Annotated in this window: 105 protein-coding genes, 4 tRNA genes, 3 rRNA genes and 1 pseudogene (2 of these 113 cut by a window edge); 69 read left to right on the plus strand and 44 right to left on the minus strand. The window is 64.3% G+C overall.

The genetic code is table 11. The features are described 5' to 3' along the window. From P5W98_RS04845 to P5W98_RS04870, 6 genes are all read left to right on the plus strand, one after another. Positions 1 to 766, plus strand: partial view of a DUF4118 domain-containing protein gene (locus P5W98_RS04845; protein ID WP_434718402.1) — the final stretch only. It extends 2,066 nt beyond the left edge of the window; 766 of the gene's 2,832 nt are visible here — the last part of the coding sequence; the start codon falls outside the window, past its left edge; its stop codon occupies positions 764 to 766. Next, a complete protein-coding gene (kdpE, locus tag P5W98_RS04850; RefSeq protein WP_421044113.1) occupies positions 759 to 1,457 on the plus strand; it encodes a two-component system response regulator KdpE in 699 nt (232 codons plus the stop codon). The genes P5W98_RS04845 and kdpE overlap by 8 nt, the downstream gene beginning before the upstream one ends. A gap of 135 nt (positions 1,458 to 1,592) precedes the next feature. Next, positions 1,593 to 1,913 carry a DMT family transporter gene (locus tag P5W98_RS04855; protein ID WP_434718403.1) on the plus strand — a complete coding sequence of 107 codons (321 nt, stop codon included), beginning with the start codon at positions 1,593 to 1,595 and terminating at the stop codon, positions 1,911 to 1,913. A gap of 184 nt (positions 1,914 to 2,097) precedes the next feature. Then, positions 2,098 to 2,712, plus strand: a complete 615-nt coding sequence (locus P5W98_RS04860; protein ID WP_434718404.1) for a DUF4126 domain-containing protein — start codon at positions 2,098 to 2,100, stop codon at positions 2,710 to 2,712. A gap of 197 nt (positions 2,713 to 2,909) precedes the next feature. Then, complete coding sequence (locus P5W98_RS04865) at positions 2,910 to 5,429, plus strand: ABC transporter permease (protein WP_434718507.1); 2,520 nt, start codon at positions 2,910 to 2,912, stop codon at positions 5,427 to 5,429. Positions 5,430 to 5,520: 91 nt separating this feature from the next. Further along, on the plus strand, positions 5,521 to 6,018 hold the full coding sequence (locus tag P5W98_RS04870; protein ID WP_421044110.1) for a MarR family winged helix-turn-helix transcriptional regulator: 498 nt from the start codon (positions 5,521 to 5,523) through the stop codon (positions 6,016 to 6,018). 16 nt (positions 6,019 to 6,034) lie between these two features. On the opposite strand, the gene P5W98_RS04875 is transcribed toward P5W98_RS04870, so the two are convergent. Genes P5W98_RS04875 through P5W98_RS04895 form a run of 5 tightly spaced genes read right to left on the minus strand, consistent with a single transcriptional unit; the run spans position 6,035 to position 11,319 of the window. Further along, positions 6,035 to 6,787, minus strand: a complete 753-nt coding sequence (locus P5W98_RS04875; RefSeq protein WP_434718405.1) for an SDR family NAD(P)-dependent oxidoreductase — start codon at positions 6,785 to 6,787, stop codon at positions 6,035 to 6,037. 1 nt (position 6,788) lies between these two features. Next, the gene (locus tag P5W98_RS04880; protein WP_434718406.1) at positions 6,789 to 8,456 is read right to left on the minus strand and encodes an AMP-binding protein; all 1,668 of its coding nucleotides are present in this window, start codon (positions 8,454 to 8,456) and stop codon (positions 6,789 to 6,791) included. Between the two features lie 8 nt (positions 8,457 to 8,464). Beyond that, positions 8,465 to 8,953 carry an aromatic-ring-hydroxylating dioxygenase subunit beta gene (locus P5W98_RS04885; RefSeq protein ID WP_421079208.1) on the minus strand — a complete coding sequence of 163 codons (489 nt, stop codon included), beginning with the start codon at positions 8,951 to 8,953 and terminating at the stop codon, positions 8,465 to 8,467. A gap of 18 nt (positions 8,954 to 8,971) precedes the next feature. Beyond that, positions 8,972 to 10,291, minus strand: coding sequence for an aromatic ring-hydroxylating dioxygenase subunit alpha (locus P5W98_RS04890; RefSeq protein WP_421079209.1), 1,320 nt, complete (start codon positions 10,289 to 10,291; stop codon positions 8,972 to 8,974). Positions 10,292 to 10,320: 29 nt separating this feature from the next. Beyond that, positions 10,321 to 11,319 (minus strand): PDR/VanB family oxidoreductase, encoded by a 999-nt coding sequence (locus tag P5W98_RS04895; protein ID WP_421079210.1) that lies wholly within the window; start codon positions 11,317 to 11,319, stop codon positions 10,321 to 10,323. A gap of 291 nt (positions 11,320 to 11,610) precedes the next feature. On the opposite strand from P5W98_RS04895, the gene P5W98_RS04900 reads away from it, so the two are divergent. From P5W98_RS04900 to P5W98_RS04920, 5 genes are all read left to right on the plus strand, one after another. Continuing rightward, the gene (locus P5W98_RS04900) at positions 11,611 to 12,780 is read left to right on the plus strand and encodes a thiolase family protein (protein WP_434718407.1); all 1,170 of its coding nucleotides are present in this window, start codon (positions 11,611 to 11,613) and stop codon (positions 12,778 to 12,780) included. Further along, positions 12,777 to 13,088 (plus strand): Zn-ribbon domain-containing OB-fold protein, encoded by a 312-nt coding sequence (locus P5W98_RS04905; protein WP_434718408.1) that lies wholly within the window; start codon positions 12,777 to 12,779, stop codon positions 13,086 to 13,088. Before P5W98_RS04900 ends, P5W98_RS04905 begins: the two co-directional genes overlap by 4 nt. A 152-nt stretch (positions 13,089 to 13,240) precedes the next feature. Then, the gene (locus tag P5W98_RS04910) at positions 13,241 to 13,651 is read left to right on the plus strand and encodes a group II truncated hemoglobin (protein WP_421079213.1); all 411 of its coding nucleotides are present in this window, start codon (positions 13,241 to 13,243) and stop codon (positions 13,649 to 13,651) included. A 147-nt stretch (positions 13,652 to 13,798) separates the two neighbouring features. Beyond that, positions 13,799 to 14,542: an alanyl-tRNA editing protein gene (locus P5W98_RS04915; RefSeq protein ID WP_434718409.1), complete on the plus strand. Its 744-nt coding sequence runs from the start codon at positions 13,799 to 13,801 to the stop codon at positions 14,540 to 14,542. Continuing rightward, positions 14,539 to 15,159 carry a DUF924 family protein gene (locus P5W98_RS04920; protein WP_434718410.1) on the plus strand — a complete coding sequence of 207 codons (621 nt, stop codon included), beginning with the start codon at positions 14,539 to 14,541 and terminating at the stop codon, positions 15,157 to 15,159. Before P5W98_RS04915 ends, P5W98_RS04920 begins: the two co-directional genes overlap by 4 nt. A gap of 31 nt (positions 15,160 to 15,190) precedes the next feature. Here P5W98_RS04920 and P5W98_RS04925 read toward each other — a convergent pair whose 3' ends face one another. From P5W98_RS04925 to P5W98_RS04970, 10 genes are all read right to left on the minus strand, one after another. After that, on the minus strand, positions 15,191 to 15,937 hold the full coding sequence (locus tag P5W98_RS04925; RefSeq protein WP_421023540.1) for an SDR family oxidoreductase: 747 nt from the start codon (positions 15,935 to 15,937) through the stop codon (positions 15,191 to 15,193). Between the two features lie 106 nt (positions 15,938 to 16,043). After that, positions 16,044 to 16,628: a TIGR00730 family Rossman fold protein gene (locus P5W98_RS04930; RefSeq protein ID WP_421023541.1), complete on the minus strand. Its 585-nt coding sequence runs from the start codon at positions 16,626 to 16,628 to the stop codon at positions 16,044 to 16,046. After that, on the minus strand, positions 16,625 to 17,374 hold the full coding sequence (locus tag P5W98_RS04935; RefSeq protein WP_434718411.1) for a TetR/AcrR family transcriptional regulator: 750 nt from the start codon (positions 17,372 to 17,374) through the stop codon (positions 16,625 to 16,627). The genes P5W98_RS04930 and P5W98_RS04935 overlap by 4 nt, the downstream gene beginning before the upstream one ends. Before the next feature lie 198 nt (positions 17,375 to 17,572). Next, entirely contained in the window at positions 17,573 to 18,145 is a 573-nt protein-coding gene (locus P5W98_RS04940) for a diacylglycerol kinase (protein WP_434718508.1), read from the minus strand. Positions 18,146 to 18,311: 166 nt separating this feature from the next. Beyond that, entirely contained in the window at positions 18,312 to 19,343 is a 1,032-nt protein-coding gene (locus P5W98_RS04945; protein WP_421023543.1) for a glycosyltransferase family 4 protein, read from the minus strand. Between the two features lie 77 nt (positions 19,344 to 19,420). Next, on the minus strand, positions 19,421 to 20,374 hold the full coding sequence (locus tag P5W98_RS04950) for a UDP-2,3-diacylglucosamine diphosphatase (protein ID WP_421023544.1): 954 nt from the start codon (positions 20,372 to 20,374) through the stop codon (positions 19,421 to 19,423). Positions 20,375 to 20,599: 225 nt separating this feature from the next. Next, entirely contained in the window at positions 20,600 to 21,175 is a 576-nt protein-coding gene (locus P5W98_RS04955) for an RDD family protein (protein WP_434718412.1), read from the minus strand. Positions 21,176 to 21,301: 126 nt separating this feature from the next. Then, complete coding sequence (locus tag P5W98_RS04960; protein WP_421044093.1) at positions 21,302 to 22,108, minus strand: DUF3106 domain-containing protein; 807 nt, start codon at positions 22,106 to 22,108, stop codon at positions 21,302 to 21,304. Positions 22,109 to 22,125: 17 nt separating this feature from the next. Continuing rightward, a complete protein-coding gene (locus P5W98_RS04965) occupies positions 22,126 to 22,563 on the minus strand; it encodes a DUF3619 family protein (RefSeq protein WP_421023547.1) in 438 nt (145 codons plus the stop codon). Further along, positions 22,560 to 23,123, minus strand: a complete 564-nt coding sequence (locus P5W98_RS04970; RefSeq protein ID WP_421023548.1) for an RNA polymerase sigma factor — start codon at positions 23,121 to 23,123, stop codon at positions 22,560 to 22,562. The genes P5W98_RS04965 and P5W98_RS04970 overlap by 4 nt, the downstream gene beginning before the upstream one ends. Positions 23,124 to 23,551: 428 nt before the next feature. Here P5W98_RS04970 and P5W98_RS04975 point away from each other — a divergent pair, with 428 nt between their 5' ends. The 6 genes from P5W98_RS04975 (at position 23,552) to P5W98_RS05000 (ending at position 30,641) form a co-directional block, all read left to right on the plus strand. Further along, positions 23,552 to 25,327: an acetolactate synthase 3 catalytic subunit gene (locus P5W98_RS04975; protein WP_434718509.1), complete on the plus strand. Its 1,776-nt coding sequence runs from the start codon at positions 23,552 to 23,554 to the stop codon at positions 25,325 to 25,327. Between the two features lie 115 nt (positions 25,328 to 25,442). Continuing rightward, on the plus strand, positions 25,443 to 25,934 hold the full coding sequence (gene ilvN, locus P5W98_RS04980; RefSeq protein ID WP_028226244.1) for an acetolactate synthase small subunit: 492 nt from the start codon (positions 25,443 to 25,445) through the stop codon (positions 25,932 to 25,934). A 137-nt stretch (positions 25,935 to 26,071) separates the two neighbouring features. Beyond that, positions 26,072 to 27,088: a ketol-acid reductoisomerase gene (gene ilvC / locus P5W98_RS04985; RefSeq protein WP_434718413.1), complete on the plus strand. Its 1,017-nt coding sequence runs from the start codon at positions 26,072 to 26,074 to the stop codon at positions 27,086 to 27,088. 138 nt (positions 27,089 to 27,226) lie between these two features. Next, entirely contained in the window at positions 27,227 to 27,880 is a 654-nt protein-coding gene (locus P5W98_RS04990) for a phosphatidylserine decarboxylase (RefSeq protein WP_035534386.1), read from the plus strand. Positions 27,881 to 27,891: 11 nt separating this feature from the next. Next, positions 27,892 to 28,770 carry a CDP-diacylglycerol--serine O-phosphatidyltransferase gene (gene pssA, locus P5W98_RS04995; protein ID WP_421023549.1) on the plus strand — a complete coding sequence of 293 codons (879 nt, stop codon included), beginning with the start codon at positions 27,892 to 27,894 and terminating at the stop codon, positions 28,768 to 28,770. Positions 28,771 to 29,096: 326 nt separating this feature from the next. Continuing rightward, positions 29,097 to 30,641 carry a 2-isopropylmalate synthase gene (locus tag P5W98_RS05000; RefSeq protein WP_421079220.1) on the plus strand — a complete coding sequence of 515 codons (1,545 nt, stop codon included), beginning with the start codon at positions 29,097 to 29,099 and terminating at the stop codon, positions 30,639 to 30,641. Positions 30,642 to 30,776: 135 nt separating this feature from the next. On the opposite strand, the gene P5W98_RS05005 is transcribed toward P5W98_RS05000, so the two are convergent. Then, positions 30,777 to 31,247: a hypothetical protein gene (locus P5W98_RS05005; protein ID WP_421025188.1), complete on the minus strand. Its 471-nt coding sequence runs from the start codon at positions 31,245 to 31,247 to the stop codon at positions 30,777 to 30,779. Positions 31,248 to 31,506: 259 nt separating this feature from the next. On the opposite strand from P5W98_RS05005, the gene P5W98_RS05010 reads away from it, so the two are divergent. The 28 genes from P5W98_RS05010 (at position 31,507) to P5W98_RS05145 (ending at position 58,771) form a co-directional block, all read left to right on the plus strand. Further along, a complete protein-coding gene (locus tag P5W98_RS05010; protein ID WP_434718414.1) occupies positions 31,507 to 32,820 on the plus strand; it encodes a branched-chain amino acid ABC transporter substrate-binding protein in 1,314 nt (437 codons plus the stop codon). A gap of 147 nt (positions 32,821 to 32,967) precedes the next feature. Beyond that, entirely contained in the window at positions 32,968 to 33,237 is a 270-nt protein-coding gene (gene rpsO, locus P5W98_RS05015; protein ID WP_027795476.1) for a 30S ribosomal protein S15, read from the plus strand. Between the two features lie 344 nt (positions 33,238 to 33,581). Further along, the gene (pnp, locus tag P5W98_RS05020; protein ID WP_421023552.1) at positions 33,582 to 35,729 is read left to right on the plus strand and encodes a polyribonucleotide nucleotidyltransferase; all 2,148 of its coding nucleotides are present in this window, start codon (positions 33,582 to 33,584) and stop codon (positions 35,727 to 35,729) included. A gap of 94 nt (positions 35,730 to 35,823) precedes the next feature. Continuing rightward, positions 35,824 to 36,840 (plus strand): NAD(P)H-quinone oxidoreductase, encoded by a 1,017-nt coding sequence (locus P5W98_RS05025; RefSeq protein ID WP_434718415.1) that lies wholly within the window; start codon positions 35,824 to 35,826, stop codon positions 36,838 to 36,840. Between the two features lie 179 nt (positions 36,841 to 37,019). Beyond that, positions 37,020 to 37,802 carry a triose-phosphate isomerase gene (tpiA, locus tag P5W98_RS05030; RefSeq protein ID WP_421023554.1) on the plus strand — a complete coding sequence of 261 codons (783 nt, stop codon included), beginning with the start codon at positions 37,020 to 37,022 and terminating at the stop codon, positions 37,800 to 37,802. Positions 37,803 to 37,902: 100 nt separating this feature from the next. Then, positions 37,903 to 38,289, plus strand: coding sequence for a preprotein translocase subunit SecG (gene secG, locus P5W98_RS05035; RefSeq protein ID WP_035534397.1), 387 nt, complete (start codon positions 37,903 to 37,905; stop codon positions 38,287 to 38,289). Positions 38,290 to 38,400: 111 nt separating this feature from the next. Next, positions 38,401 to 38,485, plus strand: a tRNA-Leu gene (locus P5W98_RS05040). Between the two features lie 152 nt (positions 38,486 to 38,637). Further along, the gene (gene ndhC / locus P5W98_RS05045; protein ID WP_421044087.1) at positions 38,638 to 38,997 is read left to right on the plus strand and encodes an NADH-quinone oxidoreductase subunit A; all 360 of its coding nucleotides are present in this window, start codon (positions 38,638 to 38,640) and stop codon (positions 38,995 to 38,997) included. A gap of 72 nt (positions 38,998 to 39,069) precedes the next feature. Further along, positions 39,070 to 39,549, plus strand: a complete 480-nt coding sequence (locus P5W98_RS05050; protein WP_035534401.1) for a NuoB/complex I 20 kDa subunit family protein — start codon at positions 39,070 to 39,072, stop codon at positions 39,547 to 39,549. Between the two features lie 23 nt (positions 39,550 to 39,572). Beyond that, positions 39,573 to 40,178 (plus strand): NADH-quinone oxidoreductase subunit C, encoded by a 606-nt coding sequence (locus P5W98_RS05055; protein ID WP_421023556.1) that lies wholly within the window; start codon positions 39,573 to 39,575, stop codon positions 40,176 to 40,178. A 9-nt stretch (positions 40,179 to 40,187) separates the two neighbouring features. Next, a complete protein-coding gene (locus P5W98_RS05060; protein ID WP_421023557.1) occupies positions 40,188 to 41,441 on the plus strand; it encodes an NADH-quinone oxidoreductase subunit D in 1,254 nt (417 codons plus the stop codon). 152 nt (positions 41,442 to 41,593) lie between these two features. Next, on the plus strand, positions 41,594 to 42,079 hold the full coding sequence (gene nuoE, locus P5W98_RS05065) for an NADH-quinone oxidoreductase subunit NuoE (RefSeq protein ID WP_421023558.1): 486 nt from the start codon (positions 41,594 to 41,596) through the stop codon (positions 42,077 to 42,079). Continuing rightward, positions 42,076 to 43,404 carry an NADH-quinone oxidoreductase subunit NuoF gene (nuoF, locus tag P5W98_RS05070; RefSeq protein WP_421023559.1) on the plus strand — a complete coding sequence of 443 codons (1,329 nt, stop codon included), beginning with the start codon at positions 42,076 to 42,078 and terminating at the stop codon, positions 43,402 to 43,404. Before nuoE ends, nuoF begins: the two co-directional genes overlap by 4 nt. A gap of 106 nt (positions 43,405 to 43,510) precedes the next feature. Beyond that, positions 43,511 to 45,844, plus strand: a complete 2,334-nt coding sequence (nuoG, locus tag P5W98_RS05075) for an NADH-quinone oxidoreductase subunit NuoG (protein WP_434718416.1) — start codon at positions 43,511 to 43,513, stop codon at positions 45,842 to 45,844. Then, the gene (gene nuoH, locus P5W98_RS05080; RefSeq protein ID WP_035534409.1) at positions 45,845 to 46,909 is read left to right on the plus strand and encodes an NADH-quinone oxidoreductase subunit NuoH; all 1,065 of its coding nucleotides are present in this window, start codon (positions 45,845 to 45,847) and stop codon (positions 46,907 to 46,909) included. A gap of 14 nt (positions 46,910 to 46,923) precedes the next feature. Beyond that, positions 46,924 to 47,412: an NADH-quinone oxidoreductase subunit NuoI gene (gene nuoI / locus P5W98_RS05085; protein WP_035534411.1), complete on the plus strand. Its 489-nt coding sequence runs from the start codon at positions 46,924 to 46,926 to the stop codon at positions 47,410 to 47,412. 183 nt (positions 47,413 to 47,595) lie between these two features. Continuing rightward, positions 47,596 to 48,273, plus strand: a complete 678-nt coding sequence (locus P5W98_RS05090) for an NADH-quinone oxidoreductase subunit J (RefSeq protein ID WP_434718417.1) — start codon at positions 47,596 to 47,598, stop codon at positions 48,271 to 48,273. 11 nt (positions 48,274 to 48,284) lie between these two features. Beyond that, on the plus strand, positions 48,285 to 48,590 hold the full coding sequence (nuoK, locus tag P5W98_RS05095; RefSeq protein WP_006052894.1) for an NADH-quinone oxidoreductase subunit NuoK: 306 nt from the start codon (positions 48,285 to 48,287) through the stop codon (positions 48,588 to 48,590). 14 nt (positions 48,591 to 48,604) lie between these two features. Beyond that, on the plus strand, positions 48,605 to 50,656 hold the full coding sequence (nuoL, locus tag P5W98_RS05100; protein WP_434718418.1) for an NADH-quinone oxidoreductase subunit L: 2,052 nt from the start codon (positions 48,605 to 48,607) through the stop codon (positions 50,654 to 50,656). A gap of 20 nt (positions 50,657 to 50,676) precedes the next feature. After that, a complete protein-coding gene (locus P5W98_RS05105; protein ID WP_421044083.1) occupies positions 50,677 to 52,176 on the plus strand; it encodes an NADH-quinone oxidoreductase subunit M in 1,500 nt (499 codons plus the stop codon). A gap of 23 nt (positions 52,177 to 52,199) precedes the next feature. Beyond that, positions 52,200 to 53,672: an NADH-quinone oxidoreductase subunit NuoN gene (gene nuoN / locus P5W98_RS05110; RefSeq protein WP_434718419.1), complete on the plus strand. Its 1,473-nt coding sequence runs from the start codon at positions 52,200 to 52,202 to the stop codon at positions 53,670 to 53,672. Continuing rightward, the gene (locus tag P5W98_RS05115) at positions 53,672 to 53,974 is read left to right on the plus strand and encodes a DUF2818 family protein (RefSeq protein WP_434718420.1); all 303 of its coding nucleotides are present in this window, start codon (positions 53,672 to 53,674) and stop codon (positions 53,972 to 53,974) included. The genes nuoN and P5W98_RS05115 overlap by 1 nt, the downstream gene beginning before the upstream one ends. A 104-nt stretch (positions 53,975 to 54,078) precedes the next feature. After that, positions 54,079 to 54,672, plus strand: coding sequence for an NUDIX domain-containing protein (locus P5W98_RS05120; RefSeq protein WP_421044080.1), 594 nt, complete (start codon positions 54,079 to 54,081; stop codon positions 54,670 to 54,672). 249 nt (positions 54,673 to 54,921) lie between these two features. Further along, positions 54,922 to 55,377: a DUF1178 family protein gene (locus P5W98_RS05125; RefSeq protein ID WP_421079227.1), complete on the plus strand. Its 456-nt coding sequence runs from the start codon at positions 54,922 to 54,924 to the stop codon at positions 55,375 to 55,377. Positions 55,378 to 55,444: 67 nt separating this feature from the next. Further along, positions 55,445 to 56,641, plus strand: a complete 1,197-nt coding sequence (locus P5W98_RS05130) for an acyl-CoA dehydrogenase family protein (protein WP_434718421.1) — start codon at positions 55,445 to 55,447, stop codon at positions 56,639 to 56,641. Between the two features lie 11 nt (positions 56,642 to 56,652). Continuing rightward, on the plus strand, positions 56,653 to 57,774 hold the full coding sequence (locus P5W98_RS05135) for an acyl-CoA dehydrogenase family protein (RefSeq protein ID WP_421079229.1): 1,122 nt from the start codon (positions 56,653 to 56,655) through the stop codon (positions 57,772 to 57,774). Positions 57,775 to 57,845: 71 nt separating this feature from the next. Beyond that, complete coding sequence (locus tag P5W98_RS05140; RefSeq protein ID WP_434718422.1) at positions 57,846 to 58,304, plus strand: MaoC family dehydratase; 459 nt, start codon at positions 57,846 to 57,848, stop codon at positions 58,302 to 58,304. Then, entirely contained in the window at positions 58,298 to 58,771 is a 474-nt protein-coding gene (locus P5W98_RS05145; RefSeq protein ID WP_421025190.1) for a MaoC family dehydratase, read from the plus strand. Before P5W98_RS05140 ends, P5W98_RS05145 begins: the two co-directional genes overlap by 7 nt. Before the next feature lie 100 nt (positions 58,772 to 58,871). Here the strand turns inward: P5W98_RS05145 and P5W98_RS05150 are convergent, their stop codons facing one another. The 5 genes from P5W98_RS05150 to P5W98_RS05170 all read right to left on the minus strand — a co-directional run bounded on the left by P5W98_RS05150 (position 58,872) and on the right by P5W98_RS05170 (position 64,622). Further along, the gene (locus P5W98_RS05150; RefSeq protein ID WP_434718423.1) at positions 58,872 to 59,588 is read right to left on the minus strand and encodes a glutathione binding-like protein; all 717 of its coding nucleotides are present in this window, start codon (positions 59,586 to 59,588) and stop codon (positions 58,872 to 58,874) included. A 169-nt stretch (positions 59,589 to 59,757) separates the two neighbouring features. Next, positions 59,758 to 61,017, minus strand: a complete 1,260-nt coding sequence (locus tag P5W98_RS05155; RefSeq protein WP_434718424.1) for an acyl-CoA dehydrogenase family protein — start codon at positions 61,015 to 61,017, stop codon at positions 59,758 to 59,760. 83 nt (positions 61,018 to 61,100) lie between these two features. Beyond that, positions 61,101 to 62,216, minus strand: coding sequence for a phosphotransferase (locus P5W98_RS05160; protein ID WP_434718425.1), 1,116 nt, complete (start codon positions 62,214 to 62,216; stop codon positions 61,101 to 61,103). Between the two features lie 55 nt (positions 62,217 to 62,271). Then, positions 62,272 to 63,063 carry an oxepin-CoA hydrolase, alternative type gene (locus tag P5W98_RS05165; protein ID WP_421023573.1) on the minus strand — a complete coding sequence of 264 codons (792 nt, stop codon included), beginning with the start codon at positions 63,061 to 63,063 and terminating at the stop codon, positions 62,272 to 62,274. Next, complete coding sequence (locus P5W98_RS05170; protein WP_434718426.1) at positions 63,060 to 64,622, minus strand: 3-hydroxyacyl-CoA dehydrogenase; 1,563 nt, start codon at positions 64,620 to 64,622, stop codon at positions 63,060 to 63,062. Before P5W98_RS05170 ends, P5W98_RS05165 begins: the two co-directional genes overlap by 4 nt. Before the next feature lie 108 nt (positions 64,623 to 64,730). Here P5W98_RS05170 and P5W98_RS05175 point away from each other — a divergent pair, with 108 nt between their 5' ends. Further along, positions 64,731 to 65,372 carry a glutathione S-transferase gene (locus P5W98_RS05175; protein ID WP_434718427.1) on the plus strand — a complete coding sequence of 214 codons (642 nt, stop codon included), beginning with the start codon at positions 64,731 to 64,733 and terminating at the stop codon, positions 65,370 to 65,372. Positions 65,373 to 65,506: 134 nt separating this feature from the next. Here P5W98_RS05175 and P5W98_RS05180 read toward each other — a convergent pair whose 3' ends face one another. Together P5W98_RS05180 and P5W98_RS05185 are read right to left on the minus strand one after the other, a co-directional pair. Further along, positions 65,507 to 66,700, minus strand: a complete 1,194-nt coding sequence (locus P5W98_RS05180; RefSeq protein ID WP_421079236.1) for a pyridoxal phosphate-dependent aminotransferase — start codon at positions 66,698 to 66,700, stop codon at positions 65,507 to 65,509. A 97-nt stretch (positions 66,701 to 66,797) separates the two neighbouring features. Next, a complete protein-coding gene (locus tag P5W98_RS05185) occupies positions 66,798 to 67,313 on the minus strand; it encodes a putative toxin-antitoxin system toxin component, PIN family (RefSeq protein ID WP_434718510.1) in 516 nt (171 codons plus the stop codon). Positions 67,314 to 67,378: 65 nt separating this feature from the next. Between P5W98_RS05185 and yaaA the strand changes: the two genes are divergently transcribed. After that, complete coding sequence (yaaA, locus tag P5W98_RS05190) at positions 67,379 to 68,173, plus strand: peroxide stress protein YaaA (protein ID WP_421023578.1); 795 nt, start codon at positions 67,379 to 67,381, stop codon at positions 68,171 to 68,173. 35 nt (positions 68,174 to 68,208) lie between these two features. Further along, positions 68,209 to 69,372, plus strand: coding sequence for a M14 family metallopeptidase (locus P5W98_RS05195; RefSeq protein WP_434718428.1), 1,164 nt, complete (start codon positions 68,209 to 68,211; stop codon positions 69,370 to 69,372). Between the two features lie 93 nt (positions 69,373 to 69,465). Here P5W98_RS05195 and P5W98_RS05200 read toward each other — a convergent pair whose 3' ends face one another. From P5W98_RS05200 to P5W98_RS05215, 4 genes and pseudogenes are all read right to left on the minus strand, one after another. After that, positions 69,466 to 70,242: a BspC domain-containing protein gene (locus P5W98_RS05200; RefSeq protein WP_421079238.1), complete on the minus strand. Its 777-nt coding sequence runs from the start codon at positions 70,240 to 70,242 to the stop codon at positions 69,466 to 69,468. A 161-nt stretch (positions 70,243 to 70,403) separates the two neighbouring features. After that, on the minus strand, positions 70,404 to 71,078 hold the full coding sequence (locus P5W98_RS05205; RefSeq protein WP_421023581.1) for an energy-coupling factor ABC transporter permease: 675 nt from the start codon (positions 71,076 to 71,078) through the stop codon (positions 70,404 to 70,406). A gap of 10 nt (positions 71,079 to 71,088) precedes the next feature. Further along, positions 71,089 to 72,014: pseudogene (locus P5W98_RS05210) on the minus strand (helix-turn-helix transcriptional regulator). Between the two features lie 197 nt (positions 72,015 to 72,211). Continuing rightward, on the minus strand, positions 72,212 to 73,426 hold the full coding sequence (locus P5W98_RS05215) for a DUF2863 family protein (protein WP_421023582.1): 1,215 nt from the start codon (positions 73,424 to 73,426) through the stop codon (positions 72,212 to 72,214). A 603-nt stretch (positions 73,427 to 74,029) separates the two neighbouring features. On the opposite strand from P5W98_RS05215, the gene P5W98_RS05220 reads away from it, so the two are divergent. From P5W98_RS05220 to rrf, 5 genes are all read left to right on the plus strand, one after another. After that, positions 74,030 to 75,562, plus strand: a 16S ribosomal RNA gene (locus tag P5W98_RS05220). A gap of 65 nt (positions 75,563 to 75,627) precedes the next feature. Further along, positions 75,628 to 75,704, plus strand: a tRNA-Ile gene (locus P5W98_RS05225). Between the two features lie 49 nt (positions 75,705 to 75,753). Then, positions 75,754 to 75,829 (plus strand) — tRNA-Ala (locus P5W98_RS05230). Between the two features lie 292 nt (positions 75,830 to 76,121). After that, positions 76,122 to 79,001, plus strand: a 23S ribosomal RNA gene (locus P5W98_RS05235). A gap of 169 nt (positions 79,002 to 79,170) precedes the next feature. After that, positions 79,171 to 79,284, plus strand: a 5S ribosomal RNA gene (gene rrf / locus P5W98_RS05240). The 16S, 23S and 5S rRNA genes sit together here with 2 tRNA genes alongside, the layout of an rRNA operon. A gap of 212 nt (positions 79,285 to 79,496) precedes the next feature. Here rrf and P5W98_RS05245 read toward each other — a convergent pair. Then, a complete protein-coding gene (locus P5W98_RS05245; RefSeq protein ID WP_174220040.1) occupies positions 79,497 to 79,670 on the minus strand; it encodes a hypothetical protein in 174 nt (57 codons plus the stop codon). A gap of 169 nt (positions 79,671 to 79,839) precedes the next feature. Between P5W98_RS05245 and P5W98_RS05250 the strand changes: the two genes are divergently transcribed. Continuing rightward, the gene (locus P5W98_RS05250) at positions 79,840 to 79,980 is read left to right on the plus strand and encodes a hypothetical protein (RefSeq protein WP_421023583.1); all 141 of its coding nucleotides are present in this window, start codon (positions 79,840 to 79,842) and stop codon (positions 79,978 to 79,980) included. Between the two features lie 27 nt (positions 79,981 to 80,007). On the opposite strand, the gene P5W98_RS05255 is transcribed toward P5W98_RS05250, so the two are convergent. The 4 genes from P5W98_RS05255 to P5W98_RS05270 form a co-directional block, all read right to left on the minus strand. After that, positions 80,008 to 81,390 carry an MATE family efflux transporter gene (locus P5W98_RS05255; protein ID WP_434718429.1) on the minus strand — a complete coding sequence of 461 codons (1,383 nt, stop codon included), beginning with the start codon at positions 81,388 to 81,390 and terminating at the stop codon, positions 80,008 to 80,010. Next, entirely contained in the window at positions 81,360 to 81,686 is a 327-nt protein-coding gene (locus tag P5W98_RS05260) for a DUF2288 domain-containing protein (RefSeq protein WP_434718430.1), read from the minus strand. Before P5W98_RS05260 ends, P5W98_RS05255 begins: the two co-directional genes overlap by 31 nt. 697 nt (positions 81,687 to 82,383) lie before the next feature. Next, positions 82,384 to 83,058, minus strand: coding sequence for a peptidoglycan DD-metalloendopeptidase family protein (locus tag P5W98_RS05265; RefSeq protein WP_421023586.1), 675 nt, complete (start codon positions 83,056 to 83,058; stop codon positions 82,384 to 82,386). Between the two features lie 164 nt (positions 83,059 to 83,222). Beyond that, entirely contained in the window at positions 83,223 to 84,134 is a 912-nt protein-coding gene (locus P5W98_RS05270; RefSeq protein ID WP_434718431.1) for an aldose epimerase, read from the minus strand. A 136-nt stretch (positions 84,135 to 84,270) separates the two neighbouring features. Between P5W98_RS05270 and P5W98_RS05275 the strand changes: the two genes are divergently transcribed. The 3 genes from P5W98_RS05275 (at position 84,271) to P5W98_RS05285 (ending at position 85,804) form a co-directional block, all read left to right on the plus strand. After that, entirely contained in the window at positions 84,271 to 84,447 is a 177-nt protein-coding gene (locus P5W98_RS05275; RefSeq protein WP_421023588.1) for a hypothetical protein, read from the plus strand. Between the two features lie 312 nt (positions 84,448 to 84,759). Then, positions 84,760 to 85,590, plus strand: a complete 831-nt coding sequence (locus P5W98_RS05280) for an undecaprenyl-diphosphate phosphatase (RefSeq protein ID WP_421023589.1) — start codon at positions 84,760 to 84,762, stop codon at positions 85,588 to 85,590. A 137-nt stretch (positions 85,591 to 85,727) separates the two neighbouring features. Then, positions 85,728 to 85,804 (plus strand) — tRNA-Arg (locus tag P5W98_RS05285). A 299-nt stretch (positions 85,805 to 86,103) separates the two neighbouring features. Here the strand turns inward: P5W98_RS05285 and P5W98_RS05290 are convergent. Next, entirely contained in the window at positions 86,104 to 86,373 is a 270-nt protein-coding gene (locus P5W98_RS05290; RefSeq protein ID WP_421023590.1) for a hypothetical protein, read from the minus strand. Positions 86,374 to 86,662: 289 nt separating this feature from the next. On the opposite strand from P5W98_RS05290, the gene P5W98_RS05295 reads away from it, so the two are divergent. Further along, on the plus strand, positions 86,663 to 87,049 hold the full coding sequence (locus P5W98_RS05295) for a hypothetical protein (RefSeq protein ID WP_421023591.1): 387 nt from the start codon (positions 86,663 to 86,665) through the stop codon (positions 87,047 to 87,049). Between the two features lie 6 nt (positions 87,050 to 87,055). Continuing rightward, on the plus strand, positions 87,056 to 87,505 hold the full coding sequence (locus tag P5W98_RS05300) for an NUDIX hydrolase (protein ID WP_421023592.1): 450 nt from the start codon (positions 87,056 to 87,058) through the stop codon (positions 87,503 to 87,505). Between the two features lie 128 nt (positions 87,506 to 87,633). Here the strand turns inward: P5W98_RS05300 and P5W98_RS05305 are convergent, their stop codons facing one another. Next, complete coding sequence (locus P5W98_RS05305; RefSeq protein ID WP_421023593.1) at positions 87,634 to 89,358, minus strand: glutamine--tRNA ligase/YqeY domain fusion protein; 1,725 nt, start codon at positions 89,356 to 89,358, stop codon at positions 87,634 to 87,636. 176 nt (positions 89,359 to 89,534) lie between these two features. Here P5W98_RS05305 and P5W98_RS05310 point away from each other — a divergent pair, with 176 nt between their 5' ends. Beyond that, entirely contained in the window at positions 89,535 to 89,789 is a 255-nt protein-coding gene (locus P5W98_RS05310) for an alpha/beta hydrolase (protein WP_434718432.1), read from the plus strand. A gap of 22 nt (positions 89,790 to 89,811) precedes the next feature. On the opposite strand, the gene P5W98_RS05315 is transcribed toward P5W98_RS05310, so the two are convergent. Further along, a complete protein-coding gene (locus tag P5W98_RS05315) occupies positions 89,812 to 91,032 on the minus strand; it encodes a CaiB/BaiF CoA transferase family protein (protein WP_421044058.1) in 1,221 nt (406 codons plus the stop codon). 342 nt (positions 91,033 to 91,374) lie between these two features. On the opposite strand from P5W98_RS05315, the gene alaS reads away from it, so the two are divergent. Then, on the plus strand, positions 91,375 to 93,999 hold the full coding sequence (gene alaS, locus P5W98_RS05320; protein ID WP_434718433.1) for an alanine--tRNA ligase: 2,625 nt from the start codon (positions 91,375 to 91,377) through the stop codon (positions 93,997 to 93,999). Positions 94,000 to 94,122: 123 nt separating this feature from the next. On the opposite strand, the gene P5W98_RS05325 is transcribed toward alaS, so the two are convergent. Beyond that, positions 94,123 to 95,052 (minus strand): LysR substrate-binding domain-containing protein, encoded by a 930-nt coding sequence (locus tag P5W98_RS05325; protein ID WP_421023597.1) that lies wholly within the window; start codon positions 95,050 to 95,052, stop codon positions 94,123 to 94,125. A 125-nt stretch (positions 95,053 to 95,177) separates the two neighbouring features. Here P5W98_RS05325 and P5W98_RS05330 point away from each other — a divergent pair, with 125 nt between their 5' ends. The 7 genes from P5W98_RS05330 (at position 95,178) to P5W98_RS05360 (ending at position 101,521) form a co-directional block, all read left to right on the plus strand. Further along, positions 95,178 to 96,440 carry a YbfB/YjiJ family MFS transporter gene (locus tag P5W98_RS05330; protein ID WP_434718511.1) on the plus strand — a complete coding sequence of 421 codons (1,263 nt, stop codon included), beginning with the start codon at positions 95,178 to 95,180 and terminating at the stop codon, positions 96,438 to 96,440. Positions 96,441 to 96,611: 171 nt separating this feature from the next. Beyond that, the gene (locus P5W98_RS05335; RefSeq protein WP_421023598.1) at positions 96,612 to 97,142 is read left to right on the plus strand and encodes an NUDIX domain-containing protein; all 531 of its coding nucleotides are present in this window, start codon (positions 96,612 to 96,614) and stop codon (positions 97,140 to 97,142) included. Positions 97,143 to 97,212: 70 nt separating this feature from the next. Then, entirely contained in the window at positions 97,213 to 97,674 is a 462-nt protein-coding gene (locus P5W98_RS05340) for an acyl-CoA thioesterase (RefSeq protein WP_421023599.1), read from the plus strand. 45 nt (positions 97,675 to 97,719) lie between these two features. Beyond that, positions 97,720 to 98,685, plus strand: a complete 966-nt coding sequence (locus P5W98_RS05345) for a branched-chain amino acid ABC transporter permease (RefSeq protein ID WP_421023600.1) — start codon at positions 97,720 to 97,722, stop codon at positions 98,683 to 98,685. Between the two features lie 6 nt (positions 98,686 to 98,691). After that, a complete protein-coding gene (locus tag P5W98_RS05350; RefSeq protein ID WP_434718434.1) occupies positions 98,692 to 100,020 on the plus strand; it encodes a branched-chain amino acid ABC transporter permease in 1,329 nt (442 codons plus the stop codon). Further along, positions 100,017 to 100,820, plus strand: a complete 804-nt coding sequence (locus tag P5W98_RS05355) for an ABC transporter ATP-binding protein (RefSeq protein WP_421023602.1) — start codon at positions 100,017 to 100,019, stop codon at positions 100,818 to 100,820. The genes P5W98_RS05350 and P5W98_RS05355 overlap by 4 nt, the downstream gene beginning before the upstream one ends. Next, complete coding sequence (locus tag P5W98_RS05360) at positions 100,817 to 101,521, plus strand: ABC transporter ATP-binding protein (RefSeq protein ID WP_434718435.1); 705 nt, start codon at positions 100,817 to 100,819, stop codon at positions 101,519 to 101,521. The genes P5W98_RS05355 and P5W98_RS05360 overlap by 4 nt, the downstream gene beginning before the upstream one ends. Here P5W98_RS05360 and P5W98_RS05365 read toward each other — a convergent pair. The 4 genes from P5W98_RS05365 to P5W98_RS05380 form a co-directional block, all read right to left on the minus strand. After that, on the minus strand, positions 101,507 to 102,469 hold the full coding sequence (locus P5W98_RS05365; protein WP_434718436.1) for an ATP adenylyltransferase family protein: 963 nt from the start codon (positions 102,467 to 102,469) through the stop codon (positions 101,507 to 101,509). The genes P5W98_RS05360 and P5W98_RS05365 overlap by 15 nt on opposite strands. A gap of 6 nt (positions 102,470 to 102,475) precedes the next feature. Continuing rightward, positions 102,476 to 102,961: an adenosine-specific kinase gene (locus P5W98_RS05370; protein ID WP_421023605.1), complete on the minus strand. Its 486-nt coding sequence runs from the start codon at positions 102,959 to 102,961 to the stop codon at positions 102,476 to 102,478. 176 nt (positions 102,962 to 103,137) lie between these two features. After that, positions 103,138 to 104,382 (minus strand): MFS transporter, encoded by a 1,245-nt coding sequence (locus P5W98_RS05375; RefSeq protein ID WP_421023606.1) that lies wholly within the window; start codon positions 104,380 to 104,382, stop codon positions 103,138 to 103,140. Between the two features lie 236 nt (positions 104,383 to 104,618). Beyond that, on the minus strand, positions 104,619 to 105,026 hold the full coding sequence (locus P5W98_RS05380; protein ID WP_434715446.1) for a hypothetical protein: 408 nt from the start codon (positions 105,024 to 105,026) through the stop codon (positions 104,619 to 104,621). Positions 105,027 to 105,565: 539 nt separating this feature from the next. On the opposite strand from P5W98_RS05380, the gene P5W98_RS05385 reads away from it, so the two are divergent. Next, positions 105,566 to 107,194, plus strand: a complete 1,629-nt coding sequence (locus P5W98_RS05385) for a methyl-accepting chemotaxis protein (protein ID WP_421023608.1) — start codon at positions 105,566 to 105,568, stop codon at positions 107,192 to 107,194. A gap of 7 nt (positions 107,195 to 107,201) precedes the next feature. Here P5W98_RS05385 and iolB read toward each other — a convergent pair whose 3' ends face one another. The 4 genes in view from iolB to P5W98_RS05405 are tightly spaced (each overlapping or abutting the next) and all read right to left on the minus strand, a layout consistent with a single transcriptional unit that may run on beyond the window. Continuing rightward, a complete protein-coding gene (gene iolB / locus P5W98_RS05390) occupies positions 107,202 to 108,005 on the minus strand; it encodes a 5-deoxy-glucuronate isomerase (RefSeq protein ID WP_421023609.1) in 804 nt (267 codons plus the stop codon). Beyond that, entirely contained in the window at positions 108,002 to 108,937 is a 936-nt protein-coding gene (gene iolE / locus P5W98_RS05395; protein WP_434718437.1) for a myo-inosose-2 dehydratase, read from the minus strand. The genes iolB and iolE overlap by 4 nt, the downstream gene beginning before the upstream one ends. Then, entirely contained in the window at positions 108,934 to 110,931 is a 1,998-nt protein-coding gene (gene iolD, locus P5W98_RS05400) for a 3D-(3,5/4)-trihydroxycyclohexane-1,2-dione acylhydrolase (decyclizing) (RefSeq protein WP_434718438.1), read from the minus strand. Before iolD ends, iolE begins: the two co-directional genes overlap by 4 nt. Continuing rightward, positions 110,928 to 111,369, minus strand: partial view of a bifunctional 5-dehydro-2-deoxygluconokinase/5-dehydro-2-deoxyphosphogluconate aldolase gene (locus P5W98_RS05405; protein WP_434718439.1) — the 3' portion only. Its footprint extends 1,577 nt past the window's final position; 442 of the gene's 2,019 nt are visible here — the last part of the coding sequence; the start codon falls outside the window, past its right edge; it ends in the stop codon at positions 110,928 to 110,930. Before P5W98_RS05405 ends, iolD begins: the two co-directional genes overlap by 4 nt.

A 111,369-nucleotide genomic window follows, 5' to 3' on the forward strand; every position in this document is an offset into this window, starting at 1 on the left:
CTCGCTGCTCTCGGCGATCTCGCACGACCTGCGCACGCCGCTCACGGCCATCGTCGGCTTTTCGTCGATGCTCGCGCAGGCGCATGAGTCCGATGCGGCGGGCACGCCGGCCGACGCACGGAATGTACGCTCCGGTGAGCTCATCGAGGCGATCCACGATGAGGCGCTGCGCATGACCGGCATCGTCACGAATCTGCTCGACATGGCGCGCCTGCAGGCGGGCAGCCTCAAGCTCAACCGGCAGTGGACGCTGCTGGAGGAAACCGTGGGCGCGGCGCTGGCCGCGTGCCGCCGCGTGCTGACGCGGCACCCGGTACAGGTGCAGCTCGAAGCGGGCTTGCCCTTGCTGCAGCTCGACGCGGTGCTCATGGAGCGGCTCTTCTCGAACCTGCTGGAAAACGCCGCGAAGTACACGCCGCCCGACACGCCGCTCACGATCTCCGCGCGCCGCATCGAAGAGAACGGTCAGCCGTTCGTGCGCGTGAGCATCGACGATGCGGGTCCGGGCCTGCCGCACGGCATGGGCGAGCGCGTATTCGAGAAGTTCACGCGCGGCGAGAAGGAATCGGCGAAGCCCGGCATCGGCCTCGGGCTTGCGATCTGCCGCGCGATCGTGGAGGCGCACGACGGTACAATCGGCGCAACCAACCGCCTGGCCGCCGATGGCCACGTCGAAGGCGCGTCGTTCTGGTTTGCGCTGCCGGTGCAGACGCCGCCGCCGTTGCCGACCGATGAACCCGCCGATCTCAAGCCCGCCCATGAGTGATCCGAGCCTCGCCGTTGTCCTGATCGAAGACGAAAAGCAGATCCGCCGCTTCGTGCGCGCATCGCTGGAGGGGGAGGGCATTGCCGTCTACGACGCCGAGACCGGCAAACAGGGGCTCGTCGAGGCGGCGACGCGTAAGCCCGACCTCGTGATCGTCGATCTGGGCCTGCCCGACACGGATGGGCTCGACGTGATCCGCGAACTGCGCGGCTGGAGCGACCTGCCGGTGATCGTGTTGTCGGCGCGCACGCAGGAGAGCGAAAAGGTTGCCGCGCTCGACGCCGGCGCAGACGATTACCTCACCAAGCCGTTCGGCGTCTCCGAGCTGCTCGCGCGCATTCGCGCGCATTTGCGCCGCCGCAACCGGGGCGGCGCGAACGAAGCGCCGCAGGTGAGCTTCGGCGCGGTGACCGTCGACCTGGCCCTGCGCCAGGTGACGCGCGACGGCGCGCCCGTGCACCTCACGCCGATCGAGTACCGCCTGCTCGCGACCTTCGTGCGCGACGCGGGCCGCGTGCTGACCCACCGGCAACTGCTGCGCGAGGTCTGGGGGCCTTCGCACGTCGAGAGCAGCCACTATCTGCGCATCTATATGGCGCATCTGCGGCAGAAACTGGAGCGCGATCCGGCGCAGCCCGAGCACATCGTCACCGAGACGGGCGTGGGGTATCGGCTGGTGGGCGTGCAGTAGCACTGGCGTGCCGAAGCGGGTGGCCGGCCCGGCCAGGCTGCAGGCCCCGCCGTGATATACTTACAGACGCGTAAGGACGACCTTGCGTCTCATCTTCAAACGGGGACGGCCCCACTTCTCAAGGGGAACGTTCTCGTGGCCTGGATTTACCTCCTCATTGCCGGCGTGCTCGAAGTTGCATGGGCGTCGGGTGTCAAGCTGTCCGTTGGATTTACCAAGCTCGGCTGGTCGGCGTTCACCATCGTGACGGCGCTCGGCAGCTTCTGGCTGCTCGCACTCGCCATGCGCCAACTGCCGCTCGGCACGGCGTACGCGGTATGGACCGGCATCGGCGCGGTGGGCGCGTTCATCCTCGGCATCATTGTGATGGGCGAAGCGGCCAGCGTCGCGCGCGTGGCCAGCGCCGCGCTGATCGTACTGGGGCTCGTCGGGCTCAAGCTTTCGTCGGCGGCCTGAGGCGCCTGTTTCAGTGCGGGTTGCCGCCGGGCGCGCCACGTCTGGTGCGCTCGTGCAACGCAGCAGCGACGCGGAGGTTTGCGTGGCTATAATGGAATGACCATAGCCCGATCACTCCCAACACTCCGCACCACGTCCGGTTCGTGGGGACGGCGCCGCACGCGCCTCGCGCGAGGAGGCAGTCATGCTGGAACCACTTTCGCTTGCCGCGGGCCTTTCCTGGGGCAGCGGTCTGCGCCTCTACCTCACGGTTCTGATAGCCGGCGTGCTGCAGCGCCTCGGCTTCATCCATTTGCCCGACACACTGGCGATTCTCGCCTCGCCCTGGGTGATCGGCATTGCCGCCGCGCTCACGGTGCTCGAATTTCTTGCCGATAAAGTCCCCGCGTTCGACTCGCTCTGGGACGCCGTGCATACCTTCATCCGCATTCCCGCCGGCGCTGTGCTGGCGGTCGGCGCGCTCGGCCATGCCGATCCGGCGCTGCTCACGGTGGCGGCGCTCGCCGGCGGCACGCTCGCCGGCACGGCGCATCTGGCCAAGGCCGGCACGCGCGCACTGATCAATCTCTCGCCCGAGCCGGTGTCGAACGTCGTCGCGTCCGGCGCGGAGGACGGCATGACCTTTATTGGCGTGCTGCTTGCACTGTTCGCGCCGTTGCTGTTTCTGGTGATGCTCGTGGCTTTCCTGCTGGTGGCTGCCTGGGCCTTGCCGCGTCTGTGGCGTGGCGTGCAGGGCGGGTTTCGCGGCATGGCCACGCATATGGTCTCGCGCTTTTCGCTGCGGAGCCGCCACGATTGAGCGGCGCCGGGCCTTCCTCGTCTGCCTCCAGCGCAGCGCCGGGGGGTGACCCGGACCGTTCCGGGCCCATGCCGCCGCGCGCGGGCAGTGAGCAGCCGCACGGCGGCGGGGCGGGCGCTGCACCGCCGGCCGTCCCCACTTCACATACCCCTCGTACCCCGCTCGGCTGGCCCGACCTCGTGCGCCTCGCCGCGCGCATGAGCGCGCGCGACTGGCGCGCGGGCGAGCTGACGATGCTGCTGCTGGCGCTCGTGCTGGCGGTGGCGGCGCTTGCAAGCGTGGGTTTTCTCGCCGACCGGCTCCAGCGTGGCCTGGAGCGCGACGCCCGGGGCATGATCGCCGCGGACTTCATCGTGCGCGCCGACCATCCGGTCGATCCTGCTTTCGCTCAAGAGGCGCAGTCGCTGGCCTTGCATACCGCGGCCACGGCCATCTTCCCGAGCATGGTGAGCGCCGAAGGGGCCGCTGGTGCGCCCGACGCCCGGGCGGCCACGCGCCTTGCCGCGGTCAAGTCGGTCTCGCCGGGCTATCCGCTGCGCGGCGCGTTGCGTCTCGCGTCCGCGCCTGGCGCGCCCGAGCGCGAGATGCGGGGCATCCCGCCGCCCGGCACGGTCTGGGTCGACCAGCAACTGCTCGACGCGCTCAAGGTCCAGGTGGGCAGCCGGGTCAAGGTCGGCACGCGCATTTTCACGATCGGCGCGCTGATCACGCGCGAACTCGATCGCGGCTTCTCGTTCGTGAACTTCTCGCCGCGCCTGATGCTCAACGCCGCCGATCTGCCTTCGACTGGCCTCACGGGCTACGGCAGCCGCGTCACGTACCGGCTGCTCGTGGCGGGCCCCGATTCCGCCGTCGCGCGGTTCGCCGAGTGGGCGCACGCGCGAGTGGACGGCGGCAAGCTGCGCGGCGTCGGCCTTGAATCGCTGCAGGACGGACAGCCGCAGGTGCGCCAGGCGCTCGACCGCGCGCGCCACTTCCTTACGCTCGTCTCGCTGCTCACGGCGCTGCTGGCGGCCGTGGCGATCGCGATGGCCGCGCACCGCTACACGCGTCGCCATCTGGACGGCTGCGCCGCGATGCGCTGCCTCGGCGCGAGCCAGCGTACGCTGCGTGCGCTGTTCGTGCTCGAATTCACGGGCCTCGGACTGGCGGGCGGCGTGCTGGGCGTGGCGCTGGGCTATGCGGGCCATCTCGCGTTGCTCGCCTGGCTCGGCACGCTGATCGACGTGGTGCTGCCGCACCCCGGGCCGCTGCCCGCGCTCGAAGGCATCGCGGCGGGCCTCGTGCTGCTGCTCGGCTTCGCGCTGCCGCCGCTGCTGCCGCTCACGCGCGTGCCGCCGGTGCGCGTGCTGCGCCGCGAGTGGGGCGACGAGGGCCGCACGGCGTGGGCCGCGTACGCCATCGGCATTGCGCTGTTTGCGGGGCTGCTGGTGATCGCGGCGGGCGAGCTCAAGCTCGGCGGCATCGTTGCGGGCGGCTTTGCGCTGGGACTCGTCGTGTTCGCCGGCGCCGCGCGGGTCGCGCTGTGGGGCGCGGCGCGCGTCGCGCGCAGCCAGCGCTACGGCTTCGAGGCGCGTGCGGGCGTGGGCTGGCGCTATGCGCTCGCATCGCTCGAGCGGCGGCCCGGCGCGAGCGCGCTGCAGATCACTTCGCTCGCGATCGGCCTGATGTGCCTGCTGCTCATCGCGATGACGCGCAACGACCTGATCGACGGCTGGCGCAAATCCACGCCGCCCGATGCGCCCAATGAATTCCTCATCGACATCCAGCCCGAGCAGCGCAACGCCGTGGCCGCGTGGCTCACGACGCACGGCATCGCGAATCCCGATCTCGAACCGATGGTGCGCGGGCGTCTCGTCACGATCAACGGCAAGCCCGTGGATCCCGCAAAGTACAAGAGCGAGGATGCGCGCCGTCTCGTCGATCGCGAGTTCAACCTCTCGTACACGACGCAATTGCCCGAGGACAACCGCATCGAGGCGGGCACGTGGTATGGCGATTCGAGCGCGCCGCAACTATCGATCGAGCAGGGGCTCGCGAAGCTCATCGACGTGAAGCCCGGGGACGTGCTCACCTTCGACGTGACCGGCCTCGAAGTGACGGCGCCGGTGACGAGCGTGCGCAAGCTCGACTGGGGTTCGTTCAAGGTGAACTTTTTCGTGCTGATGCCCCCCGCGCTGTTGCGCGATTTTCCGGCCACGTACATCACGAGTTTTCATCTTCCCGAGAACCGGCGCGCCGTGGTGGACGGGCTCGTTGCACAGTATCCGAACGTGACCGCCATCGACGTCGGCCCGATCCTCGCGCAGGTCCAGCGCATGCTGGAGCAGGTGATCAACGCGGTGCAGTTCCTGTTTCTCTTCACGCTTGCGGCGGGCGTGCTGGTGCTCTATGCGGCGCTTGCGGGCACGCGCGACGAGCGCATGCGCGAGTCGGCGCTGCTGCGCGCGCTGGGCGCCTCGCATGCGCAGGTGCGCGCGGTGCAGGTGGCCGAGTTCGTTGCCGTGGGCGCGCTCGCGGGGCTGATGGCGGCGGTGGGCGCGCTGGCCGTGGGGTCGGTGCTGGCCACGAAAGTGTTCGCCTTCCATCTCGCGTTCGATCCGTGGCTCCTGCCTGCGGGCGTCGCGGCGGGCGTGGCCTGCGCGGGCGTGGGCGGCTGGATCAGCCTGCGGCATGTGCTCGCGCGGCCCGCGCTGCAATCGCTGCGCGATGCGTGAAGGGCCGCGTGCGCTGCGGCTCAGACAGGCGTAGGGCCTGCCATTGGCATGGATTTCGGCATATGATGCCAGGGCTTTTTTCTCCCATGCCATGAATACCGAATCGACTCCCAAGCGCACACCGAAGCGTACGACCCAGCCGGCCGTGCCCGGCGCCCCCGCGCCGATGCGCTTTCTCGACACCTATCTCGCCGCGCTGCTCGCGCGCGCGAGCAGCCTCATTTCTGACGAATTCCACGCCACGCTCGCGCGCAAGAAGATTCCGGTATTGCAATGGCGCGTGCTCGCGTGTCTTTCCGACGGCTCGCTGCCGATGGGCGATCTGGGGCGCGTGATTCTCGCGAAGCAGCCCACGGTGAGCAAGCTGATCGACCGCATGGAGGCGGCGGGGCTGGTCGTGCGTCAGGAAGACCCGGCGAGCCGCCGCCGCACGCTCGTGGCGCTCACGCCGCATGGCAGCACGCTCGCTGCGGAACTGGTGGCGCTCGCGCTGGAGCACGAGGCTTCAGTGCTGCTGCCGTTCGAGCCCGAGACAGCGAAGATATTCGTCGACGTGCTGCGCAAGCTGATCGAGCAGCACGCGAAGTGAGGCGGCCCGAGGCTCGTCAAAGCGTGAGACTGCCCGTGCTCGTGCCGCCGCACACATAAAGCGTTTGCCCCGTGACGAAGCCGTTCTCCGCCGCCGCGAAGAACATTGCGGCGCGCGCGATGTCGTCGGGCTGGCCGAGCCGGCCCACGGGAATGCCGGCCGCGATTTGCGCGACCTTCGGGCTGTCGGCGGGCACGATCTCATGGAACATGTCGGTCTGGATCGGGCCGGGCGCAATCGCGTTCGCGGTGACGCCGAGCGGCCCGAGTTCGAGCGCCCAGGTGCGCACGAGGCCGAGCATGCCCGCCTTGGTCGCCGAGTAGGCCGTGCGCGTGGCGAGCCCGAGCGCGGCGCGCGACGAAATCAGCACGAGACGCCCGAAATGCTGCGTGCGCATGGCGGGCAGCATCGCCTGCGCGAGTGCGATGGGCGCGGCGAGATGCAGGTTCGTGAGTGCGAGCAGGTCTTCGTGCGTGACGTCGGGCAGAAGCGCCGGGCGAATCGCGCCGGCGTTGTGGATCAGCGTGGTGGGTGCATGGCGCGCCGCGATTTCGGACGCGGCTTCACGCGCGGCCGCCGCGTCGCAAAGATCGACCTCGACGGTGCGTAGGCGTGCGTGGCCCGGCGCGTTCGCGCGCAGGTCGAGCGAGATCACTTCATAGCCGGCTTCGAGCAGATGCTCGACGATCGCCCGGCCGATGCCGGCATTGCCGCCGGTGACGATGGCGGCACGGTTCAGGGCGCCTTCCTGGTGGTTGGTGTTCGTCATCTCAATCCTGGCGTTTCTTCATGGCGCGCGTGTCGATGCAGCCCGGCGTGCCGGGCAGCGTGCGCGCGAGGTCCTTGAGGGCGGCGCGCTGCACCTTCTGCGTGCCGGTGAGCGGCAGTGCGTCGACGAACGCGACATAGCCGGGCGCCTTGAAATACGCGAGCTGTGCGAGGCAGAGCTCCACGAGCTCGGCGGCGCGCGCAGTGCGCTCGGCTTCGCGCTGCGGCTCGCGCGCGACGACGCAGGCGAGCACTTCGTCGCCGCGCATCGCATCGGGCGTGGCCGCGACGGCCACGTCGGCCACGCACGGATGCTTGCGCAGCACGCTCTCGACTTCGACCGCCGAGATGTTCTCGCCGCTGCGGCGAATCACGTTCTTTTTGCGGTCGACGAAATACATCTGGCCGTCGGCATCCTGCCTCACGATGTCGCCGGTATGGAACCAGCCGCCTTCCCAGGCCGTCGCCGTTGCTTCGGGATCCTTGAGATATTCGCGGAAGAAGCCCCGGCGCGGAGTGTCGCCGCTCGCGCGCACGAGCAGCTCGCCTGGTTCGCCCACGAGCACAGGCTGCCCGTCGTCGCCGACGATCCTGACCTCCAGCGCCGCCTCGGGCTTGCCGAAGCACGACATGCCGATGTTGCGCGGCTCGCGGTTGGCGATCACCACGGCGCCCGCGCCGGTTTCGGTCATCGCCCAGGCTTCGAGCAGCGGGATGCCGAAGCGGGTCTCGAACGGCGCGTGCAGGGTCTTGTCGACGCCTGCGCCAAAGCCGAAGCGCACCGCGTGGTCGCGGTCGTGCACGGTTTCCGGCGCGCCGAGCAGCATGGCCGGCATCACGCCGAGATAGTGGATCACGGTCGCGCGCGCATCGCGTACGCTCGCCCACCAGCTGCGCGGATGAAAGCGGTCGAGCGCGACGATGGCGCCGCCCGCGAGAATCATCGCCATGGTCGAGTACGCCATCGCGTTCATGTGCGTCATCGGCAGCGGCGTGACGAGGCGCTCGACGCCGGGCCGCAGCGCGCACAAGCCGCCGATGCGGTTGTACCAAAGGCCCGCGAGCAGAAAGTACTCGTTGGGCAAGACGCAGGCTTTCGGGCGGCCTGTCGTGCCCGAGGTGTAGAGCAGCGCGCATTCGGTGTTGGCGTCGGGCGCATCCTGGACCGGTGCGCGGGCCCCGGCGGCCGCGTGCGGGATCGCATCGGCATCGGCATCGGCGTCGTGGAGCGCGACGCCGCGCTGCGCCGCAAGCGCAGCCGCGCGCAGATCGGCATGGCGCGCTGAAGGCGCGACTGCGAGATCGAGTTCGCTGTGGCCTGTGATGTATTCGAGTTCGGCGGCGCGCAACTCGGTCGAGAGTGGCACGACCGAGACGCCGAGCGCATTCAGCGCGAGCCAGTGCAGGAAGAACGTGGGCCGGTTTTCGAGCATCAGCCCCGCACGATGGCCGAGGCCAAAGCCCGCGGCGCGGTAGTGCGCAGCGAGCGTGTCGACCTGGGAGAGCGCCTCGCCATAGCGCAGCGTTCGTGCGTCGATGCCGTAAATCTGCGCGGTTTCCGGCAGCACGACGAGGAAGTCGTGGTCGGGATAGCGCGCGGCGCTCGCGGCAAAGGCCGCATACACCGAAGTGAAGGGTAACGGATCGGAACGGCGTGGTTCGTGGTTCACCGCGTGCCTCACATGAAAAGCTGGACCGACGGCAGCGCCGCGTCGCAATTGAGCAGATCGATGCGCTTTTCGCGGATGCGCAGCGCGCCGCCTTCCTCGACGAGGTGATGGCGCACCACGCCTGTGAAGATCAGTTGTTCGTCGCCGCGCGCTTCGGCGTAGAAGAACGGCGTGCGCAAGCGGTAGCCGTCGGCGCCGGCGGACTCGATCTCGGGGCGCTGCAGTACGTGCTGGCAGCGGCTCTCCGGCTGCTGCGAAAAGGCGCGCGGCTGTTTCAGGCGCTCGACGCGCAGCTTGAGCAGCAGGCGGTCCTCATACATCAGCGAGGCATGATTGTGGCCGTCGCGCTGATCGGGCGCGAGCGGAATCCAGTAGAGGCCGTCTTCGGCGAACAGCTCGTACCATGCGTCGAGCTGCTTTTCGTCGATGAGGCGCGCCTCGCGGTAGACGAAATCGGCGAGCGTCTCGCGCAGGGCCGTGTCAGGTGTTGCAGTCATCGCTGGGTCCCCCCGGAATTATTTCGACGCTTGCGGCGCCATGTAGCGCGCCCACGCGCGGAACTGGTTGCGCATCGAGATCTCGCTCGTGCCGTTGACGGTGAGGTCGCGCGCCTCGCTCTCGTCGGCGCGGTAGTCGCGGTGCAGGCTCACCCATGCGTTGCCGTTCGCGGCGAGGCCTTCCTGGATCGCGCGGTACGCGTGCAGGTCGTCGTGGCCCACCACCGACATTGGCGAGTTGATGAGACGCGAATACGTGAGCGTGCGTTGCAGCAGCACCTCGGGCGCGCCCTTGAGGCGGAATGTCCACGACTCGATCACCGTCTTGTCCGGCGCGATGGGGCGCACCACGCGGATCGCCTGGATTGCGCCCTTGATCGTGAGGCTCGGGTAGTAGACCGTGTTGTGACGCGAGGTGCCGAGCACCTGCCTGGCTTTTTCCTCGCCCCAGGCCGCGGCCAGCTGCTGCTCGTATTCGGGCAGCGCGGCGTAGCTCGAATGGATCGAGAAGTTCACGCCCGTGTAGCTGTGGCCGTTCTCGAACACGCGCACGCCCATGCCGTCGAAGAACGCGTAGTCGGACACGAACGGCACGAACTGCTCGATTGCCATGGGCTTCGGCTCATCGGCGCTCTTGCCGTCCCAGAGCTTTTTCGCTGTGCCCGCAGACGATTCGTGCGCCACCATCGGATGCATCGTGTCGTTGAGGTTCTCGACGAACATCTTCCAGTTGCAGTTGTGCACGTAGCGCAGGCAGCCGCCCGCGATTTCGAGCTCGCCTTCGGGCGAGCGGTCGGCCATGTTGTCGATGGACGAGAGCGAGTCGCCGAAATAGTCGCTGAACGACGGGCCTTCGTCGGACAGGCGCACGAACACGAAGCCGCGATACGTCTGTACGTTGGCTACGGCGGTCAGGCCTTGGCCCGAGGGGCACTCGCTCATGCGCGTGCCTTCGTAGCCGTTCTTCAGCGGAATCGCGAGCGGCTTGCCATCGGTCTTGTAGGTCCACGCATGGTAAGGACAGCGGAAGAATTTGCCGGTGTTGCCGGTGGGGGCGCTCACCAGCTTCGCGCCCTTGTGCGCGCAGCGGTTCTTCAGCACGCGCACGGTGCCGTCGGCCTGGCGCACCATCACGAGCGGCTCTTTTGCGATGTCGACGGTGAGGTAGTCGCCGGCGTTGGGCACCTGGCTCGTGTGGCCGAGATAGACCCAGGTGCGGTGAAAGAGCCGCTCCATTTCGAGGTCGAACACTTCCTGATCCAGATACACGTCGCGGTGGACCTGGTCCGGCTCGACGAGCGCGGCAAGCGCGGCGGCGTCTTCGCGATAGCGGGGCATGACGGACTCCTTGGCTGGGGCGTGGATGTTTATGCGTCGATGATGAGGCGGCCCGCGCGGGCGCGCGACACGCAGATGTGCATCACCTTGCCCGAGCACTTTTCCGCTTCGCTCAGGCAGTAATCGCGGTGATCGACTGCGCCTTCGATCACGCCCACCTGGCACACGCCGCATTCGCCGCGTTTGCAGTCGTAGAGCGGATCGAGCCCGGCGTCGAGCATGGCGTCGAGGATCGTCTGCGCGGGGGCTACGGTGAGGGTCATGCCGCTCTGGCGCAATTCGACTTCGAATGCGGCGTCGCCGGCGTGGGGCGTGGCGGCTGCGAACAGCTCCGAGCGAATGCGCTCGCGCGGCCAGCCGCGTTCGCTGGCAAGCCCGATGACTGCGTCGATCAGGCCTTGCGGGCCGCAAACATAGATCGGCTGGCCCGGCGTGAGCGTGGCAAACAGGCGCGCGAGGTCGAAGCGGTTAGCTTCGCTGTCTTCATCGTCGCCATAGAGATGCAGGTGCTCGCCGGCGAGCGCGCGCAGTGCGCCGACGAAGGCGAGTTGCGCGATCGAGCGCCCCGTGTAGTGCAGGGTGTAGCGGGCCGCGCGTGCGGCCAGCGTGGCGGCCATCGAGGCGATCGGCGTGATGCCGATGCCGCCCGCGATCAGCACGGCGTCGGCGGTGTCGGCGTCGAGCGCGAAGGCGTTGACGGGCGGCGCGATGCGCAGGGTGTCGCCGGCGAGCACTTGCGTGTGCATCCACAGCGAGCCGCCCGCGCCCGCGTCTTCGCGGCGTACCGCGATCAGGTAGTGATCGGGCGCGTGCTCGCATGCGCTGCAGGTTTCGGATGCGAGATTGATGAGCGAATAAGCGCGCCAGTCGCCACCGCCCACTTGCACGCGGATATGCGCACCGGCAGTGAAGCCGGGCAGTGCTCGGCCATCGGGCGCGCGCAGGCGAAACGCGGTGACGTGCGTCGTAAGCGGCTCGACGGCTTCGACGAGGACGTCGAAGGCATCGATGACGGGCGCGGTGCTCATTGCGAGGCTCCTTGTGCGGCGACGGCGGCGCCGCCTGTTTCGATCAGCGGGATTGACGCGTTGCGACGGCGATTCGAGCGCGCATCTGTGTGAACGTCCGCGAGCCCCCCCCCCGCGTAAACCCTTTAGACTCGAAAATATGAAAATTCATGTGTTTTATTGGATAATGAAAAAAACCGGCTGTCAAGGCGGGTGCGCCCGAGGTCGGGGCGGCAGGAAAAACGCGGAGGAGTCGAGGCAAGATGAACACGGACAGGACACGCGCGGCGGCAAGCCGTGCGAGGAGGGGACATGGAATCTGATTTCGGAGGCGCTGCCGTAGTCTGTGGCGTCGAGGTGCCGTATGGCCGCCAGGCGCCGGAGCACACGACCGGCGATTTGCTGGCTCAGGCGTTTGCGCTGGCGCTCGAGCAATCGGGGTTCGAGGCGCGCGAAGTGGACGGGCTTGGCGTGGCGTCGTTCACGCTCGCGCCCGATCATGCGATCGACATGGCCTGGCGGCTGGGCATCAGCCCGCGCTGGTGCATGGACGACTGCCACGGCGGCGCGAGCGCGATCAACATGTTGCAGCACGCGATCCGCGCGGTGCAGCACGGCGACGCCTCGGTGATCGTGCTGCTTTCCGGCGACCGCTTCGAAGCCGCCGATTTCCGGCAACTGGTCGAGCACTACAACCTCACGACGCGCACGTATCTGCGGCCGCTCGAGAACGGCGGGCCGAACAGTCTCTTCTCGATGCTCACGCAACGCCATGCGCGCCGTTACGGGCTGGAGGCGCGCGATTACGGCGCGTTGTGCGTGGCGCAGCGCGAGTGGGCCGCGCTCAATCCGGGCGCGGTGTACCGCGCGCCGCTCACGCTCGACGAGTATCTCGCGGCGCCGCGCGTGGCCGATCCGCTCGGGCGCTTCGATTGCGTGCCCGTGGTGTGCGGGGCGAACGCCGTCGTGGTGGCGCGCGCGGATCTCGTGAAAGCGCAGGCCGAACACGCGCATGCGCCGCTTCATGTACGCGCCTTGCAATGCCGCTACAACCTCGATCATCAGATCGGCGATGGCCTGGAGACGGGCCTTGCCGCGCTCGCCGGCGCGCTCTGGGCACAGGCTGCGGCCACGCCCGCCGACATCGACGTGATTTCGGTCTATGACGACTACCCGGTGATGACGCTGATCCAGCTCGCCGATCTCGGCTACGCGCCCGGCGGCGACCTGCGCGCGCTGATCGCGCGCATTGCGTTGCGCAAGCTGGCGGTGAATACCTCGGGCGGGCAGCTTTCGGCGGGGCAGGCGGGTGCGGCGGGCGGCATGCACGGGCTTGTCGAAGCGATCCGGCAGCTTCAGGGCCTGGCCGGCGCGCGTCAGGTGCATGAGGCGCGGCTCGCGCTCGTGAGCGGCTACGGCATGGTGCAGTATCGCTACGGCATGTGTGCGAATGCCGTCGTGCTCGAAAGGAGGCCGGCATGAGCGAGACGGTTCTGATGATTCCGCGCTGCAACGCGTGCGGCGAGGCGGTGTTTCCGGCGCGCTATCGCTGCCCGTGCTGTGGCGCGGCGGATTGGGCGAGCGAGGCCGCGGGTGGCGGCGTGGTGGAGGAAAGCACGGTGGTGCGCCATCGTGTGGGAGCCCAGGGCGGGAGCGACGTGTATCTCGCCAGCGTGCGCGCCGAGGCCGGCCCTGTGGTGATCGCGCGCAGCGACACGGCGCTGCGCGAGGGCGAAACGGTGGTGCTCGTCATCGACGAGGCCATGCGGGTGTGGGCGCGAGGGCGCTAACGGCTTATCACAAGCATGGCGCAGGAAGGGGGCGGCGCGTTGCCTGCGCCGCCATGCGAAAATGGCGGCTTCCCCGGCAGGACGTCAGGCGTTTTGCCGATACCGTTTTGGCAACCGAATTTCGCAACCGAATTTCGCAACGATTGAACCGTATGACCGATCCAGCCGACGAAGCGCCCCCGCAACCCACGGCCTTCGAACTCCTCGGCGGCGAGGCGCGCGTGCGCGAGCTCGTCGACCGTTTTTATGACCTGATGGACCTCGAGCCCGAGTTTGCCGGCATCCGCGCGATGCACCCGCAGACGCTGGACGGCTCGCGCGACAAGCTGTTCTGGTTCCTGTGCGGCTGGCTCGGCGGCCCGGACCACTACATCGAGCGCTTCGGCCATCCGCGCCTGCGCGCGCGACACCTGCCGTTCGCCATCGCCTCGTCCGAGCGCGACCAGTGGCTGCGCTGCATGGCCTGGGCGATGGAGGATGTCGGCCTGGCCGAGGCGCTGCGCGAGCGCCTGCTGCATTCGTTTTTCGATACCGCAGACTGGATGCGCAATCGTCCGGGCTGAGGCGGGCTTCGTGTAGCGATCGACTCGATCGGCCCGGTAAGCGCGCCGGTACAGTCCGGCGGTGGCGCGCGCACAGCCTGTCTTTTGGTCCGCTGCGTGCGTCCCCATAATGCAGGATTCGGCCTTGACGGCAGGAGACAGATCCCCATGACGACACCTCCCACCCGCGCGCTCTTTCGCGAAGACGCCTATCTCACGCAGTGCGACGCCACGGTGATCGCCGTCGACGACGATGGCGTGCGGCTCGACCAGACCGTGTTCTATCCGCTCGGCGGCGGGCAGGCCGGCGACACGGGCGCGCTCGTGCTTGCGGACGGCACGCGCATCACGATCGCCGACACACGCAAGGCCAAATTCGAAGGCGCGACCCCCGACGACGCGCTGCACGTCCCGGCGCCGGGCCAGGAGGCGCTGCTCGCGCGCCTTGCCGCCGGCGAACGCGTGCGCGCGCAAATCGATTGGGCGCGCCGTCATCGGCATATGCGGCTGCATACGGCGAGCCATCTGATGTGTGCGGTGCTGCCCTATGCGGTGGACGGCTGCAGCATCACGACCGACTATGCGCGCCTGGATTTTGCGACCGTCGAGCCGATCGAGCGCGAGAGTGTCGAGGCGCGTCTCGCCGAACTGGTGGCCGGTGCGCATCCCGTCGCCACCGAGTGGATCACCGACGAGCAAATGCAGCAGCGTCCCGAACTCGTGCGCACGATGAGCGTGAAGCCACCGATGGGGCTCGGGCGCGTGCGCCTGCTGCGCATCGAGAACGTCGACCTCCAGCCTTGCGGCGGCACGCACGTGCGCAATACCGAAGAGATCGGCCGCTTGCGCGTGGCGAAGCTCGAAAAGAAGAGCGCGCGCACACGCCGGCTCGTGCTGGAGCTGGCTGAATGAGGGCCGCGCCCGACCTCGCTCGCACGCACGACGGGCTCGATCCGCGCGCGCGTGAGGTGCTCGACTTCTGGTTCGGCCTGCCGGGTTCGGCGGAATTCGGTCGCGAGCGCAAGATGTGGTTTCACAAGGACGCGGCGTTCGACGCGCGGTTGCGCGAACGCTTCGGTGAGCTGCTCGACGCCGCGTGCGCGGGCGGGCTAGATGCGTGGTGCGCGACGCCCGAGGGCGCGTTGGCGCTGGTGATTCTGCTCGACCAGTTCTCGCGCAACTGCCATCGCGGCACGCCGCGTGCGTTTTCCTCCGACGACAAGGCGCTTGGCATTGCGCGCGCGATGGTGGAGAGTGGCGCCGATCGGCATCTGCCGAGCCTGCAACATCGGGTGTTCGCGTATCTGCCGTTCGAGCATGCCGAATCCGCCGAAGCGCAGCGCGAGTCGTTGCGGCTTTTCGGCGAGCTCACGCACGATCCGCAATGCAAGGGCTATTACGATTACGCGCTGCGCCACGCGGCCGTGATCGAACGCTTCGGGCGGTTCCCGCACCGCAATGCGCAGCTAGGGCGCGCGACTACGAGCGCCGAAGCAGCGTTTCTGCGCGAGCCGGGCTCGTCGTTCTAAACTCGTTGTTCTCACGCGCTGGGCGGATCGCTCAGCGCCCGCCGCTCACGTCGAGCAGGGCGCCCGTCACGTACGACGCCGCGTCGCTCAGGAGCCACACGATCGTTTGCGCCACTTCTTCGGCGCTGCCCGGACGCCCGAGCGGCGTTTGCGCGCCGAGCACGGCCGCGCGCTCGGGCCGGCCGCCGCTCGCATGGATTTCCGTGTCGATGAGGCCGGGGCGCACCGCATTCACGCGCACGCCCTGCGGACCGAGCTCCTTGGCGAGGCCGATCGTCATCGTGTCGATGGCGCCTTTGGATGCCGCATAGTCGACGTACTCGTTGGGCGAACCGAGGCGCGCCGCCGCCGAGGACACATTCACGATCGCGCCGCCGTCGCCGCCGCGATCCTTCGACATGCGCCGCGCCGCTTCGCGCGCGCACAGGAAGGCGCCGTAGACGTTCACGTCGAACATGCGCTTCAGGCGCGCGGCGTCCATGTCGGCGAGCTGCGAGCCGGGCGCGACAATGCCCGCATTGTTCACGAGCGCATCGAGGCGCCCATACGCCGATTCGAGCGTGTCGAACATCGCGACCACGTCCGCCTCGCTGGCGACGTCGCCGCGCAGCACGCGCGCGTGGCCGCCGGCGCGGCCGACCTCGGCCGCGGTTTCCTCAGCGGCCGGTTCGTTGTGCAGATAATTCACGCCCACGGTCCAGCCGTGTGCACCGAGCAGCCGCGCGCATGCGCGGCCAATGCCGCGGCTCGCGCCTGTGATCAGAACGACCTTGCCCATCTGGATGTCACCTCCTGTCGATGGCGTCCATGCGTAGCATGGGGATGCGCGTGCGGCGCGGATCAGCGCGGGCTCAGCCGCCCAAAGCGCCTAAACGCCCCAATGCTCAAACGTTCTCGCGCTGATCGGCCCACTTGTCCTTGGCGGGTGCGTGGTAGTGCCTGAGCTTGCCGATCAGCGCGGCGGGGTCGCTGTCGATCTGCAGCAGCTCGAAATAGGTCTGGCGCATGAAGCCTTCGCGCACGGTGTGATCGAGCAGCGCGATGAGCGGGTCGTAGAAGCGATCGATATTGAGCACGCCCACCGGCTTGTGGTGATAGCCGAGCTGCGCCCACGTGTAGACCTCGAACAGCTCTTCGAGCGTGCCCGCGCCGCCGGGCATGGCGACGAACGCATCGGAGAGATCGGCCATCATCTTCTTGCGCTGATGCATGTCGGGCACGACATGCAGCTCCGTCAAGCCGTTGTGGCCGACTTCCTTGTCGACCAGCAGCTCGGGAATCACGCCGATCGCGCGGCCGCCATGGGCCATCACGGTGTCGGCGATCACGCCCATCAGGCCCACCTTGCCGCCGCCGTAGACGAGCGCGAGATTGGCATCGACGAGCGCGCGCCCGAACGCCTGCGCCGCTTCGTCATAGACCGGTCGGGCTCCCATCGAGGAGCCGCAATATACGCAAACTGCTTTCATGCGCGGAAATCCTTGTTGTCCTTGGTGCCTGCCACGCCTGTCGCTCCCGTCGCGCTTTCGCGTGGCGGCAGGTAATCGTAGAACTGCCGCTTGGGCAGCTTGCCCGAGACGAGATCGTCGAAGAGCTGGCGCGCGCGGCCACGCAGATAAGGCGCCATCAGCGAGATGATCTGCACGCTCACCTGGTGCAGCTCGTCCTGGATCGCTTCCTGGTCGTTGTATTTGCGCGGGTTCATCACGAACTGGTAGGAGAGCCAGTAGGTGGCTATCACGCCGATATTGGTCGAGATCACGTCGATCTCGGCGGCCGTGGCGACCATCTCGCCGTCTTCCACGAGTTGCTCGCAGAACTGCTTCGCGAAGTGCACCTTGTGGCTGATGATCTGCTTGAAATGCATCTCCAGCGTGCGATTGCGTGCGAGCAGGTCGTTCAGGTCGCGGTAGAGGAAGCGGTAGCGCCACGTGAAATCGACCATGTACTGCAGGTACGCCCACATTTCGTCGATGGTGGCGCGATGGTCGTCCGGAAAGCGCAGACGCTTTTCGATCTCCTGCTCGAACTGGCTGAAGATGCTGTTGATGATGTCGTCTTTGTTGCGGAAGTGGTAGTACAGGTTGCCTGGACTGATCTCCATTTCCTCGGCGATGGTCGTCGTGGTGACGTTGGGCTCGCCGATCTCGTTGAACAGTTTCAACGACAGCTCAAGAATCCGTTCGCGTGTACGGCGGGGAGGTTTTGAATCCATGTCGTCCGGCCTTGGGTGTGCGGCGCTGGGCCGGCAACGCTGTCGCAAGTGCGAAGCGTCGCGTGCCCGGTCGTGGGTGGTCGTTTTTTAAGACTGTCGTTCGATTATAAACCGACGATCCCGGCGTCTATCCACCCCTGTCCGGCAGGCGGGGCATGAACGCCGGGAAAGGGGCGTGCAGTGCGGGGCGGGCGGGGCTCAGCGCGCGCCGAGCCAGTGCAGCAGCGCGGGGCCGAAGCGTGGCACGAGGATCAAGCCCCACGCCATCACGCAGGTGAGGAGCGCGACCGTGACCGCCGCGCTGCCGAGATCCTTGGCGCGGCCCGAAAGTTCGTTGCGTTCGAGGCCGATGCGGTCGACGGCGTTTTCGATGCTCGAATTGAGCAGCTCGACGATCAGCACCAGCATCACCGAGCCGAGCAGCAGCACGCGCTCGACCGGCTCGACCGGCACCAGCACGCCGATGGGCACGAGGATCGCCGCGAGCGTGAGCTCCTGGCGAAACGCGCTTTCCTCGCGGATGGCGACGCGAAAACCCTTGATCGAATATTTGAGCGCGTGCCAGGCGCGCATCACGCCGCGGTTGCCCTTGTAGGGGTTGAACGGCAGTGGGGCCAACGGATCGTCCGGGCCGAGCGGCTCGTGCAGATGCGCGGGCTCCAGCGGCTCGGTTGGTCCGGGCGGTTCGCGATGCGGCGCGGGGCGTTCGCCAGCGCGCGAAGACGCGAGCGCTGGGGGCGCCTTGGAGGGGGATGAAGGACGTGGGGCCATAACAGACGAAGTCGATGCCGCAGTATCGCACGCGTCCTCGTCCGCTGCGCGGGGCGCGGCTGTGAGCGTCTGGCCGCCATCGTCGGCGTCGACGGTGGCGCCAGGTGCGGGGCGGATGCGGGTCATTGGCTTCGCTGCGGGCTGCAGGCGGTATTCGAGGCGGCGCTCAGGCCGCCGCGCCCGATTCCTGCATGCGGGCGCTCGAGCGCGGTTTCAGGTGCGAGGCGAACTGCTCCGATGCGGCCGTCCACGAAAAGCGCTCGGCCCACGCGCGCGCCGCGGCGCGATCGATCTTGAGGGCTTCGAGGCAGGCGTCGCGCAGATCCGCGTTCATGGCACCTGCGCCGCCCGTGCCCAGCACGTCGATCGGACCCGTGACCGGATAGGCGGCCACCGGCGTGCCGCAGGCGAGCGCTTCGAGCAGCACGAGGCCGAAGGTATCGGTGCGGCTCGGGAATACGAACACGTCGGCGGCGGCATAGACCTTTGCGAGCTCGGTCTGGCTCAGCACGCCCAGGTAGTTGGCCAGGGGATAGCGCGACTTGAGCTCGGCGAGCGCCGGGCCTTCGCCGCAGACCCACTTCGAGCCCGGCAGATCGAGCTTGAGGAAGGCTTCGACATTCTTTTCCACGGCCACGCGCCCCACGTAGAGGAAGATCGGGCGCGCCGTGTTGAGCACCTTCGACTCCATCGGCCGGAAGATGTCGAGATCGACGCCGCGCGTCCACAGCACGACGTTCGTGAAGCCGAACTTCTCGAGGTCGGTCTTGACGACGGGCGTGGGCGCCATCACCGCGAGCGAGGGCTTGTGGAACCAGCGCAGGAAGCGGTAGGTCGCTTCGAGCGGAATGCCGAAGCGCGCCTGCACGTACTCGGGAAAGCGCGTGTGATAGGCGGTCGTGAACGGCAGGTCGTGGTCGATGGCGTAGCGGCGCGCGGCCAGCCCGAGCGGGCCTTCGGTGGCGACGTGGATGGCGTCGGGGCCGAACGCGTCGATGCGCTTGCGCAGATGGCGTCCCGGCATCAGCGAGAGCCGGATTTCCGGGTACGTCGGGCACGGCACTGTGCGGAACTCGAGCGGCGTGAGCAATTCGACGTGATGCCCGAGCGCGATGAGTTCGCGCGTGGTGTTCTTCAGCGTCCGTACCACGCCGTTGACTTGCGGCTCCCATGCATCGGTCACGATCATCACTTTCATTGGTCGTCGGCTCTCGGGTTACGTGGGTTGGAATGGGGGGTTGTGGCGGGTGCGGCTTAAGCGTGTTCCAGCGTGGTTCAGGCCGCGCTCACGCGCTGCTTGCGCGCCGCGCGCTGGGCTTCGGGCGACTGCATTACGGTCCAGTAGACGATGCGCAGCTCGCCCTCGAAGGTCTCGACGAGCGCCGAAAGGCTTTCCACCCAGTCGCCGTCGTTGCAATAGAGCACGTCGTCGATCTCGCGGATCTCGGCTTTGTGGATGTGGCCGCAGACCACGCCGTCGCAGCCGCGGCGACGCGCTTCGTCGGTCATCACGCGCTCGAACGACGAGATGAAGTTCACCGCGTTCTTGACCTGGTGCTTGAGGTACTGCGAGAGCGACCAGTACTGGAAGCCCATGCGCGCGCGGATGCGGTTGAACCAGCGGTTCAGCACCAGAATCATCGTGTAGGCCGAGTCGCCGAGATAGGCGAGCCATTTGGCGTGCTGGATCACCCCATCGAAGAGATCGCCGTGCACGACCCACAGGCGCTTGCCGGAGAGCGTCGTGTGGAACGCCTCCTCGCGCACGTGGATGTCGCCGAACGCGAGGTTGCAGAACTGGCGCGCGCCTTCGTCGTGATTGCCGGGGATGTAGACCACCTGGGTGCCCTTGCGCGCCTTGCGCAGGATTTTCTGCACGACGTCGTTGTGCGCCTGCGGCCAGTACCAGCCCTTGCGCAGTTGCCAGCCGTCGATGATGTCGCCCACCAGATACAGATACTCCGACTCGTTGTGGCGCAGGAAGTCGAGCAGATAGTTCGCCTGGCAGCCGTTGGTGCCCAGATGAATGTCGGAGAGCCAGATCGTGCGATAGCGGTGCGGGGCGGGGTGATCGTCGTCGTGGGCGGCGGGAGACGGCGCGCCGTTCAGGGGCAAAGGCAGGGGCAGTGCGGGCGCTGCTGCGCCGGGACCGGGGTGGAAGGCGGCGGGGTCGGCGCCCGGCCCGGTGGTCTGCCGGAATAATGAGGTCGCGGACGTCTTCTGGGCCATGGCACACGCGGCAGGTTGCAATACGCGCATTGCGCCATGAAGCCGTGACGTCGACGTGACAGTCACAAGAAGGTCTTGTTACGCAGTCCTTGTGAGAATCCGGAGGCGCGCGCGAAGCCGCGCGGGGGCTGGCGGCGGCATGGTGGCCTGCGCGAACGGCAGCGCAGGCGCGACGTGCCATGACGGTTCGATGACGGGGCGGCGCGGCGGCGCTGGCGTCTGGGCTTACGTCGGCAGGGCGACGATGCGTGTCCCGGCGATCCTGTCGTGCAGGAACTGGCGTCCGGGCGCGAAGCGCGCGCTCGCGGCCCACAACGCGAACCAGACGGCTTCGAGCACGAGCGTATGCGGTACCGAAAGGTTCAGGAGCGGATGTAGCGCGAGCGGCGGCAAAAACCACAGCGACGCAGCGAAGTAGCGAAGGGTGGCGCGGGCGAGCGAGGGCGGGGCGCCATCGGGGCCGACTACGCGCAGGCGCCAGGTCTTCATCGGCAGCGTTTGCCCGCCGCGATGCCACAAGCCGACGAAATAGACCGCCGCCACGAAGGCGATCCACGCGGCCATCAGCCGATGATGGGTGTAGCCGTTGCGCTGTTGCAAAACGAGGCTGAACGCGAGTCCGGCGGCGAAGATCACGCCAAATAGCAGCACAGCTTCGTAGACGAGCGCGGCGAGCCTTCGCCGCACGGTAACGGGTGGCAAGGGTGAGGGCGGCTGTGCGTCAGGCGTTGCTGCGTATGCGGATGGCGAGCGTTGCGCAACGCTTGCGGCGGGCACGGTGGCGGAGACGGGTTCGGTCACGGCGGCGTCGCGATGCAGATAAGGGACGGGACACCGTGAGGATAAACGCTAAGCGCTGCGGTGAGTAACGCGGGAAAACGCGCTGGCGCCCGCGAAGGGCGACGCACGGAGCGTACAAGCGCGCGCTCAGGATCCCTTGAATGCCGCAGGCGCCTCGGCAGGCGATACCGGTATGGGAATGGCCGGCACGAAGCTGCCCGCCGCGGGGATGCTGGCTGCGAGCGCGGCAGCGGGCGGCGTCGGGAGTTGCCCGGAGGTACCCGGCTGACCAGGCTGCGCCGGCGAGGACGCGCCTCGCGCCCCGGAGGCGCCGGACGCCGTGCGCGCCCGCACACCGTGCTCGCGCTCGTTCACGAGCCGTCCGATGTCGCGAATCTCGCTCTTGTTGCCGCTCGGCGGCGCGCTGACCACGGTGCGGCGCTTGCGCTCGCTGGCGGCGAGGTGCTCTTTCTGCTCTTCGGGAAGCTGCTGATAGGCCTTCCACGCACGCTGGCGCGCCTGAGCGGTCAGTTCCTTGGACACCTGATAGTTCTCGCGCGCCACGCGGCGCTGCTCAGGCGTCATGCGCACCCATTCGGTCATGCGTTCCTGGAGGCGCTTTTGCGCTTCTGGCGACATCTTCGGGTAACGTGCGGCGATTCTCAGCCACTTGCGCTTGCGCGCGTCGCTGAACGTGTCCCATTCGCCGGCAAAGGGGGCGAGCGCCGCGCGCTGGGCGTCCGTGAGGCGCGCCCAGGACAGCGGGCCGGCGTTTTCGGGCAGCACAGGCGCGGCAGCCGGGGCCCCGACGCTGGAAGCCTGGGATTGCACCGGCGCCGCGGCAACGGGCCCGGCGGCCGGCGCGGGATGAAAGCGCGGATACGTCGCCACATACGATACGAGCGCCGCGACTACGGTTCCAATGACAACGGCCAAGCCGCGCTTGTAACTCACCCCGTGAATCCCCCGCTTCAGTGCGCGCGCGACAGGTACGCGTTGAACCCGTGGTCGAGGTAGGCCGTGAGCGGTAGATCGTCGCTCAGCATGGCCGCGTCGATATCGGCGAGTTCCGCGGTACGTTGTTGGTCTTCGAAGTACGCAATGGCGAACAGCCCCGCAACCAGTGCCGCGAGCGGCCAGGCGAGTGCGAAGCGCACGAGCGCGGAACGCCGGCGGGGCGGTTTGAGGCCGCCTTGCGCGGCGCCGGGAAGCGTGCCGGCGCCCGCGGCCGCCAAGGACGGCACGCGCACGAACACCGGTTGCTCGGCTTTCTTGCGGCTCAGCGCGACCTTGCGGGCAGCAGCGAGACGGGCGGTAGTGGCAGCGGGCAGGCCTGCGGCGCTTTCGTCGAGCGCGCGGCGCATTGCCTGCACGAATTCTGTTTCTTTATTGTCAAGGGCGGAGCTCATAGCGTGATTCCTTTGGCCTTGAGCGCTTGAGCCAGCGTGTGGGTGGCCCGCGAACAGTGCGTTTTCACGCTCCCTTCGGAACAGCCCATGGCGGCGGCGGTTTCGGCGACATCCATATCTTCCCAGTAACGCATCAGAAACGCTTCTCGTTGACGTGCCGGTAATTTCTGGACCTCTTCGTCGATCAGGTTGAGCACCTGCGCGCGCTCGATCTGCTGCTCGCTGCTTTCCGCGCCTGCCGAACCCGACTCGGCCTCGAAGGTTTCGAGGATGTCGAATTCATCATCCTCGGCATTGCCGAGCGAGGAGAAGAGACTTACCCAGGTATTGCGCACCTTCTGCCGACGGAAATGGTCGTGCATGGTGTTCTGCAAGATGCGCTGGAACAGCAGGGGCAGTTCGGCGGCGGGGCGGTCTCCGTACTTTTCCGCGAGCTTGATCATCGCGTCCTGCACGATATCGAGCGAGGCGTCGTCGTCGCGCACGGCGTAGACCGTCTGCTTGAACGCGCGTCTTTCGACGCCCGCCAGGAAGTCGGCGAGTTCCTTGTCTGATGCCATCCGTTGCAGGGCGCCGCCACCAGCGTACGCGTAATCGTTCGAAAAATGTCGTAAAACTCGCGGATGCTAGCAAATTTTCAGGCCGTTCGGGTAGCCCATGGCCGGTGTCCGCTGCGTCAATTCACCGTGGCGGATGCCGTGCGGGCACGACTCGCACACGGCGCGGCGGAGCCCGCTGTGCATCGGCCCGCGAGCGGGTTGGGCCTGCGCGCAACATTTATGCCCGATACGCGCGAAAGTTCCAGGAATTGCTTGACCAAACAATGACTAAACGATATCGTCGATGGTTCGCAACATAAGTGACTTGTCTCAATTCAGGTGTGGCCCATGAGGCTCATCTGTCAACTGGACGCGCCGCTTGAACCCGAGCCACAAGCCCGGCAGAGAGCACCCGATCAAATTTTTGCCGAAATTTCGAAAGGTGAATGATGAATATGCCCAGCGCGGAATTCTCCACGTCGGTCCCCCCCCCGCAAGAATCTGACTCCCAAGCTCATACGTCCATCGGCGGAACCGTGCTGATGAAGGCGCTCGCCGACGAGCAGGTCGAATTCATTTGGGGCTACCCCGGCGGCTCGGTACTTTACATTTACGACGAGCTGTACAAGCAGGACAAAATCCAGCACGTTCTCGTGCGCCACGAACAGGCAGCCGTGCATGCGGCCGACGCCTACGCGCGTTCGACCGGCAAGGTCGGCGTGTGTCTCGTGACCTCGGGGCCTGGCGTCACCAATGCGGTGACGGGCATCGCGACGGCCTATATGGACTCGATCCCGATGGTGATCATCAGCGGCCAGGTGCCTACCGCCGCGATTGGTCAGGACGCCTTCCAGGAGTGCGACACGGTCGGCATCACGCGTCCCTGCGTGAAGCACAACTTCCTCGTGAAGGACGTGCGCGATCTCGCCGCTACCGTCAAGAAAGCTTTCTACATTGCGCGCACCGGCCGTCCCGGCCCCGTGCTGATCGACATCCCGAAGGACGTGTCGAAGACGCCGTGCACGTATGAACCGATTAAAAACGTCGCGCTGCGTTCGTACAACCCGGTCACCAAGGGCCATTCGGGGCAGATCCGCAAGGCGGTCTCGCTGCTCCTCTCGGCCAAGCGTCCGTATATCTACACCGGCGGCGGCATCATCCTCGCGGATGCGTCGCGCGAACTGAACCAGTTCGCCGACCTGCTCGGCTACCCGGTCACGAACACGCTGATGGGTCTGGGCGGCTACCGCGCGAGCGACCGCAAGTTCCTCGGCATGCTCGGCATGCACGGCACCTACGAAGCCAACATGGCGATGCAGCACTGCGACGTGCTGATCGCGATCGGCGCTCGCTTCGACGACCGCGTGATCGGCGACCCGCATCACTTTGCTTCGCGTCCGCGCAAGATCATTCATATCGACATCGACCCGTCGTCGATCTCGAAGCGCGTGAAGGTCGATATCCCTATCGTCGGCGACGTGAAGGAAGTGCTCAAGGAGCTCATCGAGCAGCTTCAGCACGCCGAGCACGGCCCCGATACGGCGGCCCTCGCCGACTGGTGGAAGGACATCGAAGGCTGGCGCGAGAAGAACTGCCTGAAATTCGACCGCTCGAGCGACATCATCAAGCCGCAGTACGTGGTGGAAAAGGCGTGGGAGCTCACGGGCGGCAACGCGTTCGTGTGTTCGGACGTGGGCCAGCACCAGATGTGGGCGGCGCAGTTCTATCGCTTCAACGAGCCGCGCCGCTGGATCAACTCGGGTGGCCTCGGCACCATGGGCTTCGGCCTGCCGGCGGCGATGGGCGTGAAGATGGCGCATCCCGACTCCGACGTGCTGTGCATCACGGGCGAAGGCTCGATCCAGATGTGCATTCAGGAGCTGTCGACCTGCAAGCAGTACGACACGCCCGTGAAGATCATTTCGCTGAACAACCGCTACCTCGGCATGGTTCGCCAGTGGCAGCAGATCGAATACAGCAAGCGCTATTCGCATTCGTACATGGATGCGCTGCCTGACTTCGTGAAGCTCGCCGAAGCGTATGGCCACGTCGGCATGCGGATCGAAAAGACGGCTGATGTGGAGCCGGCGCTCAAGGAAGCGCTGCGCCTGAAGGACCGCACGGTGTTCCTCGATTTCCAGACCGACCCTTCCGAAAACGTCTGGCCGATGGTACAGGCCGGCAAGGGCATCACCGAGATGCTGCTCGGCTCGGAAGACCTCTAACGGTATTTGCACGGCGCCGCACCAACCTCGCGCGGCGCGCGTCCACACAACGGGCGTGCGGGTTCGCGGGGAAGGGCGGCAGCCTCGTCAAACTGGATAATTCGCGGATCACATCATGAGACACATCATTTCCGTTTTGCTGGAAAACGAGCCGGGCGCGCTCTCGCGCGTGGTCGGCCTCTTCTCCGCACGCGGCTACAACATTGAAACCTTGACGGTGGCGCCGACCGAAGACCGTTCGCTGTCGCGCATGACCATCGTTTCCATTGGCTCGGACGACGTGATCGAACAGATCACGAAGCATCTGAACCGCCTGATCGAGGTGGTGAAAGTGGTCGACCTGACCGAGGGCGCCCACATCGAGCGCGAGCTGATGCTGATCAAGGTCAGGGCGGTCGGCAAGGAACGCGAGGAGATGAAGCGGATGGCGGACATTTTCCGCGGCCGTATCATCGACGTCACCGAAAAGACTTATACGATCGAACTGACGGGTGCGAGCGACAAGCTCGACGCGTTCATCGAAGCGATCGACGCCGCTGCGATTCTCGAAACCGTTCGTACGGGCGGCTCGGGCATCGGGCGCGGAGAGCGCATTCTGAAGGTGTGACACCCGATCTTTTTTGCGGGTTTGTCGGATCATGCACCGCAACTCGACCGGGTGCCGAGCGCAAGAGCGACGCATCCGGTGCAGCGCAAGCTGATAGCAATACCGAAATTCATCAAGTATCTCGCCAAGGAACCAACATGAAAGTTTTCTACGACAAGGACGCCGATCTCTCCCTCATCAAGGGCAAGCAGGTCACGATCATCGGTTACGGCTCGCAAGGCCACGCCCACGCGCTGAACCTGAAGGAAAGCGGCGTGAACGTCACGGTCGGTCTGCGCAAGAACGGCGCATCGTGGAGCAAGGCTGAGAACGCCGGCCTGCAGGTCAAGGAAGTGGCCGAAGCGGTGAAGGGCGCCGACGTCGTCATGATGCTGCTGCCCGACGAGCAGATCGCCGACGTCTACGCGAAGGAAGTTCACGCGAACATCAAGAACGGCGCAGCGCTCGCGTTCGCCCACGGCTTCAACGTGCACTACGGCCAGGTGATCCCGCGCGCGGATCTGGACGTCATCATGATCGCGCCGAAGGCGCCGGGCCACACGGTTCGCGGCACCTACTCGCAAGGCGGCGGCGTGCCCCACCTGATCGCTGTCCACCAGGACAAGTCGGGCGCGGCGCGTGACATCGCCCTGTCGTACGCGGCAGCGAACGGCGGCGGCCGTGCCGGCATCATCGAAACGAACTTCCGCGAAGAAACCGAAACCGACCTGTTCGGCGAGCAGGCCGTGCTGTGCGGCGGTACGGTCGAGCTGATCAAGGCTGGCTTCGAAACGCTGGTGGAAGCGGGCTACGCGCCGGAAATGGCGTACTTCGAGTGCCTGCACGAACTGAAGCTGATCGTCGACCTGATCTACGAAGGCGGCATCGCGAACATGAACTACTCGATCTCGAACAACGCCGAGTACGGCGAGTACGTGACCGGCCCGCGCGTCGTCACGGAAGAGACGAAGAAGGTCATGAAGGACGTCCTGAAGGACATCCAGACCGGCGAGTACGCGAAGAGCTTCATTCTCGAGAACAAGGCCGGCGCGCCGACGCTGCAGTCGCGCCGCCGCCTCGGCGCCGAGCACCAGATCGAAGTGGTCGGTGCCAAGCTGCGCGCGATGATGCCGTGGATCGCCGCGAACAAGCTCGTCGACCAGTCGAAGAACTGATCTGACGGAGCCGTTCTGGTCGTGCGTGCGGATTTGCCGCATTGCACGACGCCCGGTATCAAAGAAAGCCGCCCAGGTGGGATGAACCCTGGGCGGCTTTTGTTATGCTACGGTTTTTAAAATAACAGCGAAGCCACCATGAATTACCCCCATCCGATCATCGCGCGCGAAGGCTGGCCGTTCATCGCCATTGCGGCCGTCGTTGCGCTCCTGATCCATGCGGTCGCAGGCTTCGGTCTCGCATGGCCGTTCTGGCTGATCCTGATCTTCGTCGTCCAGTTCTTCCGCGATCCGCCGCGCCCGATTCCCACCCAGGCCAATGCCGTGCTGTGCCCGGCCGACGGCCGCATCGTTGCGGTCGAAACCGCACATGACCCGTACGCCAACCGTGAAGCGCTCAAGATCAGCGTGTTCATGAATGTGTTCAACGTGCACTCGCAGCGCTCGCCCGTGGACGGCGCCGTCGCGAAGGTCGAGTACTTCCCGGGTGCGTACCTGAACGCCGCCATCGACAAGGCCTCGACCGAAAATGAGCGCAACGCAGTCGTCCTGACGATGGCCGACGGCACGACCGTCACCTCGGTGCAGATCGCCGGCCTCATCGCGCGCCGCATTCTCTGCTACGTGCGCGCCGGCGAACCGCTCTCGCGCGGCCAGCGCTACGGCTTCATCCGGTTCGGCTCGCGCGTGGACGTGTATTTGCCGGTTGGCAGCCGCCCGCGCGTGTCGATCGGCGAAAAGGTGTCCGCTTCGTCGACGATCCTCGCCGAACTGCCGACGCAATCGGCATAAGGAGGGCAGCGATGGCCGGATTTAAACCGCGTCGACCCCGCAATCCCGCTGGCGCGCCGCTGCCGCGCCCGTTTCGCCGCAACAAGGCGGTGGTTCAGGATCCCGTGGGCCTTGCCGCGAGCCGTCGTGCCGCGCGCCAGGACTTCCTGAAAAAGCGCGGCATCTACTTGCTGCCCAATGCGTTCACCACCGCGGCGCTGTTTTGCGGCTTCTTCGCGGTCGTGCAGGCCATGAACGTGCGCTTCGAGGTGGCGGCCATCGCCATTTTCGTGGCGATGGTGCTCGACGGCATGGATGGGCGTGTCGCGCGCATGACGCACTCGCAGAGCGCGTTCGGCGAGCAGTTCGACAGCCTTTCGGACATGGTTTCGTTCGGCGTCGCGCCCGCGCTCGTGATGTACGAGTGGGTGCTCAAGGATCTCGGGCGCTGGGGCTGGCTCGCGGCATTTGTCTACTGCTCGGGCGCCGCACTGCGTCTTGCGCGCTTCAACACCAATATCGCCGTGGTGGACAAGCGCTTCTTCCAGGGCATGCCGAGCCCGGCTGCGGCGGCGCTGATCGCGGGCTTCGTCTGGCTCGCCACCGACAACCGCGTGCCGGTGAAGCTTTCGTGGCTGCCCTGGACCGCTTTCGCGCTGACGATCTATGCGGGCGTGACGATGGTTTCGAACGCCCCGTTCTATAGCGGCAAAGCGCTTGATGTAAGGCATCGCGTCCCATTCGCGGCCACGCTGCTCGTGGTGGTGGCGTTCGTGCTCGTGTCGTCCGATCCGCCATTGATGCTGTTCGGCCTCTTCGTGCTCTACGGACTTTCGGGCTATGTGTTCTGGGCCTGGCAGGGCGTGCGCGGGCGCACGAACCCGGCGCGTTCTTTGCCGCGCGAGCGGTAGGGCGCCTGACTCCAGGCAAGCCTTGGGCAAACGTATGAAGGGCCGCGCACGAGCGCGGCCCTTTTAATTCGGCTTCCCGGAACCGTGGGCCCTTGCCAATTGCGCTATCGGTGGAATCCGGCTATAGTCGCCGACATGGACACCATCCTGTTCCCCTTCCTCTCCCTTCAAGCCGGCGCGCGACTAAGCACGCTAGCGCTAGCGCGCCTGCCGCGCTGATCTCGCTCGCCCTCCGTAAGCCTCGTTCATTGTCAGCGTCGCCCACGGTGGCGCGAACACCCGAAATCCGTTTTTAGACACTGAACAAGTCCCCCTGGAGACCCGAAATGGCAGCAGACAAGCTCATCATTTTCGATACGACGTTGCGTGATGGCGAGCAATCGCCCGGTGCGTCGATGACGAAAGAAGAGAAGATCCGCATCGCGAAGCAACTCGAGCGCATGAAGGTCGACGTCATCGAAGCGGGCTTTGCGGCCAGCTCGAACGGCGACTTCGACGCGATCCACACGATCGCCGGCATGATCAAGGACAGTACCATCTGCTCGCTCGCCCGTGCGAACGACAAGGATATCCAGCGCGCCGCCGACGCGCTCAAGCCCGCCGATCACTTCCGGATCCACACGTTCATCGCCACCTCCGCGCTGCACATGGAGAAGAAGCTGCGCATGTCTCCCGAGCAGGTGCTCGAACAGGCGAAGCTGGCCGTGCGCTTCGCGCGAAAGTTCACGAACGACGTGGAATTCTCGCCCGAAGATGGCAGCCGCTCGGACATGGACTTCCTGTGCCGCGTGATCGAATCGGTGATCGCCGAAGGCGCGACCACGATCAATATCGCCGATACAGTGGGCTACGGCATTCCGGAGCTTTACGGCAACCTCGTCAAGACGCTGCGCGAGCGCATTCCGAATTCGGACAAGGCGGTGTTCTCGGTGCATTGCCACAACGACCTCGGCATGGCCGTCGCCAACTCGCTCGCCGGCGTGCAGATTGGCGGCGCGCGTCAGGTGGAGTGCACCATCAACGGTCTGGGCGAGCGCGCGGGCAACACCTCGCTCGAAGAAATCGTCATGGCGGTAAAGACCCGCAAGGACTACTTCGGCCTCGAGCTCGGCCTCGACACCACGCAGATCGTGCCGGCCTCGAAGCTCGTTTCGCAGATCACCGGCTTCGTGGTGCAGCCGAACAAGGCCGTGGTGGGCGCGAACGCGTTCGCGCATGCGTCGGGCATCCATCAGGACGGCGTGCTCAAGGCGCGCGACACGTACGAAATCATGCGCGCGGAAGATGTGGGCTGGACCGCGAACAAGATCGTGCTCGGCAAGCTGTCGGGCCGCAACGCGTTCAAGCAGCGCCTGCAGGAACTCGGCATTGCGCTCGAGAGCGAAGCTGAGCTCAACAGCGCGTTCGCGCGCTTCAAGGAACTGGCCGACCGCAAGGCCGAAATCTTCGACGAAGACATCATCGCGATCGTGACCGAGGAGTCGGCGGAAGCGCAGGAGAAGGAGCACTTCAAGTTCATTTCCCTCGCGCAGCACTCGGAGACGGGCGAGCGCCCGCACGCTCGCGTGGTGTTCTCGGCGGACGGCAAGGAAGTGACCGGCGAAGCCGCGGGCAATGGCCCGGTGGACGCCACGCTCAACGCCATCGAAACCGAAGTGGGCAGCGGCTCGGAACTGCTGCTGTACTCGGTCAACGCAATCACGACGGGCACCCAGGCGCAGGGCGAAGTGACCGTGCGCCTCTCGAAGGCAGGCCGCATCGTCAACGGCGTGGGAACCGATCCGGATATCGTTGCCGCCTCGGCGAAGGCTTATATTTCGGCGCTGAACAAGCTTTATTCGGGCGACAAGCTCAATCCGCAGCGTTCATAGGTGGTGCCAGCGCGGCGGGGGCGATTTGCCCTGCCTGCGCCGCGCCGCCCAAATAACAAGCCCCCGTGCTCGTGTGAGCGCGGGGGCTTTGTCTTGTGCAGGGTTGCTGGCGATGCGCGGCGACCGCTTGCGGACTTAGAACACGCTGCGCCGGTCGGGATCGTGAAGCGGATCGGGGGTCTTTTGTGTGAGCCGCAGAATGCCCTGGTCGTCGAAATAGAAGCTGTAGAGCATGTACCAGACGCCGTCTTCGAGGTAGCGGTAGGTCCAGGCATCGCGCTTCATCAGCGGGAAGTAGGCGGTTTCTACCGGACGGCCGAAGTTCACGAGCACATCGGTGCGCGTCCATTTGCCGATCTCGGCTTTGTAGAACTCGCTGGGTTGCAGCACCTGGCGCACGCTCTGCACCTTGCCGCTGGCGTCGATGTCGGCGGCGACGGTGGTTTCGCCCATCGGCTGGGTGGGCCACATCAGGCGCTTGCCGCCGTTGGGGAGATCGTAGACTTCGCGCGGCGGGCCGAAGCGGGCAACCACGGCCTGTGCGTCGTCGCCCGCGTGAAATTGCTGCCACGGCTGCACGCAGGCGGCGAGTGCGAGCGCGCCCATGCTGGCGGCGAGCGCGCGGGACGTGGCGCGCGGCAGCCGCGCGGCGATGGCGGATGAAAAGCGCTTGAGCATGAAGTCCCCCATGGACACGTGCGCGATGGACGCCGTGCGGATTCGAAGCTGGGTTCGAATTGTCTGGAACCCTCTCTGGAACCGTTATTTTGACACGTCGGGATCGCGATGGCTTGCCGGGGTGCGCATGGGCGTCCTATGATCCGCGCTTCACATGAACAGGGTCATGCACGAAGGGGGCGGGCGCATGAAGTCATGCAACAAGACACGATGGACGCGCGCGAAGGCGGCGCTGGCGGCGACAGGGTTGGGCGTGGCGCTGGCGGCGGCTGGCGCGCATGCGGCGAGCGCACCAGCGCCTGCTGGGCAGCCGATCCAGCTCGCGCTGATCGAAGGCATGTCCGGACCGTTCGCGGACGCGGGTGCGGCCGTCGAGCGCAATCTGCGTTTCGGCGTCGAGCGCGTGAATGCGCGCGGCGGCGTCACGCTGGCCGATGGGCGTCATCCGCTCGACCTCGTGGTCCTCGACAGCAAGGGCAGCACCGAGGCAGCGTTGATGCAGCTGCGTGCGGCGGTGGATCGCCATATCGGCTTCATCCTGCAGGGCAACAGCTCGGCGGTGGCGGCGGCGCTCGTCGCGGCGATCGATCGCCAGAACGCGCGCGAGCCCGATAATCGTGAGCTCTTCCTCAACTATTCGGCCGACGATCCCGCACTTACCAACGCGAATTGCAGCTTCTGGCACTTTCGCTTCGACGCGCACGCGGGCATGCGCATGGAGGCGCTCGCGGACGTGATCGCCGCCGACAAATCGGTGAGGAAGGTCTATCTGCTGAATCAGGACTACAGCTTCGGCCACGATGTGAGCACGCTCGCACGCGCGGCGCTGGCAAAGCGGCGCCCGGACATCGCCGTGGTGGGCGACGAGTTTCATCCGATCGGCCGGGTGAAGGATTTCGCGCCTTATGTCGCGAAGATTCGCGCGGCGGGTGCGGATGCGGTCATCACCGGTAATTGGGGCAGCGATCTCACGCTGCTCGTGAAGGCCGCGCGCGAACAGGGGCTCGACACCCGGTTCTACACGTTCTACGGCAACAGTCTCGGCGCGCCGGCGGCGCTCGGCGAGGCCGGCGTCAAGCGCGTGATCGCCGTGGCCGACTGGCATCCGAACGCGGGCGGCGCGGGCTCCGACGCGTGGTATGCGGCGTTCCGGGCCCGCTATCCGGCACCGCAGGACGACTATCCGGTGCTGCGCATGAGCATGCTCGTGGAGATGCTCGCCCAGGCCATGACGAAGGCCGGCTCGGCGCAGCCGGAAGCGGTCGCGACGGCGCTCGAGGGCATGCGCTTCGCGGGAGACGAAAGCAGCTTCCATCCGATGTGGATGCGCGCCGACGATCATCAGGTGATCCAGCCCCTTTACGTGATGCAGATGGACAAGCAGGGCGCGCCGGGCGTGCGCTACGACAACGAGGGGTCGCAATACGGCTTTCGCACGGTGCTGACGCTGCCGGCGGAACGCACGGTGCCGGCGACGGTCTGCAAGATGAAGCGTCCCTGAACCGGGCCCGTGCAGGCCGTGCTCGCGGCGAATTCGGCCTGTGCTACAATGCGCGTCTTGTCGTGATTTACGGCAAGACAGCAATAGTCACAACCACGGCACGGCCATTCTTCCGTGACCGCTTGTTTGTTTTAAAGGAAAAGCAAAATGTCCGTAGCAGATATCAAGAAGTCCGACATCGTCGCGCAATTCGCGCGTGGCACCGGTGACACGGGTTCGCCCGAAGTCCAGGTTGCCCTCCTGACGTCGCGTATCAACGAACTGACCGGCCACTTCAAGTCGCACGCGAAGGATCACCACAGCCGCCGCGGTCTGCTGCGCATGGTGAGCCGCCGCCGCAAGCTGCTCGACTACCTGAAGGGCAAGGACGCAGATCGTTACCGCGCACTGATCGAGAAGCTGGGTCTGCGCAAGTAATCGCAAGGTCTTGCCGAAAGATGCCTGTGTCAGTTCCACTGATGCAGGCATTTTGTTTTTGAACGGTCCGCTTCATGCGATGCGCGCCGGATAGCAGTACGAAGCAGCAACCATAGCGGTAAAAGCAGCAGTAAGAGCAGCAGGGCCGGGCCTCGGGGCAGAGCTTTGTGTCATTCCATCGAATCGTGCGACAACACGTCGTAGACGCGCCGCGTCATCGTCGCATCCGCGCGGTCCGCTGGAATGGCATAACACTCCTCTACCTGCGCGGTGCCGGATTCTGTCTTGCCGTGTCGCCCGCGTGTGCGGGCGATGCATAACAAATGAGTAAGGAGTGAGTGACCATGACCATGTTCAATAAAGTCGTGAAGGAATTCAAATGGGGCCAGCACAATGTGCGCCTCGAAACCGGTGAAATCGCCCGTCAGGCGAGCGGCGCCGTCATCGTCGACGTCGAAGACACCGTGGTGCTCGCGACCGTCGTTGGCGCCAAGACCGCGAAGCCGGGTCAGGACTTCTTCCCGCTCACCGTCGACTACATCGAGAAGACGTATTCGGCCGGCAAGATTCCGGGCGGCTTCTTCCGCCGCGAAGGCCGTCCGTCGGAAGGCGAGACGCTGATCTCGCGCCTGATCGACCGCCCGCTGCGCCCGCTTTTCCCGGAAGGCTTCTACAACGAAGTCCAGGTCGTGATCCACGTTCTGTCGATCAACCCGGAAATCCCGGCTGACATCCCTGCGCTGATCGGCGCGTCGGCTGCACTGGCGATCTCGGGTCTGCCGTTCAACGGTCCGGTTGGCGCCGCACGCGTTGCTTACATCAACAACGAATACGTGCTGAACCCGACGCGCGCGCAGATCAAGGACTCGCGTCTCGACCTCGTCGTGGCCGGTACCGAGCGCGCCGTGCTGATGGTGGAGTCGGAAGCCGACCAGCTGCCGGAAGACGTGATGCTCGGCGCCGTGGTGTTCGGCCACGAGCAGATGCAAACGGCCATCGACGCAATCCACGAACTGGTGCGTGACGGCGGCAAGCCCGAGTGGGACTGGCAGCCGGCGCCGAAGGACGAAGCGCTCATCGCGCGCGTCACGGCCATCGCCAACGACAATCTGCTCGCCGCATATCAACTGCGCGACAAGCAGCAACGCTCGACCAAGCTGAAGGAAGTCTACGCAGCAACGTCGGCGAAGCTCGAAGAAGAAGCGGCTGCGGCCGGCACGACGGCGGCCGACAAGGCGACGGTCGGCAACATCATTTTCGACCTCGAAGCGAAGATCGTCCGCTCGCAGATCCTCAACGGCGAGCCGCGCATCGACGGCCGTGACACGCGCACCGTGCGCCCGATCGAGATCCGCACCGGCGTGCTGCCGCGTACCCACGGTTCGGCGCTCTTCACGCGCGGCGAAACGCAGGCGCTGGTCGTCGCGACGCTCGGCACCAAGGGCGACGAGCAGATCATCGACGCGCTCGAAGGCGAGTACCGCGACCGCTTCATGCTCCACTACAACATGCCCCCGTTCGCGACCGGCGAAACGGGCCGCGTGGGTTCGCCCAAGCGCCGTGAAATCGGCCACGGGCGGCTGGCCAAGCGCGCGCTCGTCGCGTGCCTGCCGAGCGCCGAAGAGTTCGGCTACTCGATCCGCGTGGTCTCGGAAATCACCGAGTCGAACGGTTCGTCGTCGATGGCTTCGGTGTGCGGCGGCTGCCTCGCGCTGATGGACGCCGGCGTGCCGATGAAGGCGCACGTCGCCGGTATCGCGATGGGCCTGATCCTCGAAGGCAACAAATTCGCTGTGCTAACCGACATCCTCGGTGACGAAGATCACCTCGGCGACATGGACTTCAAGGTTGCGGGCACGGAAGCTGGCGTGACCGCGCTGCAGATGGACATCAAGATCCAGGGCATCACCAAGGAAATCATGCAGGTCGCCCTCGCGCAAGCGAAGGAAGGCCGTATGCACATCCTCGGCAAGATGACCTCGGCGGTGTCGGGCGTGAACACGGAACTGTCGGCCTACGCTCCGCGCATGATCACCGTCAAGATCAACCCGGAGAAGATCCGCGACGTGATCGGCAAGGGCGGTTCGGTGATCCGCGCGCTGACCGAAGAAACCGGCACGACCATCGACATTTCGGACGACGGCGTCGTGACCATCGCTTCGACCTCGAGCGAAGGCATGGCCGAAGCGAAGAAGCGCATCGAGAACATCACGGCTGAAGTGGAAGTGGGCCAGGTGTACGAAGGCGCGGTCCTCAAGCTGCTCGACTTCGGCGCGATCGTGAACCTGCTGCCGGGCAAGGATGGCCTGCTGCATATTTCCGAAATCGCCAACGAGCGCATCAAGGACATCAACGACTACCTGAAGGAAGGCCAGATCGTGAAGGTCAAGGTCATCCAGACGGACGAGAAGGGCCGCGTGCGCCTGTCCGCCAAGGCGCTGCTCAACGAAGCAGCCGCTAACGGCGCACCGCAGGGCGAGCCGCAGCAGTAAGGCGGATTGCTGAAACGGCCGGCACGCGATGAGCGCGCCGGCCGTTTTTTTATGAGAATGTGAGATTGAGGTTTACGCCCTACGGAGACGCGAGATGAAGGCAGTGGAAATTACTGAATTCGGTGCGCCGGACGTGCTCAAGCTGACCGAGCGCCCGATGCCCGAGCCGAAGGCCGGCGAGGTGCTGATCAAGGTGGGTGCGTCGGGCGTGAATCGCCCCGACGTGTTTCAGCGCAAGGGTTCGTATGCGCCGCCGCCGGGGATTTCCGATCTGCCGGGGCTCGAAGTGGCGGGCGAGATCGTCGGCGGGACGATCGACGAAAAGAGCAATCCGTTCGGCCTGAAGCTCGGCGATCGTGTGTGCGCGCTGATCGCGGGCGGCGGCTACGCCGAGTACGCGGTCGCGCCGCTCGGTCAGTGCCTGCCGGTGCCGAAGGGACTCACGGATATTGAAGCGGCGTCGTTGCCCGAGACCTATTTCACGGTGTGGAGCAACGTGTTCCAGCGCGCCTTGCTTGGCAAGGGCGAGGGCGGCGAGAACGAGACGCTGCTCGTGCAGGGCGGTTCGAGCGGGATCGGCGTTACGGCTATCCAGATTGCGCATGCACTCGGCTTTCGCGTCTTCGCGACCGCGGGGTCGGACGACAAGTGCCGGGCCTGCGAGCAGTTGGGCGCCGACCGCGCCATCAACTATCGCAACGAAGATTTCGTGGAGGTCGTTAAGGCGCTCACGAACGACCGTGGCGTCGACGTGATTCTCGACATGGTTGCGGGCGGTTACGTGTCGCGCGAGCTTTCGGCACTGGCCAATGGCGGCCGCATCGTACTGATTGCGACGCTCGGCGGCTCGAAGGCCGAGGTCAACATGGGCGAAATCTTGCGCCGCCGCCTGACGATTACGGGCTCGACACTGCGCGCCCGTTCGGTTGAATTCAAGGCGCAGATCGCCCACGAATTGAAGGCGAATGTGTGGCCGCTGCTTGAAGAGGGGCGGATCAAGCCGGTCGTGTTCCGCGTCTTCCCGGCTGCGCGGGCGGCCGAGGCCCACGCGCTGATGGAGAGCAGCGAACACATCGGCAAGATCATGCTCGATTGGGGGCAGTCGACCTGATGGCGCCGCTATGAACCCGCGCGGGCCCGCTGTATGGGGCAACGGCGGGTTCATGCTTTGATTTTTCGGCATTTTTTTGATGCTTTTTTCGCGGGTCCGGAGCAGGCCGGTTTGACCCGCCTCGATTGCACGCAGTAAAATTCTGCGTTTTGCGTCCGCTTTTAACAGCAACCGGAACAATGACGAATCAACGATCGAAGCTCGTAGTCGGTAACTGGAAGATGCATGGTCGCCTCGCGGCCAATGCGGCATTGCTCGAAGGCGTCGTGCAGGGCGTGCAGTCGCTGCACGCCGGGGTGCGCGTCGGCGTGTGCGTGCCGTTTCCCTATCTTGCGCAGGCTCAGGCTTTGCTCGGCGGCAGCCGCGTAGTCTGGGGCGCGCAGGACGTGTCCGCGCACGAGCAGGGCGCCTGGACGGGCGAAGTCGCAGCGGGCATGGTTGCCGAATTCGAGGCAGGGTTCGCGATCGTCGGTCACTCCGAGCGTCGGGCGTATCACGGCGAAAGCTCCGAACTCGTCGCGCAGAAGACGCAGCGCGCGCTTGCGGCCGGCCTCACGCCGATCGTCTGCGTGGGCGAGACGCTGGAGCAGCGTGAAGGCGGTACGACCGAGCAAGTGGTCGGCGCGCAGCTGGACGCAGTGCTGGCGGTGCTGTCGGTCGAAGAGGCGGCGCGCATCGTCGTAGCCTATGAGCCGGTCTGGGCCATTGGCACGGGCAAGAGCGCGACTGCGGAGCAGGCGCAGCAGGTACATGCGTTCCTGCGTGCGCGGCTTGCCGCGAAGGGCGCGCAGGTGGCGGACGTGCCGCTGCTGTACGGCGGCAGCGTGAAGCCGGAGAATGCGGCGGAGTTGTTTCGTCAGGCCGATATCGATGGTGGCCTGATCGGCGGCGCTGCGCTGAAGGCTGGAGATTTCCTCGCGATTTGCGCGGCCGCTGGGGCGGGCGTGAGCGTCGCGGGATAAGAGTAAGGCTTGGGCACGTCGCCTCCCGCGACGCTCGTGCCGGCCGCACATGCGCATGCCTCCGGGGAGGCTGTGCTCAACAAGGACTCAGGTGAGTGTGATGCTGTATTTGAAAACGTTGATTATCGTCGTCCAGATTCTGTCGGCGCTCGGGGTGATCGGCCTCGTTTTGCTGCAGCACGGCAAGGGCGCCGACATGGGCGCCGCGTTCGGCAGCGGTGCTTCGGGTAGCCTGTTTGGCGCGACCGGCGCCGCGAACTTTCTGTCGCGCACAACGGCGATTCTTGCAACGGTCTTTTTTGTCTCGACGCTTGCATTAACTTACTTGGGGTCTTATCATTCGAAGCCTTCGGCAGGCTTGCTGGGCGCTACGGCGCCGGCTCCCGTCGTGGCTTCGGCGCCGGTTGCTGCATCTGTTCCTGCGGCTTCCGCGGCTAGCGCTCCGGCGGCAGCGCCGGCCGCCGCCAGCAACGACGTACCGAAATAATTCTGAAAAACTTGTTTTTGTGCATTGAACAAAGAGCGGGAACAAGTTAGAATTTAAGTCTTGAAGCGATTCGCGGGTTGCATGAAATTGTTGTCCCGGATTGCATGTAGTGCCGACGTGGTGAAATTGGTAGACACGCTATCTTGAGGGGGTAGTGGCGAAAGCTGTGCGAGTTCGAGTCTCGCCGTCGGCACCAATGTTATCTAAAAAATGCCAGCCGCTTGCTTCAGCTTCGGCTGGCATTTTTGTTTTATACGTCGTGTTCGTAGCGCGAAGTACGTAAAGTGATTCCCGCAGCGCGACTTGAAGTTCCTGCGGAACCTCAGAACCAACCGAAAGAGGATAGCCTTGAATCTCGCTACCTATTACCCCGTCCTGTTATTCCTTCTCGTAGGTCTTGGTCTGGGCGTGGCGTTGGTTAGCATCGGCAAGATCCTCGGTCCCAACCGGCCCGACAGCGAAAAAATTTCACCGTACGAGTGCGGCTTCGAAGCGTTCGAAGACGCGCGCATGAAGTTCGATGTACGGTATTACCTCGTGGCCATTCTCTTCATCATCTTCGACCTCGAAACGGCGTTCCTGTTTCCGTGGGGTGTTGCCCTGCGCGATATCGGCTGGCCGGGCTTCCTGTCGATGATGCTGTTTCTGCTCGAATTCCTGCTGGGCTTTGCCTACATCTGGAAGAAGGGCGGTCTCGACTGGGAATAAGAGGTTAATCGCCGGATAGCATGGGTGGCGCTGCGGACACGCCGCAGGTCGTCCGTCTGGAGTGGAAAGCACATGAGTATCGAAGGGGTCTTGAAGGAAGGGTTTGTCACCACGACGGCTGACAAGCTGATCAACTGGACGCGCACCGGCTCGCTGTGGCCGATGACGTTCGGTCTTGCGTGTTGCGCGGTCGAGATGATGCACGCGGGCGCGGCCCGTTACGACCTCGACCGCTTCGGCGTGGTGTTTCGCCCGAGCCCGCGTCAGTCAGACGTGATGATCGTTGCCGGCACGCTGTGCAACAAAATGGCGCCCGCGTTGCGCAAGGTCTACGATCAGATGGCCGAGCCGCGCTGGGTGATTTCGATGGGCTCGTGCGCCAACGGCGGCGGCTACTACCACTATTCGTATTCGGTCGTGCGCGGGTGTGATCGCATCGTGCCGGTCGACGTCTACGTGCCGGGTTGTCCCCCGACAGCGGAAGCCCTCGTGTACGGGATCATCCAGTTGCAGGCGAAGATCCGTCGTACCAGCACCATCGCCCGTCAATAAAGGCCAAGCGCCTCCCCCATAATATGGCAAGCAAACTCGAGACCCTGAAAGCGAACCTCGAAGCGGCCCTCGGTGCGCGCGTCGTCAGTCTCACCGAAGCGCTCGGCGAATTGACCTTGGTCATAAGCTCTGCAGATTACCTCAGCGTGGCGAAGGAGCTCCGCGACAATCCGTCGCTTCGCTTCGAGCAGTTGATTGACCTGTGTGGCGTCGACTATCAGACATACGGCGATGGCGCTTGGGAAGGCCAGCGCTTCGCGGCCGTGTCGCATCTGCTCTCCATCACGAATAACTGGCGTCTGCGCCTGCGCGTGTTCGCGCCGGATGACGACGTGCCCATCGTGTCCTCGCTTGTCGACATCTGGAGTTCGGCCAACTGGTACGAGCGCGAGGCGTTCGACCTGTTCGGCATCGTCTTCGAAGGTCACCCCGACTTGCGCCGCATCCTGACCGACTACGGTTTCATCGGCCACCCGTTCCGTAAAGACTTCCCGATATCGGGCTACGTCGAAATGCGTTACGACCCGGAGCAGAAGCGCGTGGTTTACCAGCCGGTCACGATCGAGCCGCGCGAAATCACGCCGCGCGTGATCCGCGAGGATCGCTACGGTGGTCTGAGGAAACACTAAGAGGGTCGCATGTCAGAGATCAAGAACTACACGCTCAACTTCGGCCCGCAGCACCCGGCAGCGCACGGCGTGCTGCGCCTCGTGCTCGAGCTCGACGGCGAAGTGATCCAGCGCGCCGATCCGCACATCGGCCTGCTGCACCGTGCGACGGAAAAGCTCGCAGAAAACAAGACCTTCATTCAGTCGGTCCCGTACATGGACCGTCTCGACTACGTGTCGATGATGGTCAACGAGCACGGCTATGTGCTTGCCATCGAGAAACTGCTCGGCATCGAGGTGCCGATTCGCGCGAAGTACATTCGCGTGCTGTTCGACGAAATCACGCGCGTGCTCAACCACCTGATGTGGATCGGCTCGCACGGGCTCGACGTGGGCGCGATGGCGGTATTCCTCTACGCGTTCCGCGAGCGCGAAGACCTGATGGATGTCTACGAGGCGGTCTCGGGCGCGCGCATGCACGCGGCTTACTATCGTCCGGGCGGTGTGTACCGCGATCTGCCCGACGCGATGCCGCAGTACAAGGCTTCGAAGATCCACAACGAGAAGGCGCTCGCGCGCATGAACGAGGCGCGCCAGGGCTCGGTGCTGGACTTCATCGACGACTTCTTCACGCGCTTCCCCGCTTGCGTCGACGAGTATGAAACGCTCCTCACCGACAACCGCATCTGGAAGCAGCGTCTCGTGGGCATCGGCGTGGTGACGCCGGAGCGCGCGATGCAACTGGGCCTGACCGGCGCGATGCTGCGCGGCTCGGGCATCGAGTGGGATCTGCGCAAGAAGCAGCCTTACGAGGTTTATGACCAGCTCGACTTCGACATCCCCGTGGGTGTGAACGGCGACTGCTACGACCGCTACCTCGTTCGCGTCGAGGAAATGCGTCAATCGACTCGCATCGCGAAACAGTGCATTGAGTGGCTGCGCAAGAATCCTGGCCCAGTGATGGTCGACAATCACAAGGTTGCGCCGCCGTCGCGCGTCAACATGAAGTCGAACATGGAAGAGCTGATTCACCACTTCAAGCTCTTCACCGAAGGTTTCCACGTGCCCGAAGGCGAGGCCTACGCAGCCGTGGAGCATCCAAAGGGCGAATTCGGCATCTACCTGGTGTCGGATGGCGCCAACAAGCCGTATCGTCTGAAGATCCGCGCACCGGGCTATGCCCATCTGTCCGCGCTGGATGAGATGGCGCGCGGTCACATGATTGCCGACGCGGTCACGATCATCGGCACGCAGGACATCGTGTTCGGTGAAATTGACCGCTAAGCAGCGAACTGCCGGTGCGTCCTGGCAAGAGGGCGCATGGCGAAATACCGGGAACGCCACGTCTGTCGCAGCGAGCAGGTACGCTTCACGCGCGACGGGAGTTTGTGTGGCGGGAATTGCAACGGTAGGAAATGAAAGAGTCGTGTCTGAAAATGATCTCAGCTGAAGGCCTGAAAGAAATCGATCGCGCGTTGACGAAGTACCCCGCCGATCAGAAACAGTCTGCCGTAATGGCGGCGTTGGCCGTTGCTCAGGAAGAGCATCGCTGGCTGTCGCCCGAACTCATGCAGTTCGTGGCCGATTATCTTGGCATGCCGCCTGTCGCGGTCCAGGAAGTCGCCACCTTCTACACAATGTTCGAGACGAAGCCTGTCGGCAAGCACAAGATCACGCTCTGCACGAACCTGCCGTGCCAGCTCGGCCCGGATGGCGGTGCGGAAAGCACCGCTGCATATCTGAAGCAGAAGCTCGGAATCGACTTCGGCGAAACCACGCCCGACGGCAAGTTCACCTTGAAGGAAGGTGAGTGCATGGGCGCGTGCGGCGACGCACCGGTGCTGCTGGTGAACAACCACCGCATGTGCAGCTTCATGAGCCGCGAGAAGATCGACCAGCTGCTCGAGGAGCTTTCGAAATGACTTCGTTGCACGATCGTCACATTCAACCTCTGATTCTCGCGGGCCTGAACGGCGAGAACTGGCATCTCGAAGACTATGTCGCGCGTGGCGGCTACAAGCAGTTGCGCCGCATCCTCGAAGAAAAGATTCCGCCCGAGCAGGTCATCGCCGACGTCAAGGCCAGCGGCCTGCGCGGTCGTGGTGGTGCGGGCTTCCCGACGGGCCTGAAGTGGAGCTTCATGCCGCGTCAGTTCCCGGGGCAGAAGTATCTCGTCTGCAATTCGGACGAAGGCGAGCCGGGCACGTTCAAGGATCGCGACATCCTGCGCTGGAATCCGCATTCCGTGATCGAAGGTATGGCCATCGGCGCGTACGCGATGGGTATCACTGTAGGCTACAACTACATCCACGGCGAAATCTTCGAGGTCTATCGCCGCTTCGAGGCCGCGCTTGAAGAGGCGCGCCAGGCTGGCTACCTCGGCGACAACATTCTCGGCACGGACTTCTCGTTCCAGCTGCACGCGCACCACGGTTATGGCGCGTACATCTGCGGCGAAGAAACCGCGCTGCTCGAGTCGCTCGAAGGCAAGAAGGGCCAGCCGCGCTTCAAGCCGCCTTTCCCGGCGAGCTTCGGCGTGTACGGCAAGCCCACCACGATCAACAATACCGAGACGTTCGCCGCGGTGCCGTTCCTGCTGACCGTTGGTCCGCAGACGTACATGGAGATTGGCAAGCCGAACAACGGCGGCACCAAGATTTTCTCCATCTCGGGCGACGTGGAGCGTCCGGGCAACTACGAGGTTCCGCTTGGCACGCCGTTCGCGAAGCTCATGGAACTCGCCGGCGGCGTGCGCGGCGGCAAGAAGCTCAAGGCCGTGATTCCGGGTGGCTCGTCGGCGCCGGTCATTCCGGGCGACTTGATGATGCAGACGGACCTGGACTATGACTCCATTGCCAAGCAGGGCTCGATGCTCGGCTCGGGCGCGGTCATCGTCATGGACGAAACGCGCTGCATGGTGCGCTCGCTGCTGCGTCTGTCGTACTTCTACTATGAAGAGTCGTGCGGCCAATGCACGCCGTGCCGAGAGGGTACCGGCTGGCTCTATCGCGTCGTGAATCGCATCGAGCATGGCCAGGGCCGCCAGGAAGACCTGGACCTGCTGAACTCGGTGGCGGGCAACATCATGGGCCGGACGATCTGCGCACTCGGCGATGCAGCGGCCATGCCGGTGCGCGGCATGCTCAAGCACTATTGGGACGAATTCGAATATCACGTGCACAACAAGCGTTGCCTGGTCGGCGGACATGCCGGCTCGCACGCGGCCTCGCAAACTGTGGCTGCATAAGGCGGCTTAAAGGCAAAGGCGTGTTGGGCGCGAACCGCGTGGCGGAACGCAACGGGGTAGACCGCTGGGTAATTGAGCGGTAACAGGTTAGGGACGATTAACCATCATGGTTGAACTTGAAATAGACGGCAAGAAGGTGCAGGTGCCCGAAGGCAGCATGGTGATCCAGGCTGCGCAACGGGTCGACACGTACATTCCGCACTTCTGCTATCACAAGAAGCTGTCCATCGCGGCCAACTGCCGGATGTGTCTCGTTGATGTCGAGAAGATGCCGAAGGCCGTGCCCGCGTGCGCGACGCCGGTGTCGCAAGGCATGGTCGTGCGCACGACGTCCGACAAGGCCGTGCAGGGTCAGCAAGCCGTGATGGAATTCCTGTTGATCAACCACCCGCTCGACTGTCCGATCTGCGATCAGGGCGGCGAATGCCAGTTGCAGGATCTGGCGGTTGGCTATGGCAAGTCGGCCTCGCGCTATAGCGAGGAAAAGCGCGTCGTGTTCCACAAGAACGTTGGCCCGCTCATCTCGATGGAAGAGATGACGCGCTGCATTCACTGCACGCGCTGCGTGCGCTTCGGCGACGAAATTGCCGGTGTGATGGAACTCGGCATGCTCGGCCGCAGCATGCACTCGGAAATCAGCACTTTCGTCGGCAAGACGGTGGACTCGGAACTCTCGGGCAACATGATCGACCTGTGCCCGGTCGGCGCGCTCACGAGCAAGCCGTTCCGCTTCTCCGCGCGTACGTGGGAACTGTCGCGCCGCAAGTCGGTGAGCCCGCACGATTCGACGGGCGCGAACCTCGTCGTGCAGGTGAAGAACAACCGCGTGATGCGCGTGCTGCCGTTCGAGAACGAAGCCATCAACGAGTGCTGGATCTCGGACAAGGACCGCTTCTCGTATGAAGGGCTGAACGCCGAGGATCGCCTCACGCATCCGATGATCAAGCAGGGTGGCCAGTGGGTCGAGACCGACTGGCAGACTGCGCTCGAATACGTGGTGAAGGGTATCAAGGGCATCAGCGACGAGCACGGCGAGAACCAGCTCGCTCTGCTCGCGAGCCCGCACAGCACGGCCGAAGAACTCTATCTCGCGAAGCAGTTCGCGGACGCGATCGGTACGCCGAACGTCGACTTCCGGCTGCGCCAGAGCGACTTCTCGGCGCCGCTCGCGGGCGCGCCGTGGCTCGGCACCAAGATTGCGGATCTGTCGTATGCCGACTCGGCGTTCGTGATCGGCTCGTTCCTGCGCCGCGACCACGCGCTGTTCGCAGCGCGTCTGCGCCAGGCAGCGAAGGGCGGCGCAAGCGTGGCATTCCTGCAGGCATCGGCCGACGGCTCGCTGATCCCGAACGCGCAGCGTATCGTCGCCGCGCCTTCGGCATGGCTTGACGAACTGGGTGCGATTGCCGCGGCGGCTGCGGAGGCGAAGGGTGTTGCGCTGCCTGAAGGCTTCGCCGGCGCGCAGGCGAACGACGCCGCAAAGCAGGTGGCCGCCTCGCTCGCGAGCGGTGAGCGCCGCTTCGTGCTGCTCGGCAACGCTGCCGTCCAGCATCCGGAATTCGCGCGGCTGCATGCGGCTGCGCAGTTCATCGCCGAAACGACGGGTGCGACGCTCGGTTTCCTCACCGAAGCTGCGAATACGGTCGGCGCGCACCTCGTGGGCGCCTTGCCGGGAAGCAACGGCCTGAACGCTCGCGAAGTGTTCGAGCAGCCGCGCAAGGGTTACTTGCTGTTCAACGTCGAACCCGAGTTCGATACGGCCAACCCGGCTGCCGCGCGCGCCGCGCTTGCGCAGGCCGAGATGGTCGCTGTGTTCTCGCCGTTCAAGACCGGCCTCGACTACGCCGACGTGCTGCTGCCCATCTCGCCGTTCACGGAGACCTCGGGCACGTTCGTCAACGCGGAGGGCACGGTCCAGTCGTTCAACGGCGTCGTGCGTCCGCTCGGCGACACGCGGCCGGCCTGGAAGGTCCTGCGCGTGCTCGGCACGCTGCTCGGCGCGCAGGGCTTCGAGTACGAAACATCGGAAGACGTGCGCCGCAAGGCGCTCGGCGACGGCGACATCACTGCGCGCCTGTCGAACAAAGCCACGGCCCAGGTGACTCGAGGCAGCCTTGCGAAGGCAGCCGTTGGCCGCTTCGAGCGCCTCTCCGACGTGCCTATCTACCGCGCCGATCAACTCGTGCGTCGCGGCGAGGCGCTGCAGCTCACAATGGCGGCACGCGTGGCGAACACCATCGGCTTGCCGGCCGCGCTCTTCGACCAGCTCGGCCTGAAAGAGGGTGACGCCGTGCGCGTGCGCCAGGGCGAGCTCTCGGTGACCGCGCCCGCGACGCGCGATGCGAATCTTGCGCCGACGGCGGTGCGCGTGTCGGCAGCAACGCCGGCCGCCGCGCAGCTCGGCAGCCTGTTCGGTGAACTGCTGGTGGAGAAGGCGTAAATGAGCTTGTTCGATACGATCAATGCAGGCGGCAGCCAGCTGCTCGGCGTGGCATGGCCCACCGTCTGGGCGCTGGTGCGCATTCTCGTCGTCGCGGTGGTGATCCTGCTGTGCGTGGCGTACCTGATCCTGTGGGAGCGCAAGCTGATCGGCTGGATGCACGTGCGTCTCGGCCCGAACCGCGTGGGTCCCGGCGGCATGTTGCAGCCGATCGCCGACGTGCTGAAGCTGCTGCTCAAGGAAGTCATTCAGCCTGCGCAGGCGAGCCGCTGGATCTATATGGTCGCCCCGATCATGGTGGTGGTGCCGGCCTTCGCGGTCTGGGCGGTGATTCCGTTCCAGGCGGGCGCGGTGCTCGGCGACATCAACGCGGGTTTGCTCTACGTGATGGCGATTTCGTCGTTCGGCGTCTACGGCGTGATTCTCGCGGGCTGGGCCTCGAACTCGAAGTATGCGTTCCTTGGCGCGATGCGCGCCGCGGCGCAGATGGTCTCGTATGAAATCGCGATGGGCTTCGCGCTGGTCGTGGTGCTGATGGTGTCGGGCAGCCTGAACCTCTCGGACATCGTTCGCGGCCAAATGCAAGGCATGTTCGCGAGCCACGGCGTCACGTTCCTCTCGTGGAACTGGCTGCCGCTGCTGCCGATGTTCGTCGTCTACTTCATCTCGGGCCTCGCCGAAACGAACCGCCATCCGTTCGACGTGGTGGAAGGGGAGTCGGAAATCGTCGCCGGCCACATGATCGAGTACTCGGGGATGGGCTTTGCGCTCTTCTTCCTCGCTGAGTACATCAACATGATCGTGATCTCGGCGCTTACGTCCGTGCTGTTCCTCGGCGGCTGGAGCGCACCGTTCGCGTTCCTCGATTTCATTCCGGGCGTCTTTTGGCTGGTGCTGAAGACTTTCTTCTTCCTGTCGGTGTTCATCTGGGCGCGCGCGACGTTCCCGCGCTATCGCTATGACCAGATCATGCGTCTTGGCTGGAAGGTGTTTATTCCGGTGTGCGTCGTGTGGCTGATCGTGATCGGCTTCTGGTATATGTCGCCGCTGAGCATCTGGAAATAAGGGGCGAAGGAAACATGACCGCTATCCAAAACTTCTTCAAGACGTTCTTCCTGACCGAGCTGCTCAAGGGGCTCGCGCTGACGGGTCGCTATGCCTTCAAGCGCAAGTTTACCGTGCAGTTTCCGGAAGAGAAGACTCCGATCTCCCCGCGCTTTCGTGGCCTGCATGCATTGCGGCGCTATGAAAACGGCGAAGAGCGCTGCATCGCGTGCAAGCTGTGCGAGGCCGTGTGTCCCGCGCTCGCGATCACAATCGAATCGGAAGTGCGCGCGGACAACACGCGCCGCACCACGCGCTACGACATCGACCTGACCAAGTGCATCTTCTGCGGCTTCTGCGAAGAGAGCTGCCCGGTCGACTCGATTGTCGAGACGCACATTCTCGAGTATCACGGCGAGAAGCGCGGCGATCTGTATTTCACGAAGGATATGCTGCTGGCCGTCGGCGACCGCTACGAAGCGCAGATCGCGGCGAACAAGGCAGCAGATGCACCGTACCGTTGATCTTCAGTTTGACGCTGTATCGGCCCGCAGTTCGGGTCCGCTGCGGGGAACGTGTGTGTCTGGGCAAAAGCCGGGCGCCGCAAAGCCGCAGCCCGGGAACCGCGGCGCGATGCCTTCTGGTCTGGCCGCCAGTTTGCGCTGCGCAATCCGCCTTACGATGGCCTCAACGATGAACCAGTAATCATGGAATTCACGACCGTCCTGTTCTACATCTTCGCGCTGCTGCTCACGCTATCAGGGCTGAAGGTGATCACCTCGCGCAATCCTGTCTCGTCCGCGCTCTTCCTCGTGCTCGCGTTCTTCAACGCGGCCGCGGTGTGGATGCTGCTCGAGGCCGAATTCCTCGCGATCCTGCTGGTGCTCGTCTACGTGGGCGCGGTGATGGTGCTGTTCCTGTTCGTGGTGATGATGCTGGACATCAACATCGACGTGCTGAGCCGCGACTTCAAGCGCTTCGTGCCGGTGGCGACCATCGTGGGAGCGATCATCGTGATCGAGACCGCGCTGATTCTGTGGCACGGCTATGGTGCGACCACCGCGCCGGTGCCGGATACCTCGGCCGCGGCCGCCGCATCGGTGTCGAATACGCACCTGATCGGCAAGATCATCTATACCGATTACATCTTCGCATTCGAAATTGCCGGCCTCGTGCTGCTCGTGGCGATCGTCGCGGCTATTTCGCTGACCGTGCGCGAGCCCAAGAACGCCAAGCGCCAGAACGTTTCGAAGCAGGTTAGCGTGCGTCGCCAGGACCGCGTGCGCCTCGTGAAGATGCCTGCGGTCAAGGATGTTCCGGAAGTGGCCGAGGCGAGCGACGCCGAAGCGACCCCGGCCGCGACCGGCACCAAGAGCCAAGCGTAGAGGAGAGCATTATGTTGACCCTGGCCCATTACCTCGTCCTCGGCGCGATCCTCTTTGCGATCTCGATCGTCGGCATTTTTCTGAATCGGCGCAACGTCATCATCATCCTGATGGCGATCGAGCTGATGTTGTTAGCGGTGAACACCAATTTCGTCGCGTTTTCTCATTACCTAGGTGACGTTCACGGACAGATTTTCGTGTTCTTCGTGCTAACTGTTGCGGCAGCGGAAGCCGCAATTGGTCTGGCTATTCTTGTGACTCTGTTCCGCAGCCTCGACACGATCAATGTCGAGGACCTCGATCAGCTCAAAGGTTAAGGCAGGCTCTGTTTATGGCAACGACACTCAACGAAACCCTATTGCTGGCGATCCCGCTGGCGCCGCTCGCCGGTTCTCTCATTGCCGGGTTGTTTGGCAAAACGGTGGGGCGCGCGGGCGCGCATACGGTCACCATTCTTGGCGTCGCGATTGCTTTCGTGCTCTCGTGCATCACGTTCTTCGACGTGGTGAACGGCGCGAGCTTCAACGCGACCATCTACGAATGGATGTCGGTGGGCGGCCTGAAGTTCGAAGTGGGCTTCCTGGTCGACTCGCTGACGGCGCTGATGATGATCGTCGTGACCTTCGTGTCGCTGATGGTGCATATCTACACGATCGGCTACATGGCGGAAGAAGAGGGCTACCAGCGCTTCTTCTCGTACATCGCGCTGTTCACGTTCTCGATGCTGATGCTCGTGATGAGCAACAACTTCCTGCAGCTGTTCTTCGGCTGGGAAGCAGTGGGCCTCGTCTCGTACCTGCTGATCGGCTTCTACTTCAAGCGTGAAAGCGCCATCTACGCGAACATGAAGGCGTTCCTCGTGAACCGCGTGGGCGACTTCGGCTTCCTGTTGGGCATCGGCCTGCTGCTCGCGTACGGCGGCTCGCTCAATTACAACGACGTGTTCGCGAAGGGCCACGAAATTGCCGCGCTGACGTTCCCGGGCACCTCGTGGAACCTGCTCACGGTCTCGTGCATCTGCCTGTTCGTCGGTGCGATGGGCAAGTCGGCGCAGTTCCCGCTGCACGTCTGGCTGCCTGACTCGATGGAAGGCCCGACGCCAATCTCGGCGCTGATCCACGCCGCCACCATGGTGACGGCCGGCATCTTCATGGTCGCGCGCATGTCGCCGCTGTTCGAACTGTCGGACGCCGCGCTTTCGTTCATCGTCGTGATCGGTTCGATTACCGCGCTCTTCATGGGCTTCCTCGGCATCGTGCAGCACGACATCAAGCGCGTGGTCGCTTACTCCACGCTCTCGCAGCTCGGCTACATGACCGTGGCGCTCGGCGTGTCGGCGTATCCCGTCGCGATGTTCCACCTGATGACGCACGCGTTCTTCAAGGCGCTGCTGTTCCTCGGCGCGGGCTCGGTCATCATCGGCATGCACCACGACCAGGACATGCGCAACATGGGCGGCCTGCGCAAGTACATGCCCATTACGTGGATCACTTCGCTCATCGGCTCGCTCGCGCTGATCGGCACGCCGTTCTTCTCGGGCTTCTATTCGAAGGACTCGATCATCGAGGCGGTGAAGGCTTCGCACCTTGCGGGCTCGGGCATCGCCTATTTCGCGGTGGTCGCGAGCGTGTTCGTGACGGCGCTGTACTCGTTCCGCATGTACTTCCTCGTGTTCCACGGTGAAGAGCGCTTCCGTAATCCGAAGCATCCCGATTCGCCGATGGGCGCCGAAGCTGCAGTGCATGGTCACGGCAACGGCCATGGCCACGACGATCACCACGTTCACGTGCCGCACGAGTCGCCGTGGGTGATCTGGGTGCCGCTGGTCCTGCTCGCGATCCCGTCGGTGATCGCCGGCGCCTATGCGATTCAGCCGCTGCTGTTCGGCGACTTCTTCGCGCACGGCGTGGCGTTCCAGAAAGTCATCTTCATTGGCGAAAATCACCCGGCGCTTGCTGAGATGGGTGAAGAATTCCATGGCTGGGTCGCGATGGGCGCGCACGCGTTCTCGGGTCTGCCAGTGTGGCTTGCACTCGCGGGTGTGATCGTGGCCTGGTTCTTCTACATGAAGCGCCCGGATCTGCCGGCCGTCGTGTCGCGCATGTTCTCGCCGGTGTACAAGCTGCTGACGAATGCGTATTACCTGGACAAGATCAACGAAGTCGTCTTCGCTCGCGGAGCGGTCGCTATCGGTCGAGGGCTGTGGAAGGAAGGCGATGTCGTCGTGATCGACGGCGTCGTGAATGGGAGCGCCAAGTTTATCGGCTGGTTTGCATCGGTCATTCGTTTCCTGCAATCCGGCTATATCTACCACTACGCATTTGCCATGATCATTGGCATGCTTGGCCTCCTTACTCTGTTTGTAACGCTCAGCGGCAAATAAGAAGGCGAGGAAAAAAACGCATGCACGCAACTCCGATTCTCAGTATTGCGATCTGGATGCCGATCGTTTTCGGCATCATCGTTCTTATAGTGGGTTCCCTTCGGAGCTCGAGCGCGGACCGCTGGCTCGCGCTCATCGGTTCGGTGCTTAGTTTCCTCGTCACCCTTCCGCTCGTTTCGGGCTTCGACACGACCACGGCTGCACTCCAGTTCGAGGAGAAGTCGGTCTGGATCGAGCGGTTCAATATTTCGTATCACCTCGGCATCGACGGCATTTCATTGTGGCTCGTGGTGCTGACTGCGCTTATCACAGTGATCGTTGTGATCGCGGGCTGGCAAGTGATCCAGAAGAACGTCGCCCAGTATTACGCCGCGTTCCTCATCTTGTCGGGGTTGATGGTTGGCGTCTTCTGCGCCGCCGACGGTCTGCTGTTCTACGTGTTCTTCGAGGCTACGCTCATTCCGATGTACATCATCATCGGCGTGTGGGGCGGTCCGAACCGCGTGTATGCGGCGTTCAAGTTCTTTCTCTATACGCTGGCCGGCTCGCTGCTGATGCTGATCGCGTTGCTGTACCTCTACCGCGAGACGGGGACGTTCGATCTTGCTACGTGGCAGGGCGCGAAGCTTGCAATGACGCCGCAGATCCTGCTGTTCATCGCGTTCTTCTTCGCGTTCGCGGTCAAGGTGCCGATGTGGCCGGTCCACACGTGGTTGCCGGATGCGCACGTCGAGGCCCCCACGGGCGGCTCGGTGGTGCTGGCCGCCATCATGCTGAAGCTCGGCGCGTACGGTTTCCTGCGTTTCTCGCTGCCGGTCACGCCTGATGCGAGTCACTATCTGGCGCCGGTAATCATCACGCTGTCGCTGATCGCCGTGATCTACATTGGTCTCGTGGCGATCGTGCAGTCGGATATGAAGAAGCTGGTTGCGTACTCGTCGATCGCGCACATGGGCTTCGTCACGCTCGGCTTCTTTATGTTCGGCCCGTCGAGCCAACTGGCGATGGAAGGCGCAATCGTCCAGATGATCTCGCACGGCTTCGTCTCGGGCGCGATGTTCCTTTGCATTGGCGTGCTGTATGACCGCATGCACACGCGCGACATCGCCGATTACGGCGGCGTCGTCAACACGATGCCGAAATTCGCGGCTCTGGCCATGCTGTTCGCGATGGCCAACTGCGGCCTGCCGGGCACCTCGGGATTCGTCGGCGAATTCATGGTGATTCTGGCGGCAGTGAAGTTCAACTTCTGGATCGCTTTCGGGGCGGCGTTCACGCTGATCCTGGGCGCGGCCTATACGTTGTGGCTGTACAAGCGGGTGTACTTCGGCGCCGTCGCGAACGACCATGTTCGCGAGCTGAAGGACATCAGCAGCCGTGAATACCTGATTCTCGGGGTGCTCGCGCTGCTCACGCTTTTCATGGGCGTCTACCCGAAGCCCTTTACCGATGTGATGCACGTTTCCGTGGAAAACCTCCTCTCCCACGTCGCAGTGTCGAAGCTGCCGCTGTCACAGTAATACGAGCGGAGGAACAAAAGATCATGCCAAACGCCCCTATGAACGCTCTGCTACCCGACGCGCTGGTCATGGCCGGTGTCGTCGTTGCGTGGCTCAACGACACGTTCACCGGTCCTTCGGGCCGGCGCACGACCTATTTCATCGCGCTGCTGACGACCGTGATCGCCGGCATCTGGTTCGCGGTGAACGCGTTCGATCCGCACGTGTACTACTATTTCACGCGGATGTACGTGGTGGACGCGTTCGCCAGCGCCATGAAGTCGGTGGTCACGCTCGGCTACGCGGTCACGATCGTGTACTCACGCAAGTACCTCGAAGACCGCGACATGTTCCGGGGCGAGTTCTTCCTGCTCGGCATGTTCTCCTTGCTTGGCCAGATCGTGATGATCTCGGGCAACAACTTCCTCACGCTGTACCTCGGCCTCGAGCTGATGTCGCTGTCGCTCTACGCGGTTATCGCGCTGCGCCGTAACGCGACGCAGTCGAACGAAGCGGCCATGAAGTACTACGTGCTGGGCGCGCTCGCGTCAGGCTTCCTGCTCTACGGCATCTCGATGCTGTATGGTGCGACCGGCTCGCTCGACCTCGGCGACGTGTTCAAGGCGGTTGCCTCGGGCCACATCAACGACATCGTGCTGCTGTTTGGCGTGGTGTTCATCGTCGCGGGCGTGGCGTTCAAGATGGGCGCGGTGCCGTTCCACATGTGGGTGCCCGATGTCTATCAAGGCGCGCCTACGGCCATGACGCTGCTCACCGGTGGCGGCCCGAAGGTCGCGGCGTTCGCGTGGGCCGTGCGCTTCCTCGTCATGGGTCTGCTGCCGCTGGCCGTGGACTGGCAGGAAATGCTGATCATTCTGGCGGCGCTCTCGATGATCGTCGGCAACATCACGGGTATCGTCCAGCGCAATGTCAAGCGCATGCTGGCTTACTCGGCGATCTCGAACATGGGCTTCGTGCTGCTTGGCCTGCTGGCCGGCATCGTCGACAACAAGGCGACCGGGGCGGCCAGTGCGTACAGCTCGGCGATGTTCTACAGCATCGTCTATCTGATCACGACGCTTGGCGCGTTCGGCGTCATCATGCTGCTGGCCCGCCGCGATTTCGAGGCTGAAACGCTCGACGACCTCAAGGGTCTGAACCAGCGCAGCCCGGTGTTTGCGTTCGTCATGATGCTCATGATGTTCTCGCTTGCCGGCATCCCGCCGACGGTCGGCTTCTACGCGAAGCTTGCCGTGCTCGAAGCGACCATGAATGCGGGCCTGACCTGGCTTGCCGTGCTCGCGGTCATTACGTCGCTGTTCGGCGCGTTCTACTACCTGCGCATCGTCAAGCTGATGTACTTCGACACGCCGCAGGACACCGCGCCGATCGAGAGCCATGTCTGCAATCGCGCGCTGCTCACGCTCAATGGCGTGGCGGTGCTGGTGCTCGGCATTGTCCCCGGACCGCTGATGTCGCTCTGCCTGCGGGCCGTCTCGCATACGCTGCCTCTGTAATGTCGGCAGCAGGGTGGTTTATTGTGTTGTTGGCGCTCGCGGGCGCCAACCTGCCGTTTCTCAATCAGCGATTGTTCGGTATGGTGCCGTTGCGCGCGCAGAAGAAAAGCGTGTGGATTCGCATTGCCGAAATGATCGTGCTGTATTTTGTGGTTGGCGCGTTCGGCTTCATGCTGGAGGCGCGCGCCGGCAACCGCTTTGACCAGGGCTGGCAGTTCTACGCCATCACGTTCAGTCTGTTTGTCGTGTGCGCGTTCCCCGGCTTCACCTGGCAATATCTCGTCAAACGCCGCCCGGCGTAATGCGTGCTCCTCGTCCCGCACGAGGAGCACGCCATTCGATCACATTGCGATCACATTGCGGTTTCCCGCGATTTATCCGTACAAGCGCTTCCCAGAGGTTGAACATGGCTGCTGAACATCATAAGCACGACCCGGCGCTCGCCGAGACGTGTGTGGAAAGCACGACGCTCCACGCGGGCAAATTCCTTACGCTCAAGTGCGACACGGTTGCTTTGCCCGACGGCAAGCATGCGACGCGCGAGTATGTCCAGCATCCGGGCGCCGTCATGGTGATCCCGCTTTTCGACGATGGCCGCGTGCTGATGGAGCGCCAATATCGGTATCCGCTTTCGCGGGTGATGACCGAATTCCCGGCCGGCAAGCTCGATCCGCAGGAAGGCGCGCTTGCCTGCGCGATCCGCGAGCTCAAGGAAGAGACGGGCTACGCGGCGCGCGAGTATGTCTATCTCGCGCAGATTCATCCCGTGATTTCGTACTCGACTGAATTCATCGACATCTATCTTGCGCGCGGTTTGACCGCGGGCGAGGCCAAGCTCGACGACGGCGAGTTTCTCGAGACATTCACGGCAACGCTGCCCGAACTGCTCGAATGGGTGCGGACCGGCAAGATCACCGATGTGAAGACAATCATCGGCACGTTCTGGCTCGAAAAGGCGCTGTCGGGCGCCTGGCCGCTCGGGCAGCCTGAGCGGGGCTGAGCTTCGCGCGCCGCTGGCGGCGGCTGCACGCCAATCCATTGAATACGGCGGCCTTCGCTTTTCGAAGGCCGCCGTATTCATATCAGCCAGGCTTTTTTGCGCTGAGCGCACCGTGCTGGGCGGCGCTACAATCACCGGCAAACCGGCCGTTCGGTACCGAGGGGATAGTGAATACCCTGGGCAAAAATTTACGAACGATCGTTCAAAAATGTACGTTTTGAGCTACACTCAACGCAAGCCTCGATTCTCATGAAGGTCCTCGATTTACAGTGCCCAGACGGCCATCGGTTTGAAGGCTGGTTCGCTTCCGCTGACGACTTCGAGTCGCAGCTTTCGCGCAAGCTGGTTGAATGTCCGATGTGCGGCGCCACCAATGTAAGCCGCGTGCCGTCCGCACCCCGACTGAATCTGTCGGGCGCGAACGCGGCATCGTCCGCTGCAGGCCAGGCGCCACAGTCCGCTCAAGCGGCACAGGCGGCGCAATGGCAGGCGCATGCGATGCGCGTGATGCGCGAGGTCCTGGAGAAGACGGAGAACGTAGGCGACCGTTTCGTCGAGGAGGCGCGGCGCATTCACTACAACGAAGCGCCGGCGCGCAACATCCGCGGGGTGGCATCAGCGGAAGATGCGCAAGCTCTCGTCGAAGAAGGCATCGATGTGATGCCGCTGCCGGTTCCGGCCGCGTTGAAGGGCCCGCTGCAATAAGGTGATGCGGGTCTTCGCCGTGGCTTGGGGTGTATTCCCCACCGTCCGCGGCCAGGAGACAACCCGCATGGATCTCGACTACACCCCCACCGACGACGCATTTCGCGCCGAAGTCCGCGCCTGGCTCGAGGCCAATCTGCCTCAAGCCGTGCGCGAAAAAGTACTCAATCACAAGCGCCTCAGCCGCGACGACATCGCCAACTGGCACAAGCTGCTCGGTCAGCGCGGCTGGTCGGTGCCAGCGTGGCCAGCCGAATATGGCGGCCCGGGCTGGAACGAAACGCAGCGCCACATCTGGGACGAGGAATGCGGCCGAATTGGCGCGCCGATGGTCCTGCCATTCGGTGTCTCGATGGTCGCGCCCGTGCTCATGAAGTACGGTAACGACGCGCAAAAGCGACGCTATCTGCCGCGCATTCTCTCCGGCGAAGACTGGTGGTGCCAGGGCTATTCCGAACCCGGCTCGGGCTCGGATCTGGCCTCTTTGCGCACGCGTGCTGTTCGCGAGGGCGACCACTACGTCGTGAATGGTCAGAAGACCTGGACCACGCTCGGCCAGCACGCCGACATGATCTTCTGCCTCGTGCGTACAGATCCCGCCGCGAAGAAGCAGGAGGGCATCTCGTTTCTGCTCATCGACATGAAGACGCCCGGCATCACCGTGCGCCCGATCATCATGCTCGATGAAGACCATGAGGTGAACGAAGTATTCTTCGAAGACGTGAAAGTCCCGGTCGAGAATCTCGTTGGCGAAGAGAACTGCGGCTGGACCTATGCGAAATATCTGCTTGGCCATGAGCGAACGGGCATCGCGCGCGTGGGCGCGTCAAAGCGCGAACTCGCGTTCCTCAAACGTGTCGCGCTGGAGCAGAAGAAGCACGGCAAGCCGTTGCTGCACGATCCGGTTTTCGCGGCGCGCGTGGCCGCCGTCGAAATCGAGTTGATGGGGCTCGAAGTGACCGCCGAGCGTGTGATCGCGAGCAGCGGCCATGGTCGGGGCCCTGGGCCCGAGGCGTCGATGCTCAAGATCAAGGGCACCGAAATCCAGCAGGCGCTCACCGAGTTGATGGTCGATGCGGTCGGTCCGCTGGCCGCGCCGTTCGATCCGGCGTTCCTCGAGGGCGAGCGTGCACACGCGGCCGGCGGCGACGATGATGCAGCACCGCTCGCGGCTTACTACTTCAACTATCGCAAGACGTCGATTTACGGCGGGTCGAACGAAATCCAGAAGAACATCATCGCGCAGATGATTCTGGGGATTTGAGGAGCGGCGCAATGGACTTCAATTTCACCGAAGAGCAACAGCAACTTGCCGACGCGCTGCGTCGCTATCTCGACAAGAATTACGGCTTCGAAGCGCGCCAGGCGATCGTGAAGACGCCTGAGGGCGTTTCGGCTGCGCACTGGAACGCGTTCGTCGAACTTGGCCTCACGGCGCTGCCGGTGCCGGCGGAGCAGGGCGGTTTCGACGGTTCGCCGTTCGACATGCTCGTGGTCATGCAGGAACTGGGCCGTGCGCTCGTGATCGAGCCGTACTGGGCGACTGCCGTGGGCATCGAGGCGCTCAAGCTTACGAGCGCGGAAAATGCGCAAAACGCGCAACTGCTGGAGCGCGCGGCGGCCGGCGAGATCAAGCTCGCTGCGGCATTTCATGAACCCGATGCGCGCTATGACCTGTTTGCTCTCGGCACGCTCGCAAAGGAAACCGGCGACGGCTTTACGCTCACGGGCAGCAAGTCGGTCGTGCAGCACGGCGCGCAGGCCAACTACTGGATCGTGCCGGCCCGCCTCGCGGGCGAAGTCGCGCTGTTCGTGGTGCGGCGCGATGAGAAGGGCGTCGAGGTGAGCGACTATCGCACGATCGACGGCCAGCGCGCTGCGACGCTCAAATTCGACGGCGCGAGTGCGAGCCGCCTTGCTGGCGCGGGCGCGGCCACGTGGGAGAGAATTGCCGATTACGCAACCTTCCTGCTGTGCGCGGAAGCCGTTGGCGCCATCGACGCCCTCAATCATGCGACCGTCGAGTACACGAAGACGCGCCAGCAGTTCGGCGTGCCGATCGCGCGTTTCCAGGCGCTCCAGCACCGCATGGCCGAGATGCTGATCCATGGCGAGCAGGCGCGCTCGCTCACGTATCTGGCGGCTGCGCGTTACAGTAGCGCTTCGGCTGACGAGCGGCGCCGCGCGATTTCGGCAGCCAAGGTTCGCGTCGGGCAGGCGGCGCGCTACGTCGGCCAGCAGGCCGTGCAGTTGCATGGTGGCATGGGTGTGACCAACGAAGTCGCGGCAGCGCATTTGTTCAAGCGCCTCACGATCATCGAGACCACGCTCGGTGACGTCGATCACCATCTCGAACGTTTTGCTTCGCTGCCTGGGTTTGCGCAGGCGGCCGCTTGAGGTTCAATGCGCGCGTGCGGGTAAGGCGTTATGAAGCGCGTCGAAATGCAACATGAAACGGAGAGGCATCGATGGGAGTGAGTTACGAAGATCTCGAAGTGGGCAAGGCGTATGAAGTCGGCTCGCATACGTTCGGGCGCGAGGAGATCGTGCAGTTCGCGCAGCAATTCGACCCGCAGCCGTTTCATTTGAGCGAGGCGGCCGGCGAGGCGTCGCACTTCGGCGGCCTAGTCGCGAGTGGCTGGCACACGTGCTCGGTCATGATGGGCCTGCTCGTGCGCAACTTCCTCGAGGGCTCGACGTCGATGGGCTCGCCTGGAATCGACGAGATCCGCTGGATCAAACCGGTGCGCGTCGGCGACACGATTACGTTGACCAACAACATCGTGAGCAAGCGCGTTTCTCAAAGCAAGCCGGATCGCGGGATCGTCGAGACACGCTGGGAAGGCCGCAATCAGCACGGCGAGATCGTCGTGACGGTGAGCTCGAAGGGGCTGTTCGGGCTGGCCCATCCGGGAGATGCATCTTGAGCGCGGTGACTGCGGTGGAAATCGCCGACGTCGCGGCCTTGCGCGCGCTCGTGGGTGCGCAACCGCTTCTGAGCGACTGGCGCACGGTGAGCGAGGCGAGCGTGCTGGGCTTCGCCGACGCGACCGACGATCATCAGTGGATTCATGTCGACGCGGAGCGTGCGCGCCGCGAATCGCCATTCGGCGGGCCGATCGCCCATGGCTTTCTCACGCTCTCGCTCGTGCCGGCGCTGCTCGCGGAGACGGTCCCGATGCGTCAGCGCATGGGCGTGAACTATGGGCTCAACCGGGTGCGCTTCACGTCGCCGGTGCCCGTGGGCGCGCGGGTGCGGGCGCGTATTGGCGTGAAAGAGGTGAGCGATGTCGAGGGCGGCGGTGCCCAAGTCGTCTGGGACATCGCCATCGAATGCGAGGGCAGCGAGCGGCCCGCGTGCGTGGCCGAATTCATCACACGGCATTACTTCTGAATCACTGAGCGCGCGTGTCCATTTGCGCACGCTCGGAATGAACAAGGGGCGCCCGGCCACAAGCCGCGCGCCCCTTGTTCGTTTTGGCTTGTGCCGATCGTCAGGCTGCTTTCGAGCCGTGCTTCGCGTACTGCGTCGCGCCAAACAGGATCTCTCGCGCCTTGTCGTCCGTGAGCGCCTTGCGGGCGTTCGCCAGCACTTCGACGCCGCGCTGGACCGCAGGGCGCGCCGCGATGGTCTCATGCCAGCGCTTCACGTTGGGCAGCGCGTCGAGATCGATGCCCTGGTTTTGCCACGAGCGCGTCCACGGGAACGCGGCGATATCGGCGATGGTGTAATCATCGCCGGCCAGATATTTGGATTTTTCCAGCTGCGTTTCCATCACGTTGTAGAGGCGCCGGGCCTCGTTCGTGTAGCGGTTCACAGCGTACTCGATTTTCTCGGGCGCATAGATGCGGAAGTGGTGTGCCTGGCCGAGCATGGGCCCGAGGCCGCCCATCTGGAACATCACCCATTGCAGCACGTCGTAGCGGGCCGCGAGGTCTTCAGGCATGAACTTGCCGGTTTTCGCGGCCAGATAGATCAGGATCGCGCCCGACTCGAACAGCGAAAACGGCTTGCCGTCGGCGCGCACGGGGCCCTCGGAATCCGTGATGGCAGGGATTTTGTTGTTCGGGCTGATTTCGAGGAATTCTGGCTTGAACTGGTCGCCGGCTCCGATATCGATGGGATGCACGCGATACTCGAGGCCGGTCTCCTCGAGCATGATATGGACTTTGTGGCCGTTGGGCGTGGCCCAGCTGTAGACATCGATCATCGTGGCTCCTTGGCACCTGGACGAAGGCGTCGCCAGACTTGCGCGGCGCGTGGACTGGCGCAAATTAGCATAGATCGGCGGGCCGCGCAGAGGGCGCATGAGCGCCCCTGCTGCGCTTGTGGGCTTGATCTTGCTTGCGGACCAGAAGCGGGCTTCGGGCCTCGATCGTCTATGAACGCGTGATCGGCATCTCCACACGCGAAGCCGCCGCCGGATCGGTGTAGCGCGCGAGCTCGAGCCTGGCAATGGCGTTGCGGTGCACCTCGTCGGGGCCATCGGCGAAACGCAGCGTGCGCGCGTGTGCGTAGGCATAAGCGAGCGGGAAGTCGCCGCTCACACCGCCACCGCCATGCACCTGGATGGCCCAGTCGAGCACCTGGCAGGCCATGTTCGGCGCGACTACCTTGATCATCGCGATTTCTCCGCGCGCGCCCTTGTTGCCCACCGTGTCCATCATGTACGCGGTCTTGAGCGTGAGCAGGCGCGCCTGCTCGATCATGCAGCGGGCCTCGGCGATACGCTCCTGAGTGACCGTCTGCTGCGCGATAGTCTTGCCGAACGCAGTGCGCGAGAGCGCGCGCTGCGCCATGAATTCGATTGCGCGCTCGGCAACGCCGATCAGGCGCATGCAATGGTGGATGCGGCCCGGCCCGAGTCGCCCTTGTGCGATTTCGAAGCCGCGGCCTTCGCCCAGCAGGATGTTCGATGCCGGCACGCGCACATTCTCGAGCGTGATTTCCATGTGTCCGTGCGGCGCGTCGTCGTAGCCGAACACGGTGAGCGGACGTCTGACCGTGATGCCGGCCGTGTCGGACGGCACGAGTATCATCGATTGCTGCGCGTGGCGCGGCGCATCGGGATTGGTCTTGCCCATCACGATATACACCGCGCAGCGCGGATCGCCGGCGCCCGAGGACCACCATTTCGTGCCGTTGATCAAGTAGTGGTCGCCGTCACGCTCGATGCGCGTCTGGATGTTGGTCGCATCCGACGAAGCGACCTCGGGCTCCGTCATCAGGAAGGCCGAGCGAATCTGGCCTTCCAGCAGCGGCGTCAGCCACTGGCGCTTGTGTTCCTCGGTGCCGTAGCGCTCGATGGTCTCCATGTTGCCGGTGTCGGGCGCGTTGCAATTGAATACCTCGGGTGCCCAGATCACGCGGCCCATGATCTCGCACAGCGGCGCATATTCGAGGTTGGTGAGCCCCGCGCCGCGTGTCGAATCGGGCAGGAACAGATTCCAGAGGCCGGCCTCGCGCGCCTTCAGCTTGAGTTGCTCGACGATCTGTGTGGGTATCCAGGCATCGCCGTTCGCGCGATTGCGCTCGACTTCCTCGTGATAGACGGTCTCGTTCGGGTAGATGTGTTCGTCGAAGAACGCGAGCAGTTTCTCGCGCAGCGCCTGCACTTTCGGGGAATAGTCGAAATTCATCCGTGACCTCGCAAATAAGGAGCACCGCGTAAGGATCGAGTGCTGATGGAATGCCGATCGAATCGATGGGAGGCGAAGCGGCGCTAGCGCACCTTTTGCGCGTATTGCCACGCGAGCTCGGCCATGGGTCTTGCGCGTCGCCCTGCGTCGGCGGCCTGGGCGCTCGCGGCCGTGCCTTCGACTACGCGCTTCATGATCCCCTGGAGGATGGCCGCGATACGGAACATGTTGTAGGCGAGATAGAAGTTCCAGTCGCCGCGAATCTCGAGGCCCGTACGCTCGCAATAGCGCTGTACGTAATGCTGCTCGTCGGGAATGCCTAGCGCTTGCCAGTCTAGCCCGCCGATGCCGCGGAACTGGCCCGGTTCCACATGCCAGGCCATGCAGTGATACGAAAAGTCGGCGAGCGGGTCGCCGAGCGTCGAGAGTTCCCAGTCGAGCACCGCGAGCACGCGCGGCTCGGTGGGGTGGAAGATCAGGTTGTCGAGCCGGTAGTCGCCATGCACGACCGAAACGCGCGCCCCCGTGTCGTCGGGCAGATGCTGCGGCAGCCATTCGATCAGCCGGTTCATTGCGTCGATCGGCTCGGTTTGCGAAGCCTGGTACTGGCGGCTCCAGCGATCGATCTGGCGTGCGAAGTAATTGCCGGGCTTGCCATAATCGGCAAGTCCGATGGCGTTGGGATTCACGTTGTGGAGCGCGGCGATCACGCGGCTCATCTCGACGTAGATCTCGCCGCGCTGCTCGCGCGTCATGCCGGGCAGCGCCTGGTCCCACAGGACGCGGCCCTCGACGAACTCCATGACGTAGAACGCGCGGCCGATCACGGCTTCGTCCTCGCAGAGCGCGAGCATCTTCGCGACGGGGACGTCGGTGGCGCCGAGCGCGGCCATCACGCGATACTCGCGCTCGATTGCGTGCGCCGAAGGCAGTAGCTTCGCCTTCGGTGCGGGCTTCGCGCGCATCACGTAGCTGCGCTTTGCCGTGACGAGCTTGAACGTGGGGTTCGACTGGCCGCCGGCGAACTGCTCGACCGAGAGCGGTCCTTCGAAGCCGTCGACGTGCGCGGCGAGCCAGGCGGTCAGCGCCCCGGTGTCGAAACGCTGACGCTCGGCAACGGCGCGCGTGCCTTCGAACGCCGAAAAGTCGGTCGAGTCGCTGGCGGTTGTCTTGCCTGCATTCGGGGTGGCTTGTGCCATGTTCGTCTCCCTTCTCGTCGAGCCGCGTCGAAGCGTTACAGGCGCGACGATTCGCTTATCGCTTGTACACCGGTTGCCGCTTTTCGAGGAACGCGGTGATGCCTTCGAGCCCGTCGCGGTGATGCAGCGAAGTCACGAAGCTCTCGCGTTCCGCAATGAGGTGGTCGTCGAGCGACTGCATGTCCGCTGCGCTCGTCAGCCCCTTGATACGGGCGACCGCATTCGGCGAGATCTTCGCGAGATCGTCTGCCCAGGCGAGCGCCGTATCGAGCGCCTTCTGCGGTTTTGCGACGCGGTTCACGACGCCCAGGTCCGCGAGGCGCGATGCGCCGATGGGCTTGCCTTCGACCATCAACTCGAAGGCAAGCGCGCGCGGCAGCGCACGCGCGAGGAACCATGAGCCGCCGCCGTCCGGCGTGAGGCCCACGCGCGAGTAGGCCATGACGAATTTTGCGTCGTCGGCGGCGACCAGCAAGTCGGCTGCGAGCGCCAGCGAGAAGCCCGCGCCCGCAGCCGCGCCTTCGACCGCGGCGATCACCAGCTTGCTCGACTGGCGCATGGCCGTGACCCATTGCGCGAGCATGTCGATGCTGGCGGCTTGCACGGAAGGATCCTTGGCGCGGTTTTCGAGCAGACGGTTCAGGTTGCCGCCCGCGCAAAAGAAGTTGTCGGCGCCCGTGATAACGATCGCGCGCAGCGAGTTGTCGCGTTCGGCCGCATCGAATGCTTCGATGGCGGCGGCGTACATGTCTGGATGCAGCGCGTTGCGCGCGCCGGGGTTCGACAGCGTCAGCACGAGTGTGGATTCGTGGTCGTGCGGGCGAGTGCTGCGAAGTTCTGCGCTCATTGCTGTGCCTCGTTTGTTGTGTTGATGTCTGCCGCGTCGGGTTGCGTGAGAGCAAGACCGAGCTGCGCGCGGCGCGCGAGCCACGGCGATGGGCGATAGCGCGGGTCGCCGAGCACGGCGTGAATGTTGTTCAGGATGGTGAGGATCGTGCGTGCGCCCAGTGTGTCGCCGAGTGCGAGCGGCCCCTGCGGGTAGCCGAGGCCGAGCGTGACAGCCAGGTCGATATCGTGCGGCGACGCGATTTGCTTCTGTGCGATGTCGCAGCCGATATTCACGATCGTCGCGACGATGCGCTGCGCGACGAAGCCCGTGGAATCGTGGATCACCGTGACCGGTACGCCGTCGGCGGCGAAGAGCGCATGGCCCGCATCGCGTGCTGCGCGCGTGGTGGCGGGCGTCGTCATCAGCGTGCGGCGCTTCGCGCTGGCGATCGGGAACAGCGTGTCGATGGCGATGACGCGGCTTGCGTCGAGTTGCTCTTCGAGTGCAGCGGTGGTGGCGTCGAGGCCGAGCGGCGCGACCACGATGAGCGAGTCGGCGCCGGGCGCGTCGCCTTCGTCGATGGCGACGCCCGCCTGGGCGGCAAGCGCGAGCACGGCCTCGCGCGCTGCAGCATTGCGGCGGCTCACCCAGACGCGCGCGGGCAGCGTCGTGGGCGCGGCGGGTTCTTCGGGCACTTGCTGCTTGCCATCGACATAACGATAGAAGCCCTCACCGCTCTTGCGCCCAACGAGCCCGCCCGCGAGGCGCACGCCGGTGATGGGCGAAGGCGTGAAGCGCGGCTCCTCGTAGAACTGGTGATAGATCGACTCCATCACCGGATGCGAGACATCGAGCGCGGTCAAGTCCAGCAGTTCGAACGGCCCGAGTCGAAAGCCGGCCTGCTCGCGCATGATGCGGTCGATATCGGCGAAGCTGGCCACGCCTTCGCCGGCCACGCGCAAGCCCTCGGTGTTCATGCCGCGGCCCGCGTGATTGACGATGAAGCCCGGCATGTCCTTCGCGCGCACGGGCGTGTGGCCCATGCGGCGCGCGAGCGCCATGAGGGCGTCGCCGGCGGCGGGGTCGCTGCGCAGACCGTCGATGACCTCGACGACCTTCATCAGCGGCACGGGGTTGAAGAAGTGATAGCCCGCGACGCGCGAGGGATCGCCGCAGGCAGCCGCGATCGCCGTGATCGACAGCGACGACGTGTTCGAAACGAGCAGGCACTTGCCGCTCACCACGGTTTCGAGTTCGCGGAATAGGACGCGCTTGGCGTCCAGGTTCTCGACGATCGCTTCGACCACCAGATCGCAGCCCGCAAGGCCGTCGATCGTGTTCACGCCCGTGATGCGCGCGAGCGCGGCGGTGGCATCGGTCTCGCTGAGCTTGCCTTTTGTAGCGAGTTTCGCGAAGGTATCGGCGAGATACGCGCTCGCTGCGGCGACCGCCTGCGCATTGGTATCGTAGAGGCGCACCGCGAGGCCCGCCTGCGCGGCAATCTGGGCGATGCCGCGGCCCATTGCGCCGGTGCCGACGATGCCAATTGTCTCAATGTTGAAATGATGGGAAGTCATTGGAAGCCTGGCTCCATGATTGGCCTAGAATAGCACGGTCGTACAATTTAACGAAAACGATTCAGCGGGTTCAAGACGGACGCCGCTGCCTTCAAGGGGGCAATGAGAATGATCAAGCTGCATGGTTTTGCGCTGTCGAACTACTACAACAAGGTCAAGTTCGTGATGCTCGAGTATGGCATCGCGTTCGAGGAAGTGACGGCGAAACTCCCGCTTGCCGAGGCGCAATTGGCGCAGTCGCCCACGGGCAAGGTGCCGTTCGTGGAGACCGAGCACGGCTTTCTGTGCGAGTCGGAAGTGATCGTCGAATATCTGGCGGCTTGCTATCCCGAGAAGCGCATTTTCTCCGCCGATCCATGGGCGGCGGCAAAGGAGCGTGAGCTCATTGCCGTGATCGAGACGCATCTGGAACTCTCGGTGCGCGAACTCTATGCTGAAGCATTCTTTGGCGGGGCGGTGAGCGCGGACGTCAAGGCGAGCGTCGAGAAGCGCCTGAACCGTTATATCGAGAGCTTCAAGCGGCTCGCGAAGTTCGCGCCGTATGTGTGCGGGGAGCAGTTCGGGATCGTGGACATTGTGGCGTTCGCGAGCTTGCCGCTTGTCGCGATGGCGACGCAGAAAATTTACGGTCGCGACCTTCTCGCCGAAGCCGGCGTGGACTGGAAGTCCTACCTGAAGCGCGTGGGCGAGCGGCCTGCGGCCCAGCGCGTGGCTGCCGAGCGCAAGGCCTATATCGAAGCCAATGCGTAAGCTTGGCGCTTGCATGGCATAGGCGGCTCGGCAGGCGGCTTTGCGGCGCGGTACAGCGTGCGGGAGTGCGCGCCGCCTTGCGCGATGCTCGGGAACGCCTTGCCGTTCGCGGATGCATCGCGCGTCGCCGGGCTTCAGAGCCGAACGAGGCGTTCGAGCGCGGTCGCGAGCGTGCTTTCCTGCTTGGCGAAACAAAAGCGCACGACGCCCGATTCGTGCGGCTCCTGATAGAACGCCGACACCGGAATGGCCGCCACGCCAATTTCGGCCGTGAGCCACTTCGAGAATTCGGCTTCGGGCAGGTCGCTGATTGCCGAATAGTCCACGCATTGAAAGTACGTGCCCTGGCACGGCAGCAGCTTGAAGCGCGAGTTCGCGAGACCGGCGCGGAAGAAGTCGCGTTTGTTCTGATAGAAAGCGGGCAGTTCCAGATACGGCTTTGGGTCGCGCAGGTATTGCGCGAGACCGACCTGCATCGGCGTGTTCACGGTGAACACGTTGAATTGATGCACCTTGCGGAATTCGGCGGTGAGCGGCGCCGGCGCGGCCACGTAGCCGACCTTCCAGCCCGTCACGTGAAAAGTCTTGCCGAAGCTCGACACGATGAAGCTGCGCGCCGCGAGTTCCGGATAGCGCGCGACGCTCTCGTGCGGCTGGCCGTCGTAGACCATGTGTTCGTAGACTTCGTCCGAGAGAATCAGCACATTGGTGCCGCGCACGATCTCTTCGAGCTTGCGCATGTCCTCGGCGCGCCACACGGTCCCTGTGGGGTTGTGCGGGGTGTTGATGAGGATGAGGCGCGTCTTTGGCGTTATGGCCGCAGCGAGGCGGTCGAACGGAATCGCATAGTCGGGCGCTTCGAGCGTCACGAACACGGGCTTGCCGCCCGCCAGTTCGATCGACGGCAGGTAGCTGTCGTAGGTCGGCTCCACCACGATGACCTCGTCGCCGGGATGCACCGCGCACAGGATCGCCGTGAGCAGCGCCTGGGTGGCGCCCGCCGTCACGGTGATTTCAGTGTTGGCGTCGTAGCGATGACCGTAGATATTCGCTACCTTCTCCGCGATGGCTTCGCGCAGCACGGCCATGCCGGCCATCGGCGGGTACTGGTTGTGGCCGTCGCGCATGGCCTGCGCGACGGCGTCGACGATGCGCGAATCGCAGTCGAAATCGGGAAAGCCCTGGCCCAGGTTCACCGCGCCCTTTTCTGCGGCGAGCGCGCTCATCACCGTGAAGATCGTCGTGCCGACGTCGGGCAGGCGGGAGGGGAAAGAGGGTGAGAGCAGCGAGGTTTGCGACGGATCTTGCGAGGGATGCGATGCGTTCATGGCGCGGGCGGATGGAAGACGGTGGAACGGGAAAACTCGATTGTAGGCAAATCGGTCGGGCCGCGAACGGTCGGGGCGTGAGTGGCTGATCCGCTGGTCATACGCCAGCCCAGGCCGCCGAGGTTTCGGCGACAAAGGCATCGGGTGTGCCGATGCGAAAGCCGAAATCGCGCGCGATACGCTTCGCGAGCTTGAGCACCGCTCGGTCTTTCGATACGAGCCACACAGCGCCGCTGGCCCGCGCAAGCTCCAGGAACTTCTGATCGTCGCGATCGCGGCATTGGGGTAGCGCACGGGCGTCGGCGGGCAGCGCTGGCGGCGCGATCTGCCGCACGAGCGTCGCCAGCGTGGCGAGCGCGGCCGCCTTGTCCGTGCCGCGCCCCTGGAATTGCGGATAGTCGAGCACGTGCGCAAGCTCGGCATGGCAACGTGCGTCGATCAGCGCGTCGAGCGCGCCACGTTCGAGCGCGGCGCGAATGGGGCGCGTATGCGGATCGTCGAACACGAGAATGTCGAGCCACACATTCGAATCGAGCACCACGGCGAGCGGATCTTGCGCTGCCGTGGCGGGGGATGGGGCGGGGAAGCTGTCTGAGGGCGTAAAACCGGTCATTCGTGAATTCGCTACAATCGGGCTTTCGCCTTTGAACATCGGCACGCTCGTGCCTGCAAGCCTCTATGATAATCGTTCTGTCGCCGGCCAAATCGCTCGACTATGACACGCCGGCGCACATCGAAACACACACCATCCCTGATTTCGTCGACGACGCAGCCGAGCTGATCGATGGCCTGCGCCGTCTTTCGCCGCAGCAGATCGGCTCGCTCATGAGCATCTCGGATCCGCTCGCCAGCCTGAACTTCCAGCGCTACGCCGACTGGTCGAAGCACTTTAGCGAGGCCAACGCGAAGCAGGCCGTGCTCGCGTTCAACGGCGACGTGTACGAAGGCTTCGACGCGAAATCGCTCACTCATGCTGATCTCGATTACGCCCAGCAGCACGTGCGCGTGCTGTCGGGCCTGTACGGCGTGCTGCGTCCGCTCGACCTGCTGCAGCCTTATCGGCTGGAGATGGGCACACGCTTCGAGAATGCGCGCGGCAAGGACCTTTACGCGTTCTGGGGCGAGCGCATCACGCACGCGCTCAACGCGCAGTTCGAGCTCAATCAGAAAAAAGCGAAGAAAGGTGCGCGCGTGCTGGTGAACTGCGCATCGACCGAGTACTTCAAGGCCGTCAAGCCAAAGGCGCTCGCGGCGCCCATCATCACGCCGGTGTTTGAAGACTGGAAGGGCGGCCGCTACAAGATCATCAGCTTCCACGCGAAGCGTGCGCGCGGGCTGATGGCGCGCTATGCGGTCGAGAACCGCTTAGCCGAGCCCGAGGCGCTCAAGGCCTTCGATATGGAAGGTTATGCATTCGATGCTGCGGCATCGAACGATTCGACGTATGTGTTCCGCCGGCGTCTGGCCGATTGAGCGGCCGGATTGCCGATCCAGCGAAGGAAACAGACATGACGATTTCCATTTCCAGCCAGTTCGATGCGGGCGCGATTGAAGTGCTCTCGTGCGAGCAAGCCGACGATATCCGCCTGCGCGTGCGAGCCGACAGTCAATCGGATTTCGCGCAGTGGTTTTATTTCCGCCTCACGGGCGGGCGCGGCGAGCGTTGCGTGATGACGTTCGAGAACGGCTCGGCGTGCGCATTTCCCGAAGGGTGGCGCGACTACCAGGCCGTGGCGAGCTATGACCGCGTGAACTGGTTCCGCGTACCGACCTCGTACGACGGCAAGGCGTTCGTCATCGACCATACGCCCGAGTTCGACAGTGTCTATTACGCGTACTTCGAGCCGTACAGCGAGGAGCGCCATTCCGAATTTCTCGGGGCGCTCCAGCAGCTTCCGCACGCGACGCTGAGCGAACTCGGCCAGACAGTCGAGGGTCGGCCGATGACGCTTCTTTCGCTCGGCATGCCGGGCGACACTACGCCCGAAGGCAAGCCCAAGAAGACGGTCTGGATCATCGCGCGCCAGCATCCGGGCGAGTCGATGGCCGAATGGTTTGTCGAAGGGCTCGTGAAGCGTCTGGCGGGCTGGGGCGACTGGTCGGGCGATCCGGTCGCGCGCATGCTGCTCGAGCGCGTGATCTTCCATATCGTGCCGAACATGAATCCGGACGGCAGCGTGCACGGCAACCTGCGCACCAATGCTGCGGGCGCGAACCTGAATCGCGAATGGATGGAACCCGATGCTAAGCGCAGCCCCGAGGTGCTCGTCGTGCGCGATGCAATCGAGACAACCGGCTGCGATCTGTTCTTCGATATTCACGGCGACGAGACGCTGCCCTATGTGTTCGTGGCCGGTTCGGAAATGCTGCCCGGCTTCACCGAGCAGCAGCGCGCCGAGCAGGCTGCATTCATCGAAGCGTTCAAGGTGGCGAGCCCGGACTTCCAGGACAAGCACGGCTACGAAGCGAGCCGTTATCGTGAAGATGCGCTCAAGCTCGCATCGAAGTACATCGGGCATCGCTACGGTTGCCTGTCGCTCACGCTTGAAATGCCGTTCAAGGACAACGCGAACCTGCCCGATGAGCGGGTGGGCTGGAACGGGGCGCGTAGCGCCGCACTAGGCGCCGCCATGTTGCAAGCGATCTTGCAGCACGTCGTCAAGTTCGCCTGACGCGAAGGCAGCAGCATGACAAAGGGGGAAGCGGTGCACACCGCTTCCCCCTTTGTCATGTGCGGCGCACGCCGTGTGGACCGCGCCGGGTCATCATTGCGTCGTCGACTTCTTTTTCGTGCTCGTTTTCCTGGCTGTCGACGTGGTGGCCGATTTCGTTGTCGGCTTGCTGCTGCCCGTCGCGCTTTTGGTGCCCTTCGTGCCCTTCGTGCTCTTTGTACTCGTGGCCGAGGACTTGTGGCCCGATTTGCTCGAAGTCGCGGTCTTCTTGCTCTTGCCAGTGGTCTTCTTCGACTTCGTGCTGTGTTTGCCGCTGGCGTGGGCTGCAGTGCCGCCTGTCGAGGCGCGGGACTCGCTGCGCGCGCGCAGGGGCGGTACGGGATCGTTCCAGCTGAATGCGAGGATCTGCTGGCCTACGTAGCCGCAGCGGAACTTCAGATCGTAGGGCCCGTGGCCGCTGTCTTTGGGAATGCCGATGCCATCGACAGTGACGATCGTATCGACTTTCACGCGCTGCTTGCCTTCGTCGAACGAGTCGTTCCAGGGCGTGACGGTAGAGTGTGCACTGTCGAAAGAGCTGGGCGCAAACTCGACATGATCGAGTGCGTCCGACGTACTGGCAATGAAATTGCCGTGCGCTGCGCAGCTTGCGACCAGCGGGTCGGCATGCATTTGGGTCACGAAGGAATTCGCGAGCTCGCTCTGCCGGCTGGCAAAATCGCCTGGTTGATCGATGGGGCCGGCTTGAGTGGCCTGATCGAGCTGATCGGCCTGGGCGGGCAGCGTACAAACGAATGTGAGACTCACGGCGCAGGCGGCCAGCCGGCCAATTACAGTCAGCAACTGGCGAGATGCGTTGTAGCGGTCCATCTGATTATTCTGGATGAGGGTGGGACATCAGGCACCGTAAGATGCTGCACTGCATGGATGAGTTCCGGGGCCGGACAAATATTTCGCGGAGCCGGCTGGCGGAATGGCTTCCTGGCGTGCCTGCCCTGCAAGCTGCGGCTTGTGGCCGCGGTGTGTCCGGGTCAGGTGCGTGGACCACCCAGCCGATAGCGCCGCACGTCGTAGGTTGTGACCCACGCGGGGCGATAGACCGCGATCAGCGCCGTGGCCATACCGGTAAACCAGGCCTCGCCGGACGCGAGCAGGAATACGCTGAAGGCATAGCCTGGCGGCACGGTGAGCATCGAGCCACCGTTGAGCGCGACGTGGGTGCCAAGTGCCAGATAGGCTGCCGCCGAGACCGCGATGGCGGGCGAGACAAAACCTTGGCCGACGATGAACATGAAGAGATTGCGCGGCAGCCATGCAGTGCAGGCTCGCTGCATCAACGCAGAGACGGCTACAGGGAACGCGCCGAATACGAGGAAGGTTAGCGCGACGCCGTCCCAAGGAGTGTCGAAGATGACCGCGGCCAGCACAACGACCACCGCCATGGCGACGAGTGCGAGCCCCCAGTCGAACAGCGTCACCACGAGGGTGGCGCCGAGCAGATGCAGCACGGTGCCGTCCTCGAGCCAGGCATTGCTCGCCCACAGCACGGAGACCGCCACGACGATGGCGAGCCACACGTGCTGGAGCGTGGCGTCTTGCAGACGCTTGAACGGGTTATTCCATAACGCGAGCGCGAGCAGGCCCCCGGCTGCAATCCATGCACCGACGATGACCCACAGCGGAAGCGGCGTATACAGGAACCCCATGTGTTTAATATTACTCGTTGGAGCGCAAAAGGTGTGCGCCGCTGGGCGGCGTCTCCTGTTCTTCGCTGTTCGAGTCGGCTTCGGAGCGAGGCTCAAGTGGGGCTGGCGCCGCGTCGCCATAAGGAACGCCCGGTTCCGCGGCTAACGGTAGGGGATCCGTACTGTCGTCTTGTCGCAACGGATAGCGCAAGGAACGCTTGGCACGCGAGCGCAAGGGCACCGGGCCGCGGGTTTGGGCGCGCTGTCCCGGCGTGTGCGCAGCACTTGCAGTTGATTCGCCAGCAAGCCGTTGTAGATCGCGACGGCAGCAGCCCGGTTGGGGGCGCCGAGTTGCTGGAAGATGCTCGCCAGATGAACTTTGACGGTGCCCTCGCTGATGCCGAGGGCTCTGGCGATCATCTTGTTCGTGGCGCCCATGTGGACGCAGCGGAGGATCTGTTCCTGGCGGGGTGAAAGGCTTGCCTTGAGGTGCGCCTTGGCCACATGCGGCGCGCTGTTGCCATGGCGGCGCTGCGGCACTGGCCACGAGCCATGTGGGCAGAACGAAGGACCGAATATGTCGGCGGGAAGGTGGTCGCCGCCGAGCAGAATAAGCTCGAGCAGCTTGACGATCAGGATTGAGTCGGTGGTGCGCTTGATGATGCCGCGTGCGCCTTCGGCAAGTACCGCCCGAAGAGAGTGTGGCGGCTCGCTGCGGTCTACGAGCACGGCGACTGGTAGCGTCTGATGCCGGCTCGAGAAATTGTGCAACTCGCCGGGGCGGATGCCGTCGTGCCAGTCGATCACCAGCAGGTTTGGTGTGAAGCGCTGCATCGCACGTTCGGCACTGCGCCAGTCTGGCGCGTCGTTAAAGCGTGCACGTCGATCGATTTGTAGTAACAGCGCCTTGAGCCCTTCGCGCCGTTCGGCGTCCGGATTGAATACCGCAAACCGCATAGCATAGCCCTCCTCTCGTGAATGGCCCCTCTCGAAATGTTGTGCGGCGCATGTCCTGCACGCGCCGCTTAAAACCGGGCCAACAGCACCATGATGACAAAAAGCTTGCGTCGCGGCGGCCTGTCCAGATGGCGTAGGACATAGGGCAAAAAAAGCCCCGCACATAGGCGGGGCAGGGTAGGAATATGTCGTATTGCTTAGTGGAAATGTGGCTGAACGGGTTCAGCATCTTCCGGCATCTCGGCATGAACAATCTCACCGAGTGGGTCTGCGTATAGAGGTACGCCGCAGTCGTCGCAGTATTCCGGCTCGAAACGGCCGGCATGGCGGCGGATGTCGGTGATGCCCGATTCCTTCAGTAGCGCGACGATCTCTTCGAGCGGGCCGGTGCCAATATTTTCTTCGGACGGTTCCTCGTCGATGTCGGCATCACCGTTCTCGCGGCCGTAGAGCGGCCAGACTACGCCGTACAGGACATCGTTGCTGCCGCGCTTCGTGAATCCGACGCGGTATTCGTCGATACGCCGCTCGCCAAAGCCGGCGACAACGGCGCGCAGGTCCTGGGCGCTTGCATCGATCGTATCGAGCAGGTAGCGCACCGCAGTGCGGATGGTGTGGGGTCGCACGCGTTCATCGGCGTCGCGGCAGGCCGAGTAGTAGGCATCCGGCAGCAGACATTCGAATTCGCAACCGGGCATTACGACAGCAAGATTGGCGCCGCCCTGCGTGGCCCATTGCTCGAGGCACTGGCCACGCTCGATGCGCGAACCGTGCTCCTCTTCCTGCCAGCGGAACAGCGGCGCACCGACCGGCGCGGCAACCACGGCCAGCAGGAAGCGCGGGTCGGCGAGGATCGGTGAAGTCTCGGGCAACTCGCCCGCGCTGATCTTTGCTGCGGTGCCATGCAAGGCAGCTTGCGAAAGCTGCTGTGCGAGACGCCAGGTCTCGACGTGGTGGCGGGGCAACTGGTCAATGCTGTAGAGATAGGGGGCCATCGCTACACGCGTGCCGCTCGCCAGCACATGTGCCTGCAGGTGCGTACGCAGCGCGTCCGATGCATCCGATTTGAGCGGCCCCGACGGAATGACGTAGCGGGTCCAGGCAAGCACGGGCGCCGCGACGAGCAGCGCTTCGTATTGTGTACCGTCGTGCTCGATGAGAAACGACTCACTGTGGGTCTCGGCCATATCGGCGAGCGCGCCATAGGCGTCGGGGTGGTTCTGCTGAAGATGGTCGAGCGCGGCGTCGAGTGTAGTCTGGTTGCCGTTGCGCACGACCTTCGCGAGCAGCGTGTCGAGCTTGGCCTCCCAGAAGCGGTCTTCGGTGCGGCTGCCCGAGGCGAACAGGGCGAGCGACAGGCCGACGAGCTTGTCGGCATCGGGAGGAAGGCGTTTGGCGATTCGCGAGCGCATAAATCCGTGAGTTGGGATGCAGAGAACCCCATATTCTAGTCTGTTCCGCGCAGACCATCGGTTTGCCCTACAGAGTAGCTGGAGGCGAGGGCGCGAGATGAGGCGTTGTGCTTCGCTACAGACGATTGGCACGTGCAGACGGTATCGGCGGCCGCGACTCAAAAACCCCTTGCCAGATCGCATTCGCGTGACTAGAATTCCGCTCCTTCGCCCGCTGAAGTCCGGCAGCGAAGCCTGCCGCGAGAAACGGCGGGGCGTGAAGTCATCAGTTTTTAAACGGCGACGTTAAAAAAGATGTTGACGAAACGCGAAAGAGTCTGCATAATCTCGTTTCTCTGCTGCTGACGCAGCAACGCAGAAAGCGCCGGGTAGTTCGAAGTGGTTCCGGTGTCTTGTGCGACGCGATCTTTAAAAATTTACAGCCGATAAGTGTGGGCGCTTGATGGGTTTCGTGACCTGGTGATTCTTTCGGGGATGACCGGGAGTAGCGAAAGTATCAAGAGTCTCACACAAAAGTAAGTCAGGTTTTTGAATTTATTCAGAACCTGTCAGCTTTGAGTGAGCGACCGGTTCTTGACTGAACCGAAAACAGTAACAGGTATTGAACTGAAGAGTTTGATCCTGGCTCAGATTGAACGCTGGCGGCATGCCTTACACATGCAAGTCGAACGGCAGCACGGGTGCTTGCACCTGGTGGCGAGTGGCGAACGGGTGAGTAATACATCGGAACATGTCCAGTAGTGGGGGATAGCCCGGCGAAAGCCGGATTAATACCGCATACGATCTTAGGATGAAAGCGGGGGATCGCAAGACCTCGCGCTATTGGGGTGGCCGATGGCGGATTAGCTAGTTGGTGGGGTAAAGGCTCACCAAGGCGACGATCCGTAGCTGGTCTGAGAGGACGACCAGCCACACTGGGACTGAGACACGGCCCAGACTCCTACGGGAGGCAGCAGTGGGGAATTTTGGACAATGGGCGCAAGCCTGATCCAGCAATGCCGCGTGTGTGAAGAAGGCCTTCGGGTTGTAAAGCACTTTTGTCCGGAAAGAAAACCTCTGGGTTAATACCCCGGGGGGATGACGGTACCGGAAGAATAAGCACCGGCTAACTACGTGCCAGCAGCCGCGGTAATACGTAGGGTGCAAGCGTTAATCGGAATTACTGGGCGTAAAGCGTGCGCAGGCGGTGATGCAAGACCGATGTGAAATCCCCGGGCTTAACCTGGGAACTGCATTGGTGACTGCATCGCTAGAGTATGGCAGAGGGGGGTAGAATTCCACGTGTAGCAGTGAAATGCGTAGAGATGTGGAGGAATACCGATGGCGAAGGCAGCCCCCTGGGCCAATACTGACGCTCATGCACGAAAGCGTGGGGAGCAAACAGGATTAGATACCCTGGTAGTCCACGCCCTAAACGATGTCAACTGGTTGTCGGGCCTTCATTGGCTTGGTAACGTAGCTAACGCGTGAAGTTGACCGCCTGGGGAGTACGGTCGCAAGATTAAAACTCAAAGGAATTGACGGGGACCCGCACAAGCGGTGGATGATGTGGATTAATTCGATGCAACGCGAAAAACCTTACCTACCCTTGACATGGACGGAATCCTGGTGAGAGCCGGGAGTGCCCGAAAGGGAGCCGTCACACAGGTGCTGCATGGCTGTCGTCAGCTCGTGTCGTGAGATGTTGGGTTAAGTCCCGCAACGAGCGCAACCCTTGTCCCCAGTTGCTACGCAAGAGCACTCCGGGGAGACTGCCGGTGACAAACCGGAGGAAGGTGGGGATGACGTCAAGTCCTCATGGCCCTTATGGGTAGGGCTTCACACGTCATACAATGGTCGGAACAGAGGGTTGCCAAGCCGCGAGGTGGAGCCAATCCCAGAAAACCGATCGTAGTCCGGATCGCAGTCTGCAACTCGACTGCGTGAAGCTGGAATCGCTAGTAATCGCGGATCAGCATGCCGCGGTGAATACGTTCCCGGGTCTTGTACACACCGCCCGTCACACCATGGGAGTGGGTTTTGCCAGAAGTGGCTAGTCTAACCGCAAGGAGGACGGTCACCACGGCAGGATTCATGACTGGGGTGAAGTCGTAACAAGGTAGCCGTATCGGAAGGTGCGGCTGGATCACCTCCTTTCCAGAGCTCATTGCGAAGTTCATTGAAGCGCTCACACTTGTCGGCTGTAGAAAAGACAGACTCAGGGGTCTGTAGCTCAGTCGGTTAGAGCACCGTCTTGATAAGGCGGGGGTCGATGGTTCGAATCCATCCAGACCCACCAATTTGTCTGCGCGGTGGCTGACTGGTAACCCCCTTGAGTATGCATGACTGGGGGATTAGCTCAGCTGGGAGAGCACCTGCTTTGCAAGCAGGGGGTCGTCGGTTCGATCCCGTCATCCTCCACCAATCCCTAATGCACAGCATCCTGCAGGAGCAGTTAAATGCAGGGAGTTTTGCATTGGCGATTGAGCCAGTCAGAGCGGTATGTGAAAACGTATCGGCTGTCGTTCTTTAACAATCAGGAAGAAGTAGTAAAGAGATTTATCTGAAACACACTTAGAGATGGGTGTGGAGTAGGTGAATCAGGGTTGTGATTGTATCGATGTATTTTTAAGTTCCTCGAAAGAGGGCTTTGGAATACGGCACAACGCGAAAACTCAGCCTGTAGCGAGTGAGTCGAGAGACGCACCCGTTATAGGGTCAAGCGAACAAGTGCATGTGGTGGATGCCTTGGCGATCACAGGCGATGAAGGACGCGGTAGCCTGCGAAAAGCTCCGGGGAGCTGGCAAACAAGCTTTGATCCGGAGATGTCCGAATGGGGAAACCCACTCCGAATGGAGTATCCGTGACTGAATACATAGGTCACGTGAAGCGAACGCGGCGAACTGAAACATCTAAGTAGCCGCAGGAAAAGAAATCAACCGAGATTCCCAGAGTAGTGGCGAGCGAAATGGGATCAGCCTGCATTCTTTATCTGTACCGTTAGTCGAACGCTCTGGAAAGTGCGGCCATAGCAGGTGATAGCCCTGTAGACGAAAACGGAATGGAAGAACTAGGGATGCGACAAGTAGGGCGGGACACGTGAAATCCTGTCTGAAGATGGGGGGACCATCCTCCAAGGCTAAATACTCGTGATCGACCGATAGTGAACCAGTACCGTGAGGGAAAGGCGAAAAGAACCCCGGGAGGGGAGTGAAACAGATCCTGAAACCGCATGCATACAAACAGTCGGAGCCTCGCAAGGGGTGACGGCGTACCTTTTGTATAATGGGTCAGCGACTTACATTCAGTGGCAAGCTTAACCGAATAGGGCAGGCGTAGCGAAAGCGAGTCCGAACAGGGCGATTAGTCGCTGGGTGTAGACCCGAAACCAGGTGATCTATCCATGGCCAGGTTGAAGGCACGGTAACACGTGCTGGAGGACCGAACCCACTAACGTTGAAAAGTTAGGGGATGAGCTGTGGATAGGGGTGAAAGGCTAAACAAACCTGGAAATAGCTGGTTCTCTCCGAAAACTATTTAGGTAGTGCCTCGTGTATCACCTTCGGGGGTAGAGCACTGTCATGGTTGATGGGTCCATTGCGGATTACGTCGCCATAGCAAACTCCGAATACCGAAGAGTGCAATCACGGGAGACAGACATCGGGTGCTAACGTCCGGTGTCAAGAGGGAAACAACCCAGACCGCCAGCTAAGGTCCCCAAATATGGCTAAGTGGGAAACGAAGTGGGAAGGCTAAAACAGTCAGGAGGTTGGCTTAGAAGCAGCCACCCTTTAAAGAAAGCGTAATAGCTCACTGATCGAGTCGTCCTGCGCGGAAGATGTAACGGGGCTAAGCCATATACCGAAGCTGCGGATGCACATTTATGTGCATGGTAGGAGAGCGTTCTGTAAGCCTGCGAAGGTGCACTGGAAAGTGTGCTGGAGGTATCAGAAGTGCGAATGCTGACATGAGTAGCGATAAAGGGGGTGAAAGGCCCCCTCGCCGTAAGCCCAAGGTTTCCTACGCAACGTTCATCGGCGTAGGGTGAGTCGGCCCCTAAGGCGAGGCAGAAATGCGTAGCTGATGGGAAGCAGGTCAATATTCCTGCACTAGTGTTGAATGCGATGGGGGGACGGATCGCGGAAGGTTGTCCGGGTGTTGGAAGTCCCGGTCGCTGCATTGGAGAAGGCGCTTTGGCAAATCCGGGCGCGTAATTCAAGGGTGTGGCGCGAGCTTCTTCGGAAGCGAAGCAACTGGAAGGGGTTCCAGGAAAAGCCTCTAAGCTTCAGTTCAACATTAACCGTACCGCAAACCGACACAGGTGGGCGAGATGAGTATTCTAAGGCGCTTGAGAGAACTCGGGAGAAGGAACTCGGCAAATTGGTACCGTAACTTCGGGATAAGGTACGCCCTGGTAGCTTGAGGAGCCTGCGCTCCGAGGGTGAAGGGGTTGCAATAAACTGGTGGCTGCGACTGTTTAATAAAAACACAGCACTCTGCAAACACGAAAGTGGACGTATAGGGTGTGACGCCTGCCCGGTGCCGGAAGATTAAATGATGGGGTGCAAGCTCTTGATTGAAGTCCCGGTAAACGGCGGCCGTAACTATAACGGTCCTAAGGTAGCGAAATTCCTTGTCGGGTAAGTTCCGACCTGCACGAATGGCGTAACGATGGCCACACTGTCTCCTCCCGAGACTCAGCGAAGTTGAAGTGTTTGTGATGATGCAATCTCCCCGCGGCTAGACGGAAAGACCCCATGAACCTTTACTGTAGCTTTGCATTGGACTTTGAACCGGTTTGTGTAGGATAGGTGGGAGGCTGTGAAGTGTGGACGCCAGTCTGCATGGAGCCGTCCTTGAAATACCACCCTGATCTGTTTGAGGTTCTAACCTTGGCCCGTGATCCGGGTCGGGGACAGTGCATGGTAGGCAGTTTGACTGGGGCGGTCTCCTCCCAAAGTGTAACGGAGGAGTACGAAGGTACGCTAGGTACGGTCGGAAATCGTGCTGATAGTGCAATGGCATAAGCGTGCTTGACTGCGAGACTGACAAGTCGAGCAGGTGCGAAAGCAGGTCATAGTGATCCGGTGGTTCTGTATGGAAGGGCCATCGCTCAACGGATAAAAGGTACTCTGGGGATAACAGGCTGATACCGCCCAAGAGTTCATATCGACGGCGGTGTTTGGCACCTCGATGTCGGCTCATCTCATCCTGGGGCTGTAGCCGGTCCCAAGGGTATGGCTGTTCGCCATTTAAAGAGGTACGTGAGCTGGGTTTAAAACGTCGTGAGACAGTTTGGTCCCTATCTGCCGTGGGCGCTGGAAGTTTGAGGGGGCCTGCTCCTAGTACGAGAGGACCGGAGTGGACGAACCTCTGGTGTACCGGTTGTCACGCCAGTGGCATTGCCGGGTAGCTATGTTCGGAAGAGATAACCGCTGAAAGCATCTAAGCGGGAAACTCGCCTCAAGATGAGACTTCCCCGGGGACTAGATCCCCTTGAAGGGTCGTTCGAGACCAGGACGTTGATAGGTCAGGTGTGGAAGCGCAGTAATGCGTTAAGCTAACTGATACTAATTGCCCGTAAGGCTTGATCCTATAACAGGTGTGTCTTCCTCCCGGTGTGGAGTGAAGGACGCGCAGGTTGAGAGATCGGTGTTGTGCCGGAAACAACACAACCCCAAGAAACAGCACCTCTTTACGCTTCTTCCCGATTGGCTGTGGCGCCAGGTTCACCCAAACCCGTGCGACGCAGCAACCCGTCATGCCTGATGACCATAGCGAGCTGGTCCCACCCCTTCCCATCCCGAACAGGACCGTGAAACAGCTCCACGCCGATGATAGTGCGGATTGCCCGTGTGAAAGTAGGTAATCGTCAGGCTCCCCATGCAGTATGTCCAGAACCCCGGTGGCTCCGAATGAGCGCCGGGGTTCTGGCGTTTGCGTGCGTGGAAAATGGCGGAGCACGCTTGGTCTTCCTAGACTAAGCGAGCGTGACAGAAAATGACCATCGCGGCTGGCGAGCCCAGCCGCGCCAAGAGAAAGCTCACTGCGGCGCGCAGAGAGACCGTTCGACGGTCTCGCTAAGTCAGCTCAGTGCCTGCGACGCATGCGGTCGAGCACATGATGCTCGGCCAGCCAGTGATGCATCATGCCTTCACCGTCGTGTTCCTGCTTGTAAGCCCGCGATTCAAAAATCGATAGCCCAAGCAGGACCAATAAACCGACAGCAAGTCCGATCAGCCCCGCAATAGTTTCCGCATCCATGGCAGCCTCCTTCGGTTGCAGCCATGTGGGTATCTTAGAACAGAAGCGGGCACGAAAAAAAGAGCAATGTTCCCGAGCCGTCAAATGCGTCTGCACGCGTTAGACTGCTGCATGGCAACATAATTTGAGGGAGTTTGCGTTAATGGTACGTGTCTGCCTGACCATAGCGATGGTCGCACTGCTTTCTGCTTGTGCCGACGATGCAACGAGCAAGCATCATGGGCCGCCGCCCCACGATCCGGCCGACTATCACGGCGTTCCGACCGATGATCGCCCACCGGTGATGATCGAAACGCCGCCGGCGCAGTAAGCGCGCCAGCTGGCAAGAACAGGCGCCTTAGGGCGCTTGTTGCACTTTGGGACCCTGAATTGCGCTAGTGATCCGGGGCAGTAAAGGGGATAGGGTCAAGCCACGTGCTGCCATGAAGATCAGCAACGCCATCCAGAGTCCGTGATTGCCGAACAGCCCAACAAGCGCCCACGAGGCGATGACAAAAACAAGCAGCGAGGCAGCCATGGCCTGCATTAACTCGCGAGTGCGCGTGGCGCCGATGAAAACGCCGTCGAGCAGGAACCCCCACACGGAAATGACTGGGGACAGCGCCGCCCATGGCAGAAAGGTTTGCGCGGCTGCGCGCACGGCGGGTTGATCGGTTAATTGCGTGATGATCCATATACCGGCGCCCCAGTAGGCCGCCGAAAACCCGAGCGCACCCAGCACCGCCCAGAACAGGTTCACCTTGACCGCTTGCCGGAAAGCGTCGCGGTCACGTGCGCCGATCGCCGCGCCCACGAGCGCTTCGGTGGCGTGAGCGAAGCCGTCGAGCCCGTATGCCATGAAAGTCTGGAAATTGAGCAGTAAGGCGTTGGCGGCAAGAATCACATCGCCTTGCCTGGCGCCGACGTGCGAGAACCAGCCGAACGATCCCAGCAGGCACATCGTGCGCAGAAAGATGTCGCGATTGATCGCCACGAGACGCTTGAGTGCAGCAGGTTCGACGATCGTGCGCCAAGCCAGCGGCGCGAGATCGCGCGGCCGCAGTTGCCACAGCACGGCAGCGCCGAACGCGAAGCCCATCGTGTCGGCGGTGGCCGTCGCTGCGCCAATCCCCGCAATGCCCCAGCCGAATCCATAGACGTAGGCAAGCACGGCAATCACATTGACGACGTTGATGAGCACCTGCGAGACCAGGGCGATACGTACGCGCTGTGTGCCAAGCAGATAGCCGAGCACGACGTAGTTTGCCAGCGCAAACGGCGCTGAACCGATGCGGGCATGGCAGTATAGCCGTGCATTGCGCTGGACTTCGGCGCTGCCGCCGATCAGTTCGAGGACATCGCGGATCAGGGGCGCCCGTATCAGCAAGATCAACGCGCCGATGCCGAAGGCGAGCAGCAACGCGCGCACGACATTTGCGCGCAGCCCGGGCTGATCGTCGGCGCCGAAAGCCTGGGCGATGAGCCCGGTGGTGCCCATGCGCAGGAAACCGAAGCCCCAGAACACACAGTTGAAAAAGAGGCCCCCTAGCGCGACGCCGCCGAGATCGGCGGCACTGCCCAGATGGCCGGCGACAACCGTATCGACGGCGCCAAGAATGGGCTGGGTGAGATTCGCAAGGACGATCGGAAAGGCCAGCACCAACACGCGCCGATGCCAGCCACCGCGCGTCGGAAGTGCCAGATTCTCGCTCAACTGCGGCGTTCCTGCACACAGATCCATGGAGAAACCACAACGGCCCAGAGTTCGGGCTTGCGCTCGGCGTAGTCGGCGGCGGTCGAAGCCTGCATGCGTTCGATGATGCCGGCGGAGAGCCATTGCGTCACTTGCGCGCTGTTGTCGCTTGCGATGGCTTCGGCGATGCTCACGAGGTCGAGGTCGCTAGCGACCGCGAGCAGTTTGCCTTGCGCGAAGAATCGTTCGAGATCCTGCCAGTCGATCTTGGCGGTCTCGCCGAGCAACTTGGCGTAAAGCGGGCTAGGGGCGTCGTCGTGGGGAATTGTGGCGTCGGTAGTCATGGTCTTGGGCATTGAGTTGCGGGCGTTACTATAAACGATAGGTTGCGAATGGGCGGCCTGCTGGCTGACACGGGGCCGAGAACGGAAGATCGGGCCCACGCGCGCTTCACACACGCGGAATAGTCGGATGCCCGAATTCGCAGTAGAAAAGCATATAGAAAATTCGACTGGTGATAATTAATCGGACAAAACTGCTAACAGCCGGATAAACAAAATGTCTGAGAAAAGGCGGAAATTTCGAAGCCGAAATTCGGTGTTTCAAAAATTCCACTCACGCAAATAATTGCATTTATTTGTGCGTTCGCACACCAAATGGCGAGGTGAGCAAGCGGCTTCGATGTGCAGTATTGCAGTGCGGGATAATGCAGCAGGCGATGCCTCTCCAGTGCACCTGATGGCATGCCGTCGCGCCCGTCCAACAAGCCTTTTCGGCATTTTCAGGTGGTCATGCATAGCGCGCTGCAATGCGCATATTTGTGCGCGAATCCGGTAGCGGCCGCGGCCCTAATCTTCATCCGAAATTGATGCGACACATAATCCGTGCGCCGCGACACATTTTCGATCTAATTAAGTGATTGCGCCGTCAGAGGCACGTTGATAGATTGCCATTCGGCGCATGGTAAACCGGTCCTTTGCCGATATGCGCCAAACCCCCGTTAGCCCGGCACCATGCCGGGCTTTTTTTTACCAAAACTAGTTAGCGCGGCGGCAAATCGCGAGCCGGATCGATCGAGCGTCCCTGATAGCGCAGTTCGAAATGCAGCATGACGCGATCGCTGTCGCTATTGCCCATTTCGGCGATCTTTTGCCCTTGCGCCACGGTTTCGCCTTCCTTCACGAGCAACGCCTGATTGTGCGCGTAGGCAGTGAGGTATTCGCCATCGTGCTTGATGATCAGCAGGTTGCCGTAGCCGCGCAGGCCATTGCCGGCATACACGACGGTGCCCGGTGCAGCGGCGACGATGGGCGTGCCGGCGCTGTTGACCATGTCGATGCCCTTGGAGTCGCGTCCGTCGAAGTTGCGGGCGATTTGACCCGTGGTTGGCCAAATAAGCGAAATGGACGAAGCGGGCGCAGCCGTTGTGCTCGCGCTGTCCGCAGCATCCGGCCGCGGGGCGGTGCGCTGGGCACTCGCCGACGCGCCGCCCGGGGGCGAGACGCGCAGCACCTGGCCGACTTCGATCGCGTCGGGGTTCTGCAGATTGTTCCAGCGCACGATATTCGAAACCGACTGGCGGTTACTGCGCGCGATTTTGCTGACTGTGTCGCCGCGCTCCACGCGGTAGAACCCGGGGCCGACCGGCGCAGATCCGCAGGCCGCGAGCAGCGCAACGAGCGCTGCGCATGCAAAACGTCTAAATCCCTTTGCCAACGTTGAACCTCGCAAGACGCTGCCGGCGGTTCGCCTCGGGAGAGGTGCCGTTCCGGCAAAACGTTCAATTCTAGCGAATTTGGCGCCGCGCCTGCGTTTTTCCACTGACGAATCGACCGGTGTGTCCGCTCATCAAAGGTCGTGTGACGACAACGCGCGGCATATCAGTCGAGCGGCTCGAAACGCAAGCGCAAGGCGGCGGTTTCGGTGGTGCCCGCTGCAAGCCAGCGCAGGCCGAGGCCATTGTGAATGGCATCGGGCAGGCCAAGCCATGGTTCGACGCAGTAAAAGTCGGACTCGGCCGCTTCGGTCCAGGTCGTCACCGCGTACCAGGGAAGCGAGCCCGGCCGGTCGAGGTCGAACGTGACCGCATGCTTGAGTCCGGGCGCAACCAGGCGTACCGGCCGCGCCGTCGCTGACGGCTCGAGCACGTGAAAGCGGTCCTGAATGCGCGCATCATCAAGCTGATACTGTGGCTCGCCGGGCTCCGGCGCGCTGATCGATCCATCGGGCAACTGATGGCGGCGCTGTGTCGGCGGTACGTCGAGCGTGCTCTGTGCGCGCTGCTCGTGCGGCAACTCGAAGTAGAAGTGATGGCCCGCATACCAGGGCATGGGCGCATCGCCGGTGTTCGTCGCGGTGAGTTCGACATCGAGTGTGTGATCGTCGATGAGCCGGTAGGCAGCTTCGAAGCGAAATGCGAACGGGTAGCCGCTATGCGTGGCCGCAGAGTCCACCAATGTCATGGTCACGCCGCGCCTGGCGGCGTCGACCTGGGCGGTGAACGGGAGATCTCGCGCGAAGCCGTGAGTCGGCAGATCGCGCACGACGCCTTGGGCGTCGCACCAGCGGCCGATCTGGCCATCGACGAAATGGCGTCCGAGAAACGGGAAGAGCAGCGGATTGCCACCACGTAGGCGCGCCGGCTGATCCCAGTTCGCATTGTCGGGCCAGCGGATGATCGGCTTGCCGTCGACGTGCCACGACAGCAGCCGCGCGCCGGCCCACGGTGCCAGACGCAGTGTCGAGGCGCCGTGGGTGAGTTCGAGAATGTCGTGCTGAGGGCTTGATTCCATTGGCGGGCGTCGAGTCGAAAAGAGGGAGAGGGCAACGGCGAGATGAGCTCAAAGCCGGGCCTGCGTCGGTGTTTGACGCGCCCGGGGATTGTGCGCCGCTTTCGGATGCGTGAAAACCCTCGTCGGGAAATCGTGAGTGTTGCGCAAGCTTGGGCAAGCCCATAATCGCCCTGAACCGTGCGTTTGCGCACACAGCAACGAAGAAACGAAGAAGGAGGGCGCCAAAATGGATCTCGCCATGGCGATGGGAATGGGACTGTTCAGCCTGTTTATCGGCAGCAGCGCGTACTTTTTCTATAAGGTCGCCCGCTGATCGATCACTCGACCTGAGCAACAGGTCTCGACGCTTTCGATATTCTTTCGTTGTTCTTCGCGCTGACTTTCAGTTCACCTCTTCTATCTCGCGAACGGGCTACCTGCAGGGTTGTTCGCGCTCGAATCCCCCCATTTTTTGTTACGCGAATCCGATTTTTCTCCGCACAATTTTGTTGCGGCGCGGTAACTTTTCAGACAAATGAGTCTCGATGCTTGGCGCTGCAATACGGCCCCGGCATAATCGGTGCGCCTTGCCGCGCCGTCCCCGCGATGGTCCGGCACTCTGTCCAACCATCTCGAGGATCCCCGCGTGAGTCTCTCGTTTCTGCTATTTCTTAGCGTGCTGCAAGGTGTCACGGAGCTTTTCCCGGTCAGCAGTCTTGGCCATACCTTGCTCGTGCCGGCGCTTTTCGGCATGCATATCGACAAGCACGCTCCGCAACTTCTGCCGTTCCTCGTCGCGCTGCACCTCGGTACGGCGATTGCTTTGCTCTGGTATTTCCGCGAGCGCTGGATCGCGCTCATCAGCGGTTTTTTCGCTTCACTTGGGGGCCGCAAGAACGATGACGGCCATATGATGTGGGCGCTCATCATCGGCACGATTCCGACCGGCCTCGTGGGTCTCTTGCTCGAAAAGCGCATCGAAGCGATCTTTCATGATCTGCGGATCGTTGCCGCGGCGCTGATGGTGAACGGCGTGCTGCTGTGGTTCGGCGACCGGTTGCAGCGTGCGCGCACACATCGCCCGCCCGAGAAGCTCTCGTTTCGCCAGGCATTTCTCGTTGGCCTCGCGCAGATCGGAGCGCTGATTCCCGGTTTCTCGCGCAGCGGCCTGACGATGATCGCCGGCAACGCCGCGGGCCTCACGACCGAGAAGGCCGCCGAGTTCTCGTTCCTGCTCGGCACGCCGATTATTTTCGCGGCAGGCGTGCTCGAACTGCCAAAGCTCTTTCATGCGCACGACCAACTGGTGACGGCCCTGGTGGGGGGCGTGCTGACCGGTATCGCCGCATGGCTGAGCGTGAAGTTCCTGATGCGCTATTTCGAAGGGCGCGGCCGCCTCGCTTCGTTCGGCTTGTACTGCGTAATCGCGGGCGCGATCTTCCTCGGCTGGTTCGTGACGCATCCGCAGCCGCTTTGATGGTTTGCCTGTGCCGGTGCCGCGCTGCTGTGGGCGGCGCGGCACCGTAATCGGGCAGGGCCGGTACGGGCCGAACGAGGTATAATCCACGCCCGTCTGCGCCGCGCCTGCGGCGCGTTGCCTTGCAGGCCACTCACGCGACAGTAGCTCAGCTGGATAGAGCATCGGCCTTCTAAGCCGAGGGTCGGGGGTTCGAGCCCCTCCTGTCGCGCCAATGAATTCAAGCGCTTAGCCCGGTTTTTCTGACCGGGCTTTTTGCTATCTACGGGCCGTGTAACCACCAGGCAGCCCGATTTTTGCTCAAACAGCTGGCGTTTTCTGTGGGTCAGATCCAGAGGATTCTGTTTGGGAAACAATTTTAAGGCGGCCTGTCCTGGCTTCCCCGCACCCGCCATTGCCCGTTCATTACGCCGTTCGATCGCAAGCCCGGCGATGCGCCGGCATTTTTCGATGCCGAGATCAAGGAGGTGGTGGCACTGCTGGGTACGCTCACCGACGCTGGCAGCCGTCGGCTCATTGAGCAGGTATCGTGCGGCGGATCAGGTGTCCGCGATCAGGATGCAAGTGGCTGTGAAGTACGACGAACGAGGCGAGCAGGCACAGGACGCCGCCGCGCAACATGGTTTCAGGCCAGCGCGGCGCGTGGCCGGGGTGAATGGCGAAGTGCGGCGCGTTCGACTCAGGCTGCGGCTTGTGCGTGTGCTGGGCGATCATGGCCATAAGCCCGATGGCTAGCAAAGACAGCATTGCGGCAAAGATCCGTAGGGCAATGGCGTAAGTCATGACAGAAAAGGCCTGGCGGTGCGTAAGTGATTGATGGGCAAAGCTTATGCGCCGCTTGCCTGAATCGCTATCGGATCAATCCGAAACGCTTGCGGAATCAATTCGAGAACTGACCATTGCGCCGGGCGAGGCGTGCCGTGGCTTCGCCGCACCGGGCAGGTAAAAATTGGGGCGCGTGTTATCCTTTTCCGCAATTAACCTTTGCCTGCTAATGGCGCTTGGCTTTAATTCGTCCCCGAAAATTCGTTCATTATTTTTCCCCTCATTTTCTGCTCAGGGAGAACGCTCAATGCTGAAATCGCCCCGTATTCTGTCCGGCCTTGCCGCCGTATTGCTGCTTTCGGCGGGTTCGGCCGCGCAGGCTGCCAATCTGGGTTTCCTCAATGACACGCCGGCTAGCTGGATGACGCAGGCGGACTACAAGTCGCTCGCCAGCGCGGTGCGCGATTCGGTCGCGAACAAGGCGGACGGCGAAACCTCCAACTGGAACAACGATGGTCTGCGCAACCCCGTGAAGATCGGCGCTACCATTACGCCGAACAAGACCCGGAAGGATGGCGACAAGACCTGCCGCGACTCGGAAGTGGTCGTGACCGCGAAGGGGCAGTCGATGACGCTGCGCCCGCAATACTGCCGTGTCGGCAGCGGCGCCTGGGTCTATCAGAAGAAGCACTGACACGCAGTGAACGACAAGACCGTCTCGTGCGGCATCGTGCTGCTCGACCCGACCGGCCGCGTGCTGCTTGCGCACGCGACCGGCACTGGTCACTGGGACATTCCGAAGGGGCAGGGCGAGCCCGGCGAGACCGAGGCGCAAAGCGCATTGCGTGAAATGGTCGAGGAGACCGGCATTGCGATCGACGCGTCGCGGCTCGTCGATCTCGGGCGCTTCGTGTATCGGCGCGACAAGGATCTGCATCTGTTCGCCGCGCGTGCCGAAGCGGGTGAACTCGATCTGTCGCAATGCCACTGCGTATCGCTTTTCCCGCGTCGTCACGACGGCGTGATGATTCCCGAGATGGACGCCTGGGCATGGGTCGCGCCCGTCGACGTGGACCAGTACGCGAGCCGCAGTCTCGCGCGGCTCTTCGGCACGACGCTCTCGCTCGCGGAGTTGCATGGCCGGCTTTGAATGAATGACCCATGCGGTTATCGGCTTGATGCGACCAGCCAAATAAAAAGCCCGCACGTGATGAACGTGCGGGTTTTTTGCATCTGGTGCTGAAGCGGCACAGCCTCCAGCCGCTTTTGCGTGCTGGCTTACTTGCCCCAGCTGTCGCGCAGGCCGACGATGCGGTTGAACACCGGCGCACCCGGCTTCGAGTCGTAGCGGTCGGCGACGAAGTAGCCATGGCGCTCGAACTGATAGCGGTCTTCCGGCGCCGCGTCGCGCGCGCCCGGCTCCAGATACGCTTGCACCACGCGCTTGGAATTCGGGTTGAGCGCGTCGAGGTAGTCGCGGCCGCCCGCGTCGGGCTGCTCTTCGCGGAACAGGCGATCGTACAGACGCACTTCCGCCGGGCACGCATGCGCCGCGCTCACCCAGTGGATGTTGCCCTTCACCTTGTAGTTGTTCGCGCCGTCGGTGCCCGACTTGCTGTCCGGGAAGTAGTTGCAGTGCACGGCGATTACATTGCCATTCTCGTCCTTGTCCGCGCCCGTGCATTCGATCACGAAGCCGTAGCGCAGGCGCACCTTGTTGCCCGGGAACAGGCGGAAGTAGCCCTTGGGCGGCGTCTCGTTGAAGTCCTCGCGCTCGATCCACAGTTCGCGCGAGATCGGGAACGTGCGCAGGCCGCGCTCCGGATGATGCGGATGCACGGGCGCCGTGCAGTCCTCGCTCTGGCCTTCCGGATAGTTGTCGATGATGAGCTTGACGGGGTCGAGCACGGCCACGGTGCGCGGCGCTTTTTCGTCGAGATCGTCGCGCAGCGCGCCTTCGAGAATGCTCATGTCGATCCACGAATCCACCTTGGTCACGCCGATGCGCTCGCAGAACAGATGGATCGCTTCAGGCGTGAAGCCGCGCCGGCGCACGCCGACGATGGTGGGCATGCGCGGGTCGTCCCAGCCGTCCACGTGGCCTTCGTTCACGAGTTGCAGCAGCTTGCGCTTGCTGGTGATCGCGTAGGTGAGGTTCAGGCGCGAGAACTCGATTTGCTGGGGCAGCGGGCGCGTGAAGACGCCGGCATCGGCGAGTTCGTTGAGCACCCAGTCGTAGAGCGGCCGATGATCTTCGAACTCGAGCGTGCACAGCGAGTGCGTGATGTTCTCGAGCGCGTCCGAGATGCAGTGCGTGTAGTCGTACATCGGATACACGCACCATTTGTCGCCGGTGCGGTAGTGATGCGCGAAGCGGATGCGGTAGATCACCGGATCGCGCATGTTGAAGTTCGGCGACGCCATGTCGATTTTCGCGCGCAACACGTGCGCGCCTTCCTCGAACTCGCCCGCCTTCATGCGGCGAAACAGGTCGAGGTTTTCGTCGACGGAGCGGTCGCGGAACGGCGAGTTCTTGCCGGCTTCGGTGGCCGAGCCGCGGTTCGCGCGCATCTCTTCCGGCGACTGGCTGTCCACGTAGGCGCGGCCGCGCTGGATCAGCAGCTCGGCGAATTCGTAGAGCTTGTCGTAGTAGTCGCTCGCGTAGAAGAGGTAGTCGCGGTCGTCGTTGGCCTTCTTCCACTCGAAGCCGAGCCACTTGACTGCGTCGATGATCGAGTTGACGTACTCGACGCTTTCCTTTTCAGGATTGGTGTCGTCGAAACGCAGATGGCACACGCCGCCATAGCTCTTCGCGACGCCGAAGTTCAGGCAGATGCTCTTCGCGTGGCCGATGTGCAGATATCCATTCGGCTCCGGCGGGAAGCGCGTTTCCACGCGCTGTGCCCACTTGCCCGAGCGGTTGTCGTCGTCGATGATGTTGCGGATGAAATTGGATGCCGCAGGCGCGTCCGTGCGGTCGGCGTCTTTACGTTCGGTATTCATGCGAAAAGGGAAGTCGTTCGAGGGCGCGGTACATAAGGAAAGTCGCAACCCGGCGCCCAGTGTGTCTTCCATTCTACCTGACGAGGTGGGGCCTGCCAGTCCCGGCTCGCGGGCGTCGCGCCGGCGCGTTGCGCGGGCCGCTGCGAAGTCTCGCAAGGACAAAAGGAAAAGTGACGATGAACGAACCGCGGGCGCGGGTGCTGCCGGGCTATCTGAACTCGGGGTCGGGGCATGGGCAAAGGCGCTGGGAGGCCGCACACGCGGGGTTCGAGCGAGTGCGCATGCCCGACCGGATGCATCCGGATTGCAACGCTTGGTGTCGCACGCTCGAGGTCACCTTGAATGCCGATCCGGCGGGCGCGAGCTGCGTGCTGCTGGCGGCGCACAGCTTCGGATGGCTGATGTCGATGCGCAAGGGCGGGGCGGCTTGATCCCCACCTCGCCACCCGCGCTTCAGGCCACGCCCTTGCCGCGCAGAGCCGCCACCTGCTCCTCGCTATACCCGAGCACGTCGCGCAGCACCTGCACGGTGTGCTCGCCCAGCGTCGGCGGATGGCTCGTCACGGTGGGCGGCGTCTCACTCATGCGGATGGGGTTGCGCACGAGCCGCGCCGTCGCGCCCGAGGGGTGCGGCACATCGACCTGCATGCCGCGCGCGACCACCTGCTCGTTCTCGAACACTTCCGCGAGGTTGTTGATCGGCCCGCACGGCACGCCCGCGCCTTCGAGCGCGCTGATCCAGTCGGCCTTGCTGCGCGTGCGAATCAGATCGGCGACGATCGGCACCAGCGTGTCGCGATTGCGCACGCGCGCGGGATTGGTCGCGAAGCGCTCGTCGTCGGCGAGCTCGGGGCGGCCCGCGATCTCGACGAACTTGCGGAACTGCCCGTCGTTGCCCACCGCGAGAATGATCCAGCTGTCGCTCGTCTGGAACGCCTGATAGGGCACGATGTTCGGATGCGCGTTGCCCCAGCGCGCCGGCGGCGTGCCGCTCGCGAGGTAGTTCGTGTTCATGTTCGCGAGCATGGCCACCTGCACGTCGAGCAGCGCCATGTCGATGTACTGGCCGGCGCCCGTGCGGTCGCGGTGCGCGAGCGCCGTGAGCACGGCGATGGTCGCGTACATGCCGGTCATGAGATCGGCGATCGCCACGCCCGCCTTCTGCGGGCCGCCGCCCGGCAGGCTGTCGCGCTCGCCCGTGATGCTCATGAAGCCGCCCATGCCCTGCACGATGAAGTCGTAGCCCGCGCGCGGAGCGTAGGGCCCGGTCTGACCGAAGCCGGTCACCGAGCAGTAGATGAGGTCGGGCTTCACGGCGCGCAGCGACTCGTAGTCGAGCCCGTACTTCTTGAGCTGCCCGACCTTGTAGTTCTCCAATACGACATCGCTTTGCGCCGCGAGCTCGCGCACGATGCGCTGGCCCTCGGGCGTCGCGATGTCGAGCGTCACCGAGCGCTTGTTGCGGTTCGGCGCGAGATAGTAGGCGGCTTCGGCGGTGTCCTGGCCGTCCGGCGTCTTCAGGTACGGCGGCCCCCAATGGCGCGTGTCGTCGCCGGCGCCCGGGCGCTCCACCTTGATCACGTCGGCGCCGAAGTCGGCGAGGGTCTGCGCGCACCATGGTCCGGCAAGGACGCGGGTGAGGTCGAGTACGCGGATATGACTGAGAGCGCCCATGCTATGTCTTCCAATGTCGTTCTGTGGCCCGGGGCCGCCCATGCGGGCAGCGTGGCGGCCGATTCGGGCATCTTAAGCGATCTGCCCGCGAAGATGTTGTTTTTCGGTACAAAGTTCCGCTATGCGGAACATGGCAGGCGAGACGGACCAGCATGCCGGCACGCTGTCTCGCCCGTGCACACTGCGGAGCGCGCCGCCGCGAGCGCACGGCGATCCCGTATAATCGTCCGATTCAGCATCGCCGATTCCGCGCGCATCCGGGAGCATTCCAGGTCCATGCGCGGGCTTCGACGACTTCACAAGATTCAGCACTGAACGCCCCGAAGGTAAATACAGCACGCCATGAAAGCCGCCGAAATCCGCGAGAAATTCCTCAAGTTCTTCGAGTCGAAGGGCCACACGATCGTGCGCTCGTCGAGCCTCGTGCCGGGCAACGACCCCACGTTGCTGTTCACCAACTCGGGCATGGTGCAGTTCAAGGACGTGTTCCTCGGCACCGAATCGCGTCCGTACTCGCGCGCCACGACGGCGCAGCGCAGCGTGCGCGCGGGCGGCAAGCACAACGACCTCGAGAACGTCGGCTACACCGCGCGCCACCATACGTTCTTCGAGATGCTCGGCAACTTCTCGTTCGGCGACTACTTCAAGCGCGATGCGATTCACTACTGCTGGGAACTGCTGACCAAGGTCTACGGCCTGCCGGCCGAGAAGCTCACGGTCACCGTCTACAAGGAAGACGACGAAGCCTTCGACATCTGGGCGAAGGAAGTGGGCGTGCCGGTGGAGCGCATCATCCGCATCGGCGACAACAAGGGCGCGCGCTACGCCTCCGACAACTTCTGGCAGATGGCCGATACCGGCCCCTGCGGCCCGTGCTCGGAAGTGTTCTACGACCACGGCCCGGAAGTGTGGGGCGGCCCCCCGGGGTCTCCTGAAGAAGACGGCGACCGCTTCATCGAGATCTGGAATCTCGTGTTCATGCAGTTCAACCGCGACGCCCAGGGCAACATGACGCCGCTGCCCAAGCAGTGCGTCGACACGGGCATGGGGCTGGAGCGACTCGCCGCCGTGCTGCAGCACGTGCACAGCAACTATGAGATCGACCTGTTCCAGAACCTGATCAAGGCCGCTGGCCGCGAGACCGGCACCGCCGACCTCACGAACAACTCGCTGAAGGTGATCGCGGACCACATCCGCGCGTGCTCGTTCCTGATCGTCGACGGCGTGATTCCGGGCAACGAAGGCCGCGGCTACGTGCTGCGCCGCATCGTGCGCCGCGCGATCCGACATGGCTACAAGCTCGGCCGCAAGACCGGCTTCTTCCACAAGCTCGTGAACGACCTCGTCGTGGAGATGGGTGCGGCCTATCCGGAACTGAAGGAAGCGCAGCAGCGCGTGACCGATGTGCTGCGCCAGGAAGAAGAGCGCTTCTTCGAGACCATCGAGCACGGCATGTCGATTCTCGAAGCCGCGCTGGCCGACCTCGAAGCCAAGGGTGGCAAGACGCTCGACGGCGAACTCGCCTTCAAGCTGCACGACACCTACGGCTTTCCGCTCGATTTGACGGCGGACGTTTGCCGCGAGCGCAACGTCACGGTCGACGAACCGGCCTTCGACGACGCCATGGCGCGTCAGCGCGAGCAGGCGCGCGCGGCGGGCAAGTTCAAGATGGCGCAGGGCCTCGAATACTCGGGCGCGAAGACCACGTTCCACGGCTACGAGGAAATCGTCTTCGACGACGCGAAGGTCGTCGCGCTCTACGTGGATGGCGCTTCGGTCAACGAAGTGAAGGCGGGCCAGGACGCCGTGGTCGTGCTCGACCACACGCCGTTCTACGCGGAATCGGGCGGCCAGGTGGGCGACCAGGGCGTGATCTCGAACGCGAGCGTGCGCTTCGCGGTGGCGGACACGCTCAAGGTCCAGGCCGACGTGAGCGGCCACCACGGCATGCTCGAGCAGGGCACGCTCAAGGTGGGCGACATCGTGAAGGCGGAAATCGACGCCATCCGCCGCGCCCGCACGGCGCGCAACCACTCGGCCACGCACCTGATGCACAAGGCGCTGCGCGAGGTGCTGGGCCAGCACGTGCAGCAAAAGGGCTCGCTCGTCGATGCGGATAAAACCCGCTTCGACTTCGCGCACAACGCGCCGATGACCGACGAGCAGATTCGCCGCGTCGAAGAAATCGTCAATGCGGAAGTGCTCGCGAACGCGCCCGGCATCGTGCGCGTGCTGCCTTACGACGAAGCCGTGAAGGGCGGCGCGATGGCGCTTTTCGGCGAGAAGTACGGCGACGAAGTGCGCGTGCTCGACCTCGGCTTCTCGCGCGAGCTGTGCGGCGGCACGCACGTGAACCGCAGCGGCGACATCGGCCTCTTCAAGATCGTGATGGAAGGCGGCGTGGCGGCAGGCATCCGCCGCGTGGAAGCGATCACGGGCGACAACGCCGTGCGTTTCGTGCAGGAACTCGACGCGCGCGTGAACGCGGCGGCGGCGGCTCTGAAGGCGCAGCCTTCGGAACTCACGCAGCGTATCGCGCAGGTCCAGGATCAGGTGAAGTCGCTCGAGAAGGAACTGGGCGCGCTCAAGTCGAAGCTGGCGTCGAGCCAGGGCGACGAGCTCGCGGGCCAGGCCATCGAAGTGAACGGCGTGCACGTGCTGGCCGCCACGCTCGAAGGCGCGGACTCGAAGACGCTGCGCGAGACGGTGGACAAGCTCAAGGACAAGCTCAAGAACGCGGCGATCGTGCTGGCGGCCGTCGACGGCGGCAAGGTCAGCCTGATCGCGGGCGTGACCGCCGAGGCCAGCAAGAAGGTCAAGGCCGGCGAGCTCGTGAACTTCGTGGCCCAGCAGGTGGGCGGCAAGGGCGGCGGCCGTCCGGATATGGCGCAGGCCGGCGGCACCGAGCCTGCTAACCTGCCGGCGGCGCTTGCGGGTGTGAAGGGCTGGGTCGAAGCGAAGCTGTAACGCCCGCGCGCGGCTGGGAAGCCGCGGGGATCGATGGGATCAATGCAAGAGGGCTGTCCGTAAGGGCGGCCCTTTTTGTTTGGGTGCGCGCCGCAGGCGGGGTTGGGTCGCTTCCGGTTGCGCTCAGGCGCTCGTTGGCAAACGCTCTGCCCTGGCCGTCTCGTCGCGAGCGCGCGCTTCGCTTTGCGCATGCGCCAGCAGTGCGGTCTTCAAGACGTCCAGCGCGGGCGAAAAGTGCCCGCGCCGCCACGCGAGCAGTGTATCGACCTGGCCGAGCTTGCCGAACGAGTGAATCGCCACTTCGTCGGCGTTGCGCTGCAGTTCGAGCACGGCGCGAGGCGCAACCGCCACGCCGGCACCCGCCGCCACGCAGGCGACGATCGCGTGATACGAGCCGAGCTCCAGCACGCGCGTGGGCCGGATGCCGTGCTCCAGATACCAGGCCTCCACATAGTCGCGGTAGGCGCAGCCGCGCTCGAACGCCACGAGCGTCGAGAGCGCGACGTCGCCGGGCTGGCGGATCGGCCGGTGGCCACGCGGCGTGATCATCACCAGCTCCTCGCGGTATACGGGCACGTAGTCGAAGGTTTCGGCGTCGGGCGGGCCGGCGAGCGGCATCGCGATCAGCGCGGCGTCCACCTCGAACTCGCGCAGACGCTCGATCAGGTGGCCCGTGGTGCCGGTCTCCAGTTCGAGCGTGACCTCCGGCCAGTTCTGGTGGTAGCGCGCGAGGATGCCCGGCAGGCGGGTGGCCGCCATGCTTTCCATGGTGCCGAGGCGCAGGCGTCCGCTCGGCGTGCCCGCCTTGACGGCGTGGCGCGCCTCGTCGGCGAGCGCGAGCAGGCGCTCGGCGTAGGGCAGCAGTCTCTTGCCCGCGGGCGTGAGCACGAGGCGGCGACCGTCGCGCGTGAAGAGCGGCGTGCCGAGCTGGTCTTCGAGCTGTTTGATGCGCGTGGTGACGTTCGATTGAACCCGGTTGAGCTTGGCGGCGGCCCGCGTCACGCCGTTTTCCCGGACGACGGCGCGAAAGATCGCGAGCGCGGCGAGATCCATGATTCTCTCCTGGGGATGGATCTGTTCATCATAATTCATTTTTCGTGAACGTTATCGGCGACTACGATGCTCACAGCGGCGTCCTGTGCGACGCCCCCGCCATCTCCAGTGAGCCGCTGCCGATCATGAACGACATTGCTTCCCGCGCCGATGCCTCCCGCGTGCTTCCCACGCATCCGGCCCATCGTCGGCACGCCGCGCGGCGCGCCGCGCTCGCCTGCATGGCGGTGCTGGCGGTGGCGCTCGGCGTCGGGCGCTTCGCGTTCACGCCGCTGCTGCCGTTGATGCTGCATGGCGGCGCGCTGGATTTGCGCCATGGCGGCTGGCTGGCGTCGCTCAACTACGCGGGCTATTTTGTCGGCGCGGTGGGGTGCGTGGCGTTGCGCTTCGCGCCCACGCGCATCGTGCGCGCCGGGCTGGCGGCAACGGCGCTTTTGATCGTCGCGATGGGCCTGACGCATTCGTTCTGGATCTGGGCGATGGTGCGCTTCGCGGCGGGCGCGGTGAGCGCGGCGACGTTCGTGTTCGCGTCGCAGTGGGGCCTGCGGCGCCTCGCGCAACTCGACGCGAACGCGTGGGGCGGGGTGATCTTCACGGGGCCGGGAGTCGGCATCGTCGCGACGGGGGTGATGGTGAGCGCGGCGGGTGGCCTGGGCGCGCAGGCGGGCTGGATCGGCTTCGGGCTGATCTGCGCGCTGATCGCAGCGCTCGTGTGGCCGGTGATCGGCGACGATGCAAGCGAGCCGCCTGGTGCGGCGGCCGCGCCCCTGTCCCCGGCCCGAACTGCCACGCCGGCGGCCCCGGCCGACGGGTCGCGCACCGACGCCTTCTGGCTCGTGCTCCTCTACGGCGTGCCGGGCTTCGGCTACATCATCACAGCGACCTTCCTGCCCGTGATCGCGCGCCACGCGCTGCCGGGCTCCATTTGGCCCGACCTGTTCTGGCCGATGTTCGGCGTCGCGCTGATCGTAGGCGCGCTTTCGGCGGCGCGCGTGCCGCTGCGCTGGGACAACCGGCTCATTCTCGCCGCCTGCTATGTGCTGCAGTCGCTGGGCATCGCGCTCGGCATCGTCTGGCCGAACGCCGTGGGCTTCTCGCTCGGCAGCGTGCTGATCGGCCTGCCATTCACGGCGATTACGTTGTTCGCCATGCGCGAAGCGCGCCTGCTGCGCGGCGAGCATGCCGCCGCGCTCATGGGCTACGCGACCGGCGCGTACGGAATCGGACAGATCGCGGGGCCGCTCGTGGCCGCGCCGCTGGCGGCATCAACGGGCTCGTTCTCGCCTTCGCTCGGGCTCGCGGCGCTGGCCTTGCTCGCGGGCGCAGCGGGGCTTGTGTGGCGCGCCGTGCGTGCGCGTGGGCGAGTGAGGATGAGTGAGGGAGGATGAGTGAGGGAGGGCGTCATCCCTTGCCGGGATGCCAGAGATAGGGATTGGCGCTGCACGCCGTCCTCGATGGCGCACTAAAATAGCCGTTTCGTGCTGTTTTTTTGCTATTGCGCGCCGTTGCGGAGCGACCCGCCGGACGGCTGCCGCATACCCTGCGATCCCGACCGATTCATGAGCGAATACCAGTTTTGCCCGCGTTGCGCGTCGCGCCTCACCGAACGCGCCGATCCCGAGCATGAGGGCGGCCGCGTGCGCCTTGCGTGTCCCGATCTCGCCTGTGGCTATGTCCATTGGAACAACCCGCTGCCTGTCGTGGCCGCCATCGTCGAGTACGAGGGGCGCATTCTGCTCGCGCGCAACGCGGCCTGGCCCGAGGGCATGTTCGCGCTCATCACCGGCTTCCTCGAAAACGGCGAAACGCCGGAGGAGGGCATCGCGCGCGAGGTGTTCGAAGAGACCGGGTTGCGTGCGCAAAGCGTCGAACTCGTGGGTGTCTACGAATTCGTCCGCAAGAACGAGCTCATCATCGCTTATCACGTGAAGGCGGCGGGCGTGATCGCGCTTTCGCCGGAGCTGCTCGAATACCAGCTCGTGGAGCCCGCGAAGCTGCGGCCATGGCGTGCGGGCACCGGCCCGGCGCTCGGCGACTGGATGCGCCGGCGCGGCCTGCCTTTCGAATATGTCGAGCGGCCCGGGCAGTGAGCGCGCACCGGTACGCTGCCCGACTCCCGGCTTTGATGAACCTCACCTGTCCGATGAATCGACTCCTCCGATGAACCGACCCGTTGCCATCGCGCGTTCCGACTATCGCCATTTCCTGTCCATCACCACGCGCTGGATGGACAACGACGTCTACGGCCACGTCAACAACGTCGTCTACTACAGCTACTTCGACACGGTCGTGAACGAGTATCTGATTCGCCAGGACGCCCTCGATATCGAACACGGCGCGACCATCGGGCTGGTGGTCGAAACGCAGTGCAACTACTTCGCGCCGCTCGCGTTCCCCGAGCGTGTGGAGGCGGGGCTGCGGGTGGCGCGGCTCGGCTCGTCGAGCGTGCGCTATGAAGTCGCGCTCTTTCGCGAAGGCGAGTCCACGCCTGCGGCGCAGGGACATTTCGTGCACGTCTACGTCGATCGCGTTACGCGCCGTCCCGTGAGCGCGCTGCCCGATGCCTTGCATGCCGCGCTCGCGCCGCTGGTGGCCGAGGGCGCAGGCGCGCCGCCGGCCTGAACGCGCCCTTCACACGACACAACAACACCGCCAAAGGCGTCCTCCGTGCAGGCTTTCGTGATCGACATGCTCAACGGCGCAAGCTACGGCCTGCTGCTGTTCATGTTGTCCGCCGGGCTCACGCTGATCTTCAGCATGCTCGGCGTGCTCAACTTCGCGCATGCGAGCTTCTACATGCTCGGGGCGTATCTGGGCGTCACGCTTGGAGCGACGCTCGGGTTCGGCTGGGCGCTCGTGCTCGCGCCGCTCGCCGTCGGCTTCGCGGGCGCTGCGTTCGAGCGCACGCTGCTGCGCCGAGCGCACCCGGCCAACACTGGCACGATGGGCAATCCGCTCAATGCGCTGTTGCTGACCTTTGGCGCTGCCCTGGCGATCGGCGAACTGGTCAAGCTCGTCTGGGGCTTGCAGCCGCTCGCGGCGAGCGTGCCCGCATGGCTCGACGGCGCGCTTTTCAGATTCGGCGGCGCGGCTTTCTCGCGCTATCGCGCGTTTGCGATGCTCGTGGCCATCGCGATGCTCGGCGCGATCCACGCGGCACTGCGCGTCTCGCGCACGGGCCTCGTGGTGCGCGCGGCGCTCACGCATCGGGAGGCGGTCGAAGCGCTTGGCCACGATGTGCCGCGCGTGCAGACAATGGTGTTCGCGCTCGGCACCGCGCTTGCCGCGCTGGCGGGCGTGGTTGCCGCGCCGCTCTTCGTGGTCGAGCCGGCGATGGCCGAATCGATGGGCTCGATCGTGTTCGTGGTGGTCGTCACGGGGGGGCTCGGGTCGCTCTCCGGCGCGTTCGTCGCTGCGCTCGCGGTAGGCCTGCTGCAAACCTTCGCGGTGTCGAGCGACGTATCGCTGGGCGGCGTGGCCGCACATCTGGGGGTGACGCTCGCACCCGCGTGGCGTGCGCTCACGCTGGCGCAGATTGCGCCGCTGCTGCCGTATCTGCTGCTGGTCGCGATGCTCGCGGTGCGTCCGCAAGGCTTGTTCGGCCAACGCGGCCAGCGTGGCGGGGACGCGTGACGCGCCATGAAAGCCGATAAATCCCGCACCGAAGTGGACACGGCCGGCCAGCGGCCGGCGCGTTGGCGCCACTGCGCGCCCTGGCTTGCGCTCGCGGTGCTGCTTGGCCTGCCGCCGTTCGTTTCCGCGTGGCTTTCGCCCGCTGGCGTGCCGCAGGGCTGGCTGCTCGCTTGCCTCGCCCAGACGGCGACGATGATCGTCTTCGCGCTCTCGTACAACCTCCTGCTCGGCGAAACGGGGCTGCTGTCATTCGGCCACGCGGCGCCCGCGGGGCTCGGGGCGCTTGCCGCTGCACACGTCTTCAATCACTACGCGATTCCGTTGCCGCTGCTGCCGCTCGTGGGCGGTGTGACGGGCGCTGCGGTCGGCGCAGTGATCGCGCTCGTCGCCGCGCGCCGCGCCGGCACCGCGTTCGCCATGATCACGCTCGGGCTCGGCGAGCTCGTTGCCGCTGCCGCGTGGGCGCTGCCCGACTGGTTCGGCGGCGAGGCGGGCGTTGCCATCGACCGCGCCAGCGGGCCGGCCATGTCAATGGTGCGAGCCGCGGCAAGCTGGACCTTCGGACCGGATCGTCAGGCGTACTGGGTAATTGCCGCTTGGTGCCTGGTTGCAAGCGTCGTGATTCGCGTGCTGTCGCGCGCGCCGTTCGTGCGTCTCGCCAACGCGGTGCGCGACAACCCGGTGCGCGCCGCGTCGCTCGGCGCGTCGCCGGCGCGCGTGCGAACAGCAATGATCGTGCTCGCGGCGGGTTTCGCCGGTGTCGCCGGCACGCTCACGCTCATCAATGTGGAACTGGCTGCCGCCGAAAGCGTCGACATGATGCGCTCGGCGGCCGTGCTGATCGCGACCGTGACGGGCGGGACTGCATCGTTCTTCGGGCCGGTGCTCGGCGCGCTGGTGTGGGTCGCGTTCAGCGTGGGCGTGGCGAGCATGTCGCGGGCGTGGATGCTGTACGTGGGGCTCTTTTTCATCGTCGTGGTGCTGGCGGCGCCGGACGGGCTCGCGGGTCTTGCCGCGCGTCAGCGCGCAGCGCTCGCCCGGCACGGTTGGCGGCAATGCGGCGCGTACTGGACGATGGCCGTGCTCGCGGCTGCGTGCGGCGCGCTGGCGCTTGTGCTGGCGGTGCAATGGGCCTATGCGCTGCGCTTTGGCGACGACGCTGCGGGCGCGTGGTTCGCCATGCTCTCGGCACGTGCGGCGTGGGGGCTCGCCATGGCGATTGGCGTGTTGACGGGCGTGGCGTTCTGGACGGCGCGCCGCGCGCGGCACGCCGTGCGCGCGCTCGATCAGCACGAGCGGCTCGACACGCTCGACCGGCGCAAGGAGGCGGCATGACGCCCGCGCTGCAACTCATCGGCGTCGAGAAACGCTTTGGCGCGACGGCCGTGCTGCGCGGCGTCGATCTCGACGTGCGCCAGGGCGAGCGCCACGCGCTGATCGGTCCCAATGGCGCAGGCAAGTCCACGCTGTTCAGTCTGATCGCGGGTGAGCAGCGCGCGAGTGCCGGACGCATTGTGTTGCACGGCGAGGACGTCACGCGCCTGACGAGCGCCGTGCTCGCCCGGCGCGGCCTTGCGCGCAGCTTCCAGACCACGAGCGTGTTCGCGCGCCTGCCGGTGCGCGAAAACCTGCGCTGCGCGGTACTGGCGTCGCTGCGCGGCGGTGCGGGGCTCGCGGCGCGCTGGCTGGGCTCGGCGCGCGCCGACGCACGCGTGGCCGAACTGCTCGACGCCCTGGGCCTCGCGCACGCCGCGCAACGCGAGGCCGCGGCGCTCAGCTACGCCGAGCAACGCGCGCTCGATCTGGGTCTCGCGCTCGCTGGCGGCGCGCACACGCTGCTGCTCGACGAGCCCACCGCCGGCATGAATCGCGCCGAAGCTTCGCGCGCCGTCGATCTGATCCGCGCGACCACGGCGGGCAAGACGGTGTTGCTGATCGAGCACGACATGGATGCCGTGTTCGGCCTCGCCGAACGCGTTTCGGTGCTGGTGCAGGGGCGCGTGATCGCGACCGGAACACCCGAGGCGATTCGCACCGATGCAGCCGTGCGCGACGCCTATCTGGGCGCGCATTTCGATGTCCGCTTCAATGCCCGCTTCAACGCCCCCGAATACATGAGGAGGCGCTCGCCATGACGGCGCTGCTCGAAGTCGGGAATCTGCGCGCGTGGTACGGCGCGAGCCAGGTGCTGCATGGCGTCGATCTGCGCATCGGCGCGGGGGAGATCGTCGCGCTCGCGGGCCGCAACGGCTCCGGGCGCTCGACGCTCGCGAAGGCGTTGATGTCGATGGTCGAAGCCGAGGGTGTGCGCCGTTTCGCGGGCGTGGATCTCGCGCCGCTGCGCACCTTCGAGATCGCGCGGCTGGGCCTGGGCTATGTCGCGGAGCAGCGCGACGTGTTCCCGACCCTGAGCGTCGACGAGAACCTGCGTCTCGGTCTCGCGAAGCGTGGCGCTACGCGCTTCACCATCGACGACGCTCGCGCGCTGTTTCCGATCCTGCGCGAGCGCCGCAGCGCGCGCGCGGGCGTGCTCTCGGGCGGCGAGCAGCAGATGCTCGCGCTGGCCCGTGCACTCGTGGGCGATCCTGATCTCCTGATCGTCGACGAGCCCGCCGAGGGGCTTGCCGCGCAGATGGCCGCGCGCGTCGGCGCGTGCCTGCGCGCGCTGCGCGAACGCGGCATTGCGGTGCTGCTCATCGAGCAGCGCCTCGAACTTGCACCAGGGCTCGCGGACCGCATCGCGGTGATGGGGCATGGACGCATCGTGTTCGAGGGCACGCCAGGAGCGCTTGCGCAGCGCGAAGACATCGTGCGCGACTGGCTAGGCGTGGGCTGACGCCGGCGGCGCATCTGGTCTTGCGACGCGCGCGAGCGCCGTCATCGGCCCGATGCGCGCGAGCGTTTCGTATTGCTCCGCATCGCGCACGAACAGCGAGCCCGCGAAACCGAGCGCGTTCACGGAGATGCCCGCGACGCGTTCCGTTTCGCGCGGCACGACCAGCATCCAGCGGCGCGTGACGAGCAGGTTGTAGGGCGTGCGTTGATGCGGCACGCCATCGACGTGAACCGCGCCGACGCCTGCCGTGCGTAACAACGCACAGTAGGCGTCGAGTGCGCGCTGTGCTTCCTGATCCGCGATTTCATCAGCGGCATGTCCGTCCAGATCGAGCCGCGCGAAGGCGTGCGCGAAAGGCAGCCCCGGCACACGGCTTTCGTTGGGCGCAGCCGCGCCGAGCAGCGTCTCGATTGGCACCGATGCCCCTTGCACGTCGAGCGGCAGCGGCACCGCCTGAAGATGCTTGTGTGGCTGGCTCGCGCCGGCTTCCGGGCCGCCGTTGTAAAAAGCCAGCGCATCGTAACCGCGCAGCACGACGAGCAGCGCTGCGAAATCGGCGTGATCGAGCAGCGCTTCCTGGGGCGCGAAGCGGCGCGTGACGATCAGCAGATGCTCGTCGAGCGCGTTGTATTTGTTGAGCAGTGCTACGTGCGTCGAAGAAAGATCACCGACGCACAGGTCTTCGTCATAGGGCAGAAAGGGGTTGCGTCGCGGCGGCGGCGTCGGCGTCGGCGTTTGCAGCGCATCTTGCGAAGGCGCACCCGCGTGCCGCGCCGCCTCCTTGCGCGCGAGACTCGACACCTCGCGAACCACAAAGCGCACGCCGCCATCGTCGATGTGCGTGAGCGTGGTTTCGATGGGCTGCAGCGCTCCGCATAGCAGCGCGTGGCGCGTGCGCTGGGCGATGGCGTCGCGCAGCGCGCGGGCCGTGAGCAGGCTCGCGGCCATCGGCGCTCAGGCCTTATAGCCGATCGCGCGCAGCAGGTCGAGGCGCCAGCGCACGTCTTCCCCGGTTTCGACGCCAAGCGGCGGCTCGCCATCCACCACGCCGATAATGCCGCGCCCCTGGTCGGTCTCGGCGATCAGCACTTCGGTCGGATTGGCGGTCGCGCAAAAAATGCGGCAGACCTCGGGCACGGCTTTCACGGCATTGAGCACGTTGACGGGGAAGTAGCCCTCACCGAGAAACACGATGAAACTGTGACCTGCCGCGATACGCAGCGCGTTGTCGGTGGCCATCTCGATGAGCGCGTCGCTGGTGCCCGAGCGGCGCACGAGACGCTTGCCCGAGGCCTCGCAGAACGCGAGGCCGAACTGGATGCCGGGCACCGCGCCATAGAGTGCTTCGTGCAGGTCTTCGACCGATTTGATGAAGTGCGATTGCCCGAGGATGAAGTTGGTGGCTTCGGGCTTGACAATCTCTACCGTGGACAATTGCATGGCGGACCTCCCGCGCGGCAGCGGCGTGATTCAAGAAGCCTAGTATGAAGTCGCCGCGTGTCCAAGGCGAGGGCTTTGGGCCATTTCATGCACTGCCGCAATGAAAAACGGCCGGCGCCCCTGCGGACAAACGGCCGTGGTACATGCATTGCGCGCTTCGGCGCTCAGGCGCCTTCTCAGGCCGCTTGCTTCGCGCGCTTGCCCTCCACATCGGGCAGGAACACCGTGAGGATGCCGATGAGCGGCAGGAACGAGCAGACCTTGTAGACGAAGCTGATGCTGGTGGCGTCGGCGAGCTGGCCGAGCACCGCCGCGCCGATGCCGCCGAGGCCGAACGCGAAGCCGAAGAACAGCCCCGCGACCATGCCCACCTTGCCGGGAATCAGCTCCTGCGCATAGACGAGGATCGCCGAGAACGCCGAGGCGAGCACCACGCCGATGATCACGGTCAGCACGCTGGTCCAGAACAGGTTCGCATAGGGCAGCAGCAGCGTGAACGGCGCCACACCCAGGATCGAGCCCCAGATCACGTACTTGCGGCCGATGCGGTCGCCCAGCGGGCCGCCGATGATCGTGCCGGCCGCCACCGCCGCAAGGAAGATGAACAGATGAATCTGCGCGGCCTGTACGGTCAGGTGGAAGCGGTCGATCAGATAGAACGTGAAGTAGCTGTTGATGCTCGCGAGGTAGAAGTACTTCGAGAACACCAGCAGCACGAGAATGCCCATGGCGGCGGCCACATGACGACGCGAAAGCGCGACGTGCGAACCCTCGGCGCGCTTTTTCTTCATCGCCGGATGGGCCTTGTACCAGCGGCCGATCTGCGTGAGCACGAACATTGCGACGAGCGCCGCCACCGAGAACCACGCAATGCTGCGCTGGCCGTGCGGAATCACGATCGCGGCGGCGAGCAGCGGCCCGAGCGAGGTGCCCGCATTGCCGCCCACCTGGAACAGCGACTGCGCGAGGCCGTGGCGGCCGCCCGAAGCCATGCGCGCGACGCGCGACGATTCCGGATGGAACACCGAGGAGCCGCAGCCCACCAGCGCCGCCGCGACCAGCAGCACGGGGAAGCTCGGCGCCACCGACATCAGCAGCAGGCCGCACAGCGTGAAGCCCATGCCGACGGGCAGCGAGTACGGCATCGGGCGCTTGTCGGTGAAGACGCCCACGAGGGGCTGCAGCATCGAGGCCGTGATCTGGTAGGTAAGCGTAATGAGGCCGATCTGCGTGAACGACAGCGAGAAGTTGTCCTTGAGCATCGGATAGATGGCCAGGATCAACGACTGGATCATGTCGTTGAGCAGATGCGAAAAGCTGATCGCGCCGAGCACGGAGTACACGGTGCGCTGCACGCTGGAGGCGGGCGTCGCCGAGGGCGCGGACGCAGGCGCGGCGCGCTTGTCGAGACTGGTTTCCATATTGTCGATAAGCGAAAAGGCTTCACGCGGGCGCTGCGTCGGGAGCGGGGTTCATACAGGCATGAAGAACCCGGCGCGGCGATGGCATGAAAAGGTCATGTATAGGAGTTATGAAGCGCAGTGTAATGTGTCTTGACTGAACAGTCCGGACATATTTTGTCGAGAATCGGCCATTCGTGGCCGATTCTCTTTTATGACCTTTCGCACATCGGTTCTCGTGGACCTCGCCCGTCCCGCTATAACGACCCGCTACGCCTCGCGAGCAGCGTGCGCGCCACGCCGCCAAGGGCGTACATGAACTCGGTGTCGAGCCCGGCTGTCGCTGCCTCGTGGGGCGCAATGCCTGCGCCCGCGAAGAACGCCGCGACGAGGGCTGCGGCGGTATCCTCCTGCGCCATCGGCAACGGCCGCGCGGTGCTCGCCGCGTGGCGCTCCAGCGGATCGATGACGTCGGCTGGCATCGGTGCCGTGCGGCTATCGGGGTGTGCCGAGGCGGCCAACCCGGGGAACGACGCACGCAGCACTGCGAACCGGTCGTTGACTGCCTCGGGGGCAGGGTGCGTCGCGGCGCGCGCAGGCGCCGCCACCGCGGCTCGCGACGCGGCTGCGCCGCTTGACCGAAGCGATTGCACGGCGAACATCATTGGCGCCATATCGTGCAGTCCGGCTGAAATGTGTGTCGTAGCGGACCCTCATGGGTACGGGCGCTAGTTCTGCAGCCGCGCTCCACTGGGCGTCGGGCGGAGGCTGATCGCCGGCCGCGTTGGCAGGGGCGGCGGGTACGCCAGGGGCGGCGTGGTCCAACTCGCCGGCCAGGCCGTGGATCTCGAAGAGATCTCGCGATAGCGGCGCGATGTCCGGCGCGATGTCCGGCGCGATATTGGCCGCGATGTCGGCCGCATCGCCCACCGCGCCTGCTCGCGAGGCGTCGTCATGAGGCTCGGCCATGGGCGCCGGGACATTCATCGAGAATGCGCTATGCAGTTCGTTTGGCATGCGTCGTTCATTTATATGAGCACGGGGCTCCAAAGGGGCGAAGTGCAGACGTCTTGCTCATGGGTAAATTGCAAACGCCTGACGCACGCCGCGCTAAAGTTTTTGGCGAATCTGCCGTAGACGGGGTCGAGGCGGACCTGGGGAAATCTCTCGTGCAGCCGGACAACAAGAAGGAGACCGTCAAGACATGAAAGCTGCATTGCAGGGACGGCGGCACGCCAGTTTCGTGCCGCAAGATGCGCGAGCGGGCAGGGCGCTCTCGGTGAAGACGATGTTGCGGGTTGCGTTTGCGGTGGTGCTGGCCGGTACGCTGGCTATCGGCGCATTTTCGCTCGCGCAGATCAGTCGTCTGAACGATTCAACAGGATCGATTTACGAGCAGGGCCACATTGCCAGCCGTGCGGCGGAGGAAGCGCGCGCTCAGGTGCTGCGGGCGAGCCGCGCGCAGAAAATGCTGCTCACGGCGACCACCGCCAAGGAGCGCGACGATCTGGGCGCCGACATCGAAAAGAATCTTGCCGCGCTCGTGACCGAAATGAAAGTGCTCGAACAATATTCGGCTCAGTCGGGAAGTGACGCGCTTGCCCAGCAAAAGCAGTTCGCGGCGGCGGTGCAAACATGGAGCGGGCAATTGCGCGAGTTTGTCACGCTGGTGAAGGCGCAGCCGCTCGATCTTTCGCAGATGAACTGGCAAGTCGGCACGCGGGACGTGTCGCTGCTCGTCGAAACGGAGAAGCTCGAAACGCTCGTCGATCGGCTCGTTGCACAGCGCGGCGCTGCCGCCAAGGCGACGATCGCCGCGTCGGCGTTCATCTACGAATCGTCGTTCGTGATGATCGCTGCGGCGACGGCGGGTCTCTTCGTGCTCGCGTTCGTCGTGAGTGAATGGGTCGTGAGGCGACTCGCGCGCCAACTCGGCGGCGAACCCGCCCATGCGAAGGCCATTGCCGCGCGTATTGCTTCGGGAGATCTCGCACAGCCGGTCGAGGTTCACGCGCGCGACGCGTCCAGCATGCTGGGCGCTTTGCGGGACATGCAGAAAGGGCTTTCGGCGACTGTGGCCGAGATCGCCGCGAGCGCGGAAGCGATTGCCGCTGCATCGGGACAGATTTCAACGGGCAATCTCGATCTTTCGCACCGCACCGAGGCGCAGGCCGTTGCGCTCGAACGCACCGCGAGCAGCATGGAGCAGTTGACCTCCACGGTGCGCCTGAACGCCGAAAACGCGCAGCAAGCGAGCACGCTGGCCGGCAACGCTTCGCAGATCGCGCAGAAGGGGGGCGCCGTGGTGGGCCGCGTGGTGGCCACGATGAATGAGATCAACGAGAGCGCGAAGAGCATCGCCGACATCATCGGTGTGATTGAGGGCATCGCGTTTCAAACCAACATTCTGGCGCTCAATGCCGCGGTCGAAGCGGCGCGGGCGGGTGAGGAGGGACGCGGTTTCTCGGTGGTCGCGGGCGAGGTGCGCAATCTCGCGCAGCGCAGCGCCGCGGCGGCGAGAGAGATCAAGGCCTTGATTACCGACTCGGTCGCGCGCGTGGCGAACGGCTCGACGCTCGCCAGCGACGCGGGCCGGACCATGGAAGAAGTCATGTCCGCCGTGAAGCGCGTGAACGACATCATCGGCGAAATTTCGGCGGCGTCGAGCGAGCAGCGCTCCGGCATCGAGGAGATCAATCGCGCGGTGACGCAAATGGATGCAGGCACGCAACAGAACGCCGCGCTGGTGGAAGAGGCCACGGCGGCGGCGCAGTCGCTCGACGATCAGGCCAATGTGCTCAAACGTCTCGTGAACACTTTTCAGCTCGCGTGACATTGCCTCACTTCGCGTCGCGCTCGATGATCCACTCGTGCGCGGGATCGTTGTGGAAGTGCCACTCGCGTTTGGGACCGGCCATGACGTTCAGGTAGTACGAGTCATAGCCGTACGGCACGACCACGGGATGGTAGCCGCGCGGCACCATCACGACGTCGTGATCCTCCACGGCCATGGTCTCGTCGAGATCGCGCAGGTCGGTATAGACGCGCTGGAACGCGAAGCCCTGCTGCGGATTGAGCCGGTGGTAATAGGTCTCCTCCAGTGCGCTCTCTTGCGGCAGGCGGTCGGCGTCGTGCTTGTGCGGCGGATAGCTCGACGAATGGCCCGAGGGCGTGCGCACCTCCACTACAAGCAGCGATTCCGCCGGTTCAGTCTGCGGAAGAATATCGCAGACGTAGCGCGTATTCGCGCCCTTGCCGCGCGTGGAGCGCTTCATTTGTGAGGGCTCGATGAGCCGCACCGGCAGCGTGCCCTGTGCGGGCGCGCTCGCCACGCCCAGCTCGGCCTCGCGGGTGGCGCGCACTGTGGCCTTCACGCCGGGCGGCACATAGAGTGCGTACGGCGCGGCGTCTTCGAATACGCTGTCACGCGAGCCGAGATTCGAATACTGCCTGCCGTCTGCTTCGATATTCACGGCGCCCGAGAGCACGACGATGCAGCTTTCGCGGTCCGTCTCGTAGACATAGACCAACTCGTCCGCCGCGAGCCGGTACGCGGCGAAGCCGACATAGCGCCAGCCCGCCGTGGCGGGCGTGACGCGCGCGATCGTCTGGCCTTCGCGCTCGGCCTTGACCAACAGGCTCATGCTGCCTCCTTGCTTGTGCCACTTTCCTGGTTATCCGAATCAATGGGCGAATCGATCAGCGAACGCAGCGTGCGGTAACCCTTTTGTGCATACTCGTACGATGGTGCGATCACCGGATCCTGCTCGGCCTCCACGACGAGCCAGCCGCGATAACCGTGCTGTTTCAGGCGCGCGACGATCGCCGGAAAGTCGACTGCGCCGTCACCGGGCACCGTGAAGGCCCCCGCTAGCACCGCGTCGAGGAAACTCCAGTTGCGGTTGCGTGCGAGCTTCACGACGGCGGGGCGCACGTCCTTGCAGTGCACGTGGCAGACGCGCGCGATGTGCTTGTCGAGTTCTACGACGGGGTCGCCCCCCGCGAACGTGATATGGCCCGCGTCGAACAGCAGCCCCACGGCGTCGCTCGTGCGCGCCATGAGCTTGTCGACGTCGGCGGGCGTCTCCACATACGCGCCGATGTGATGGTGATACGCAAGCCGCACGCCGCGCGAAAGCGTATGACGCGCGAACCCCTCCACGCGCGCGGCGTAGTCGTCCCACTGCTTTTCGCTGAAAAAGCGCGGGCGCTGATAGAGCGGGCGCGGCGCGCCCTGAATCGAATCGGCGACTTCGCCATACACCATCACGGTGGCGCCGTTTTGCGCGAGCAAATCCAGATGCGGGCCGACGGCCTCGATCTCCGCCGCCACGCTGCGATGTGCCAGCATGCCCGAGTACCAGCCCGACACGAGCGACAGATCGTATTGCGCGAGCAATGCCTTGAGCGCCTGCGGTTCGCGCGGAAATTTGTTGCCGAGCTCAAAGCCTTCGTAGCCGATCTCGCGCCCTTCGGTGAGCGCCACGGAGAGAGGCGTTTCGCCTCCGAGCGAGGGCAGGTCGTCGTTCATCCACGACAGCGGATTGATGCCGATGCGTACGTCGAATGCGCTCATGTGGGTTCCGTCTCGTCATGCCTGGATGGGGTCGTGGGCTGCGCATCGCCGGTCCGCTCGCGCCGGCCGCGCGCAGCGAGATGCGCGTCATAGTGCTCGCGTGCTTCGCGCACGGCAGCACGTGTCGATACCTCGGGCACGGCGACTTCCCACCACCAGCCGCCTTCCTCGGTCGTGCGTGCAGGGTCGGTGTCGATGCTGATGAGGTAGGTGCGTGAGGCTGCGCGCGCACGTTGCAGCGCGGTTTCGAGTTCCGCAATGTTGGCGACGTGCTCGGCCTGCGCACCCAGCGCGCGCGCGTGCGAAGCGAAGTCGATGCGCGGCGCGCCGAGCGGCCCTTGCGCGCAGTCCTCGAACAGATTGTTGAACGGCGCGCCGCCGCAGGCCTGCTGGAGCCGGTTGATGCAGCCATAGCCACGGTTATCGAGCACGATGATGATGAGCTTCGCGCCGAGCATCACCGAGGTGGCGATCTCGCTGTTCATCATCAGGTAGCTACCGTCGCCCACCATGACGATGACTTCGCGATCGGGCCGCGCGAGCTTCGCGCCCAGCCCGCCCGCGATCTCGTAGCCCATGCACGAGTAGCCGTATTCGACGTGGTACGCGCCCGGCTGGCCTGCGCGCCAGAGCTTGTGCAGTTCGGCGGGTAGGGTGCCGGCCGCGCATACGACAATGTCTTCGGTGTACGAACGGCTCGACGAGCGCTGCACGGCGCCGATCACATCGGCATCGTAGGGCAGGCTGTGACGCTCCTGCGGCGCGTGGGTGAGCGCGTCCACGCTTGCGCGCCATTCGTCGGCTAGGCGCCGCGCGCAGGCGGTCCAGTTCGCGTCCGCGCGCCAGTTGAGGAGTTCGTCGCCGAGTGCCGCGAGCGCGAGCTTCGCGTCGGCCTCCACGGTCAGGCCGTTGTGCTTGAGCGCGTCGAAGCCGTTCGCGTTCACGCCGATCACGTGTGCGTGCGCGAACAGCGAATTCGAGCCGGTCGTGAAGTCCTGCAGGCGCGTGCCCACCGCGAGGATGCAGTCGGCGTCGCGCGCGAGCGCGTTCGCGGCGGGCGAGCCCGTCACGCCGATGGCGCCCACATTGAGCGGGTCGTCCCAGGCGAGCGCGCCCTTGCCCGCCTGCGTTTCCGCCACCGGAATGCCGCGCGCGGTGGCGAGCGCCTTGAGTTGAGCCGCGGCCCGCGAGTAGAGCACGCCGCCGCCCGCGACAATGAGCGGACGCTTGGCGCGATGCAGTTGCGCAAGCGCCGCGTCGATCTCGCTTTGCACTGGCACATTCGCATGAAAGTTCACGAGGCGCGGTGTGAAGAAGCTCGCGGGATAGTCCCACGCCATGGCCTGCACGTCCTGCGGCAGCGCGAGCGTGACCGGGCCGCACTGCGCAGCGTCGGTGAGCACGCGCAGTGCGCGCGGCAAGGCGGTGAACAACTGCGCGGGATGCACGATGCGGTCGAAATAGCGCGACACCGGCTTGAGCGCGTCATTGGCGGAGACGCCGCCATCATGAGGATCTTCGACTTGCTGAAGCACCGGGTCGGGTTCGCGCGAGACGAACGTGTCGCCGGGCAAGAGCAGGAGCGGCAGGCGGTTCACGTGCGCGAGCGCGGCGGCTGTCACGAGGTTGGTGGCACCTGGACCGATCGAGGTCGTGACGGCCATCATGCGGCGGCGGAAATGTGCCTTTGCATAGGCGATCGCGCTGTGCGCCATCGCTTGCTCATTGTGCGCGCGCAGCGTGGGCAGTTCGTGGCGATAGTGATAAAGCGCCTCGCCGAGGCCCGCCACGTTGCCGTGCCCGAAAATGGCGAACACGCCGCCGAACAGCGGCTCTGTACGGCCTGAGCCGTCATCGCAGGCTACGCGCTGCGCCGCGAGAAAACGCACCAGTGCCTGTGCCGTGGTGAGGCGCATCGTAGCGGCAGGGGTATTGGGCTGGGCGTCGGGCGTTGTCTGTGATGTGCCAGCGTTGGGAGCAATGCGCTGATTCATGCTGCTTTCTCCTCATGCGTGGCGTGAGCATCGCGCTGCTGTGTCGGGTCTTGTACCTCGCTTCGCGCTGCGCGCCAAGCCGCGATCAGCGCCTCGAAGGCGCGGCGCACGCGTGCGACCAGTTCCTGGTCGTCGATTTCTCCCGCGAGCCAGGCGAGGCTCGGCTCGTAGAAGATCGTGCGTCCTACCGTGAAGCCGCGGCACGTCTGCGAAGCCGCCGCCGCGCGAAAGCCGCTCGTCAATTGCTCGATGGGCGCCGAGAGGCCCAGCAGCACCACGCCACGGCAATACGGATCGCGTTCGGCGATCAGCGCGTCAATCTCGCGCCACTGCGCCGCGTCCATCGGTTCGAGCTTCCACCACTCGGGGTAGAGGCCGATGTTGTAGAGCCGCTTGAGCGCGCGATAGACGGTGTCGGGGGCGTTCGGCTTGCCATCG

The sequence above is a fragment of the Paraburkholderia sp. A1BS-2L genome (assembly GCF_051125205.1).
In the GTDB taxonomy this organism is placed as follows: domain Bacteria; phylum Pseudomonadota; class Gammaproteobacteria; order Burkholderiales; family Burkholderiaceae; genus Paraburkholderia.

What these genes read in the sequence shown, in the direction of transcription:
- P5W98_RS05305 (WP_421023593.1), bottom strand. Translation starts at nt 89,358, where the DNA reads ATGAATACCGAACGTAAAGACGCCGACCGCACGGACGCGCCTGCGGCA.
- P5W98_RS05090 (WP_434718417.1), top strand. Translation starts at nt 47,596, where the DNA reads ATGGAATTCACGACCGTCCTGTTCTACATCTTCGCGCTGCTGCTCACG.
- P5W98_RS05260 (WP_434718430.1), bottom strand. Translation starts at nt 81,686, where the DNA reads ATGACTACCGACGCCACAATTCCCCACGACGACGCCCCTAGCCCGCTT.
- nuoH (WP_035534409.1), top strand. Translation starts at nt 45,845, where the DNA reads ATGAGCTTGTTCGATACGATCAATGCAGGCGGCAGCCAGCTGCTCGGC.
- P5W98_RS04905 (WP_434718408.1), top strand. Translation starts at nt 12,777, where the DNA reads ATGAGCGAGACGGTTCTGATGATTCCGCGCTGCAACGCGTGCGGCGAG.
- P5W98_RS05155 (WP_434718424.1), bottom strand. Translation starts at nt 61,017, where the DNA reads ATGAATTTCGACTATTCCCCGAAAGTGCAGGCGCTGCGCGAGAAACTG.
- ilvN (WP_028226244.1), top strand. Translation starts at nt 25,443, where the DNA reads ATGAGACACATCATTTCCGTTTTGCTGGAAAACGAGCCGGGCGCGCTC.
- P5W98_RS05325 (WP_421023597.1), bottom strand. Translation starts at nt 95,052, where the DNA reads ATGGATCTCGCCGCGCTCGCGATCTTTCGCGCCGTCGTCCGGGAAAAC.
- P5W98_RS04915 (WP_434718409.1), top strand. Translation starts at nt 13,799, where the DNA reads ATGACGACACCTCCCACCCGCGCGCTCTTTCGCGAAGACGCCTATCTC.
- P5W98_RS04885 (WP_421079208.1), bottom strand. Translation starts at nt 8,953, where the DNA reads ATGACTGCAACACCTGACACGGCCCTGCGCGAGACGCTCGCCGATTTC.
- nuoK (WP_006052894.1), top strand. Translation starts at nt 48,285, where the DNA reads ATGTTGACCCTGGCCCATTACCTCGTCCTCGGCGCGATCCTCTTTGCG.
- P5W98_RS05250 (WP_421023583.1), top strand. Translation starts at nt 79,840, where the DNA reads ATGGTCGCACTGCTTTCTGCTTGTGCCGACGATGCAACGAGCAAGCAT.
- P5W98_RS05355 (WP_421023602.1), top strand. Translation starts at nt 100,017, where the DNA reads ATGACGCCCGCGCTGCAACTCATCGGCGTCGAGAAACGCTTTGGCGCG.
- P5W98_RS05175 (WP_434718427.1), top strand. Translation starts at nt 64,731, where the DNA reads ATGATCAAGCTGCATGGTTTTGCGCTGTCGAACTACTACAACAAGGTC.
- P5W98_RS04865 (WP_434718507.1), top strand. Translation starts at nt 2,910, where the DNA reads ATGAGCGCGCGCGACTGGCGCGCGGGCGAGCTGACGATGCTGCTGCTG.
- P5W98_RS05060 (WP_421023557.1), top strand. Translation starts at nt 40,188, where the DNA reads ATGTCAGAGATCAAGAACTACACGCTCAACTTCGGCCCGCAGCACCCG.
- P5W98_RS05115 (WP_434718420.1), top strand. Translation starts at nt 53,672, where the DNA reads ATGTCGGCAGCAGGGTGGTTTATTGTGTTGTTGGCGCTCGCGGGCGCC.
- P5W98_RS04990 (WP_035534386.1), top strand. Translation starts at nt 27,227, where the DNA reads ATGAATTACCCCCATCCGATCATCGCGCGCGAAGGCTGGCCGTTCATC.
- nuoE (WP_421023558.1), top strand. Translation starts at nt 41,594, where the DNA reads ATGATCTCAGCTGAAGGCCTGAAAGAAATCGATCGCGCGTTGACGAAG.
- P5W98_RS05050 (WP_035534401.1), top strand. Translation starts at nt 39,070, where the DNA reads ATGAGTATCGAAGGGGTCTTGAAGGAAGGGTTTGTCACCACGACGGCT.
- P5W98_RS05025 (WP_434718415.1), top strand. Translation starts at nt 35,824, where the DNA reads ATGAAGGCAGTGGAAATTACTGAATTCGGTGCGCCGGACGTGCTCAAG.
- P5W98_RS05375 (WP_421023606.1), bottom strand. Translation starts at nt 104,382, where the DNA reads ATGGAAACCAGTCTCGACAAGCGCGCCGCGCCTGCGTCCGCGCCCTCG.
- P5W98_RS05125 (WP_421079227.1), top strand. Translation starts at nt 54,922, where the DNA reads ATGAAGGTCCTCGATTTACAGTGCCCAGACGGCCATCGGTTTGAAGGC.
- P5W98_RS05370 (WP_421023605.1), bottom strand. Translation starts at nt 102,961, where the DNA reads ATGCAATTGTCCACGGTAGAGATTGTCAAGCCCGAAGCCACCAACTTC.
- P5W98_RS04900 (WP_434718407.1), top strand. Translation starts at nt 11,611, where the DNA reads ATGGAATCTGATTTCGGAGGCGCTGCCGTAGTCTGTGGCGTCGAGGTG.
- P5W98_RS05000 (WP_421079220.1), top strand. Translation starts at nt 29,097, where the DNA reads ATGGCAGCAGACAAGCTCATCATTTTCGATACGACGTTGCGTGATGGC.
- P5W98_RS04930 (WP_421023541.1), bottom strand. Translation starts at nt 16,628, where the DNA reads ATGAAAGCAGTTTGCGTATATTGCGGCTCCTCGATGGGAGCCCGACCG.
- nuoI (WP_035534411.1), top strand. Translation starts at nt 46,924, where the DNA reads ATGACCGCTATCCAAAACTTCTTCAAGACGTTCTTCCTGACCGAGCTG.
- P5W98_RS04950 (WP_421023544.1), bottom strand. Translation starts at nt 20,374, where the DNA reads ATGGCCCAGAAGACGTCCGCGACCTCATTATTCCGGCAGACCACCGGG.
- P5W98_RS04920 (WP_434718410.1), top strand. Translation starts at nt 14,539, where the DNA reads ATGAGGGCCGCGCCCGACCTCGCTCGCACGCACGACGGGCTCGATCCG.
- P5W98_RS05270 (WP_434718431.1), bottom strand. Translation starts at nt 84,134, where the DNA reads ATGGAATCAAGCCCTCAGCACGACATTCTCGAACTCACCCACGGCGCC.
- yaaA (WP_421023578.1), top strand. Translation starts at nt 67,379, where the DNA reads ATGATAATCGTTCTGTCGCCGGCCAAATCGCTCGACTATGACACGCCG.
- P5W98_RS05255 (WP_434718429.1), bottom strand. Translation starts at nt 81,390, where the DNA reads ATGGATCTGTGTGCAGGAACGCCGCAGTTGAGCGAGAATCTGGCACTT.
- P5W98_RS05365 (WP_434718436.1), bottom strand. Translation starts at nt 102,469, where the DNA reads ATGGCCGCGAGCCTGCTCACGGCCCGCGCGCTGCGCGACGCCATCGCC.
- P5W98_RS04935 (WP_434718411.1), bottom strand. Translation starts at nt 17,374, where the DNA reads ATGGATTCAAAACCTCCCCGCCGTACACGCGAACGGATTCTTGAGCTG.
- P5W98_RS05215 (WP_421023582.1), bottom strand. Translation starts at nt 73,426, where the DNA reads ATGCGCTCGCGAATCGCCAAACGCCTTCCTCCCGATGCCGACAAGCTC.
- P5W98_RS05055 (WP_421023556.1), top strand. Translation starts at nt 39,573, where the DNA reads ATGGCAAGCAAACTCGAGACCCTGAAAGCGAACCTCGAAGCGGCCCTC.
- P5W98_RS04945 (WP_421023543.1), bottom strand. Translation starts at nt 19,343, where the DNA reads ATGAAAGTGATGATCGTGACCGATGCATGGGAGCCGCAAGTCAACGGC.
- P5W98_RS04870 (WP_421044110.1), top strand. Translation starts at nt 5,521, where the DNA reads ATGAATACCGAATCGACTCCCAAGCGCACACCGAAGCGTACGACCCAG.
- nuoL (WP_434718418.1), top strand. Translation starts at nt 48,605, where the DNA reads ATGGCAACGACACTCAACGAAACCCTATTGCTGGCGATCCCGCTGGCG.
- ilvC (WP_434718413.1), top strand. Translation starts at nt 26,072, where the DNA reads ATGAAAGTTTTCTACGACAAGGACGCCGATCTCTCCCTCATCAAGGGC.
- P5W98_RS04910 (WP_421079213.1), top strand. Translation starts at nt 13,241, where the DNA reads ATGACCGATCCAGCCGACGAAGCGCCCCCGCAACCCACGGCCTTCGAA.
- nuoG (WP_434718416.1), top strand. Translation starts at nt 43,511, where the DNA reads ATGGTTGAACTTGAAATAGACGGCAAGAAGGTGCAGGTGCCCGAAGGC.
- P5W98_RS04890 (WP_421079209.1), bottom strand. Translation starts at nt 10,291, where the DNA reads ATGCCCCGCTATCGCGAAGACGCCGCCGCGCTTGCCGCGCTCGTCGAG.
- iolE (WP_434718437.1), bottom strand. Translation starts at nt 108,937, where the DNA reads ATGAGCGCATTCGACGTACGCATCGGCATCAATCCGCTGTCGTGGATG.
- P5W98_RS04925 (WP_421023540.1), bottom strand. Translation starts at nt 15,937, where the DNA reads ATGGGCAAGGTCGTTCTGATCACAGGCGCGAGCCGCGGCATTGGCCGC.
- P5W98_RS04965 (WP_421023547.1), bottom strand. Translation starts at nt 22,563, where the DNA reads ATGAGCTCCGCCCTTGACAATAAAGAAACAGAATTCGTGCAGGCAATG.
- nuoF (WP_421023559.1), top strand. Translation starts at nt 42,076, where the DNA reads ATGACTTCGTTGCACGATCGTCACATTCAACCTCTGATTCTCGCGGGC.
- P5W98_RS05330 (WP_434718511.1), top strand. Translation starts at nt 95,178, where the DNA reads ATGAACGACATTGCTTCCCGCGCCGATGCCTCCCGCGTGCTTCCCACG.
- P5W98_RS04940 (WP_434718508.1), bottom strand. Translation starts at nt 18,145, where the DNA reads ATGGCCCCACGTCCTTCATCCCCCTCCAAGGCGCCCCCAGCGCTCGCG.
- P5W98_RS05130 (WP_434718421.1), top strand. Translation starts at nt 55,445, where the DNA reads ATGGATCTCGACTACACCCCCACCGACGACGCATTTCGCGCCGAAGTC.
- P5W98_RS05310 (WP_434718432.1), top strand. Translation starts at nt 89,535, where the DNA reads ATGAACGAACCGCGGGCGCGGGTGCTGCCGGGCTATCTGAACTCGGGG.
- P5W98_RS05340 (WP_421023599.1), top strand. Translation starts at nt 97,213, where the DNA reads ATGAACCGACCCGTTGCCATCGCGCGTTCCGACTATCGCCATTTCCTG.
- P5W98_RS04975 (WP_434718509.1), top strand. Translation starts at nt 23,552, where the DNA reads ATGAATATGCCCAGCGCGGAATTCTCCACGTCGGTCCCCCCCCCGCAA.
- tpiA (WP_421023554.1), top strand. Translation starts at nt 37,020, where the DNA reads ATGACGAATCAACGATCGAAGCTCGTAGTCGGTAACTGGAAGATGCAT.
- P5W98_RS05335 (WP_421023598.1), top strand. Translation starts at nt 96,612, where the DNA reads ATGAGCGAATACCAGTTTTGCCCGCGTTGCGCGTCGCGCCTCACCGAA.
- P5W98_RS05380 (WP_434715446.1), bottom strand. Translation starts at nt 105,026, where the DNA reads ATGATGTTCGCCGTGCAATCGCTTCGGTCAAGCGGCGCAGCCGCGTCG.
- P5W98_RS05140 (WP_434718422.1), top strand. Translation starts at nt 57,846, where the DNA reads ATGGGAGTGAGTTACGAAGATCTCGAAGTGGGCAAGGCGTATGAAGTC.
- P5W98_RS05245 (WP_174220040.1), bottom strand. Translation starts at nt 79,670, where the DNA reads ATGGATGCGGAAACTATTGCGGGGCTGATCGGACTTGCTGTCGGTTTA.
- P5W98_RS05385 (WP_421023608.1), top strand. Translation starts at nt 105,566, where the DNA reads ATGAAAGCTGCATTGCAGGGACGGCGGCACGCCAGTTTCGTGCCGCAA.
- P5W98_RS05160 (WP_434718425.1), bottom strand. Translation starts at nt 62,216, where the DNA reads ATGGCACAAGCCACCCCGAATGCAGGCAAGACAACCGCCAGCGACTCG.
- P5W98_RS04860 (WP_434718404.1), top strand. Translation starts at nt 2,098, where the DNA reads ATGCTGGAACCACTTTCGCTTGCCGCGGGCCTTTCCTGGGGCAGCGGT.
- secG (WP_035534397.1), top strand. Translation starts at nt 37,903, where the DNA reads ATGCTGTATTTGAAAACGTTGATTATCGTCGTCCAGATTCTGTCGGCG.
- P5W98_RS05120 (WP_421044080.1), top strand. Translation starts at nt 54,079, where the DNA reads ATGGCTGCTGAACATCATAAGCACGACCCGGCGCTCGCCGAGACGTGT.
- P5W98_RS05205 (WP_421023581.1), bottom strand. Translation starts at nt 71,078, where the DNA reads ATGGGGTTCCTGTATACGCCGCTTCCGCTGTGGGTCATCGTCGGTGCA.
- P5W98_RS05350 (WP_434718434.1), top strand. Translation starts at nt 98,692, where the DNA reads ATGAAAGCCGATAAATCCCGCACCGAAGTGGACACGGCCGGCCAGCGG.
- P5W98_RS05360 (WP_434718435.1), top strand. Translation starts at nt 100,817, where the DNA reads ATGACGGCGCTGCTCGAAGTCGGGAATCTGCGCGCGTGGTACGGCGCG.
- P5W98_RS05135 (WP_421079229.1), top strand. Translation starts at nt 56,653, where the DNA reads ATGGACTTCAATTTCACCGAAGAGCAACAGCAACTTGCCGACGCGCTG.
- alaS (WP_434718433.1), top strand. Translation starts at nt 91,375, where the DNA reads ATGAAAGCCGCCGAAATCCGCGAGAAATTCCTCAAGTTCTTCGAGTCG.
- P5W98_RS05105 (WP_421044083.1), top strand. Translation starts at nt 50,677, where the DNA reads ATGCACGCAACTCCGATTCTCAGTATTGCGATCTGGATGCCGATCGTT.
- P5W98_RS05295 (WP_421023591.1), top strand. Translation starts at nt 86,663, where the DNA reads ATGCTGAAATCGCCCCGTATTCTGTCCGGCCTTGCCGCCGTATTGCTG.
- P5W98_RS05200 (WP_421079238.1), bottom strand. Translation starts at nt 70,242, where the DNA reads ATGGACCGCTACAACGCATCTCGCCAGTTGCTGACTGTAATTGGCCGG.
- P5W98_RS05185 (WP_434718510.1), bottom strand. Translation starts at nt 67,313, where the DNA reads ATGACCGGTTTTACGCCCTCAGACAGCTTCCCCGCCCCATCCCCCGCC.
- P5W98_RS04875 (WP_434718405.1), bottom strand. Translation starts at nt 6,787, where the DNA reads ATGACGAACACCAACCACCAGGAAGGCGCCCTGAACCGTGCCGCCATC.
- P5W98_RS05010 (WP_434718414.1), top strand. Translation starts at nt 31,507, where the DNA reads ATGAAGTCATGCAACAAGACACGATGGACGCGCGCGAAGGCGGCGCTG.
- P5W98_RS05150 (WP_434718423.1), bottom strand. Translation starts at nt 59,588, where the DNA reads ATGATCGATGTCTACAGCTGGGCCACGCCCAACGGCCACAAAGTCCAT.
- P5W98_RS05315 (WP_421044058.1), bottom strand. Translation starts at nt 91,032, where the DNA reads ATGGGCGCTCTCAGTCATATCCGCGTACTCGACCTCACCCGCGTCCTT.
- P5W98_RS05170 (WP_434718426.1), bottom strand. Translation starts at nt 64,622, where the DNA reads ATGACTTCCCATCATTTCAACATTGAGACAATTGGCATCGTCGGCACC.
- rpsO (WP_027795476.1), top strand. Translation starts at nt 32,968, where the DNA reads ATGTCCGTAGCAGATATCAAGAAGTCCGACATCGTCGCGCAATTCGCG.
- P5W98_RS05165 (WP_421023573.1), bottom strand. Translation starts at nt 63,063, where the DNA reads ATGAGCGCAGAACTTCGCAGCACTCGCCCGCACGACCACGAATCCACA.
- P5W98_RS05290 (WP_421023590.1), bottom strand. Translation starts at nt 86,373, where the DNA reads ATGACTTACGCCATTGCCCTACGGATCTTTGCCGCAATGCTGTCTTTG.
- pssA (WP_421023549.1), top strand. Translation starts at nt 27,892, where the DNA reads ATGGCCGGATTTAAACCGCGTCGACCCCGCAATCCCGCTGGCGCGCCG.
- iolB (WP_421023609.1), bottom strand. Translation starts at nt 108,005, where the DNA reads ATGAGCCTGTTGGTCAAGGCCGAGCGCGAAGGCCAGACGATCGCGCGC.
- P5W98_RS04895 (WP_421079210.1), bottom strand. Translation starts at nt 11,319, where the DNA reads ATGAGCACCGCGCCCGTCATCGATGCCTTCGACGTCCTCGTCGAAGCC.
- P5W98_RS05195 (WP_434718428.1), top strand. Translation starts at nt 68,209, where the DNA reads ATGACGATTTCCATTTCCAGCCAGTTCGATGCGGGCGCGATTGAAGTG.
- nuoN (WP_434718419.1), top strand. Translation starts at nt 52,200, where the DNA reads ATGCCAAACGCCCCTATGAACGCTCTGCTACCCGACGCGCTGGTCATG.
- P5W98_RS04970 (WP_421023548.1), bottom strand. Translation starts at nt 23,123, where the DNA reads ATGGCATCAGACAAGGAACTCGCCGACTTCCTGGCGGGCGTCGAAAGA.
- P5W98_RS05180 (WP_421079236.1), bottom strand. Translation starts at nt 66,700, where the DNA reads ATGAACGCATCGCATCCCTCGCAAGATCCGTCGCAAACCTCGCTGCTC.
- P5W98_RS05005 (WP_421025188.1), bottom strand. Translation starts at nt 31,247, where the DNA reads ATGGGCGCGCTCGCACTCGCCGCCTGCGTGCAGCCGTGGCAGCAATTT.
- kdpE (WP_421044113.1), top strand. Translation starts at nt 759, where the DNA reads ATGAGTGATCCGAGCCTCGCCGTTGTCCTGATCGAAGACGAAAAGCAG.
- iolD (WP_434718438.1), bottom strand. Translation starts at nt 110,931, where the DNA reads ATGAATCAGCGCATTGCTCCCAACGCTGGCACATCACAGACAACGCCC.
- pnp (WP_421023552.1), top strand. Translation starts at nt 33,582, where the DNA reads ATGACCATGTTCAATAAAGTCGTGAAGGAATTCAAATGGGGCCAGCAC.